The sequence below is a fragment of the Gracilibacillus kekensis genome, assembly GCF_900143085.1.
GTDB lineage: Bacteria > Bacillota > Bacilli > Bacillales > Amphibacillaceae > Gracilibacillus > Gracilibacillus kekensis.
In genome coordinates, this window is sequence record NZ_FRCZ01000007.1 from 1 (window position 1) to 115343 (window position 115343).

Consider the following 115343-nt stretch of genomic DNA (forward strand, 5'->3'; position numbering starts at 1 on the left):
ACGATAGCGGAGAGGTCACACCTGTTCCCATGCCGAACACAGCAGTTAAGCTCTCCAGCGCCCATGGTAGTTGGGGCTCGCGCCCCTGCAAGAGTAGGACGTTGCCAGGCAACCAAAAATTGCTTTGAGAAGTATCATATGTGTAACTTTCCACAGTAGCTCAGTGGTAGAGCAATCGGCTGTTAACCGATCGGTCGTAGGTTCGAATCCTACCTGTGGAGCCAATTGCTTCCATAGCTCAGTGGTAGAGCACTTCCATGGTAAGGAAGGGGTCGCCGGTTCAAGTCCGGCTGGAAGCTCTGCTATTTTTATGAATTTTGGCCCGTTGGTCAAGTGGTTAAGACACCGCCCTTTCACGGCGGTAACACGGGTTCGAATCCCGTACGGGTCACCAAACAACAATTAAACCAGATTAAGGATGGCATACTAAATTCACAGCGTCCTGGGACTGCGATTACTCGCCCCATCAAAAATATTTGTGCAACGTATGCACTTGTACATCCTGTATTTCGGAGGATTAGCTCAGCTGGGAGAGCACTTGCCTTACAAGCAAGGGGTCGCAGGTTCGAGCCCTGCATCCTCCACCATTCAAGCCGGTCTAGCTCAATTGGTAGAGCAACTGACTTGTAATCAGTAGGTTGGGGGTTCAAGTCCTCTGGCCGGCACCATTTAGTTATATATGAATACATGGAGGGATAGCGAAGTTGGCCAAACGCGGCGGACTGTAAATCCGCTCCCATCGGGTTCGTAGGTTCGAGTCCTACTCCCTCCACCATTGTATAATTTTATTCAAAGTGTATAAACTAAATCTGAACGTTTAATATTTTTTTGTTGGGCTATAGCCAAGCGGTAAGGCAACGGTTTTTGGTACCGTCATGCGCTGGTTCGAATCCAGCTAGCCCAGCCATTTTTTATTTTATAAATCATAAGCAACATTTGTAAACTTTTCTTAAGAGCCATTAGCTCAGTTGGTAGAGCATCTGACTTTTAATCAGAGGGTCGGAGGTTCGAATCCTCCATGGCTCACCATTATTAATAATGAATAAGTAAAGGGGCCTTAGCTCAGCTGGGAGAGCGCCTGCTTTGCACGCAGGAGGTCAGCGGTTCGATCCCGCTAGGCTCCACCACTCATATTCATATAATATATAACAAGTAGCGGTTTCTAGAAAAGAAACGGCTTTTTTTAATGGCCAAATTATTTGCATTGGATACGTTTTTTCTTGTTATATGATGAGTAGAAGTTAATTATAGATACATTTTTACAATAGTCTTCGTATAATGAATAAAATCAGTGGGTTGATTGGAACCTATTTACTATTATCTGAAAAAAATGTAATTCCACAACAAATATATCTGGATTCTTGATATAATAGCTATGGAAAATAAAATTTAAAAAAGTTTATTTTAAATGAAACCCTAAGTAGTGGTTGTACGTAAATATATTAACCGCAAAAGTAGCGGAGGTTATTAGATGATTGAGGAGAAAATAAAAAAGAACATAAAATTAGTAAAAAAGGGCGATCAATCGGCATTTGAGGATATTGTGTCGTTTTACCAGAATAAAGTATTTGCTATTTGTTACAGAATGATTGGTAATCGTCATGAAGCTGAAGATATTGCACAAGAAGCTTTTATACGTGCTTATATTAATATTCAATCTTTTGACGAGAATCGAAAGTTTTCTACTTGGCTATATCGAATTGCTACGAATCTAACCATTGATAAAATCAGGAAAAAGAAACCCGATTATTATCTTGATGCAGAAATAAAAGGTGCAGATGGTTTGAATATGTATGCACAGTTGCCAGCTGACCAAGCTTTACCCGAAGAAGAAGTAGAAAGTTTAGAAATGCAAAGTTATATTCAACAGGAAATAATGCAATTACCTGAAAAATACCGAACGATCATCGCATTACGGTTTATCAATGAATTATCTCTTAAGGAAATTAGTGAAATTTTAGAAATACCCGTGGGGACAGTGAAGACTAGGGTTCATAGAGGAAGAGAAGCTCTAAGGAAAAGGCTTCGCCATGTATAAGGGGTGTGAGTGAAATGAAATGTAATAAAGAAGTTATTGAATTAATGCATCAATTTTTAGATGGTGATATATCGAAAGAAGAGGAACAAACGTTACGCTCCCATTTACAGTCCTGTGAAGCTTGTCAAAAACATTTTAAAGAACTTAAAAGAACCGTAGCTTTGGTTACTGCAAATATAGAATTAAAGCCGACTCTTGACTTCACAAGTAACGTAATGGCACAATTACCAAAAGAAAAAAAGCGTATGTCAGCTAAAAGGTGGATGAAGTTCCATCCGTTTTTAACAGCAGCAGCAATCTTTTTTGTCTTTATGTTTTCAGGCATTTTCTCTGCTTGGAGTCAAGATCAGCAATTAAGTTACCCTAAAGGTCAAAATTTAATTGTAGAAAATGATACTGTAATTGTGCCTGAAGGAGTCGTTATCGAGAATGACTTAGAGATTAAAAATGGGAATGTAAAGGTAGAAGGAGAGGTATTAGGTGATATTATCTTAATTAATGGTGAGCATCTCTCTGCTTCTGCTGGTAAGGTAACAGGTGAAATTAAAGAAGTAGATCAAGTATTTAACTGGATGTGGTATAAACTAAAAGACCTTGTCGAGAGTGTTTTTAGTTTAGATTAATATAAACAGTGACTCTGTATTTTATATAAAAGAGTCACTGTTTTAAAATATTTATAAAGTCATGTGCACACAATATAAGTGAATAGTGTTTCTTGTTACGTTTTAACTACATAATCATAGTACAAAAACGTCTTTAATTCCTCTCATCCATATAATGTAAAAAATAAATGGAGGAGAACACGATAAGCTTCCTGATAAGTTTCGCTAATGAGCAGTAAGGAATAAAAAATTCCCACTGCTCAAAAGTCTCACTTTATATGCTATAATGATAAATAACTACAATACTAAATAGGAAGAGGATTTAGATGGACATAAGGTTGTGTTTGCATGCTTAATGGTGACTTGAATTTACTGGAAATTTTGAAAGTTGTAGTAGATATTACAATTGTTTGGTATGTTTTATATAAATTATTAATGCTTATTCGAGGTACAAAGGCCATTCAGCTTTTGAAAGGTATTTTTGTTGTTGTTACATTATACTTGGCCAGTGTTCTCTTTGAATTAAGTACGGTTCGCATGATTATATGGCAAGTTATTATGTGGGGTCCATTAGGAATTATTATTTTATTCCAACCAGAACTCAGACGAGCTTTAGAACAATTAGGACGTGGAAGCTTTTTCTCTAGAAACACTGCATCTGAAGAAGAAGAATTAAATCAATCGATTCATTCTATTGTGGAATCTTGTAAATATATGGGGAAACGTCGAATTGGTGCATTAATAACGATTGAGCGCGAGTCAGCAATGGGTGATTATATCTCAACAGGTATCCCGATCACTGGAAAATTAACCAATCAGCTATTAACGAATATATTTATACCAAATACACCTTTACACGATGGAGCAGTTATTATCAACCGTGACGAGATAGTAGCGGCTGCGTGTTATTTACCTTTGTCGGAAAGTCCATTTATCTCAAAGGAATTAGGAACACGTCATAGAGCAGCGTTAGGAATTAGTGAAGTTACAGATGCCGTAACCATTATTGTATCGGAAGAAACAGGGAACATCTCTTGTACGAAAAATGGTGAGTTACACCGTAATTTGACAACAGAAAAACTGTCAGAAATATTGGAGACGGAATTGGTGAATAAATTTAAAACCTCTACGACAAAAGCATGGAATTGGAGGGGTAAGCGAAATGAATAAATGGTTAGAAAAGCCATGGGTAATTAGAGTTGTCGCTTTGTTATTATCCGTTTTACTTTTTGTTGTTGTAGCCTTTGATGAGAATGTTGATGAAAATGATGATGGTTTTGAAAACCCCTTTGGTATCACTAATAAAACACAAGCTCTTGAGGATGTGCCGGTTCAAACACAAATAGATGAAGAAAAATATGTTGTAAGTGGTGTGCCTGAAACAGTCAAAGTTACGCTACAAGGGTCTGTAAGTATCGTCACTTCAACGGAATTACAAAGAAATTTTGATGTATTTGTTAATTTAGAAGGGTTAGAACCTGGTACACATACTGTACCCCTTGAATACTCAGGGATTACGGATCGGCTCAATGTCTATATAGAACCTCAAGAAATAGAAGTATCTATCGAAGAAAGAGCAAGTCAAGAATTTAATGTCACTATAGATGTTGTTAACCGTGATAAGGTAGAAGCAGGGTTTGAAGTTGCAAATGTTATTGCTGACCCGCAAACAATAACGGTGACAAGTTCAAAAAGTATCGTAGATAATATTGCGATTATTAAAGGCTTTGTGGACGTGGAAGGCTTTAATGAAACACAAACAATTGAGAATGTTCCTATCAAGGTATATGATAACGAAGGAAATGAATTAAATGTTAGAATTGACCCTCCTACCGTAGAAGTGACGGTTGATATGGTCAATCCGAATAAACAAGTTCCAATATCGATTGAAACAACAAATGAATTACCTGAAGGATTACGTTTAAATAGCTTAGAAACTGAAACAGAAGAAGTACAGGTTTATGCATCGGAAGATTATTTAGCACAGTTAGACCAAATTGTAACGAAACCAATTGATTTAAGTGAAATCACAGAAAGTGGAACAATGGAAGTAGAGTTAGACGTTTCCTCAGATATAAGAAAGATAGGGACAGAAACTGTAACGATTAATGTAGATATCGAGTCTATAGAAGAAGAGAAATTAGAGAATGTTGCCATTAATGTTGTAGGGGAATCAGAGGGATTTACAGTATCCTATGTGGAGCCAAGTACAGAAAGTATGAATCTAACTGTGCGAGGTTATCCTTCTGATTTAACAGATTTTACAGCTGATGATCTCCAATTATCAATTGATATTGGGGGTCTCACCCCTGGTGAACATCAAGTTCCCGTAGAGCTCACCAGACCTCAGGAATTGGAAGAAAGTGTTGAAATAGAATTAGAGTATGAGCAAGTAACAGTAAACATCGAACAAGAAGAATAGTACATAAATGGCAGACTGATAGTAAGTATCGTAAAAGGAGAGAATTAGAAAATGGGAAAATATTTTGGAACTGACGGTGTCCGAGGCATCGCCAATAAAGATTTAACACCCGAATTAGCCTTTAAACTGGGACGATTTGGTGGTTATGTACTAACAAAAGAATCGGAAAAACCAAAAATTCTTATTGGGCGTGACACTCGCATTTCAGGAACGATGCTTGAAGGTGCTTTAGTAGCAGGTCTTCTATCAATTGGTGCAGAAGTAATGAGACTAGGCGTTATCTCTACTCCAGGAGTAGCTTATTTAGCTAAAGTAATGAAAGCACAAGCAGGTGTTATGATTTCCGCTTCACATAATCCGGTAGAAGATAACGGTATAAAATTCTTTGGATCGGACGGTTTTAAATTATCGGATCAACAAGAAGAAGAAATTGAAGCTTTGCTAGACAAGGGAACTGATGATTTACCGAGACCTGTAGGGGAACACGTTGGTCAGGTCAACGACTATCTTGAAGGTGGTCAAAAATACATTCATTTCTTAAAAGAGACGATTGATAATGAGTTTGATGGTTTACATATCGCTCTAGATTGTGCACATGGAGCAACTTCAGGACTTGCTTCACACCTTTTCGCAGATTTAGAAGCAGATATCTCAACGATCGGTTCATCACCCAACGGTTTAAACATTAACGATGGAGTAGGTTCGACACATCCTGAGAAACTTCAGGCACTTGTCTTGGACAAAGGTGCAGATATTGGACTAGCCTTTGATGGAGATGGAGACCGATTAATTGCAGTTGATGAAAAAGGAAACATTGTTGACGGTGATCAAATCATGTTTATCATCGGTAAATATTGGAACCAAAAAGGAATGCTTCGCCATTCCAGTGTTGTTTCAACGGTAATGAGTAATATTGGGTTTTATAAGGCACTAGAAGCCAATCAAATGAAAAGTAACAAAACAGCAGTAGGCGATCGCTATGTGATGGAAGAAATGCGAAAAGGCGGATATAACCTTGGTGGTGAACAATCAGGTCATATCATCTTTTTAGACTATAATACTACTGGTGATGGCATGTTATCGGCATTGCAATTAGTAAACGTAATGAAAGAAACAGGAAAACCGTTATCCGAATTAGCAAACGAAATGGAGAAATTTCCACAAGTATTAAAAAATGTTCAAGTTATTAAGAAAAATGAAGTAATGATGAATAAAACCGTGTTGGATGCCATTGATAAAGTAGAAGGAGAGATGGGTTCACAAGGTCGAGTATTAGTCCGTCCATCTGGTACAGAGTCACTAGTGAGAGTCATGGTCGAAGCTCCTACATTAGAAGATTGTAATCGCTATGTGAATGAAGTAGTAGAAGTGATCCAGCAAGTAATGGGAATGGAAGAACAAGGATAAAAAAGAAGCTGTGGATACCGCAGCTTCTTTTTTCACTTATATATTATAAATGCATAGTATTATAGTAAGTCCTTTTTAGATTATATGTTGATTAAAAGGAGCTTTTAAAGTAAAATAAATAGAGTCATTTCAAATAATGACCCACTCAAATAAAGGAAGGAGCTTCGAAGTATATTACTGTAAAGCGCCAGGGCTATGACGTCCGAAACAATCATAGCTGACGAGGAGGAGGTTTATCGAGTTTGATCGGCGGATGCCTCCCGGTTGTACATCTCAACCGAATGTGTTTATTCGAAAGCAAAAAGGCAACTTTTTGTACAAGAATAAAGACTAGATGCCAAATTAATCAAACACGAGAAAGGGGCAGACAATCGCCCCTTGTTACTTGAAAGGTAATAATGGCTATTTGTTTGCCCCTTATTATAAGGAGGAAACAACGCTATGTGCGGTATTGTAGGTTATATTGGAGCAAATGATTCGAAGGAAATTTTACTAAATGGATTAGAAAAATTAGAGTATCGTGGATATGATTCAGCAGGTGTTGCTTTATTAAACGATAACGGTATGAATGTTTTTAAAGTAAAGGGTAGAATTGCGGCTTTACGAGATAAGGTAGATCATGATGTAATCTCAACAATGGGGATCGGTCATACACGATGGGCGACACATGGGGAACCTAGCGAAGATAATGCACACCCGCATCAGAGTAATTCTGGCCGTTTTACATTGGTGCATAATGGTGTCATTGAAAATTATTACGAAATTCGTGATGAGTTTTTAACTGGTGTTTCTCTTAAAAGTGAAACAGATACCGAAATTGTGGTGCAGTTGATCGAGCAATTTGTTGCACAGACGAATGATGTGTTAGCTGGTTTCCGTAAAGCTCTTTCTATCTTAAAAGGATCTTACGCGATTGCTTTAATTGATAATCAAAATCCAGATCTTATTTATGTTGCTAAAAACAAAAGTCCCTTACTTGTTGGTTTAGGTGACGGCTATAATTTAGTCGCAAGTGATGCGATGGCGACATTAAAAGAGACGAATCGTTATGTTGAAATTGAAGATAAAGAAGTGGTGTTGGTACAACGTGACAGTGTAGAGATTCAAAAACTGGATGGAACAGTAGTCGAGCGTGAATCCTATGTAGCAGAAATTGATGCAGCTGATACGGAGAAAGGAACCTATCCACACTTTATGTTAAAAGAAATTGACGAACAACCTTTTGTTATTCGTAAAATCATTCAAGAGTATCAAGATCAAAACGATACCATAAAATTGGATAAAGATATTCGTAAAGCTATGAAAAAAGCGGATCGCATTTATATTATTGCAGCAGGAACAAGTTATCACGCTGGCTTAGTTGGAAAACAATTTATTGAAAAGTTAGCCAATATTCCAGTAGAGGTGCATATTGCTAGTGAGTTTTCTTATAATATGCCACTCTTATCTGAAAAACCATTATTTGTGTTTATTTCACAAAGTGGTGAAACAGCAGATAGTCGTTCCGTTTTAGTACAGACAAAAGCTTTAGGGCACCCGGCATTAACCATTACGAATGTGCCTGGTTCAACCCTTTCTCGTGAATCAGATTATACTTTGCATTTACATGCAGGGCCAGAAATTGCAGTAGCCTCAACCAAGGCTTATACAGCTCAAATAGCTGTTTTAGCTATTCTAGCTGTAGATAGTGCTAGAGCAAAAGGCATTGATTTATCGTTTGATCCATTACAAGAGCTAGGTATTGTAGCAAGTGCAATGGAAACTCTAACAGATCAAAAAGAGGAATTTGAACGTATTGCGAAAGAAATGTTCGAAACAACGCGAAATGCCTTCTTTATCGGACGTGGTATGGATTATCATGTAGTCCAGGAAGCGGCATTGAAATTAAAAGAAATTTCCTATATCCAAGCTGAAGGTTTTGCTGGTGGAGAATTAAAGCATGGTACGATCGCTTTAATCGAAGAAGGCACACCTGTCATTGCGATTTCAACACAAGAGAGTGTCAATCTTTCCATTCGTGGAAATGTTCAGGAAGTTGCAGCACGTGGAGCTAACACATGTGTCGTGAGTATGAAAGGACTAGAGAAGGATGCAGATTCTTTTGTACTACCGCAAGTGCATGATTTATTAACTCCATTAGTAAGTGTAATACCAATGCAGTTACTTTCTTATTATGCGGCACTTCACCGTGATTGTGACGTAGATAAGCCACGTAATCTAGCGAAGTCTGTTACAGTGGAATAAAATGATGTTTATGGATAATTGTCACTTGTTCCGCAAAAACTTTCTCGTTCCCTGGGCAACAAAGTCGTTCGTGAATGAATTTTATAGGAGCAAAAATGAGTAGAAAAATGCATCAAAAAACCGCTCCGATTCATTATTTTTTCGATACAAAATCAACACCAAATCAATAAAAATTCAATAAGAAACACAGGCTGGATTCCATCAAGGTTCAGCCTTTTTCTTATCTTTTTTTTGGTTCTCATCTCTCTCTAACCCTCTCAAACCCATGCCAACAATGGATTCAATCTGTCTTCTATTATTTTCCGAGTAGCACCTAATCAAACAGTATTTCAATCCCAATTTCATCAATACCGTCAGAAACCCAACGGTTTTAGAGAGAAGATATGAGAAGAAAGAGGCATTCTTTTTCTCCAACTTACGGAACAACTTAATTACCTGTTAGAAAAAGGGAAAACAGGGTTGAGAGTGATTTGGTTAGGGAAAGAGATTGATTTTTTTGGGATACTAATTTCGCGAGGTAGGTAACAGGCTGGGGGGGGGGACAGCAGTATACTATATGGCAAAAAAGCATCAGTTTATGATAGAAGGCGCAGCTGCATCCTAAATTGTAGCATTCCGTGATGACTCTTTTGCAAGAGGGCAGAAAAGTGATAAAATTGATTACAGGAAGCAATATTGAAGTTAATCGATTAGTTCAATGTGCCCAAAAAGGGTAAGGTATGGGAAGCTAGCACTCTTCTAGAATAGGACGCGTTTCTGAAGTAATAAGGATTTTTTTCTTATTTATTTTTAAAAAACAGGAAAAAGACTAATTTTTATCGAATTGAACTATAACAACATAAAATTAGGCAAAGGAGGTAGTTTGATTTGAAGGTTTATGATGGAAAGCAGATTTATGAATTATGGGTAAAAGCTTGGAATGAGGATGTTTCTGTACTTGAGGAAATAACATCTGCTGATTGCACGGTTCATCAGGCAAGAACTGACGGAAAAACTTCGGATGAAATAAAAGGATCAGAAGCATTAAAGGGGATCATTATGGATAGTTGCGCATTCTTTGAGGATGTGAAAATGACGATTGAAGTAGGACCTATCGTAGACAAATCATACGTATCAGCACGTTGGGAATTCACAGGATCTTATAAAGGAGGCATGCAGGGTGCCAAGGCAGAAATTGGAGAAAAAATGAGCTTCAATGGTATGGATATTTTATTTGTGAAAGACGGATTGATAAAGGACTATTGGGTGTCCTCTGATGGGGTAAATCTTATGGAACAACTAGGAATGTTTTAAGTTAGTAAATAAAATAACGAGATCTTCTGTAATTAGACATGAGTATGGAAGAACACAGCTATAAAAGGATCGAACTTTTTAATAAAAAATGTATGCTAATTCACAAAAAAAGAATCCATTTTGATCAATCTTTTTTCAAAAAGGATTCTTTTTATGTTCTTTAAAATGAGGTTATGCCATACTATTGGCTACAAGCTCTATTTTATCAATGTCTTGGAGTTTATACAGATAACTGATAACCATATCCTTATTGCGTTTTCGTAAAATATCAATTACCGACTTGTTTTCAACATCTGTAATGACACAACGGTAGTTCTTAAGCAGATGTACTTCATCAATACCAAGCCCTTTAGGGGTTCTGAAATCTGTTCGGGCTTGAAGCTCAGCAACATAATCGTTGAAGATGTTTCGTACAGTCTTTTCGTCAACACCTATCTCTTCTGCAACGCTGGTAAATGCTTTTTCAAGACTTGTTTCTTGAATCCAATCTAATAGCCTATTAGTTACAGAACGATTGACATCCATATCTGGCAGATTTTCAAAAAATGTTTCTTTACATTCCCTACATTTATATCGTTGGCGATTGACATAAATACCAACACGTTTTGCGTGCATTGGCAGGTCGAAAAATAGCTGTTGTTTCTTACCATGTTTATATAAGTTTGCAAGGGTACCACATTTTGGACAATAAGAGGGAGAGGGGGAATGTCTTTTCTACCAAAAAACGATAATCGTTCTCACTCTCCTGCATATTAAGGATCTAAAAATTGGGAGATTAAGCAAGTTAATTAACATCATTCCCCTTTTCTTTATGAGAATCTTTGTACCAATAGCTGTCTATAAAAACTATTATTTTCAGCCTTTTAATTCACCATATAAAACTTCCTAGTCTTGCTACATAGGTGGTTTTGTTAATTAATTATATTTTCTTCGTTTAATCCACTCATATGAAAGGCTTCTATTTTATTATCATAACGTGCTATAAAAGCAACTTTCCCCCCTGTTACTCTCATATAAGTATAGACGGTGGCTTGTCCTCTTATTTCACCATTATCTTCATACCATGTACCTTTTTGTTCCAGAACAATATCATGCCCTTTAGCAAATCGATTTACCGTAACTAATTTAAGGTTTGCTCGATCTAACCAATCCGCTAGATGATGACTTCCACTAACCGACCCTTTAGGTCCAATAATTTCAATATTTGTATGAGTCAATCCAAGTAGTGAGGGAATATCTTTTATATTCGACTTTTCAACCCATTGTTCAGCGATTTCTATTGTAAAAGTTTGTGTTGCTCTTTCAGATTTATGTTTAAGGAAAGATGAAGAACGTTCAATAAGTTCTTGTTCATTGATGTTAAAAACGTATAGTAAAAGTTCCTTAACCTCCTGTTTGTTAAATTCATCCATAAATAGGTATGACTGAACTAAAGATTCCTTTAGAGTATAAAACTGTTCTTCCGAAATAACTTTTTCAACAGTCTTTGTTTTAATTTCTGCATAACTCATAATTTTTTATCTCCTTCGCATTTAATTGCATTTAGAAAATAGCCTGTAGAAATTTGAACAAAATCCTCATGACTCATATCCCCTTTAGTAACTTGGGAATTGTACACAAGTGGATCAAATAATTGCATAAGTTGAAGTGCCAAGAAGTTGGAAGGAGCTTTACTATCAAACTGTTTGCTTTCCATTCCCTCTTTTATTACGTGTTCGAAACGTTCAATGATCTTTTTTTGAATAGAAGATAACTCCTTATTGTGATCTTCACTAAACACTGCTCCCATATCAGGAAAACTTGCTAAAACAAAATCAAAAAAATCACTTTTATATCCTTTTTGGATAATATTTATTACTTTGTATTTCGCTGTATTGTCACAACTAGATATATCCTCTACGAATTTAAGAAATTGTGCTATTTTGGGCTTTACTATTGAGAAAACCAATCTTTCTTTTGATTTGAAGTGCAAGTAAAGAGTACCTTTTGCGATGTCTAAGGCTTCAGCAATATCGATCATCTTTATATTTTGATAGCCATTGGCTTTTATTAACTTCTCTGCTTTTTGTAAGATTAATTCATTCCTTTGGTTGAATTTCTCTTTCATTCTAATAGACATTTTCCCCTCCACGAAATAAAATGACCTAACAGTCATAATTGACCGTTAGGTCATTTTATACTCAGATTTATTCTTTGTCAAGTCTTTGGTTAATTGTAATTGATGTTCGAAAAGAACACGTGGTTACGGTTGTAATAATATTTTTCCACACAGTTATCCGAATTACGGATTTAAGAACTATTATTTAACCATAGATGCTTTCCATACGATAATCCGAATACCCATTATCTGTTAATGATGTTTTCCAAGAAACTACATTAGAGGTTGAGCCATTTTGGAAACCCAAATGACCTTATAACCTAAGCTCATTTTTGTATCCAAAGCAAAACTTACTTTAACTATTTACTATATTATAAAGAGTAAGAATTGGTTTTCATAATATTTCTTCATCAGAGCGCCAATTAATTTCGGGACAGATACCCCCATACTCTAAAGCTACCACTCAAGGTTTTTGTCAATATCCATCCTTTAATCTCCTAATTACCCAAGATGCTAACTCTTAATCTTTGGAGGTCATTGGCATACTGTCACGTATGTCTTCTTAATCCATCAATAACATCCCAATTAACTGTGTGAATTTGACCGCTTCCAGCGTATAAACCAGAATGAACGTAACAGGGTTTGGAACTCTCAGCTTGGATAATCAATTCCTTGCTAAAGTTTGGACATTTAAACATATCTATTTGTACATCATTATTTTTTATCAACTTTTCCGCTTCTTTAGAAAAATTAACAGCAAATTTCATTCACACACCTCATTTTAATTTATTGAAGTTGGTCTTTATAACTACCCTTGTTATACTGTTGACTCTATAGCTTCATTTTTCACATCCAGTATATATTCCTTTAACACATGGTCTCTTCCACCATATTGTTCATACCATTCTTTTATACGTGCAACATGAGCTTCATCCATTCTTATTTTAGCTTCAATATTTAAGTAATCTTCATAACTATCATATTCCCATATGGCAAATATTTCTGTGGTGTTGTCTTTGTTAGCCTTCATCCAACGACCAATTAAATGTGAACCATGTTTAAGCTGGTTCGGCATATTTGTATTAATGAAATGTGTATTAAGTTCTTCTGCAAACTCACTTTTTACTAAATAATATTTTCTCCTATAGAACATTATCCTTCTCTCCTTTTAGCCACTATTATCTTCACACCTTGTGCTGTTATCGTCTCTATATTTTCTTTTGTTGTTTCTTCATCAGTAATGATCATGTTTAATTTCTTCACTGGATACATACCTGAAAACATATTGACACCAAATTTCATATGTTCTATTAAGGCTATTATCCTGATCGAATTATTATAGACAGTTTTGTGAAAAACCGAGACCTCTGGATTTGCTGTACTTAATCCTTTGACGATAATGCTCCTGCCGCCGCAAAACATAGATCAACTGTGAATTGTCGGGCAAATTCATTTGCTAATGCATCTGTTATGTTACCCGAACTTTTAACCTCTCCTCCTATAAGATAGGTTTTGATACTATCTATATGCCTTAAATAATAGGCAATTTCTACAGAATTGGTAATTACAGTGAACGGGAAATTATTAGGCAAATATTTGAGTAAAACATAATGAATTGATGCTCCACCAATAAACACAGTTTGGTTCTCTTCTATATAAGAAGATGCTAATTTGGCTATTGCGTTTTGGTAGATACTCCCTTCCCCATAACGTTTAGATGGAGGTTGTGCCATTTGTCTAACAGCGGGGAAAGGAATAGCCCCTCCATGTGTTCTTTTTAATAATCCTTGCTCCTCCATAATAGATAAATCTCTTCTAATAGAGTCGATGGACACATTAAAAGATTTTGATAAATCTTTTGCTAAAACCCGACCATTTTTCTCTAAAAGTTCTAAAATTTCTTGCCTTCTTTCGTCAGAAAACATTCTATTACCTCCAAAATGCTTTTTTATTCCTTTATCTATTCCTATATTTTCATTTTTATTCCGTTTTGGCAACTTTTTAATTCATGTTTATTCATGTTTGTTAGGTTTTATTAATGTTTTGTTTGATATTATCATTAGTAAATTCGCTCTTGAACTTAAAACTTAAATTCTATTATGTCTCCCCGTAACTCTCTCTTACAAAAATGTAACTCTTTTTACAAAATGTAAGTAAGTTTTACAAATAAGGAGAAGCGAGTTCCGTTTATATATCGGCTTTAAGTAATATTTCAAGAAGAATCGGGAACGTACTATTTGTACAGATTCTCGGTTCTTTTTTGTTTGGCGGAAAGGATGAGAAACCAAGCGTGACAATGGTTGGAGATATAAAAAAACGTAATTGTGTGTAAAAATATGAAGTAGAGAGAATAAAAAAAGTGATGATTCCTTTATCTATTCTCTTAATTCTCCCATCTACTCTGTAAAACTTAGTTCCATTTCTCGAATCTTTCTCGATTGATTTTTGATTAATTTCGACTAGAAATAATGATTTTCTTTGTAAAACCGAGTTAAAATAAAAGGCGAGTATTTAGGGTTGGAAAAGGGTGTGAGTGTATGTGGGGTAAGGGATTGGGTGGGTTTTGGGGTTTTGTAAGAGGGAGTTACGTGGAGACATTCAACTAATTTCTTTATAGCTAATAGAAATAGTTTCTCATTCTTTGATCAATAGTTGATTTCCTCATATTCTCTTTCACTTTATGATCTATCTGTCCCCAGTTAATCTCTTTCCCTCCCTAAATCCAACCCACTTTTACAAATAATTCCACGTGATTATTTTTTTTTCGTAAAACAAACATTGAATAGCAATTCAAGATATATTGAGATTTCGCCACTAATATAAAATATCTTTTAACTTCTTGTTGAAATCGCTTACGCAACTGGTATACTAGTATTCATATAAAAGTATAAACGAGGGGAGGAAACATAAGTGTTGATTTATCAAAATAGAAAACGCTTACTCACGCTGGTGTGCGTACCATTGGAATGAATGTTAATAAATCCCAATTAAAATAAAATGGGTAAAAATTCTTATTAAAGGAGGAAAACTACTTATGAAAACTAAATTATCTCTAAAACAGTTGGTTTCATTGTCTAAAAAAGCCGTTTCTAGACGAGCTTTGTTGCTATCCTTGTCAATATTGCTAGTGGCATCAATCTTAAATGAAGACTTGTTAACTGCCAAATCGAATACCAACAATGACTTACCTCCCACAGGATTGACTTATGAAAATTATCCAGCACTAAAGGATGAATATAAAGATTACTTCTCCTTCGGTATCTTTGGTAAAGGTGAGATTGAGGGATTGCTTTACAATTACGCTTCATATACACCAGGCAATGAGATGAAACCTGAGAATACTCAAAAAGAAAAAGGCATCTTTACATTCACTAGTGCGGATAACGCGATGGAAACCTATTCTGATAGAAACCCAGATATGCTTTTTTATGGACATACTCTCGCGTGGCATTCACAGACACCTACGTGGATGTGGGACGCACCACCAGCTAGATACGACCAGCCTGGTGTATTCGATAGAGAAACGGCTCTGGAAAACCTCAATACTCATATTGAGAATGTACTTGGCTACTACGGCAGTCACATTGAAGGTATAGATGTTGTAAACGAAGCTATCGGAACTTCAGACCCTGACGATTGGAAAGCGTCTTTAGACAAAGGAGAAGGCTGGTATATGGCTCTAGGATGGGAGTGGGTAGAGTTAGCCTTCCTGAAAGCAGCCGAGGTCGTTGACAGTAATGGATGGGATGTCAAACTGATTTATAACGATTTTGGCCTTGATTCTCCTGAAAAAGCTCGCGTTGTTTACGAGATGGTAAAAGATATTAATGAGCGGTATGCAGATGTCCGTCCAAATGGTAAACCTCTGATTGAAGCTATTGGTATGCAGGGACACTACAACCTTGCCACCAATGTCCAAGACGTTGAAGAAAATATCAAACTGTTTTCGACACTCCCGGGAGTCAAAGTTCATGTTACTGAGATGGACATTGCTTTACCACCTGGCGAACTGACTCCTGAGAATGAAAATAATCAGGGGATGAAGTATGCTGAATTGATCCAAATTTATAGAAATTATGCTTCAGGTCCAGCCAATACTACAGGAAATTCAAAGGTTATAGAAACAGTAAAACTCGCAGGCGTGAGAGATGTACGTGATGGCTGGAAGGGTGGCGAATTTGCTATGCCTTATGACTATGATGGGCATGCCAAAAAAGCATTGCTTGGCATTCTATACCCTGAAGAGTTTCTTGCAACCCACGAATATATAGAAACAGATCCAGATGAAGAACAAAAGCAAATCGATGGTGTTTATGTATATGATACGAGTAAAGGAGATGCTTGGTCCGGAGCAAATATTATACTAGGTAATGACACATCCTATTGGCCATGGTCCACAACAGATGAGGACGGACAAGTCGCTTTCACTCCTGAAAAAGACGCCACATACCGTTTAAGTTTCAACTACACCGCAAAAGGTACTAGCTCGATTCGTGTACGTTGGATAAAAGATAATTCAAATGGTAACTATACTAGTGCTGACGGAGCGAACGTAAATAAGTATCAGTATTCTGCCAACGATGTGGCTAAGCATATACCTGCATATTTCAACAGTGGTATGGTTAATATGGGAAGCTATACTCTAACTACTGAAATAAAACTAGATGGTTCACAACCTGCTGATGGTCTGATTGGTAACATTGCCATCCGTGGTGGCGGTGGTGGTAACGCATTCTCAATCAACTGGATTAAGGTGGAGAAGGTAGGGGACAACGGAGATCCTGATTCACTTCTTGTAAATTGGCCAGAGGGTGTTAACAGTGAGGATAACATTCCATCGAGTGTAATTAAAAATGGCAACGGTCAGGCCCATATTGGCTTTGACATCAAGTCCGCAAATGGAAAAGGTTATACCTTTTCTCTCTCTGAGACTGGTAAAAATGGCTCGTATAAACAGTATGATAACGTCAATTATAAAGCCAAGGGTGTACACATCAAGGGATTGACCAATAATGAGACCTACTGGGGTTATATCAGCTATACTGAGAACGATGTTGTAGTCGCCAAGAGTGAGCCTGTTCAGCTGAAACCAACGAAATGAAAAGATGGTACTATTAATCTTAGTGAAAATAGCCCAGAACTTTCTTAAAAGATTAATTTTAATCATCCTGTAGATTATGATGTTTGGATCCTTTTTAAGTAAGGTTAAAGTAGGAGTATTACCAGTTGATACAGTTGGCTTGCATAACTTAAACATTTGGGCAAGAGAAGATGAAGCAACAATCGACAGATTTTACTTAACAAACAATGGTCAACCCCAAAAAGATGATAACTGGATAATTTCAAGGTAATAAAAACATCAGCAATAGGAAATTTTTAGCTTGCGGGAAAGGGATTTTTTGTCCCTTTCCCTTTATAAGGAATTTATTAAAAGGAGAGGAAAAAATGCTTCAGAATTTAAGGGAACCATTGATATCAGGAGGTTTCTTTAACTTTTTTATTATCTGGAATCAGTAGTACATCTGCGGTTGAAGATAAAACCAATGCTTTAGAAGTTTCTGCAATAAAAGGCAGGTGTGAAGATTTATTTTCAATTGTTCAATGAAATCCCTTTTAAAAAAAGTATAAATGAAACGCATTTTTACTTTGTACCAGAAAGAAGACCATTGAACGTAAAACGCTCATTCTCTCCTATTACAAACTTAAACTAATCAAATAATCCACTTTGCCTTTACTACACTGGTCATCTTGCAAAAAATCATGTCATTTATAGAAAATTTCAATTGATAATTTCATAGATTTAGCGAAATACACTCATCCCATCCCATCCCATCCCATCCCATCCCAATATAATTCCAGTAACAAAAATTTTCCTTGACATTTATTTCTAAGAATACTACCATACAAGTATGGAACGATTGGGAATGATATTTGAACCTATTTTCAAAATGTGGAGGTGAATTCCTCTTGTCTCGTGTTCGGGGGTGTTAGGTTTGAACATGTCCACATACTTACTGGCTTGATCAGGCGAAAGGTTTTCAAATTTATTTTTGCCATAAAGACTTAGAACTTTATTTATCTTTTCATCATCCGGAGGAGCAGCTTTGAAAAAAACTGAGTGAGTGTAGGGGAAATCATCATCCCATTCAAGTTTAGGTTTTGAGGCGATGTATTCATCCAATTGATTCGATAAGGGCTTATGCTTGTTCGCTAATAAATGCTCTAATATCCTCGAACCAATAGTGACCAACCCTTGCGTTTTCTTCAAGCCTAAATGATTAACCTCGGTTAATTTCCATTGATTTTTTTCTGTATCAACAAAAATAACCCCCCCTTCCTCTGTATATTGGTTTCTCAACAGTTGTATAGTTTACATAAATTTTGTTGTAATTTGTTGATTTTCCTTTTGAAGCATACCCAATTGTTGTAGGTTTTAGAGAGATTCCGAATTTGGTTTTTGCTTCTTTTTTAATTATTTCATGTGCACGTTTTTTCGTTGCTTCATCATTTATAAATGGTTCCGCTTGTTTGGGCTGGCATGCAATTAATAACACAACTAGAGATAACAAACTAGTAATTATTATACAAACATTTTTCAAACTCCGCGCCCCACAATCTAGTCTTATTTTTAAAGGAGTGTTTTTTATTCATCCTCACTTTCAATATACGCTTTGACTCCGTTTGGAACTAGAAAATATTCATCCTCATTTTCAAATATATTAATGCCTTCAACATAGTAAGTCATGGTTTCAAAGAGGTTAATATCTTTTCCCTCAAAATCCATGGTTCCATACATTTCTGTATAGAAATCGATGAGATGGCCTGTATCTTTCTCGAGTTTCACTGTTATTGTAAAATCATTGACTGAAGCCTGCTCTTCTGCTGAAGCATCAATATTACTTTGAGAAATTAATTGGTGATATATGTTAGAGTCACCATTGAAGACTAATTCATAATATGCTATGTCATCATCGTCTACAACATTGATGGTTAATTTGTCTATGTGCTCGCGCAAAAGGTCATAATTGATACAGGAAGGGTTATTTTTATAATCTGCAATGATTTCTTCGTGATCTGTATCTGGGAGGGTTTGCCAAGCTTCATTCTCCGTGTTAGGTGTCACCCACAATTAATGTTTTTCCATAAGTCTTAATCTCTTTCCGTAAGTATTAATGTTTTTCCGTGAATGAGAAAGGAAAGAGCATTTGAGAGAGACTTTTGGAGAAGATTTGTGAGAAAAGTGGCATGATATTGAAGTGGTTCATCATCGAAAAAAACTTGATTTATAGAGGTTTAGAGCAGAAGAGAAGGTTATCCTTTTTCTTCTGTTCTTTTTTCTATCTCCTTTCAGTCCTTCCTCTGTTATGGATAAACAAAGTTACCGTTCATGAATCCATTGGCCTTTTCATTCCGATTTTTTTTCCCATTTGCTGGGGTTGGTTGTGTCCGGGATGCGGTTCTCTAGAATAGCCTGATATTGGAGTTTTTTTTCCTCCAAATGTGCGAGGCGCTGCTTGGCTTCTTCGAGCTGAATTTGCGCCACTTCTTTATACTCCATCATAAGCGCGAAACGCTCTGGGACGGTCGAATCACCTTCGAGGCAGAGATCAACGTACGTTTTGATGTTTTCTATCGGCATCCCAGTCTTCTTGAGGCACTTTGCACCATACAACCAGTTGATCGATTCTTCGTCGAACAGCCGAATGTTGTTTTTATTGCGCTTTACACTTGGCACTAGTCCTTTATCCGTGTAAAAACGAACAGCATGCTCGGTGAGTCCCGTTATGAGGGCGGCTTCTTTTACCATATGCATGTGCAATCCTCCTTGGAAAAAATTTGTTAAAACAACTTGCCTTCGTGTAACACGAAGGAGGTAAGCTTATTATAATGCAAATTGACTGTAGGCACAATCTCCGTCGTGGCGCCCGATTTGCGAGATGTGTACGGCGACCGTTTGCATTTAATATTTGAACTATGGGAGGAATTACCATGCAAACTATTGCTTTGAATAATGGAGTAAAAATGCCGATCATCGGCTTCGGTGTTTACCAAGTCCCCGATGCTGATGAATGTGAGAATGCGGTATATGAAGCACTGATGGCCGGTTATCGCTTGATCGACACTGCTGCTGGTTACCTGAACGAAGAAGCGGTCGGACGCGCGATAAAGCGAAGCGGCATACCGCGCGAAGAGCTGTTCATCACAACCAAGCTCTGGGTTCAGGATGCTGGCTACGAGAGTGCCAAGCTGGCGTTTACAAAGTCTCTGCAGAAACTGAAGCTCGACTATCTCGATCTATACCTTATTCATCAGCCATTCGGCGATTATTACGGTGCTTGGCGCGCGATGGAAGACCTTTACCGTGAAGGCAAGATCAAGGCGATCGGTGTCAGTAATTTCCTACCCGACCGTCTAATGGATCTCATTGTGCATAACGAAGTCGTGCCCACCATCAACCAGATTGAAACGCACCCGTTCTACCAGCAGATTGAGAGTGGTGCTTTTATGAAAGAGCAGGGAGTGCAGCACCAGTCGTGGGCACCATTCGCCGAAGGACGCAACAATATGTTCAGCAACGAGGTGCTGATCTCAATTGCGGAAAAACACAACAAATCTGTTGCACAGGTTGTGCTGCGTTGGCTAGTTCAGCGCGATGTCGTTGTGATTCCGAAATCGGTGCATAAAGAACGGATCATCGAAAACTTCGATATTTTCGATTTTGAGCTGAGCGGGGAAGATGTCGAGAAGATTTCCACCTTAGATACACAGGAAAGTCTTTTCTTATCGTACCACGATCCTGAAGTCGCCAAGGGAATGGGTACTTTGAAAGTCGATCTGTAGCCTTTGATCGAGTCATAAATTCATTACGCGGTTATTCTTATATGTAAAAAGAAAAAGAGAGTACCAAAAGCTTAACGGTTTTTGAGGATACTCTCTTTTTTTTATTAAATCATTTATCAACATGTCCACTTTTTGGGGGAAGGGTCAATAATACTCAGCAGGGGTTTTTAGTAAGTAAATCAAAGATAAACGAGGCTGTGATTTTTTGTATTATTTGCGCTGATTACGGTTGATGGTGAATTTATGGTAGTTGCGAGATTGAAGAATGCAAGAAATGCTCTTCCCATGGGAATAAATAACGTATTCGAGTATCGAAAATGCAAGAGAAAGTCGCTAACCAATGTAAGAATTTCCTTCACCAACAACCTAAGGAGTTCGTAACCGAACTATGATGCGGTTGTGATGAAAGATTTAAACATGAAAGGAGATGACCTCTTGGAATAAGAGGGTTAGCTTGGTTCATTTCGTAAGCTAATAAACTAATAAAAGTGGCGAACACCCAAAAAGCCCCCACTTCAAGCATCTCGAAAGGGTAGTAAGTGGTGGGAGTAGTTCACGTAAGTAGTATATTTTTGATATAATTACCTTAATAACTCGATTATGATAGTGTAGCAAACGGGCCAATAATGAGATAACAAATCCAGAATGATCAAATTTTTTACAAGATGACTAGTTGAAATAAAAGTTTTTTTACCTATCTTTTTCGCTAACAGTATATAATCGCAAAGGAATGAATACTTGAATATGCAAAAGAAGATATTGATTGTAGAAGATGACAAGGAAATAAGTGAACTGGTTACAAGTCATTTAGAACAGGAAAATTTCACAGTGTTTACTGCTTTTGACGGAGAGGAGGCACTCTGTTTTTTTGAAAATAAAACAATTGACCTTGTATTGCTAGATTTGATGCTTCCCAAGTTAAATGGGATGGAGTTTTTGAAGGAAATTAGAGAGACAAGCTTTGTTCCGATACTTATTATCTCAGCAAAAGAAAGTGACGTAGATAAAACGTTAGGTCTCAGTTTTGGTGCGGATGATTATATAAGCAAACCATTTTCCGTTATTGAATTAACGGCAAGGATTCAAGCTGCCATTCGAAGAGCTACACAATACCTTCCAGAAGTAGTGCATCCCTATTCAAATGAAATTCAATTTAAAGCATTGACTCTGGACTTGGATACTTTTTCTGCAAAAGTAAACGGGAAAAATATTCAGCTTACATCGAAGGAATTTTATATATTAAAGCTTTTTATGACGAATCAAAGCAGAGTTTTTACGAAGGAACAAATATACCAGTTGATATGGAAAGATGATTACTTTGGCAATGAGAATGTCATCAATGTTCATATTCGAAGACTGCGTGGAAAGATAGAAGAAGATCCATCAAATCCGCAATATATACGAACGATTTGGGGAATTGGCTATAAATTAGGGGAGTAAGGTATGAATTTTTTACTAATTGCAATGATTATCATTTTGCTATTCATCATAGGATGGCAATATTTATCAAAACGAAAAACCGATCGTGAACTTAATCAAATAAGTGATCATATAGCTCGTATCATCGAGCAGGAAACGGCTGAGAAAGTGTTTGTGCAAACGAATCAGCAATCTGGTAAACAGATGCTTATTCAAGTGAATCGCCTTTTAGCTTATAACCAAAAGATGGTTGCAGATAACGTCAGAACAAAAGAAAGTTTGAAAAAAATGCTTTCTAACATGTCACACGATTTAAAAACGCCTCTAACTGTTATTCTAGGATATATCGAGAAGTTAACAAAGAATGACAAGATGTCGAAAGAAGAGCAAAGTGAGCTCGTAGATCGCCTTCATGAAAAGACATTAAGTGTCATTCGTTTAATAAACCATTTTTTTGACCTTGTCAAACTAGAGTCAGGAGATGCTGATTTTCCGATCAGGCGATTATCAATCAACGAAATTTGCCGTAAAAATGTCTTGGAGTATTATCATTTATTGCAATCAAAAGGTCTTCAAGTAGAAGTAGACATTCCGGAACAAAATCATTTTATTCTGGGTAATGAGGATGCGTTAAATCGCATCTTGAGCAATTTAATTTCAAATGCAATTCGTTATGGAAGCGACGGTGGTATATTCGGATTAACTATCCGGGAATCTGGTGAAAATATCGCCATAGATATTTGGGATCGAGGCAAAGGTATTGCTGAAGTACATCTTGATCGCGTGTTCGAAAGGCTGTATACATTGGATGATGCAAGAAATCCTGAATTTCAAGGAAGTGGCCTTGGATTAAGTATTACCAAACGCTTAACCGAAGCCATGAATGGTGAGATTCTGCTAAGCAGTAAACCTTTTGAAAAAACAGTATTCACGTGCATTTTTAAGCGAATAACATATTAGATATTATACTGAGAGGTGTTCATCAGGAGCACCTCTTTTTTATAATCAGCAAAACTTAAGAAATTTGTAAGGAAAAAGAAAGAAAAAAATTGTTTTTAATCTTTATGATAGAAGTAGTAGGGAGAAAGGAGATTAAATCATGGAATACATCATTCAAACGAATGGTTTAACGAAAAAAATTAAAGAAGAGGAACTTGTGTCTAATATAAATATTCATATTAAAAAAGGAGAAATTTACGGCTTTTTAGGACAAAATGGAGCCGGTAAAACAACGGTATTGAAAATGCTAACGGGGATTACAAGTCCGTCAAAAGGAGAAATTTTATTATTTAACGAGAAGCTTACAGAAAAAAATAAATCCATACTGACAAGAGTTGGGAGCATTATCGAATATCCAGTATTTTTTGAACATTTAACTGCTTTTGATAATTTGAAGCTACATTGTGAGTATTTAGGGTTTTATGATGAACAAGACATAAACCAAGCATTATTATTGGTAAATTTAAAAGGAATTGAAGGCAAGATTGTAAAAGATTTTTCGCTTGGAATGAAGCAGCGACTCGGGATTGCAAGAGCGATCATAACAAAACCAGAACTGATCATTTTAGATGAGCCAACAAATGGTTTGGACCCAATTGGGATTAAAGATATGCGAAATTTAATTCGAATGCTGAATAAGGAATATGGTATGACTTTTGTTCTATCAAGTCATATATTAGGGGAATTAGAACAAATCGTTGATAGAGTCGGTGTGATTCATCATGGGAAATTGTTAAACGAGATGACTCTGAATGATATTCGGAAAGAGCGTTCCGATTATATCGAACTTGTGGTGACGGATGTGAAGCACGCTGTTTATTTACTTGAAAAAGATCTCCACATCTCGAATATGAAAATCATTCAAGATCGTAAAATCCGCATTTATGATATGGCACATACCCAAAGCGAAATTTCCAGAACGCTTATTCTTCATGATATTGGAATTGAAGAAATACAAAAACATTCCAATTCGCTTGAAGACTATTTTTATCAGCAAATTAATGGGGGGGATCTGGATGATTAAACTAATGCGATTAGAATGGAAAAAGCTCAAGCAAAAATCAGTTATAGGTGAAATGATTTGCTATCCACTGATATTAATGTTTTTGCCCGTGTTCTTTATCGAAGCAGTCAGTGCTGATTTTGGTCAGAGCTATGCTGCAGTTATAGAGCTAAACTTGTTCATTCAAATGGGATCTATCTTATTTGGGGCATCATTGATCAATCAGGTTTTTATTGATGAATATAAAAATAAAACGATTTCTTTGTCTTTTAGTTACCCGTTTAGTCGGCAAAAACTGTTTGCAGCGAAGATAATTTTCATTGCGTTGTTAGTATTTCTTCTTACTATGGCTTCTTATTTGTTAACAGGTGTTACCACTTATGTAATTGATCAAATACACCCAATTATTAATGGTGATTTGACGCGTTCAGATATTATCACTTTTTTTAGTCAAATGATCTTTCGTTCATTGATTATTACTGTGAATAGTTTTATCCCACTTTTCTATCTTGGGATATGGAAAAGAGCGACGGTCCCAACTGTGATTTGTGGGGTTGTTGCGATGAACTCACATCTCTCACAAATGATTAACCTTAATTTTAATCTTGTTCTTGTGGTGCTGTGTGTGGTGGGAAGTCTCAGTGTCTTTCTGTCTATAATTACAGCCGAAAATATCGGAGAGATGTAATTTGCCGAATTTATAATATTGAAAAACAAATTATTTGGAGGGAATATTATGGTTATATCATATGTTCTGCAAGGTATACTCGGTGTAGTGTTTTTAAGTATCGGCATACAGAAAATAATGGGTGATCAGCTGCAGATGGATATTTTTAAGAACCTTAAGCTTCCCCAGTGGTTTCGAGTAGTTACCGGTTGGGTAGAGTTAGTGGGAGTCGTAGGATTAGTTATTGGTTTTTGGCTGCCTTGGTTTTTAGTCATAGCAGGGTTATGGTTTGGCGTTACTATGATGGTTGGAATGATCACACATATTAGAGTAAAAGATCCATTAAGTAAAATTATTCCGGCGTCCGTATTTTTGGCTGTGTCCGTCATGTTAATAATAATTAACTGGTGAAGTAAATATGTAAGGGGAAATTTTGAATGTAAAATATCCAAGGTAAAAAGAAACTCCGAATAGTGTAAACCTATAAGTTTTGGCTCTTATATACACTGTTATTATGCGCTCTTTTGTGGTATAATAAGGAAGTGAGATCTTTTCGGAAGGGAGCTTGTCATGCGTAAATTAACTGTGGATTCGATTGAATTTAGGCGAATTATGCATAACTTGCATATCGAGGAATTGGATATTTCATCTAAGAGGCAGCAGAGGTTGTTGGAATTTATTAATTCTGGACAACAGATTACAGCTGGTGCTTTGAAGGAAATATATCAAAATGGATAAATACAAATCAACAGATAATGATCAATTCTTATTGAAAAATAATCGTTTTGGTGTCTCTTCCTTTGAGGAACTCAGAGACTTGGAAGCAATGGCTTTTGCAGCTCGAGCAACAGAGATCGTTCGTGAAAAGCAATTTTGGGAGACTTTTTCGGAGCAGGCCTTTAAAAAACTTCATTTTCATTTGTTTCAGGATGTGTATCATTTTGCTGGTGAGTATCGCAATGTGCAGTTAGCGAAAGGAAACACGAGGTTTTGCCAGGCTGAGTATATTGCCAGTTATGCCGCTGACTTATTTGAAGAGTTAACTAATGAGCCTGTGTGGAGATCTATTGAAGAAGCGGCAGATCGCCTTGCGTATTTTAAAACAGAGCTTAATTTACTACACCCTTTTCGTGAAGGAAATGGGCGGACAATTCGTATTTTCATACACGCTTTTGCTTTGTCAAGGAGCATCAATTGGCAGTACGAAAATGTAGACAGAGAAGAATACATGCATGCGATGATCCAATCTGTTATCACTACTAAACCGCTTTATCAATTGTTTTTAAATACAATAGCATTCACTAACTGACCTATATACTCTCTCATTTGTGAGAGTTTTTTTTTACTTTAAAATTTAGATTAAAAGGATGGAGAAGGATGAGGAAACATTATAACTTTTGGTCTTTTTGTTTAATAATTAGTTGTCTGGTATTAACAGGTTATTCTTTGTATTCTAATTTGAATCACCGATGGATCATTGCACCACCAAATTATATATTATTAATAATTAGCTTGTTAGCCTTAATTTTAGGAGTTTTCGGTTTGACTGATAAAAGAACCGGATGGACAAAAACAAGAAGCTGGCTAACCGTAATATTGTCATCATTGACAACGATCGGATTATTTTTAATAGTATCATTTTCACTCCTCTTTTCATCAATGGGAGCGAATGAGTACATAAAGACAGTAAGTTCTGATAATAACAAGTATTCAATTGATTTCTACCGTTTTAACGCAGGTGCAGCTGGTTCTTTTGGTATAAGGGGAGAATTAAACGGTCCACTTTGGTTTAAAAAAAGAATTTATTTAGAGCATAATGCAGAAGAAGTCGAAGTGGAATGGGAAAATGATCATAAAGTAACTATAAATAACCATACCTTAAAATTGGATGAAGAAGATACATATGGTTATCAATAGCTTTGAAACATTTTGAAATTAATACGACAAGCATTTTTTGAAATGCATCATTTTAAATCGGGATATCAATGTAAAGAAGGGTGTTAAATGAGTAAGAAAAAAATTGAACAAAGCGTCTATCGTGATGCACCCGTGTTATTGAAAGAGAAAGGGTATATCAGCCCGGTCGATCTTCTGGTGAAAATGGATCGACTAACAGAGAAACAAGTAAAAGACTGGAGAATGAAGAAGATTTCATATTTAGAACGTGTGGCATCAGGAAATTTAGGGAAGATGAATCATTTATTGAAGTTATTGCAAAGGTTTGCCAAAGAGCAAAATCTTAAATCATCAATTACTGTATATAAATCATGGGAAAAAGGACCAAAACAGGACCTGCAATTTTCGAAAATTCGCAATCCGCATATGGAAAAATTACATTCCACCCATTATGTGAGGAACTAAAATAAAATGATGTAGTATTTCTATGTTCTTAACTTTTTTTCTAAATTAATCGAGATGCAAACACCATTTTTCTGAAGATGAAGAGAGAATTTAGCATAGAAAAATCAATGAGACTGAAGACTGGAAGATTAGAGAATTTTTCTTTTTCTTTCGGTCTTTTTTCTATCACGTATTCGGTTATATTACAGGAAATAATTAATAACGAGGAAGTTCTTGGCTAGTACAAACCTATTAGAATAAATTATTCCTTTACAGGAATATTCCTGTAATGGTATATTAAAAATGTAACATAATATAATTATAGGAGGAATACAATGTCAGCTCAAATTGAAATCACACATACTTTTAGTGCTCCACGTGAACTTGTTTTTAAGGCATTTACTGAATCAGAACACTTAAAAAACTGGTGGGGACCAGAAGGATGGACGTTTGAGATTTCTAAATCAGATTTCCGCCCTGGCGGTGTATTTCATTACAGCCAGAAGCCTGCTGATGGACCTAAAATGTGGGTTAGATTTGTATACAGTGAGATTATTGCACCAGAGAAAATCATTTACACTAGTGCCTTTTCTGATGAGGAAGGTAATATCGTTCGTGCACCTTTTGACGAAAATTGGCCATTGGAGACTTTGACTACTATGGAGTTTATGGAGGATGAAGAAATTACGACACTTACAGTGACTTTGGTTCCAGTATCTCCAACCGAGAAAGAGCGTAAAGTCTTTGAGGAATCAAAAGAGATGACTAAGGATGGATTTAAAGGCACCTTTAATCAATTGGAAGATTATTTGTCAAAGGGAAAATAACAGCTAGCAATAAATATAGGGAATTCCCACGTCCTAGCAATTTCTTACGAGAGAAAAGAATTTAAAAGGCAAATTTTAATGGTGATATTGTGTAAAAATAAAATGGAACCGTCTTATATAAGACGGTTCTCCAAGGATTCGGTTGCCAGTTTAAGTGCAGTTATACGTCGCTCATTTAGTGTTTTTTGAGAACTGCCTTCTTTAGCTTTTGCTATTTGTTTTTCTATAGATGGAATGAAACTCTGTAGAACATCTCTAGCATTTAATATGATTTCTTCGTCATAGCAAAAATCATCCCTATACCAAGTAGCTTTTAGGCTCTTTAATCCAATTTCTACTGCATTCCGTCTCTTTTGAACAAGAGATGTGTTTGATCCTTTTTCTGTCAAGCTTATATAAGCATTTGAAAGTTTATTAAAAGTTGATTCCAATGATTTAATCGACAAATCTAGGATTTCTAGGCTAACAGTCTTCATATAAGAACCTCAATTTTTTTGCAATTCTCTTACTATTAAAAAGCACCTGAACCACCACCGCCACCACCAACTCCGGCTCCTCCACCGGGAACGCTACCACTACTACTGCTTGTGGAAGCTGAAACGGTTGAATTTGCTTGATCGAATTGATTGTTAATTGTACCTGCTATCAATATGAACATCACAATGTCAATAGTTTGTGTGTTTGTATCAGTAGTAACAGTTGGTGACAACCTTTTGCTAAGCTGTTCACTTTTTTTCTGCATCGATTTATTACCAGTACCGAGAGCATAAATAAATGCTTGCATTTGTGTATCACTCATCCATTCCTTCCACTCCTTTTCACCGATATTATCATAATTGGAACTGAAATCTTTCCACTGCTGTCTAATTCTAAGTCCTTGAACGGTTCTAGGTTGATAGATAGCTGCGAATACCAATAAGGTTAAACTTAAGCATATGGAAAAGAACATCCACATGAAAAGCGAATGAACACCCAGAATGATAATAAATGGAATAAGGAGAATACCTGCTACTGCTGATGTCCAGCGCAACCCTTTTTGTTTATCAACCAGGTCGTAGCCTTTAGTTTCATCTTTTACAGATTCTATCCACTTGTGAAAGTCATTGTTGTAAGTTGAATGATTGTCTTCATTTTTCGTATAGGACTCAAGTGCAGTTAGAGAGAAGACCTCTTTTTCTCCTATTTTATAAAAAAGCCAATTGATGAGTATGCTTTCGTGCGGATGGTCTGTATTAGAATCCACTACAGTAAAGTTACTATCATCCTCGCGTTTTACGTATCCCTTCCTGACAAGATCTAATAAAGCTGCAGATAGAAAATCGCTATTTGCATACATATTTCTCATATAAAGCATGGTAGCGGGTAAGCTCATTTCTTGATTGGGTAATAAATAGGATGGAGAAGAGCTGCGTTCTACTTCCCATAATCTCCTATTCTTGATGCTCCGTGTTCTAAAAAATAGTACGATTAAAGATATAGTAAAAAGACCTACAATATAAGGCGAAATAAGATTTAAGACTTCTTGTCTACTCTTAAATGCAGCTGCTTCTTCTTCCAACCGTAATTTGTCAGCAGCAATTTCCTCCCGTATAGTGTTATTTTCAATAAGACTAGCCGATGGAAATAGTGTAGGATTATAAGCTACCCGAATATCTCCGTTTGACCCGCTAGCTACTTCTCCCATCGCAAAATGGACGACGCCATCAGAATTTGTAGTTGAAGTACCATACGCTTCATCATAACCTAAGGCAAGTACCTCCTCAGTTGATTGAGGTGGATGGACATATATATCCATGTTTTGATAGGTAGATTCATTGCTTGTGTCGAAGAATGGCCAATAAAATTGTGCTAAGTCAGAGAATACTTCGACTCCATTCGAAATTGTATAAGAAAGATCGACTGTGATTTTCTCATCTGAACCACTTCGATACACTTTGTAAAGGTTCTCCTCTTGTTCGACATCTAAAATCTCGTTGTTTTCAGAAGCCTCAAAGTTTATTATTTGTGTTTCTTCTTTTGGAATAAGTGTGCGAGTTATGCCATTAAAATCATCATCAAATTGATAGGTGTGTTGTTCTGACACTTCTACGTCACCATTCTCCTGTAAGTAAGCATTGATTTCACTATTTTCAATGGAGAAATCAACAGCAAAGACTGGTAAGGGCAGTAAAATAATCGTAAAAACAAAAATAAATAATAGCGCCATTCTTTTCATAAGTATAGCTCCTCTCTCCTTTATATACGATTTCTAAGTCGATAAGGTTTCATTAATTGTATCAGATAGAGTCGACTACTACTTTTCTTTTTTGTTATATATAAAAATGGAAAACCGCTTAATCCTTAAGGAAAGAGCGGAAACGCAAAGACAAACTATTTTTTAACAGCGTGTATATAGTGAATGGTTTCAAACGCAGTCAAATGATCCGATCGATTACTAAAGAAAGAATCATTAATTGACTTCGGAGATAAATGTTCATAAATGAGTAAACCTGCTTTTTCTAACAAGTGCTCCATTTCATTATAAGAGCAACAAGCTTGCATCTCTTCTCCACCTGCTGATGCCATTTTACGCATGTTTTCTACTCGATTGGAGAGTCCCTTTTCTGTAAAAAGATTTTCATCAGCATAATCAAAAACGATCGAGCTGCCTTGTGGTACTTTGGTAAATAGATGATTGATGATACTTGATACTTCTTCTTTCGTTAAATAATAAGTGACACCCAAAAGACTAAAGAATGTTTTTTTGTTCGTATCGAATCCTTCCTCTATAAGCTTGTGCTCAGCAAACTTCTTCGTGAAGTCCATAGGGACAAAATGAAGATGATCGGGGATTTTAAAATTCATTTCAGCTAATCTTTTTCGTTTAAATGCCTGTGTAGTTGGATGGTCGAACATAGTTTTCTAAGCTGTATTTAAATTGGAGATGTCTAAAGCAAAAGGTATCTAAACCTGCTCCCAATATGACATACTGCTCTGTTCCTAATTCCATTTCTTTGCGTAATACTTTTTCACAAAATGCAGCGCGAGCTAACGGTGTTGGTGAAAGTTGCACTTGGGTCACCCATTTTAATATTTCTGTTGGATGATCTTGAAGCTTTTGTGCAATATCTTGGTTGAAAAAGGAGACCGCTTGTATCATATTCTCGCTGATGCCTGAAAATTCTTCTTGGGTTAGGAGCTCCTTAGCAATAAAATCATCGAAAATTTTTTGTCAATTATTTTGGTGTTATCTGCCAGTAAAAACTATAACATATCAGTACATTCTGTAAATTTTCGCAATCAGCCAGTATGAGTCTCATTTTAAAGAGACTAACAAATTGACTAGACACCATTTAGTGTCGTATAATAAAAGACACCAAATGGTTTCGAATAGGAGGGTAGCATGTTGAAAAAGACAGATGAAAAACGGGATGTGTTTGTAGCGATAGCAGACCCAACCCGTCGGCAGTTAATACGGATTTTGGCAGATTCGAAAGAGTTACCTTTGCATGAATTAACGCCTCATTTTCAAATGGGCAGAACAGCTGTTTCCAAACATTTGATGATTCTAAGAGAAGCAGACATAGTAAGACATCGTAAATCAGGTAGAGAATCGAAGTACCGTCTAAATCCAGAACCTTTGCAGGAAGTGAAAGATTGGCTTTCCTTTTATGAAAAGTTTTGGAAGGAGAGAGCGGCAATACTTAAAAATATATTGGAGGAATAATAAATGGCAGATGTATTATTAGATTTTCAATTTAAAAGTCCAATTGACAAAGTATGGAATGCCTTAACGAAGTCTGAAACACTAGCAAAATGGGTGATGGAAAATAACTTTAAGCCAATTGTCGGGCATAAATGCCAGTTCTGGAATGAAGAAATTGACTTAGTGGTGGATAGTGAAGTGTTAGTAGTGGAGGAACCCCATACTTTATCCTATACCTGGATAGGAGGACCAATCAATACAGTTATTACATGGACGTTGAAACAAGAAGGTGACACAACACATTTACATCTTGCACAAACAGGATTTGCAAAAGAAGATCAAGCATACAATGGGGCTAAATATGGTTGGGTATATAAGGTGGAAGAACTTAAAAATATGTTAGATTAATCTAATAATAATTCTGGAGGGGTCCATATGGCAGTTTTTACGGAATTTTTAGCAGGAATAGATCATGAAACACACCGAGATAGAATGGCCGAGGTATTTAATTGGATTACAGAAAAATATCCGAATTTAGAAACTGAATTGAAATGGAACCAACCAATGTTTACCGACCATGGTACATTTATTATTGGTTTTAGTGTATCCAAGAAGCATTTAGCTGTCGCACCCGAAAATATAGCAATAAAGCATATTGAGGAAGATATTCAAAAGGCAAATTATGATTATACCAAAGAAATTATACGCATCCCTTGGAACAGAGAAATAGATTATACGTTCTTTGAGAAAATGATCGATTTTAACATGTGGGATAAAGCGAATTGTACGACTTTTTGGAGAAAGTAATGTAACGAAAGGGTGATACTATTGGCGATTATACAAGATGTATTTTCCATCTTTAAAAAGAGAGACTTATTATTTATCAAACGTATTCAGGAGACGGAAAACATATATACATTTCTATTTGAGAAAGCAGAAGATAATATTTGGAAGGCTGGTCAACACGGTTTATTTACCATCACACATCAGAAAATTAAAGATCATACACGAGCCTTCAGTATAGCATCTGCACCAAATGAAGATGTTATTCAAGTTACGATGAGAGTGTCAGATGCCCCAAGTGACTTTAAGAAGTCTATGTTAGGATTAAAACAGGGCGATAGTATTAAAATGGCAGGACCTGTAGGGCCATTTTACTTAAAAGAGAAACAGCCTACTATACTTGTAGCTGGTGGAATTGGTATAACTCCATTTCGATCGGTTCTTAAACAATTAGAGACAGAAGGAACTGGAAAAAAGCATGACATTCATTTGTTATATAGCGATAGTAACAAGGACTTTGTATTCAGAGAAGAACTAGAAAATATTAGCGAAAAAACCTCCATTAGTATTGCCTATATAGAAACAAAAAAGCAACTTCAACAAGAATTAGCTACGTTAGCTACTTTATATAGTAATAATGGTAAATACTTGATTGCAGGGCCGAAATCGATGGTAAATGATATGGCTACTTATTTACAGAAGCAAACAATATCAAAGAAAAATATCATAAAGGATATTCTGATAGGTTATTAGTGAAAGTAGTGAAAAGATTGAGAGATACGAAATGTCTCTCAATCTTTTTTATTTACATAAGGTATGAATAACAACTATGAAGAATGATTTAAAATAATTATATAATATTATGTATATAAATACTTCACGAGGTAATCGTGAATAAAAGTCATATTAAAATCTTTATTATTCTTCATCATTCACAAGTTAAACCTACAGAAGAAGTCTAAATGAGTTCGGATAATAATAAATAACGGTTATATAATAACGGATTCGAGGTATAATTGTGTCAGTGAGATTTTGGGTAAGTATATTATCGTAATACAACTTTTGCACTACATAAATTTTTACAACAAAATTCACTATTATATATCATTTTTTGCAGAATGGTTATATAATATGCCTATATGAGGATTTGGGTTAACAATTTGCAAATAATTCTCTTAAACTATGAAACTTTCTGAACTAGATTTTAAATAATTCAATCCATATGAAACCATTAATTAACAGGAGGTCATAGTGAATGGCAAATAAAAAAGCAATTATGACAGTTACATTAGGTGCTGCAATTGCAACAGCGGTAGTAGGGGCAGATGAAATGGAGGCTGCATCCCATAAAGTTCAAAGCGGCGACTCATTATGGAAAATAGCTCAGAAATATAATACAAGTGTGCAATCGCTTATTGATATTAATAAATTACGTTCAGATATTATTTATCCTAACCAGGTGATAGAAACAAATACATCTTCAAGTAATAGTAATACGAATAAAAGTAAAACAAGCAACAATGATGGTCAAAAACAATCATCTAGTAGCAGTGCGAGTAAATATACCGTTAAGAGTGGTGATACACTAAGTGCTATTGCTTCTAAGCATAATATTTCTCTTAGTAATTTGATGAAATGGAATAATTTAAATACTACCTTAATCTACCCAGGCAATGTTTTTGTTGTGGAAAAACCGAGTTCAAATAATAATTCCGGTAGTAGTAACAGTAACTCTAGCTCAAATTCCAGTTCTGATAAGAAAAAGAATAGTTCTTCTTCCACTGTGTATACGGTGAAATCTGGAGACACACTTTCTCATATTGGACAGAATTATGGTGTAACGGTATCTAATTTAAAGAAATGGAATAAATTAAACTCAGATACAATTTATATCGGACAAAAGTTAAATATAGGAGCAACACAAGGTAAAAGTGGATCCTCTGATAATAAGAAGGCTGAAAAAGAGCACTCATCGGATATAGATTACAATATATCTAAGTTAATTGAAGTAGCAACAAGCTTGGAAGGAACAGGTTATAAATGGAGTGGCACGACACCAAGTGGATTTGATTGCAGTGGATACATATACTATGTGTATAAACAGGCAGGTAAAGAAATGGGACGTCATTCTAGTTCCGGGTACTATGATCGCTCTTATTATGTGAATACACCTAAAGTGGGAGATCTTGTATTTTTTGAAGGAACCTATAAATCGGGTATTTCCCATATGGGTATATATTTGGGAGACAACCAGTTTATTCATGCCGGTTCTAAAGGTGTTGAAATAGTTAGCTTAAATAACTCTTACTGGAAGAAACATTTTTCTAGTTATAAAAGATTCTATTAATCTTAAAATGTACAAATAAAAGCCCTCTTTAAATATGGAAGAGGGCTTTTGTACGTTTTTAGGAAAGCATATATAATTATTATTCGACGAACTTTTCTTAGTAGAATGTTGATTGAATGGTAAAATTAATTGAGGGAAATACATAAAATAATTAATATCTTTGAATATATTGAAGTAGAAATTTTTTTGAGGAGAGTTTGAATGACTGGAAAAACACATATTATGGGTGGAATTGCCTCAACTGTCGCAATATCCCACTTTTATACATACGAACCAGCGATGTTTATCATCGCTGGCGCAATTGGAGGAATAATACCTGATATATGTCATGGAGGAAGTAAAATCGGCAGGAGGATCCCTCTCATTTCCAGAGTAGTTAATACTATCTTTGGTCATAGAACTTTTACACATAGTTTATTGTTTTTGGTGCTAATGTATGTCGTATTATCATTGTTTATTAGTAATCAATCCTTTATTACGGGCCTCCTTGTGGGAATGATTAGCCATTTAGTGTTAGATGCTGCAACTAAAAATGGAATAAAACTCCTTTATCCTGTCCAGATTACTATACGTTTTCCGTTAACATTTAAGACAGGTGGACAAATGGAGACAATTATCTTATTAGCTTTAACTTTGGTAACCATCTATTATGGGAGGCTCATTGTTTTATAGTATGTAGACAGTTTACACATTAACTTTTTAGCGGCTGCTTTACAGAATGCTATATAATAGAATTTATTGAAAGGAATAGTTTGTATATGACAAGATTAATAAGTATTTTGCTGTATTTGTTGTTTCTAATTATAATTGCTACATTGTTATTTTTCTTAATTATCTCGGTTTTTCCTACAAGTGAACCGGTTGTTGTCTATCTATTAACATTAATCTTCACCCAACTCCTGCTAAAAGAGATAGGTACGTTGAAGATTGAAAAACTCTAAAATAATCAGTAATAAAGACGAATAACTAATATGAGGTGTTTGGGTTTTGGAAGGAAGCTCGAATGTCTCCCCCCTAAAATACTAATTATATTCTTTATTCTGCTCTGCAATGGAAGTTACAGTTTATTGTAGTTTTTTGCTTTAGTGGATCTTTGGTGATAAACCTCAGTTTTTTTCTAAGTACTAAATTTACATCTTTTAGTGTCCACCATGTTACTCTCTTTTTTGATAGGCATGCAATAAAACCTTTAATTGAGTGATAACAACTTCAACATGCTTATTTTCTTTCATCAAATTACTTGCCATTACTCCACCTTCTAATGCAGACACGATGAAAGATGCTACAGATTCTGTATCCATTTCTTTACGAAATTCACCGGATTTTATGCCTTCATTTAGAATGGTTTGAATGAAAGATGTGAAATCCTCGAATGCCCCTACGGTGTGTTGTCGCAAGGATGGATAAGCATCATCGCTTTCTACAGCTGTATTTAATAATGGACATCCGCCTACTATCGGCGGGTTGTTTACGGTGTCCATATGAACGCTGCATATGGCAATAATTTTTTTTAGGGCAGTATGTTCTTTATTGGCAGCTTCAACAAACATCTCTTTTAATTTGTTTCCCGAATACTGGAAGGCTTCTATCGCGATTTCATCTTTTCCTGAAAACCTTCTGTAAATGCCCCCTTTGGTTAAGCCGGTCACATTTATAATATCCTGCATGGATGATCCTGCATAACCTTTTTTATTAAATAGTTCAGCTGATTTTATAATAATATGCTGCTTGGTTTTTTCACCTTTTCGCATTGGAACCCCTCCATTTATAACGAAGCTAATTTAAAAAAAGCATTTATTTCAGAAATTAATATTTTTATTTTAACATATGCCTTGTTTAGCAGGGATAAATATACAATAATTTAGATACCGAACCGTTCGGTATCTTTTTAGAGGAGGATGAGTAGTATGAATGTGGTTGAGATTATTCGAATTCCAATTTTGCCGATGGAAATGTTAAATGCCCACTTATTGAAGGGACCTGAAGGTTGTATTCTAATAGATGCAGGGGTGCCGGGAAGTGAAGAGAAGATTATCCAGATCTTAGAAAGTAGAGGCTTACGATTACAAGATATTAAGTTAATTATTATTAGCCATGCCCATATGGATCATGCCGGGGCAGCTGCTAAACTGAGAGATCTGTCTAATGCCCCAATTTTGGCTCATGAAGATGAAGTTAAATACTTTCAGCAAGAGGCTGCAATGACTTTTTGTCCTACTGGGTGGTTTGGACGAGTGTTTCAGAAGACCTCGCTAAATACCCGACCTTATACAGCATTCACACCGGATATTTTGTTAAGTAAAGATCAAGTATTTGATTTGAGTGATTACGGAGTGGGAGGAATAGCAAGGCATACTCCAGGACACACTGAAGGATCTATTTCAGTTGAACTTGATTCAAAGGAAGCATTGGTTGGAGATTTGATAGCTTCTGGTATTTTACTAGGAGGGATAATGATGAAAAATCGTCCAAAACGTCCTCCGTTTGAAGAAAATCCACATCTCGTTTCAATTGAATTACAAAAGTTGCTGCAATCTGGTAATCAGAAGTTTTATATGGGACATGGAGGGCCGTTACAAGCCCCTCAGATACAACGTCATATCTATAAGTTAAGGAATTTGTCTAAATAACAAGCCGCTATATGGTAAGATGAAAATGAGAAAAAATGAAACGAATCTCTTATCATCCAAGCACCTTTCTCATCAAGGATAATCGTCCATATTTCTTTCACTTTAAGATTCTAGAAAGGAAAACGGCGAAGAGCCCTCACTAAATGAAGTTACAAGGAGGAAAATCAATGTTTCGATTATTCGGAAATAAGAAAAAAGAACAGTCTGATAAAAAGCCAAACTATCATGAAAAATTAGGAATTTTAGTGGTTTATCGAGATTTTGATCATTCTGAGGAAGCTTTAGCTCAGTATTTTGAGGAGCACCCGGAAGAAGAATTGTGGCAATATTCATCGGTTGGCCAGTCTGGTCCTATGAGTTTTGATGAAGCTAAAGCGGAGCCTATAACTTTGCCAATTGTATTTACTTATCCACTTTTTGTTGTATACGAGCCTGCCGCTTCAAAAGAGATTGAACCACTTTTTTCTTCGGTGGAAATAGAAGAAGTGAAGCAGTTTATTGAAGAATATGAACAATCTGCGGAGTAATGATCACATCTTGACATCTTCTTAGATTATATTAGAATAAAGGTTGGCTCTTTTTTAAGAGTGGGCAGGGAGAGGGAAAACTGAATAGAAGGAATTACTTTGAAAAGAGATTTATTTCAATTAAAGCAACATGATACGAGTGTGAAACAAGAATTGACTGCAGGCTTGATTGGTTTTTTTACGATAGTTTACATTATTGCTGTGAATTCACTTATCTTATCAGAAGCAGGTGTACCTCTTGAAGGAGCTGTTCTTGGTACGATCCTAACCTCGTTTGTTGGCTGTTTGATTATGGGAATATGGGCGAATGCACCCATTCTCGTTGTTCCGGGTATGGGAATTAACGCGATGTTTACCTATACTTTAGTACAGTCAATGGAATTAACGTGGCAACAGGCGCTGGGTGTTACTGTTATTTCAGGTCTCATCTTTACACTAATCGCATTTTCAACCTTAACGGACATCATTAAAAACGCGATACCTGACTCATTAAAAGAAGCGATTATTATCGGTATTGGTTTATTTTTAATGCTGATTGGCTTGGAGAATGGTCATCTGGTCGAACGAGGAGATCAATCGATCATTGCCTTAGGTAACTTTAGTGATCCACGGGTCCTGGCAACGATCATAACGTTGGTCATTGCGTTTGTTCTCTTTATGCGTAACGTCAGAGGGAATTTTTTATGGACGATTTTACTTGGAACAGGTGTAGGATTTGTTTTAGGTGTATTACCAGAAAAAGCGAACAATTCTTTTTCATTAGAGGGATATCAAGAAGTCTTCGGAGCCTTTACTTTTATAGAGTGGACATCACTGCCATTTTTAATTGCTGTCTTTTCGATTACAATGGTGGTCTTGTTCGAAAACATTGGTTTGACTTATGGTCACGTCGCAGCGACGAATCGTCCGGAAAAGTTCAATAAAGCTTTCCAGGCAAATGGTATCTCTATCATGTTGTCTGGTATGTTTGGTTCAAGTCCTACTGTATCTACCGCAGAGACAACTGCAGCAATTACGGCTGGCGGAAGAACTGGGTTAACGACCATTACAACCGGCTTTTTGTTTTTAGGGGTGACCTTTTTTATACCTTATATTCAAATGATTCCTGCCAATGCCATTGCACCGATTTTGATCATTATTGGAGGTCTCATGGTCCAAAATATCAGGAATTTGGATTTGCGTGATTTATCGGAAGCTTTTCCTGCGATTTTTGTCATCGTCATGATCCCTTTCACATACAGCATTGCTGACGGAATCGCAATTGGGTTCATCTTATATGTGATTTTAAAATTAAGTACAGGAAATGCGAAAAGGGTATCGTTCACTCTTTATGTCATAGCATTCTTGTTTTTATTAAATTTTATCATTCACTTTGCTATTTAAAGTCATAATAGAATCAAAAAAGGTCCATTTTGAGTGCAAAATGGACCTTCTATCTTTTAACAATGCGGATTGTCCGATAAGTTTAGCACTTTATACCGATTTAATAGCATCTTCAACCGATGTATTTCCTTCTACCACTTGGAAGGCTTTGCCGATGGTTGAATCATTCTCAAGTGCTGCTACAATAACTCTTGCCACATCTTCCCTAGGAACTTGTCCTCTCTCAACTTTTTCTGCCAGCTGTACTTGATTTTTACCTGGATCATTCGTTAATCCTCCTGGGTGGACAATCGTATAATCTAAGTTCGTGTTTCTTAACCAATCATCTGCATAATGTTTTGCGACCACATATGGTGCAAATGCTTCTGGTGCAGATTGAATTGCTTCACGACTTGTATCAAAGGAACTGACCATTACATAGCGCTTTACATTTGCTTTTTTAGCAGCCTCGATGGTTTTTACGGCACCATCTAAATCAATCATAAGGGTTTTATCTTTACCAGTTTTTGGACCAGAACCAGCAGTGAAGACAATTGCGTCTACGCCTTCAGCCGCTTTGGCAATCTCTTCGATTTCATCTTCTAAATCGACAATTGCGACTTCTGCACCTAAATCCTTAAAATAAGAAGCTTGCTCCTCTTTGCGGATCATTGCTTTTGCTTCTAAGTTTTCATTTTCTTGAATGAGTTTTACTAGATGCTTTCCAATTTGGCCATTCGCGCCAACTACTAAAATTTTCACATGCTTCACCCTTTTCTAATATATTTCAACTTCTATTCTAATGTCTATCTGTAGAAAAGTTAAATAATCCACCTTGTAACTTATATTCGAATGGAAAAAAATAGATTTAAATGAAACCTACAGACCTATTAAAACGTCTTATTAATAGAGGTTATTGTAGTATTAACATTTAACATAGCAAATATGTGGTATACATACAGTGAGAATTCAATCAGTAAGAGTTTAAGACTCCTACTAAAGATTATCAGGATGTTAGCCGTCCGTTATCCTCCACTTAGCTTCTTTTTCTATACTCGAATTTTGCAGTGGAGGTATTTTGGGCGGTTATTCCGTGTCAAGAAAAAGGACTATCCATTATAGAAATGGAAGGAGCATCACCGAATTGAGAAAAATATTGATTTTCTCTATCCTATTTTTAAGTTTTTTAAGTGCTTGTAATAATGAAGAAGAAACCGTTAAAATTGAGGATAAGGATTTTGCAAATATTCTTTATGTTCAAAAAATAGAAAATAACTACAGTTCAGGAGAATTAACAAAACCGATAGAAGATCAAGAAAAAATCCGAGAAGTGTTAACAATAGTAGAGGGATTAAAGGCAAAAAGGATCACAACTGATGAATTTATTCAGAAACTAGAAAATCAGGATAACTATTATCGGTTCGGTTTTATTGGAGAAAATGGTACGGAGAAGCAACGAGATCAGTATGCTTTTCAAGTGATGGATGATGGTACCATTATCTTTAATTTTGACCAAATAAATAATCCTGACCACCCGTTAGTTACTGTTACTGCTCATCATGAAATACTTGAAGAATTAAAAGATGTTTTAGGCATACAATTTTAGAGAACAGGAACTGAAAGAAAGTAAGATAGGGGGACGTACATTTGAAGACCATAGCAGTGTATTGCGGATCAAGTTGTGGAACCGATCCGATATACGTTCAGGAAGCAAAACGATTAGGCCAACTCTTAGCAAGAGAAGGCATTGATTTAGTATATGGCGGCTCAAATGTTGGTTGTATGGGAGCTGTTGCGGATGGAGTTTTAGAATCTGGTGGCAAAGCGATCGGTGTCATTCCAGAAAAGCTGAGCAATGTGGAAATTGCCCATGATAAACTAACGAAACTGCATGTGGTGAACACAATGCATGAAAGAAAAGCGATGATGGCAGATTATGCGGATGGCTTTATCGCACTACCGGGTGGTACAGGAACACTAGAAGAGTGGTTTGAAGTTTTCACATGGGCGCAAATTGGCTACCACAATAAACCATGTGCCTTACTTAATATCAATAATTATTATGATCCGATTATGACCTTATTTGATCATATGATCGAGCAAGGTTTTGTTAAACCGGCATACAGAGATTTAGTTGTAATAGAAAACGCACCAGAAAAACTTCTTCAACGATTAAAGGATTATCAGGGAGAATATATTGATAAGTGGCAATAAAGATGGAGCTCTTATAATTGATAGAGCTCCATTAATTTATGGCTTACCACTCTGATGTCCCGTTCAAGAGCTAATTGGAATCCATTTTCAGATAAATCAGGTAATCGTTGCTCTATAATATCTTTACTGGTTTGCTCGAAGTCTTCTATTGTCCTTCCTTTATAGACAGTCTGTCCATTCTGTAACCATTCCTTATAAATAGGTATATCTCTTATTAATATGGGTATTTTAGCGGCTAATGCTTCTAATAAAACTATCCCTTCCGTTTCCTCATGAGTCAAGAAAAGAAACAAATCACTGCCAGCATAAGCATCAGATAATTCTTGTCTTGAAATATACCCAGGAAAGTGAAGGTTAGGTAATTTGTGTTGAAGAGCACGCTTCACATTAGTTGGAACCAAATGTAGATTTGTATATCCGAACCAAATAAATTGATAGGTTGGCATTTTTTCTGCTAGTTTTACGAAATCGATAATCCCTTTTCGCTCCATATAATGTCCAACAGATAGGATGACTTTCTCTTCTTCACTTATATCATATTTTTTGCGAAAACGTTGGCGTCCTCTTTTTGTCTTTTTAAAGTAGGCAGTATCTATACCGTTCGTTAAATTGTAGATCGGACGTTTGATAGCATAGGTAGCTAATATGTTTTGAGAGTATTCTGTTGGTGTGATTACAATGTCTCCGTGGTTATAGCAAAACGTTATCCATTTCTTAAAAAGAGGTGCTAATAAATTGGAGCCGATAAATGAATTACGAAAATCCTCCATGGTAGAATGCGCATAATAGATAATCTTTTTTTTTCGGCGTTTTGCCAGCCATGCCATCCATAATGCGTTGGGAAAGATGGTGTTAAGGTGGATAATATCATATTCCTCTTTACTATTTAACGTATGTGGAATATTTACTAATTCTAGTGCCTTCTTTTGATGCTTCATCGCTTGGCCCACTCCACTTTTATCCACTAACTTTAAGGAGCCGGCATATAAGAGTACTTTCATATTCATCCTCCATTAACTGATCCATGATACGAGATGTTTGAAGATCCATTCGAGACCAAAACTAAAAATAATGATTGGAAGTGGCTTGCCGATAAGAATAATTGTGATAAATTTTTGGTAGGTCATTTTTGTTGTTCCTGCTAGAAAACATAAATAATCGTCAGGAGCAATTGGTGAAAATATCGCCAATGTGAAAAGAAAGTGAAATCTGTGATGGTTAACCCATAGCTGATATTTATCCCGAAGTTTTTTACTAACAAAAAATGAAATAAAAGAAGTCCCGTAATTCCTGGCAATCGCGAAGGTAGCGATAGAACCTAAACAAATACCTATATAGTTATAAATTAAACCCATGACTGGCCCAAATATTAATATCCCTCCCAGACAACCAATTCCACCAGGCACAATAGGCAGGATCACCTGCATAAATTGGAAAATAATAAATAGAATTGGTGCCCAAAATCCAAATTGGCCAAGAAAGTTGTCTAATGCCTGCTCGGAATAATAGAGATCATGCTCAAAGCCATATATGATAAAGCATATCGATGCGACGAAAGTTAGAGCAGTTAAAAAGTGCCATCCAATCTTTAAAAGAGATCTTCTTTTCATTTAGTATATATATTCCATTTTAAAATAGTATGATGCAATCGTATCGATATATATACCTTCCATTTTTTCAGCAAAAGACTTTGAAGAATAATTCTGAATGGCTCCTTGTCTTGCATTATTGGAAAATTGTTGATAAAGCATTGGATCTCCCAATAGTCGATCAACAGCATGTTTAAAATCACCAAAATCATCATATTGCCAACCGTTCACTCCATTTGTAATTACATTTTCTATGCAGGGGTCTTTTCGACATATAGCTGGAAGGCCACTAGCTAATGCTTCTATATAGGTCAGACCTTGTGTTTCACTGTTTGATGCACTTACAAATAAGTCAGCAGCTTGGTAATAAGAGGAGATATCGTTAGGTTCTATTAACCCTGTAAAAAATACTTGGTTTTCGATTGATAAGTTTTGGGCATATTGTTGTAAATAATCGCGATGTGGTCCATCTCCTACAATTAATAAGCTTAGCTTTGGTTGAGACAATTGGGCGAAGTAAGTTAATATCTCTTCTACATTTTTTTCTTTCGCGAGACGACCTACAAATAAAAGTAATTGATGATCAGAAGGGATTTTATAAGTATCATAAATAAAATGTTTCTCTTTAGCATTTGAGAACTGCTGTAAATTAATGCCGGTAGGAACAATATGTATTGGTCGTTCTATTCCATAGCCATGTAAGAGGGTGTGAACTTTTTTAGTAGGTGCTATGATAGCTGCTGCATGTTTTAATATTTTTTTACTAAATAGAGCTACCATCGCTTTGCCCCATTTATGATTGGGTGAGAAGTAGTGGGTATAATCTTCATAAACAGTGTGGTAGGTGTGTAGAATAGGAATGTTTAACATTTTAGAAATGTGTTTTGCAATACGAAAGGTACTAAATTCACATTGACTGTGAATAATGTCAGGCTTCCATTCTAAAATCTCTTCTAGAAATGAATGATGGGTAGATAACGAAATTCTGGCACCAGGATATATTTTTCCAATACTTAACGAACTCATATAATAGATGCCATCTTGTTGAAAAGATTTATTCTTAGCAGACAGTGTCAGAATGCGTACATCATGATCCATCTTTTGTAATTCTTTTCGCAAATTAACGATGGATGTGACGACTCCATTAATAACAGGAAGATAACACTCGGTTGTGATTAAAATTTTCATCCGTAATCCCCCAATGTTTGTATTCATGAAAACAATATGCATGCCTGTATCAAAATAGTATAAAGAAATTTTATTAAGAGAATATAAAGTTGTGTTAAACATTTGCTAAAGTTTTAGTTTTTGTTAAGAATTGTACTTTTTCTATCAGTTGAGAACAGGCTTCCGTATAATGGGAAGGAGAAGGTGGTCGATTATGAAAAAAATTTCAAAGTGGATACTTTTGTTGTTGCTACTTTTTGTATTGGTTGGTTATATGACAGATTGGTCAAGCTCAAAAGAAATGCCAAGCGTGAAAGGATTTGAAAATGATCGCTCTCAATCTCTGTTATCTCCAGAGCGCATTGTAAATATCGCTCATCGTGGTGCTTCGGCTCATGCGCCTGAACATACGTTAGTATCTTATGAATATGCCCAAAAAATGGGGGCGGATTATTTAGAAATAGATTTACATATGAGTGCCGATGGTGAGCTTGTTGCGATCCACGACCAAAGTCTTGAAAGAACAACAAATCATCAGCAGTTAGTCAGTGAAATGGAATTAAAGGAGATTAAAGAACTAGACGCTGGTTCATGGTTTAATCAGAAAAATCCCAGTATAGCGAAAGAAAGTTTTGATCATCTAGAAGTACCTACTCTAACCGAGGTTATTGAGCATTTTGGCAATGAAGCTAATTATTATATAGAGATTAAAGCTCCAAAGCTTTATCCTGAGATGATTGATAAATTGCTTGAGGTTTTATCTGCTCATAATTTGCTTGGGAAAGATAGAAGAGAAGGTTCCATTATTATACAATCCTTTAGTGCCGAAGCTTTACAAAAGGTTCATAACCAAGATCCATCGATTCCTTTGATCCAGTTAATGAAACAACCACCGAAAGATCTAAACACGGTAAAACAATATGCAGTAGGGGTTGGGATTAATTATAAATCGTTAGATCTGAAAAGCATCACAGAATTAAGAGAGGCTGAGCTGTTGGTTCATGCTTATACCGTTAATCACCCCGAGAAAATGAGACAATTATTAGAATGGGGTGTGACAGGAATTTTTACGGATTATCCGGATGTATTAGCGGGGATTTTAGAGTGAAAGCCAGGTAAAAAAAGGTGGGATTATTAGTCTTATTATTTTTAACTTTTATGGTTGGTATATCTCCAATAAAAACAAAAAACAAGGACAAAATTGCCGGAAATATTTAAGAAGAGTTTATCAGGAAACGGCCGTAATGATCCGTGTATTTGTGGGGCAGCAAAAAGTATTGAGGGTTTCGTAAATAAGAGGTCTGTCTTTCTGATATAACATAATTATGCTATAATTATGTAATGAAATGGAACGGAGGAGATTTTATGCCGGAAATAAGACCGATTAAAGATTTGAGAAATACAACAGAAATTTCAGAATTATGCCATCAAAGTAAGGAACCAATATTTATTACAAAAAATGGGTATGGTGACATGGTACTAATGAGCATGGAGGTATACGAAGAACAAACAGCAAGATTAGAACTGTATGAAAAGCTTGCCAAAGCTGAGGAACAATTAAAAACAACCGATTCATTATACGAAGCAGAAGCAGTTTTTGAAGAATTAAGGAATAAATATGGAAAAAGGTAGCTTTTCATTGAAAATCACTGCTGCAGCAAAGGAGGATATGGAGAGAATTTATCGTTATATTGTTGAAGAATTATACAATGAACAAGCCGCTGACGATTTAATGGAGACAATGGAAAATATTTTTTTGAAACTAGTACATTTCCCGTTTCATGGAAGTTATGTTAAAGATAAAACACTTTTGCAAAAAGGTTATCGAAAATTAATCATTCATCATTATATAGGTTTTTACTTAGTTAATGAAAGAAAACGAGAAGTGATTATATTGCGAGTACTTTATGGAAAAAGAGAATACCGGGAGTGTAATATTAACTGTGTAAGTAAGAAATGCGTACGGTTTCTTACTCACACAGTTTTTTATTTGTTAGAATAAAAGTATAAAGCTAAAGGAGTGTTTGAAATGGGGAAACCAAAAAGAGATCCTAACTCCGTAGATTTAGCTAACAAGATTATCGAACAGTATCAACCTGAGACTGTAGAAGATATGCAAAATGCATTAAAAGACATTTTTGGACCTATGTTTGAGACCATGTTAAAAGGCGAAATGGACCATCACTTAGGTTACTCCTCCAATGAAAAAGGCAATAAAAGGACCGAAAAAAGACGTAATGGATACGGAAAGAAAACCGTCAAAACATCAACTGGAGAAGTGGAACTAGAAGTACCAAGAGATCGAGACGGTTCATTCGAACCACATGTCATTCCCAAACGCCAGCGAGATGTGTCAGCTATTGAAAACAAAGTGATTGCCATGTACGCCCGTGGTATGTCCCAGAGGGATATTTCCTCCACCATTGAAGATATTTACGGGTTTTCTGTGTCTCATGAAATGGTGTCTAACATGACCGATCATGTGTTGACAGAATTAGAAGAATGGCAAACAAGGCCTTTACAACCTTGTTATCCTTTTGTTTTTGTGGACTGCCTTTACGCTACCATTCGTAATGACTATGAAACGAAGAAATATGCGGTTTATACGATGTTAGGCTACACCATGGAAGGCAAAAAGGAGATACTTGGCTTATGGCTTAATGAAACCGAAAGTAAGCATAAATGGATGCAAATCTTTGATGAGATTAAAACAAGAGGGGTAGAAGATATTTTCTTTCTATCTATCGATGGCGTCAGTGGTTTGGAAGAAGGTGCTCGTGCCATTTTTCCAGCGGTTACGGTACAACGATGCATTGTTCACCTTATTCGCAATTCGCTTAAATATGTACCAAGTAAAGACTACAAACCTTTTACAGCTGCTTTAAGAAAAGTATATGGCGCCTCCAGTCTCAAAGCTTGTCGCAGTGCCTTTGAAACCTTCCAACAACAGTGGTCTTCTTATCCTGGAGCCATTGATGTGTGGAAACGTCATTTTTCTCATGTGGAACAGCTTTTTGATTGCGGTAGTGCCATTCGTAAAATCATGTATACAACAAATGCCGTAGAAAGTGTTCACTCCAGCTATCGTAAAGTTACCCAAAAAGGAGCATTCCCAAACGAGAATGCCCTATTAAAAGTCTTATATTTACGAACGAAAGAACTAGAAGATAAATGGGAAGGTGGCCATATTCAACAATGGGCCATGGTGATGAACCAGTTATTAATTCATGACCACCTCAAGGACCGTGTATTAAAGTATTTGGAATGACTTACACACTTTTCTTGACAAGCCCCATAAAACAAGACGATCATCCATTGACCGACTTGTTCTATTTTCTTAATCTTCTAGTGTCCTATAGTAAAATACCAATCTCGCCTCTATCCATGTAATTCCGAATTTTCTAAGTAGTCACAATACTCAATAATCGTTCCTTCTGTATCGGCAGGGTTCAAATAAATAAGACGCCTGCCATGTTTATTCACACGTCTAGTATCTTCCATCACACGTATACCATTTTCTTTTAATTCAGCTATTGCCTTATCTAAGTTTGCGACCTGATATGCAATGTGGTGGACGCCCTTGCCCTTTTGTTTAATAAAACGAGCAATCGGGGAAGTAGTATTATTCGTAGGCATTAATAACTCAGTGCGTGTCCCCTTTACGTCAATTATTGCAATTTCACTTTCGACACCAATTGCCTCACTACGATAACGATCAATTAAGTCTCCGCCCAATATATTTATATAAAAATCGATACTTGAATCTAAATCACGAACAGCAACACCGATATGATCAAATACTTTTTTCATATATATCACCTTCCCTATTCATTGTAACATGCAAAAAGAGAAGACTGATATGAATCAGTCCTCTAGTAAGCCTTCTTCTTGTAAGTAGCTATTTGCCACTTCTTCAGCACTTACACCCTCAACTGCTACATGATAATTCATTTCTCTCATTTGATCATCACTAATTTTGCCAGCTAATTGGTTTAGTACCTCCTCCAACTCTGGATAACGCTCAATCGTTTCTTGTCGTAGTAGTGGTGCACCCTGATATGGAGGAAAAAGGTTTTGGTCATCTTCCAGTACTTTTAAATTGTATCTTCTTAATTCACTGTCTGTTGAGTAAGCATCAATTAAATTAATATCCTCTTCCTCGATGGCAGAATATCGTAACTGCGGCTCCATTGTTGTAAGGTTTGGAAACTCTAAACCATATAAGTCTTGAATACCTAAATAACCATCCTCTCGATCAGAGAATTCTAAGGTGAAGCCAGCTTGCACTTCATTTTGCACAGCTTTTAAATCTGAGATGGTTTCCAGGTCGTATTGTTCAGCGAATTCTTGTGTTACAGCTAATGTATAGGTGTTGTTGAATTCCATCGGTTGTAAGAAGGCCAGATCAAATTCTTCTAATAAACCAGCCTGTGCTTGTTTGTAAACCTCTTCTTCATCATTACTTGTCGCAGTTTCATTTAAGAACTGTGATAATGCAGTACCGGTAAATTCCGGGTATAGATCAATGCTACCTGATTCTAATGCATTAAATAAAAAGGAAGTTTTACCGAGACTGGGTTCCAATTCTACGTTTAGATCTGTTTCATCTTCAATTAGTAGTTTGTACATATTAATTAAAATTTCTGGTTCTGTCCCCAACTTTCCCCCGATAACTAGCGTATCCTTTTCGTTATTTAGCATGTTAGGTAAAACAAGAAACAGGAGGGAAAGACTAGTGATAATGACCAATGTAATAATCGATTTTTTGAAAGAAGATGTCTCCATTTTTCGTAAGAGTAAGTCAAAGAATATGGCTAACAATGCTGCTGGAATCGCACCTAAAATAATCAGAGAAGTATTATTGCGATCGATCCCTAATAAAATGATATCCCCTAAACCACCTGCTCCAATCAGTGCAGCAAGAGTGGCAGTTCCAACAATTAATACCATCGACGTTCGAATACCCGCCATAATGACAGGCATGGCAAGTGGTAGTTCTACTCTCATTAATCTTTTTGAGGTATTCATACCCATCGCCGTAGCAGCTTCTATTAATGAAGGGTCGACCTCTTTAATCCCTGTATAGGTATTGCGCAAAACAGGTAATAATGCGTAAAGGATCAATGCGATAATGGCAGGAACTTTACCGATTCCAAATAAGGGAATGAAAAGACCGAGTAATGCTAGAGAAGGAATCGTTTGCAGCACGGCTGCTACACCAATGATCGGTTCCGCAATTTTTTCTTGTTTCGTTAAATAAATCCCTAATGGAATCGATATAAGTACAGCAAATAATAGTGCGATAAAAGAAATTTGAATATGTTCTAATAAGGCTTGCCATAACTGATCTTGTCTTGTTTGAAAAACGTCCACAAAATTAGACATGTGTTTCCCTACCTTCGTTGAAAGACGTAGCTAAATAATGCATCAACATTTGACGATTGAATTTACCGATAATCTCATTATTTGAGGTTACATATACTTCTTCTTGTTCTGATAAAATAGCTAACACTTTTTCTAAGGATGTTGCAGCATCGATTCTGAGGTTATTAGGTGCTGGTTGATCAGCTAAAGGTTGTAGTACATTTTCTAAACGGAAATCATCGCCAATGTTTTTCGAAGAACCAACAAAATCACGAACAAAATCATTGGCGGGATCTGTAAGAAAGTCATGTGGGGTTCCTAATTGCACGATTTCCCCTTCTTTCATTAAACAAATTCGATCAGCAAGTTTTAAAGCTTCTTGGATATCATGTGTGACAAATACAATTGTTTTATTGATTTTTTTCTGTAAATCGATGATATCATCTTGAAGCTTCTCTCGACTTATCGGATCTAATGCACTGAATGGTTCATCCATTAGAATAATGTCAGGATCTGCTGCAAGTGCACGGATGACACCGATTCGTTGTTGCTGGCCACTAGATAATTCACTAGGTTTGCGTTTCCGGTAAGTGTCAGGATCAAGGCCGACCATTTCCAATAGTTCGGAGACCCGTTTTGTGATTTTATCCTGATTCCATTTTTTTAGTTCAGGAACGATCGCGATATTCTCTTCAATCGTTAAGTGTGGAAAGAGTGCTATTTGCTGTAATACATAACCGATATTCCATCTTAATTCATTAATGTCGTAATCACTTATTCGTTTATTATCTACATAAATGGTACCTTTTGTTAAAGGAATGAGTCGGTTCATCATTTTAAGGCTTGTTGTTTTACCACAACCACTAGGACCAATTAAGACGAAGAATTCTCCTTTTTTGATGGCAAAATTCACATCATTCACGGCAGTGGTACCATCAGGAAATTGTTTGGTTACATTTTCAAAAGTAATCATTTTTTTATATCTCCTTTTCAACATATCTATCTATATACTATTACCCAAATAGGGAAGGAAAAACTCCTTTTTAGTTATATATGTATGATATAGTAAAATTAACAAAATTTTATGCAAGGAGGAATGTTGATGGAAGCAGCTAGTATCAATCAATATTTAGAAGATAAAGATGAAAAGTGGCATGATGCCTTTACAAAATTGTATCAAACAATTAATGAACATATTCCAGATGGGTTTGAGAACACCATACAATATGGGATGCCTTCTTTTGTTGTTCCTTTATCAACTTTTCCTGAAGGGTATCATTGTGAAGAGAATACCCCTTTACCTTTTCTTAGTATAGCTGCACAGAAAAATCACATCGCTGTATATCATATGGGGATCTATGCGGATCAACAATTATTGAAATGGTTCGAACAGGAATATCCGAAACATATGACAACAAAGCTGAACATGGGAAAAAGCTGCATTCGTTTTACCAATCCTAACAAGATTCCCTATGAATTATTAGGAGAATTGGCATCGAAGGTAAGTGTGGATGAATGGATAGCTACTTATAAAGGCAGTTAAACAAAAATAATATAGTGAAGAGAGGTGGCTTGATGCCTGGTTGAGTCTAAATATCTCACAGTATAAATTGGAAAGGATATTTAGCATGATAAAGCGAGTAGATCCGAATGAGGAAGAATTAGATCAATTAATGGAGATTTGGCTTAATGCAAATCTTGAAGCCCATGCCTTTGTAGGCAAGGAATACTGGTTGGCAAAAGAGGAAAATGTTAGAAAACTACTACCGCAAGCTATGTTATATGTGGCATTCTCTAAACAAAAAATAGTTGGTTTTATTGGGATATCAGATGTTTATATTGCCGGGTTATTTGTAGAGCATTCTTTTCGAAAACAAGGAATTGGAAAGGCTTTACTCGAATATGTAAAACAACTATCAGATCAATTAACCGTGCATGTGTATAAGGAAAATGAGCAAGCAGTTCGTTTTTATTCAAAGAACGGCTTTCGTGTTATACAGGAAGCTAACGAAGTTGAAACAGGCGTGACTGAATTCACTATGGTTTGGAACCGAGAGGAAGAGGGATGATATGAATCGAATTAATTTGATCTGTTTAGGTGTGAAAAGTATTCCGCAAGCAATAGAGTTTTACAAAAGTATTGGTTTTGAAACAAGTGCTTCCATTAATGCCCCGGTAGTATTCTTTAATAATCGCGGGACGAAACTCGAATTATTTGAAGTTGAAGCTTTAGCAAAAGATATTAATGAAGATGATCCTCCGAAAATCGCAAACGATGGTTTTAGAGGGATGACACTAGCGATTAATATGAAGTCCAAACAAGAAGTTGATGACTTTATGCATTTAGTCGAACGGCATGGTGGCCAAGTAGCGAAAACTCCAGAAACGGTTTTCTGGGGTGGGTATAGCGGTTACTTCATGGACCCTGACGGTTATTACTGGGAAGTGGCGTATAGCGATGAATGGAAATTTGATGAAAACGATATGTTAGTTATTGAATAAAATAAAAAAGAGCTGACCATCAGCTCTTTTTTATCTTAAGAAAACTAAAACATCACATACGAAGCAACAAAGTATAGAATAATTGTTGCAGCCGAGGGGATAGCGTAGGCTATCATTCTTTTAATTGATGGACGTTGTAATGAATAAATCGTAAGAGCAATCATCAACATTCCTAGTATAGCAGTTGTAATATTCGACATGCTAGCTATATTCAGGATTGCTCCTTTTTGATAAAAAACATCCGTGATAACTAATAATTGAAGGTTGAAAATATTACTACCTAGAATGGACCCAAATGCTAGCGAATACTTTGCCATTTGAAAAGCAGCAAATACTGTAACTAATTCTGGTAGAGAAGTAGATGCAGCGATTAGAAAACTACCTACAAAACTAGCATTCATACCGGTTTGTTGTGCGATGGCGTCACCTGCGATCGTTAGCACGCTCCCAGCAATAAAAACGACTAATGCTGCCATAATAAACCGAATAACTCCTTGTTTTAACGTGAGATTTGACGTTTGCTCAATCTCTTCCTCTTCACTATCCATTCTTTTCATAACTAGAATGTAAATAATGACAAGCAAGTACATTTCAATACCGATATTAAAAAGGCTTGGCGAATTGCTCCAAAAGATCGCTACTGCTAATAATGCTGTCATGACAAAACCAGTGTTGGCAATAGGGAGATGTGTTTTTGAATCAACCGAATTAAATGCTCTTTTATGTCGGTAGATCAAGTCAAATACCACGAGAATCAAAATATTAAATACATTACTACCAAGCATATTACCAACTGCAATATCGGGACTATCAATATAAACAGCTGTGAGACTAGTAGTTAGCTCTGGTAAACTGGTCGCGCCTCCAATTAATAATGTGCCTATCATAGCACCACTCATTGAAGATTTCTGATTAATTACATCACCATATTTGTTAAGTTGAATAGCTGCTAGAATAACGATGATGGCAGCTAAGATAAATATAAAGAAATTCATGGAAGTCCTCCTACAAAATTAACAACCAATTAAAACTATAGAGAAAATTACTAGATTGTCAATAATTTTGGTAGACCTTGGTAAAGTTTGTCGATTTATTTTGAACGGTCATTACTTTTTGAATTAATCCACTGTTCTTGCATGTAACTTTGCTTATTTGGAAAAGTTCGCTTTTTGTTAAGAATAAATCAGGTAGCAATAACATAAATTTCAAAGAGTTAAATATAATCTAGTAAATGGGTAAATCTGTCGTAAATAACATTTAATTGGAACCTTTTGTAGTTTTGAATCGTATATATAGGAGAAGGGAGGTTAAAATATCGAAGTATTAGATATTTACTGGATACTTTTATGGACATGTTTAGGGTTTGCACTTCTTTCTATATTTTTAGGAAATATGCTTGATGGTATATTAGATAGTATTTTTGATAGTTTAGGAGAATTTTTTAATCCTTTATTAGTGTTCGGTACATTGTCTGTAGTAGCTGGTTCAGGTGTATTATGGACGAAATATTCACAAACGAATCCTGTCTATGTGTTGTTGATAAGCGTATTAACAGGAATAGGAGCTTATATTTTAATCTATCACTTCTTAGTGATCCCGATGTCGAATGCAGAATCTTCTACTTCGATTTCTGTGAATGATTTAAAAGGAAGAACTGGAGAAGTGATCACGACGATTCCTGCCACTGGAATGGGGGAAGTATTAATCCCTTCTTCACAGGGGAGCAGGCATGAAACAGCACTCAGCTTTGATAGACAAGAAATTAAGCAAGGTAAAACAATTGTCGTTGTTGAAGTGAAAGATCAGCTTCTATATGTATCTGAATTAGAAGAATTATAATTTTGCTAGGAGGAATAGGATGGATATTTTAATAGTAGTCGGTGTTATTGTAGCCGTCATTCTCGCATTTGCTATTCTTTTTGCTGCACGATATAAAACAGTAGGTGCAGATGATGCGATGATCGTAACAGGTAGTTTTTTAGGTAGCAAAAATGTACATAGAACAGAAGATGGTGGTGGAATTAAGATAGTTCGTGGTGGCGGTGCTTTTATTTTACCGATTTTTCAACAGAAGGAGAATATCAGTTTACGCTCGCACAGTTTAGATATTTCCACACCGAATGTTTATACCGAAAATGGTGTACCGGTGATGGCTGATGGAACAGCAATTATCAAAGTACAAAGTACAACAGAAGGAATTGCAACAGCAGGTGAGCAGTTCCTTGGAAAAGATAATTCCGAACTTCGTAAGGAAGCACAAGAAGTATTGGAAGGGCATCTGAGAGCTATTTTAGGGACGATGACGGTTGAGGAGATTTATAAAAATCGTGAACGTTTTGCGCAAGAGGTGCAAACTCAAGCAGCGGTTGACCTTAAGAAAATGGGTCTGCAAATTGTTTCTTTTACGATCAAAGATGTCCAAGATGAAAATGGCTATCTTGAAGCACTAGGTAAACCTCGTATTGCCGAAGTAAAACGTGATGCTCAAATTGCAGAAGCAAATGCGATGCGTGATGCTCGGATTCAAAAAGCATCAGCAGAACGAGAAAGTCAGAGTGCAGAGTTGCTAAGCGAGACACAAATCGCAGAGTCCACGAAAGAAAAGGAATTGAAAGTGGCTGCATATAAAAGAGATCAGGATACCGCTAAAGCGGAAGCAGATATGGCCTATAAATTGCAAGGTGCTAAATCTGAACAACAGGTAAAACAAGAAGAAATGCAGATACAGCTTGTTGAGAAAAATAAACAAATTGAAATCGATGAAAAAGAAGTATTACGTAAACAACGTCAATACGAAGCAGAGATTTCTAAGAAGGCCGAAGCGGAACGTTATGCGACAGAGCAAAAGGCTGAGGCAGATAAGGTTACACGAGTTAAACAAGCAGAAGCAGAAGCAGCTCAAATTCGCTTAGATGGGGAAGCAGAAGCAGATGCAATCCGCCAAAAAGGTTTAGCGGATGCAGAAGCAAAAGAAAAATTAGCAGAAGCAATGGAGAAATACGGAGAAGCAGCTATTCTCGAGATGATTATCAAGATGCTTCCTGATTTTGCTGCGAAGATTGCAGAACCAGTTAGCTCGATTGAAAAAGTGACTGTAGTTGATAATGGCAATGGTGAAGGTGATGGTGCTACCAGAATGAGTAGTTATGTTACCAAACTGATGAGCCAATTACCAGAAACATTAAAAGATGTATCTGGTGTGGACCTAAAAGGGATGCTAGACAATGTGGCATCCCACAATGAATCAAAAATTAAGAATAACTTAGCAAGCACTAAAACAGAAAAAGCAGAAGTATCGGATACAGATTAAAAGTAAGAGGACAGGTATTTGCCTGTCCTCTTAACTTTGATCAAGTTGAATAGCATTTTTAACGTATAATTTAAGCGAATCTTCGTCGATATCTTCCATCTTCTTCACACGGATGTGGCGCATTTGCTTACCGGTTCCTCCTAATAAATTGTGAGGATCCTCTAATTGTGCTCCATGATAGAAACCCAGATTAACATGATTCTTTGAAGCTTGAAGGTAACAAATATTTTTATTAATGCTATAAGAAGGCATCCCCCACTTTATTTCCTCCGTCCATTCACTAGATGTATTAAGGATCAATTGACGCAGGTTTACAGTTATTTCTTGAATGTTTTTAGGGTGTTTTTCAATATATTGTTCGACAGATTCTTTAGACATCTATTTATTTCCCCCTGTATACTCTGTTTCTGCGATATGTTTCACTCTATCTAGGAATTTCACCACTACTTTATCACTAGCAAACAGTAAAAAAGGTTTCACATACCATTTTAGAGGATTATTTGTTGTCGAATATGTAAATTTGGTTGTTTCACTGTCTATTTTTTCTAACGTGTAATGAGCCGAAATGTCGAACATATTAGCAAGGTTGAACTGTATTTTTAATTCTTTCTCCTGATCCTCATTCTTGTATTTAATCGTTTCAACCTCATATTCCTCGATGCGCTTACCTTCTTGGTATTTTTGGCGATAGATGCTTCCTACACCTTCCTCAGTTATTTTAATAGGCTGATGATCCACTACTTGTGGCATCATTTTCTGCATATTCTCCAATGATCCGTCAAAATAGTTCCAGACTTGATCGATAGGTGCATGGATCACAATCGTTTTTGTCCACTTCTTCATGCTATTGCACTCTCCATTTTTTTTAGTTTAGATCCTGCTTTTGTGAGCGGCAAACTTTAAGAAACAAAAAAACAGGAATGTTCATAATTAGTTAAGTTCGTCTACTTAATAAGCATAGCACAAATCGATAGGATTGTTATATGTAAATAAGATAATAGAAAAAGGCTGATCAAAGGGTGAGATGCCTCTGGTCAGCCTTCTTCGCTATTTAGTTATTATCATTGTCACTATTCTTTTTATTCCCTTTTGCGTATTTTCCTTGACGGCCATATTCTTTGTTTGTTTCTTCTTTGCGATTTTCACCGCTCTTACCTTGAGTGTTATCAGCCATTAGAGTTGCCTCCTTTCGGTTTGTTTTATTCAAAAAATACCCTTAATTGGATTATATAAACATTTCATCTTAAATTATCATTTTTATAGTTTTTCTTGAATGGAACCGTCTTTTTTGTGAATGATTACAGCGGTTTGCTTATTAGATGCTATTTCTCTTGCTCGATCAATAGCATCTTGCTTGTTTGAAAAAACATCTGATGCTTGTTTAGCATCCTGCGTTTTCACAGCCCAACCATCCTCAAAGGGAATTACATGTTCCCCTTTGTCTAATAATTCTGGCCGGCTGGATTGTGAATCTTCGTCACGCGAACGTAAATCGTTATCACTCATTTGTTTGACTTGATTGATCTCTTTGTCTGATGCATTGTTATACCATTCTTTTGCTTGTTCTGTAGCAATTGGAATCGCCTGTCCTTCCTTATATCCCTCGTCTATCATTGCATTCGCAATATCGATCGCTTTTTTTCGTACAGCAGTATCTAAATTTTTTAAAGAGCTAGGGTAATCCTCTGTATCCCAAGGCATTTTTTCACGCTCCTTCATCTAATATTATGAAATCTTCTTACAGGCATCCGCACATTTAAAACAGGCATCCGCACATTTTTGACAGTGATCGTGTTGGTGCTTTTTACATTCTTCCCCACAAGCGGTACATATTTTTGCGCATACGGTTGCCAGTTCCTTAATAAATGGAGAATTTCTTGATATTGCAGATTCTAAATAGCTACAGATATCGGCACATTCTCGGTCGAGTCGAATGCATTCGGCCATCATCTTTACATCATCTTCCTGTAAGCAGGAATTAAAACAATGGTTACAGGCTGTCATACAATCATGTAATGTTTCTAATAGATCTTGATAGTTTTGGTTACTCATGAAAATCCCTCCATATTTATAGTATATTACACAATCTACCATTCCCAATTCTATTGAGTATAAACATTCAATATTTATTAATTTCTAGATATGATAGGGGTATGCTATTATTATTCTTATCGACTTTTTCTAAGGGAAGGAGATAATTATGAACCAAAAAAAGTTTATTTATTCTATCTTAATACTATGTCTAATGATTACAGTTAGTTTATCGATATATTTTTACAATCAGTCACAACAATACCAGTCAAATCCACAGTCGCTTAATACAAGTGAAGAGGATAGTCCAGCTTATCATTTTGCATTAATTGGTGAAGAGATGGATCATGACTATTGGCGATTGGTTGGAGAAGGTGCGAAGGATACAGAACAGAACTATGATGTATTTGTTGAATATAAAGGCCCACGACGTTCTAATCCAGAGGAGCAGCTTAAATTGCTGGACATTGCCATACAATCACAAGTGGATGGAATTATTGTACAAGCGTTAAATGACGACTTTTTGCCGATGATTAATAAAGCTGTCGATCAAGGGATACCTGTGATAACGGTAGATACGGACGCTCCGAACAGTGCGCGTTCTACCTATATCGGGACAGATAATTATGCGGCAGGTCAGTTAGCAGGTCGAACATTAGTAAAAGATACGGATGGACAAGCGACGGTTGGTATCGTGACAGGGAGCTTTAGTAATGCTCATCATCAATTGCGTGTCGAAGGATTTAGAGATATTGTGGAGCAAGAGGATGGAATTGAAATAGTTGCCATTGAAGAATCTAATATTACTCGTGTAGTAGCAGAGGAGAAGGCTCATAAAATGCTAACAGATTATCCGGATATTACAGCATTGTATGGGACTAGTGCGTTAGACGGAATCGGGATGGTAGCCGCGGCGGAGTCTTTGGAGATGGATCATCTATATATGATTAATTTTGATACATTGGAAGAGAATATTCAGTTAGTTCAAGAAGATAAAATTGATGTATTAATTGAACAAAAACCTTATGAAATGGGGTACCGAAGTATCGAACTAATGATAGACATCTTGGAAAATTCGTCTGTTCAAGATGTTTATCATACAGAAGCTTCGGTTGTAAGAAAGAATGATTTGGATCAAGTTCAGAAAGCGGGTGATTTCCCGTGATCAAAATTCGTACTAAACTATTGATTTATTTTGTAGCCATCCTTGTACTTGTTGTCATTTTGTTTTTTGTACGAGAACAAAGTGCACAGCAAATTGTAGAATTACATGATGAAAGCTCTGAATATTATTTCTTATTAAATGAAATTACCAACACTACCGATCAAACGTATCAATCTTTACAAATCTATGTACATGAACCAATCGAGGAGAATTTAAACTATTATCAGGAAGATAAAGCAGAACTAGCAGGTTTGCAAAAACAGTATGATGAAGTTGCAGAAGATAGTGTCTCTAAGCAAAATTATCTCAACTTAATTAAAAGTTTTGTCGAACATAGCGATCAAACGGTGTATGGAGTGGACCAGGATGACGTAGAACAGTATTCCTTTTCGTTAAACGAAGCAGATAATACAGCAACTTATATCCACGAAAAAACGTTAGAGTTAATTAACCAGAAGCTAACCCAGTATCAAAATTTAATTGCTTTAGAAGATCAACGAGTACAAGATACAAAAAATATGGGCACAGCGATTTTTATCTCGATCATTATTTTGAGTATTTTATATGCTTTATGGTTTTCCAATGGTATTACGAAAGTGATTGATCGTTTAACAAGTGCAGCAAGAGAGATTTCAAAAGGGAATTATGCTGGTGAAGATGTCGTGGTTTCACAAAAAGACGAATTGAAAATATTAACAGATACCTTCAATCAGATGAAACGCAATATTTTACAATCTGTAAGTGATATAGAAGAAAAAGCAAGGCTCGCACAGTTATTAAAGGAAATGGAGCTGAAGAGTCTGCAAAATCAAATTAATCCTCATTTTCTTTTTAATACATTAAATACGATCTCAAAAACATCCTATATTGAAGGGGCAGAGCGAACAAGTGATTTAATATCGTCAGTGTCTGCCTTATTACGGTATAACATTGGTGATTTGGAAAGGGATACCACTTTAAAAGATGAAGTCATGATTGTGAATGAGTACTTTTTTATACAAAAAACCCGATTTGGTGACCGTGTCACGTTCCATCAAGAGATTGAAGAAGACTGCTTGTCAGTTGCAATTCCATGTCTGACTTTACAGCCAATTATTGAAAATGCCTTCATGCATGGCATAGAAGAAATGGCAGAAGGTGCTGAGATAACGCTTAGAATTTACCGTGAACAAGACGATGTTTATATAGAAATTGTCGATAATGGTGTAGGTATGGAACAACAAGCAATTGATCGACTTATGAATGATGAAAATGAAAGTACCCAAAAAGGAAACAAAGGACATTCGACAGGGATTGGCATGCGTAATGTAATCGATCGGTTGAATCTATTTAATAAAGACGCTCAAATATCGATTTTTTCTCAAATGGGAAAAGGAACGAAGGTAATGATCAAATTACCGAAAGGAGAAACACCATGATTAAAGTAATGCTAGTCGATGATGAAGCGATTGAACGCGAAGGGATACAAATGATATTAGGCAGAAATCGCTCTGATTTTGAAGTAGTAGCGGAGGCGAAAAATGGAAGAGAAGCTGTCGAATTAGCATTGACACATCAGCCAAATCTTATTTTTATGGACATTAAAATGCCAGAGTTTGATGGTTTAGTAGCGATAGAAAAGATACTTGCTGAACAGCCCCAGACAAAATGTATAATGGTATCCGCTTTTGACACGTTTCGATATGCAAAAAGAGCAATGAAGTTTGGTATTAAAGAATATTTACTAAAGCCAAGTAAAGTGAAGGAAGTTCTAGAAGCATACGATCGAATGGTAGAGGAAATAGAACAGGAAAAAGTGCGAGCAGAAGAAAAAGTAGCCACCAACCACCGCTTAGAAAGAGCGAGTTCATTAGTAGAAATGGAATTTATCTTAACGCTAATGATGGACCATGTTCATGAATTTGAAGCAGAGGATTGGAAAGAATGGTTGGATTTACAAAATACTAAAGGGGCTGTCGCAGTCTTTTCATTTACCACCAGCAAGTCTAAAATAAGTAGACAACAAAAGATTAACTGGTATCAAGCCTTAAAACAAGCTTTAGAAGAGACGAACTATGCGGCATTTATAGGCCCACTTACCGGTTTTCAAGTACCGGTTTTTGTAAAATGTAATCAAGAAAATATGAAAGTAGATCAATTTGTCAGAGATGTGATTCAAGCTACTTTAAAGAACTTAACAGATAGTCAGTTACATGTGGGAGTGGGAGGAATGGTTTCTGAGTTGCAGCAATTTTCCAGGTCATATGAGCAGGCCATCTATGCATTAGAGCTGGTACAAAGTCAGAATGGAGCTAAGTATCTCATTTACACGGATCAACTCGAATCTAAGAGGAAAGAACTTCTCCCTTTTGAAGAAGAAAAAGCATTAATAGAAGCCGTGAAAAAAGGAGATTATCAAACAGGTATGCAACGGTTTGATAGTTATTTCCAATGGATTCAAAAGAATACGGAGTACAAAATCCATCTTATAAAAAAATCGATTGAAAACTTTTTTATTGTGCTCACAAGAACAACCAAGGAATTAGGAATCAAGGATGATTTTCAAATGACCTTTACCCAATTCGAGACAACCATGCAAATAAAGGAAGCAGCCAAGTACCACTTGTCTACAGTAATGAAACAGGTTAGTGATTGGCGCTCGAAAGGGGTAAGAGGGTTATTGTTGGAAGCGAAAGAATACATGGAACAACACTATAGCCATTCGTTAAGGCTAGAAGAAGTGGCAGATAAAGTTGGTTTAAGTTCCTATTATTTTAGTAAATTATTTAAAGAACATTTCCAAGTCACGTTTGTAGAATATCTAACTTCCTATCGACTAGAGAAAGCAAAAACATTATTACTGGATGATAATATGCCACTAAAGGAAATAGCATTAACGATTGGTTATAAAGATCCCAATTATTTTAGTAGAGTATTTAAAAAGGAATTCGGCATAAGTCCTACAGAATATCGAAACCAGCATTAAAAAAGATTCAAACGATCCGAATAGACATTAACATCGTTTGGATTTTCTTGCGTATTAGGAACAAACTGCGACATAACTCAAGTGGTCATTATGAGATTTTTTATGTGCTTTGCAACCGCTTCGGCTTGTCTGCTTTCCTTTCCGCGGGTTTTTACCCTAAGCTAACTTTTTAAGCGAAGTTCGCTAAAAAAGTGGATCTTAGGGTAAAAACATCCCGCAGGAGTGAAAGCAGACGCCTTCGCTCTGAATGGATTCTACAACTGTTGTCACAGCTATCATTTTGATCTTTCTATAAGTATTTACGTAAACATTATGCGATAGTAGTCTTTATTTGAACTCTTTCATCCATTGTAGAATTCTATCTAGCGAAGTGGGCAAGCCGTAGCGGTTGTACGCACTAAATCTCTTTCAAAATTACTGCAATTCAAATAAACATACTGCCCAGTCTCCTGATTAATTAAACGATAACAAGATAATCTAGCATTTAACAAAATAGTGAAGATGGTTGTCCTTCTATTACAGTTTAATCATGATAAATTGGTTATAGTTTAAAGTTTAACGTCTTTTTAGTTAATGAAAGCGTATAAAAAGAGAGTTATTAACTTTAAAAGTAAAAAGAAAACGATATCACATTTAATTATATGGGAGGATTATCATCATGGAAAAGAAACATTCACTTTGGTATGTTATCTTAATCGCTTCAGCAGCTGGAATGGCTGGTTTATTATATGGTTTTGATACAGCAGTTATTTCAGGTGCAATTGGTTACTTGCAGGAAATCTATAATTTAAGTCCGGCAATGGAAGGCTGGGTTATTTCCTGTGTTATGATCGGTGGTGTTACAGGGGTAGCGCTGTCAGGTTTTTTAAGTGACCGATTTGGCCGTAAAAAACTTTTAATGGTGTCAGCAATATTCTTTATCATTTCAGCACTAGGCTCAGCCTTTGCAATTGACGTAACAACATTAGTATTAGCTAGAATTCTAGGTGGTTTAGGTATCGGTTTTGCTTCGGCATTATCAGTAACGTATATTAGTGAGTGTGCACCACCGGCGATTCGAGGTCGTTTAGGGTCGTTGTATCAGCTGTTTACGATTTTAGGTATCTCTGCTACCTTCTATATTAATTATGGTGTAGCAAACAGTGGAACCTATGAATGGGGTCTTGAACTTGGTTGGAGATGGATGCTAGGTTATGGAACGATCCCAGGGATTATTTTTTTAATCCTATTATTTTTTATTCCGGAAAGTCCGCGTTATTTAGTTCAGAAAAAGGACGAGGCACAAGCACTTCATATTTTGCAACGTATTAATGGTGAAAAAGTTGCAGCAAAAGAATTAAAAGAAATAAAAGCATCGATCGAAGTGGAACAAAGTAGTTCCGCAAAAGAATTACTAAAACCGGGTCTGAGAATGGCGATGGGTGTAGGTGTTTTCTTAGCATTGTTTAATCAGGTAATCGGTATGAATGCGGTAACGTACTATGGTCCGGACATTTTTAGAAGTGTCGGATTTGAGAATAATACAGAATTTCTAGCTACAAGTATCATTGGTAGTGTACAGGTAGTCTTTACGATAGTGGCGTTGTTATTAATTGATAAATTAGGCCGTAAAAAACTGATGGCAATTGGGTCTAGTTTGATGGCGGTGTTCATGGTATTAATAGGTTCTGTATTTTATTTAGAGCTTCCCAATGCAGGAATATTCTTAATTATCTTTATAGCTGGATTTACAGCAGCGTTCTGTGTGTCGATGGGACCTATCCCTTGGATTATGATTCCAGAAATTTTCCCGAACCATTTACGAGCTAAAGCGGTAGGGATTGCGACAATATTCTTGTGGGGTGCGAATTGGGCGATTGGTCAATTTACACCAATGCTTATTAATAATATGGGCAGTGCCTTCACATTCTGGATGTTCGCGGTGATTAATGTTATATGTTTCTTCTTTGTTATGACCATCGTGCCAGAAACGAAGAATAAATCATTAGAAGAAATCGGACAGTTGTGGAAAACAAAAGAACAAAAAGAAAAGGAAAAAAAGGTACAAGAAGAATTAGCATAAATAGAAAAGCTGATCAATGGAGGTAAGTTCTCTATTGATCAGCTTTTCTTTTTTGTTAGAAAATACCATACATTCACAACATTTAAGATTCCGCTATACTATGATGCAGCCTTCACCTATGCTATTTCATTTAAGTGGGGAGCTTACTACATGAAGTAGCTGATTTTTTGAAGATCCTAATGTTTACATTCTTTTAGAATAATAAATAAATACCTTTCTGTGTTGCAAAAGGGTACGTGTTTGGTCTGGTCTCACGATACCACTGCAAGCAGAGCACAAATATGATCACGATATCCACGGCATCTCCACTATAATACATTAACAAACTGCCTTTTTCTGCTTCTGTGGCAGCTACACCAGCAGGTGGATTTGCATATATGAATTTTGCTAAAATGCCATGGCCGGCTAAAGAGAGTATTAATATTATAGAACGGTAAATATAACTGGTTCGATGTGGTGTCGGATCTATGTAAATCATGGATAAAGTAAATACATAGCCTGCTAAAAAAATATGTACATGAATAAACAGATATATAAATAGATGTTCATGCATCAGTGCAAATAAATTGGTTGTGTATAAAATCCAAAGCCCGCCAATATTCAAAATACTAGCTACAGTTGGATCTGTAATAACACGAAATGGCATGCTTCTTAATAGTCTTGTGAGCCTTTTCGCTTGTTTAACACTCAGTGCCCGAAGGAATAAGGTCATCGGTGCAGCCAATACCATAAGCAGGGGGGCGAGCATTCCTAGAAATAAATGAACAAGCATATGTATAGTGAAATTGTTGTGTGCCTGCTCTGCAAGCGGTCCAATAACCGCAAGAATGGCTATTAGGCTTCCAGTTACCCAACATATGCTTCGAAAAATCGACCATTTTCTTTGTTTGTGATAAGAGTAAAAAATAGCCAGCAAATAAATAAGTACTCCCGCTAAAAAAGGCATCATGAGAATGACTTGCGATCCAATACCGAATACATTGTTATGCACTTGATGATGCATACTTTTTGTTACCTCTTTTCCTAATCAAAGTTATCCCCAGTATTATCAACAGAATCGCGATAACATTCCAAATTATATCGTAAAATATGATGTTATCCACATATCTGATTTGGTGTATGCGCATGATTTTGTGCTGAATAATTCCATCGTATAGTTGAAAAATTCCTCCACCTAATAAAATGCCACCCCACCATTTATAACGCCTAAATTTCTCACGACGTCTGAGGTCAGCAAATAGAAATAGTCCTGCAATTGTAGCAAACCAGCTAAACGCATGAAATAATCCATCAGAAAATAATCCTGCGGTTGTGGTTGACCTGTCATAAAAATGATGCCAATTCAATAATTGATGAAAAACGGTTTCGTCGATAAAGGCAACAATTCCCAATCCGAATAATATACCAGACCATATGTTTCTAGCTGTGTAATTAGCTGACTTTTCAGAGCTGTTTTGTCTATTCATTGGTAACTCCTTTCGATACAAATCGATCTATTTTTTATCATGATACCCGCAGTGAGCATGTTATAATCAGTTAAATATGAAAATTATGGAATAATAAGGAGAGGTAACGTGATTAAAGCAGTATTGTTTGATTTAGATGGGACATTATTAGATAGGGATCAATCCGTAAAACAGTTTATCTCCCATCAGTATGATAGATTAAGAAAGTCATTAAATCATATTCCGAAAGAAATATATATGCAGAGGTTTATTACGTTAGATGATAATGGGTATGTATGGAAGGATAAAGTCTATGAACAGTTAATCAAAGAGTTTGGTATTGGTGAATTAACTAAAGAACAACTTTTAGAAGATTATATCCAATATTTCAAGTATCATTGTATACCTTTTCCACAACTTATCCCCATGTTAGAAAACTTAAAAAAGCAGCAATTCAAATTAGGACTGATTACAAACGGTAAAGAGCAATTTCAAATGAACAATATCCAAGCATTGCGAATAACATCCTATTTTGACAAGATTCTCATCTCTGAATCGGAAGGTATTAAAAAGCCTGATCCCATCATATTTCAACGGACACTGGATAGGTTAGAGGTGTCTCCTGAACAAAGTGTTTTTATCGGCGATCATTTAGAAAATGATGTGTTCGCAGCAAAGAGAGTTGGGATGAATGTATTGTGGAAAAGTGCTTCTAATTACGAGGGAATTATTTCCATAACAGACTTAAGAGAAATAGAATTGTGGATAACTAAATGGAATGGAGGAGAAAAGTATGAAAATTGAGTTTTTAGGAACAGCTGGTGCGATGACCACTCCAAGACCACTCTGTACTTGTGATGTTTGTAAAGAAGCAAGAGAAAAAGGTGTTCCTTTTAGTAGATTAGGACCTAGTATTTTTATTCATGGACCAAATCTATTAATAGATACACCAGAAGAGATCACTGTGCAAATAAATCGATCATCTCTCAATCAAATTAATGGGATTCTGTATTCGCATTGGCATCCAGACCATGTAATGGGGATAAGAGTGATTGAATCTATTACAGCGGACTGGATTCATCATCCAGAGCATCCTGAGGCCATCAATGTTTATTTACCAGAGCAAGTAAAAAAAGATTTTGCTACATATATTGGCACTGATAAACATCTAACCCATTTGGAACGGCAGGGATACGCTCGTGTAGTGCAATTACAAGATGACGATAGAATTAGTGTCGACGAGGTAATGATTCAACCTATACGACTTGCAGAAGAATATGTATATGCCTATCTTTTGGACAATGGCAGTAAAAAGGGGCTGATTGCCATGGATGAATTAAATAATTGGCAGCCGAGTGAACAATTAAAAGAAGTGGATATTGCTATATTGCCTACAGGGGTATTTGAATATCATCCTATTTCAGGTGAACGGAAGATTCAAGCAGACCACCCGGTTCTGAAGGAAGAAGCAACTTTCGAGGAAACAATTAAAATCATAGATCAGTTAAAGGCAAAGAAGGTTATCTTAACGCACATTGAAGAAGCAGATCAATTGGGTTATTTAGAATTAAAAAAAATAGCAACCTATTATAATAATAAAGGATACAATATTGGATTTGCCTATGATACTTATAAAGTTAGTGTATAGTTTTTTATAAAAGCATTAGCGTTTCAAATTGTTGCCTTCAGGGAAAAATATGAGAAAATAATCATAATTTTTTAGCTGGAGGTAACGACCAAAATGTCCAATCATTCGGAAACAAAACAAAAAGCAAAAAAAGCAACAGATGAAGCAAAACCATGGTTAAGGGCTATAGCTCGTAGCGGATATATTGCAAAGGGCATCGTTTATATATTGGTTGGCATCCTATCGGTCATGGCTGCTTTAGGAGTTGGCGGACAAACAACAGACGGGTCTGGCGCCATTGCTGCTGTCGCGAATGAACCATTTGGCAATGTTCTGGTTTGGATTATTGCTATTGGTTTAATAATCTATGGTGGATGGAAGATTGTGCAATTGTTCAAAGGTCCTTCAAGAGAAAACAATAAAGGAAAAAACGTAATTATGAGAATTACATATCTCGTAAGCGCGAGTATCTATTTATCGTTAGCGTACAAGTCGTTCTCTATGCTTCTTTCTAACCAAAGCTCTAGTAGTTCCAGCTGGCTCAGTATCATATTGGATTTACCCCTTGGGGAATGGATTGTATTTAGTATTGGATTAGTAATAGCTTTTGTCGGGATAAACGAAATAATCAATGGCTACAAGGAGAAGTTTGTCGATAAGTTTAAGTTTCATGAAATGGGCAAAAAAGAAATAAAGCTAGGTAAAAAAGTAGGGAGAATCGGATTGATTGCTCGAGGTATAACATTTCTTGTCTTAGGTTTCTTTATTATGGCAACCGGATTCACCAAAGACTTACAAGTGGAAGCAGGTCTAGACGGTGCTCTTCAGAAAATTGCCCAGCAGCCATTTGGACAGTGGATGCTCGGTCTAGTTGCGATTGGTCTTGTACTCTATGGTGTGTTCCAAATCATGAAGGGAAAGAATCGTAATATGAATATCTATTAAATAAAACATTCAAGACTTGTAAGAAAGCATTAAATAATGAATACAAGAAAATTCACAAAAATATGCTGATTATGAAAGAATTTTGTATCGAATATGCTAAAGAAATTGTAACCATGGAAGGATTTTCATTCGTGGTTACAATTTTTTCAAAATATCCTTGACCTTCTCACAAAAATGTTATACTGTATATATTGATATAAACACTATAACAATTTGAGGTGGAAAAATGGAGTTCATGGATTTAATTTGGGCGTATCTTTTGGTATTTTTATTAGCGGCGACACCTTTTGTAGAAGCAATTTATCTAACACCTATTGCAGTAGTTGGGGGCTTGTCTCCTCTTCCGGTACTATTATTAGCAATTGCAGGAAATTTGGCTACCGTGTATCTTGTAATTATCTTTATAGAAATGATTAAACAATGGAGACAGAAAAAGAAAGACGAATCAGGCAAACGTGCAGAAAGAGCAGAAAAGCTGTGGAAAAAGTATGGATTAATTGGTTTAACATTAATAGGACCATTCTTAATCGGAAGTCATTTGTCGGCATTTTTAAGCTTGGTTTTTGGTGGGACGAAGAGGAATGTTACTTTATGGATAACAATAAGTGTTGCAGGTTGGAGTATATTACTGACAGTTCTAGCAGCATTCGGTGTAGACATCTTTCAAATAGATAATCCATTTATTGAACAGTTTTTCGAGTAAGTAGAAATTAAAGAAAGGGGGTTGATAAAGGTGTGGAAAGATTCATGGTGGCTAGCCAAGAAGGAGTTGAGTTTTCAATTTCCAGGTATTCTATTAACGCTTCTTGCCACGATCATTATCGCTTTTTTTACCGTTCCGCAACTTGATGCTCTTGTTCGTGAGATGTATAGCAATGAAACGCTTTATTGGAATCCTTTCTTGTTAGATCTTATTTTCTTAGGAGTTACGCCTTCTTTTTCTGCTTTATTTGTGTGGGGACCATATTTAAGTTTGCGTACGATCAAAGAAGATCCCTTTGGTAAAAGAATGGCTTTGTATCGATCCTTACCAATTTCGATGGATGTGTTAATAAGAAGTAGAATCCTTAGCATGTTAGTTATATTTATAATAATGTCGAGTGCCTTTTATACAATCATTTTTTTAATGTTACCAGATAGTTTTTTTTATAATGTTGAGGCGAGTCAGTTTCTCAGATTTGCACTTACCTGGTTTGGTTATGCTCTTGTATTAGGGAGTGTTAATACGTATATTGAATTTGGGACAAATGGTAGAGTGTTATATATATTTCCTTTGTTATTCTTAATTGTCATTGTCCTGGTACGAGTTGCATGTAGTAACATTTGGAATATGGGGGTCGTTGAAGCGAGTATTTTGCTTGTGTCCAGGTATTCCAATATTATTGTAATAGCAACTATTATCTTAGGTGTATTGGGGTGTGTCACCATTTCAAGGATGCTTAAGAAAAGGCTCCTTACAAGAGATTTTATCTAACGGAAAGGGGAGAAACGTATGAAGCTGCCGATTGAAGTATCTGAAGATAGCAAAGAACCAATATACTATCAAATAGAGTTGCAGATCAAAACATTAATTGTCAGTGGTCAGCTTCAAGCGGGTGCTGCCCTTCCTTCTATTCGAGCATTATCCAATGACCTATCCTGCAGTGTGATCACGACAAGAAGAGCATATCAAAACTTAGAAAATAATGACTTTATTCAAACCATTCAAGGAAAAGGTACTTATGTAAAAGAAGTGGATCAGCAAATTAAAACATCAATAAAGGATGAAGTCATTTATACGACATTTAAAAAAGCGTATGAGGAATCGAAGTTAATGGGTTATACCATAACAGAGATTAAAGAAATATGTGATAAAGTTTTTCGTGATCAAAAATGATGGGAGGATCATCAGATGAATCCTGTAATAAAAGTAAACTCCGTGGAAAAGGAGTATAAACATTTCCACTTAGGACCAATTGATTTTGAGGTGGAAAAAGGGACTGTAGTCGCAGTAGTAGGAGCGAATGGCTCTGGCAAAAGTACGTTGTTTAAAACGTTAATGGGGCTAGCTCAACCTGATAATGGGTACGTTCAATTATTCGGATTAGAAGAGCAGAAACAGGTAGTGGATGTGAAGAACCGAATTGGATTTGCAGGCAGCGGTTTATATCATGCATTTAGTCAGCTAACGGTTAATAAATTAGCGGAGTTTGTTAGTCATTGGTATACAACTTTGGAGAAGGATTATTACGAACATTTATTAAACAGGTACGAGATTAATGGTAAAGAGAAGTTTGCAAATTGTTCACTTGGTACTCAGAAAAAAGTCGAATTTGTATTAGCTATGGCACATCGCCCACAACTACTATTATTGGATGAGCCATCTGCAAATGTGGATATGCTATCTCAGCGCAGAATGAGAGAAGATTTAAAAAGTTTTATGGAACAAGAGGAGAATAGCATTGTTATTTCTACATATATACAAGATGAAGTGAAACAGATGTGTGATTATATCTGTATATTGGATGATGGGAAAATAAAGGGTTTCTTTGAGAAAGATGAGATTCGTCATTTATGGGCAAGACTTTGGATTTCTTCATTGCCTGATCAACTAAAGAACGACCCAAGGATTTGGAAAGTCGAGGAACATCCGCTTCAAGTGATAACCAATCAGCTTCCTGATATAGAAGAGGAATTGTTAAAGTGTCAAGTAGATATTATCCGTATTAAACGACTTGAACTTGATGACATAATGGAATATATGTTTATATTTAATAAAAAAACAACAAACACGAGTGGTGTTTTACTTAAGGGTGATGATTGTAATCATAAAAATAAAGTAAAACAGAATTAATAGGCATGTCTATGGTAGGTGGTTATCATATCTAATGTTTGCATATCAATAATAAGTAAATTATAATATAACTATATTGTATAACAAGATACTAAATCTTGTTGTTTTTTATTTACTATCATGTAATGCAAGGTAGGTGAAGAGCGTTATGACGATAAGAAGTCAGTTATTAAAAGGTATTCTAGAGGGTTGTATACTTGCAATTATTTCTAAAGAAACAGTCTACGGATATGAATTAGCAATGAAATTACAGCAACATGGATTAGATGTAAGTGAAGGATCTATTTATCCGCTATTATTGAGGTTACAAAAAGAAAAATGCATAGAGGGCGAAATGCGAAAGTCTGCGAATGGCCCCAATCGAAAGTACTATAAGCTTACAACAGAGGGAGAAAATGCCTTGGAGCAATTTAAACAGAACTGGCAACGCCTAAAATTGCCAGTAGATCAATTATTGAAAGAGGAGGGATAGAAATGAATGCTGATTCACTGATAACGGAAAATAATGAGAAAAGAAAGCAATTAAATAACGAAAACAAGAAAATTTACGAAGATATGCTGATATATATTCGTCTTGCTTATCAAAAATCAGAACAAGAGACAGAAGAAATTTTAATGGAATTGTTAGACCACATGCTGATTATGCAAGAACAGGGAAATGATATTTCGGGTTTAGTGGGGGAAGATCCAAAGCAATATGCTGATGAGATTATTGATGAATTACCTAAAAGCTTGACGAAAAAAAGAGTAGAGTTGCTTTTTATGGGTCTATTTCACTTTTTCGGTGTAAGTATGCTTTTTACAGGATTAATTCAAAGTGTGATGTATTATGGTTTTGGCAGATGGGAAGGCACTAAAACCTATTATTTAGGAAGCGGTGCTGTTCTTTCTATATTGTCGGTCGGAATCGTATTTGCAGTAGTTTATTTCTGTATCGAATATTTAAAATGGACCTGTTTCAAAAATATGAATCGGATTTTGGATTTTATACTGTCCGGCTTTATATTCGGTATCCTGCCATTTAGTGTATTTCTGGGTATCTATTACTTCATGCCGGAATTTGGCCCATCCGTAACTGTACCAATTTATAGTTTGATATTAATAGGGATATTATTTCTAGGGGTAGGCATCTGGTTACTCAAGAAAGGGAAACGTGGAAGAGAATGAATGTAATTATTTTAGCATTAGGCATTGCAACAGCTGGCTATTTCATTGGAAGAGGACTTGAAAACTTTCAAAACCCTGACTCTAGTAATTCTTTAACCCATGTATTTGATGAAGAAGACGAACTGTTAATTAAAGAGAAAGAGGTCCATCATTATATAGGTATATCAAAAGAAGATGCTCAAACGCTATTATCTGAGTACTCCAATGTTCCGCATATTCGTTTAAATGGCAATATCTATTTCAATAAAAGTCAATTGAAGGAATGGCTTTCTGTTCAGACCAAACAAACACCCTAGAATTGAACTTAGGGTGTTTGTCAGAAATATAATTACTTCATTATTTTCCTATAAATTGTTGTGTCCAATGATTTCCATTCTCGACATACCCAACACCAATATGGGTAAAGTCTCCATTTAAAATGTTTGCACGATGTCCTTCACTATTCATCCAACCATAGACGACTTCTTCAGGCGTACGTTGTCCTTTTGCAATATTTTCTCCAGCAGTACGATAGTTAATACCTGCTTGTTGCATCATATCAAAAGGCGATCCGTGCGTTGGACTATTATGACTGAAGTATCCGTTAGTTGCCATGTCTTTTGACTTTTGACGGGCTACCTGACTCAATTTTTTATCTAATTTAAGGGCTGGTAACCCTTGTTTTTGTCGTTCCTGATTGGTTAAATCTACTACCTGTCTTTCGAATTGACTTACCTCTGTGGTTTGTTGAGGCTCTTCACTTGTTTCTTTCTTTGTTACTTCTGTTGTTGGTGTTGCTTCTGTTTCTGGCTCTATATTACCTTCATTTTCAGACTCTTGACTAGCTGGTCTTTCCTCTGAAATTTCTTGTTCTGGTGTGTCTTGTTTTTGCTTAGGCTCTGGTTGTGTTACTTCTTGTTTCTTCTCTTCCTTTGGTTTTTTCTCACTTGTTTCTTCCTCTTGTGTAGCTTCTTTTTCAGAATTTTTTTCTCTTGTTGTTTCTTCCTTTTTCGATACATCTGCGATAAACTTATCTATTAAACTTTGAATGTTAGATTCTGTGAATTTCTCAATCTTAATTGTTTGGATAAGCTGATTAGAGACATGGTGATTGGCGCTAAGTGTTGAATCGGATGAAAAACCAGTTCCCACTAATAAGATACCCATAAATAAACTGCTAATGAATATTTTTTTAATCATGCTACAAACTCCTTTTCTTTTCGACTTAAATCTATCATATCATGGATTTTTTGTAATAATTCTGGATGATATTACTAACATCTAAATAATTCGACTTTAACTCTGCAGGAAAGGCGGTTTATATGAAATAATCACCTTTTATTGGTAGAAAAGGATAAAAATAAATAAATGATATTGTTGACAAGCTGAAAATACTCTTTTATTGTGACAAATTGTTACTCTCTCATTTCGTATATTACAAATTTTACAAAAGAAGAATTGGTACACTTTCAATGAAAAATAAAAAAATTACATTTTGTAAATAGTCTTAAAATTAACAGATCACTTCTAGATGTGAGTAACGCACTTATTGCTAGGGGCAGGATGTCCAATAACTATCTGTTGTGGTAAAATATAGGGAATTCATTATTTTTCGGGGGGAATTTCTTATCAATACTATTATGCTATCTATCATTTTGTATATTTTTGGGGTGTTTATTCTTTATGTAGTTATTGAAACTGCAGTCAAAAGAGGTATTAACAGCTCGATAGTAGGTCAATTTTTCGAGAAGAAGTCTGAATTTAAAGAAGGTAAAAGCTCTTCTCTTAACAATGATATAGATGAAGATTAGCAACAAGGATCATGTAACAGTAAGGGTCGAATTTTATAAATAATATTAAAATTTTTATTTTACTTACTTATGAGTTATTGAAAGGATGTGACGTTATTTGAGTGACTTCAAGGCGATGCTATTTGATCTAGATGATACCCTGCTTAATAGGGATGAAGCGGTGGAAAAAATGTTTTCCGTTATTTATGAAACGTGTTATGAAGGTGTTAAACATTCAACAAATAAAAAAATGCTGCAAAAATTCAAAGAATATGATAAAAGAAGTTACGGCTGTGGTGATAAAATAAAAGTTTTGGAACCATTCTTTGATGAATTTCCACCTAAATATAGATTGCCACGCACTTCCATTCAAAATTTTTGGAATAGTCATTTTCCTTATTGCTTTTCTATCAATCAACATACTATAAATATCGTTAACACTATAAAAATGCATGTGGAAGTTGCAATTATAACAAACGGCTCCATTCAGAGACAAAAAGCTAAAATAGAAACTACTAATTTAAGTAGTTGTTTTGAAACTATAATTATCTCTGAAGAAGCGGGATTTAGTAAACCTGACAAACGTATATTTCATTTAGCGTTAAATAAGCTTAATGTACAACCGGAAGAGGCAGTATTCATTGGAGATGACATTGAAAAAGATATTGGCGGTTGTCAAAAGGCCAATATGAAGGGCATATGGTTCAATCCTCGAATGATCAGGAATGAAACCAGTATAAAACCATATGCCGAAATTAGTTCCCTTGATCAATTATTAAGGTGTTTTACATAATTCGGTAAAGGCAACATTTCCTTTACATATAGTCATCACGACTTGGTTTTGCTCGTCTAAAATAACAATGTCAGCATCTTTCCCAATGGCAAGGCTTCCCTTTCGATCAAAGATGTCCAATTTCTTTGCAGGGTTTACTGAAGTCATTTGGATTGCCTCTTGTATGGAGCAATTAGTATAGTTCATTATATTTTGAAAAGCTTCACTTAACTTCAAAGTGCTTCCTGCTAATGTGCCATCTTTTAATGTCGCCATATTCTGTTGAACGGTACAAGTCTGACCACCAAGATCATAACTGCCATCAGGTAAATATTTAGCACGCATGGAATCGGTAATAAGAATTAATCTGTTAGCGGAAAGTTGATTATAAGCTATTTGTATAGCGTCAGGTGTCACATGTAATCCATCTGCGATAATTTCAACCGTTAATTGTTTCTGAAGCCAAGCAGCACCTACTACTCCTGGATCACGATGGTGAAATCCTCGCATTTGATTATATAAATGTGTGACATGCGATAAACCGTGCTCGATTGCTGTTAACGCTTCATGATAAGTGGCATTTGAATGTCCGATCGAAGCAATAATACCTTCTTTATGTAAATAATGAATCAAGGACAATGCATCCGATTGCTCTGGAGCTAACGTGACTAGTTTAATGTTTTGATTAGCGAAAGTATTCCATTTTCTAAACAAGGATAGGTTTGGATCTTGAATGTGTTCCTTCGGTTGAGCTCCTGCTCTTTCTGGATTAATAAAGGGACCTTCTAAGTGAACTCCTAAAACTTCAGCTTGTATTGAATCCGCTTGATGGTTCATATAGCTAGCCACGTTTTGGAGGGCGTGTTCGATATTTTCCTCATTTTGTGTCATCGTCGTTGCCAAAAAGCAAGTGGTTCCCTCTTGAGGTAGTGCTGTGGCAATGTGATGGATTGCTTCAGGAGTAGCATCCATCACATCCGATCCATTGGCACCATGAATATGAATATCGATCAAACCTGGGATTGCTTTAAAATGCCGGTCCAATTCAATTAAGGTAAAGTTATCCTGATTATTTAAGTCGTCAATTTCCCCGATTTCAGTAATCTTTCCCCTTTTGATTTTAATATAACCTTTAGAAATGACCGTGTTCTCTGAAAAAATTTTCATATTTGCAAGTATTAAATTGCTTTTCTTCATTGATTATCACGCCTTATTGAAAATATATATATTCATCATATCATGGTATGCTTTTTATACAGAATCATATATACTATATGATTATAGCTCTTTTTAAAAAAGGAAGGTTTCTGTCATGACAGATGAAAATCAAAATATAACAAGAATCGAACTAGATGGAAAAGAATACATATTAATTGGTACAGCACATGTTTCCAAACAAAGTGCTGAGCAAGTAAGGCAAGTAATTGAAGAAGAACAGCCGGATTCGGTATGTGTGGAACTTGATAAACAACGGTATGAATCGGTTGTGAATGGCAGTAAGTGGAAGGATATGGACATTTTTCAAGTCATTAAAGAAAAGAAAGCAACGCTATTGTTAATGAACTTAGCAATTTCCTCTTTTCAAAAACGAATGGCAAAACAGTTTGGGATTCAGCCTGGACAAGAAATGATTCAAGGCATTGAATCTGCAGACGAGATAGGGGCAGAATTAGTGTTAGCGGATCGCAATATTCAAATAACATTTGCCCGGATCTGGGGAAGTATTGGGTTGAAAGGGAAAATGATGTTATTAACGCAAGTATTAGGTGGTGTCTTTTCTAAGGAATCCATTACAGAAGAGGAATTAGAAAAGATGAAAACACAAGATTCGATTGATAGTGTGTTAAGTGAATTCTCCGAGGCCTTTCCTCGTTTAAAGAAACCATTAATTGATGAGCGGGATCAATACTTAGCACAGAAGATTAAGAAAGCACCAGGTGAAAAAATTGTAGCTGTTCTAGGTGCTGCCCATGTTCCGGGGATAACAAAAGAAATTCATAAAGAGCAGGATTTGAAAAAACTAACGAAATTGCCACCGAAGTCAAAAGCACCAAAGATTATAGGTTGGTCGATTCCAGTGGTGATTATTGCTTTAATTGCTTACACTTTTTTATCTGATCCTGTCTCAGGCTGGCAACAGGTGATGAGTTGGCTGGTCTGGAATGGTGGCTTTTCGGCATTGGGTGTGGTTCTTGCCATGGGCCATCCGTTAGCGGTATTGACCGCATTAGTAGCCGCTCCCATTACATCACTGAACCCACTGATGGCGGCGGGTTGGTTTGCCGGATTTGTTCAGGCACTGGTAAAAAAACCGCACGTATCTGATTTTGAATCTTTATCAGATGATGTACATACGGTAAAAGGTTTCTGGCATAATAAAGTGACGAGAATTCTTTTAATTATCGTGTTTGCAAACTTGGGAAGTACGTTAGGTACCATTATAGCAGGCACGGATATTATTCGAGTTTTTTTAAATAACTTATAAGAAAATGGACTTTTCTAGGAGAAAAGTCCACTTTTTAAACTTTAAGTAGAACACTTGTTCTATTTTATGTTATACTAAAGACAACCCTCTCGAAAGAAAGGGGGTGAGGAATATGGAAGTGGTACTAACGTTGGTTGCTTTAAGTGTGAGCATTGCGGTTGCTTGTCTAAATTTAACAACTGCAATTATGAACTTAAAAAGACATATGAAAAAGGATCATCGCTCTGCCAAGCGACGACCCAAGTAAAACCACATGAGTGTGAGGAGAATTCCTCGCACTCACTCCATATTCTATTTCTATTATACAAGAAATATGTGTGCGATGTAAACGAATTTCGCTTTATCACGATAACTTCCTGATAAGTTTTGCTAAAAATCAGTGGGGGTAAAAACTCTACTGATTGAAGTCTCACTTTCAAACTAAAGTATGTCTTCTATTGTTTGTTCGATTGTCGTATAACGAAAAGTGTAACCTGCATCTACTAATCGTTTAGGCAGAACCCACCTGCTTTTTAAAATAAGCTCCGTTTCCGTTCTTAAAAAAATTGCACCTAGCTCCAATAATGGGGCAGGAGCTGGTAACCCTATCGGGCGATTTAGATGTTGGCGTAATGCCCGCATTAAATGATGATTTGGAATTGGATTTGGAGAAGAACAGTTGAATACACCTGACAATTGTTTTTCTTCTTTTAGAAATTGGGTAATTTGAAATAAATCCTCCACATGTATCCAACTGAACATTTGGTTTCCGTTCCCTTGGATACCGCCAAGTCCGTAGGTAACTAAGTTTTTATATGGGGTGATCACACCACCGTCAGGTCCAAGGACGATCGCAATCCGCAGTGCAATTTGACGCGTGTTTGGTAACGAAAATTGAAAGAAAGCTTTTTCCCATTTAGTAGCTACATCCACAGAAAAGCCTGTGCCAATCTCCCCGTTTTCTTCAGTCATCGGCCGATCTTCGGCGTGACGGTATATTGTTGCAGTACTAGAATTAATCCATAACTCTGGAGGATTTTCGCATTTTTTGATGGCATCCCCAAGCAGCTTTGTTGTCCCTGTTCGAGAAGTAATAATTTCTTTTTTGTTATTTTCATGATAACGACAGTTAACTGATTTACCTGCTAAATTAATGACCAATTCCGCGTTTTCTAAAGCTTCGACCATCGCTTCTTGTTCATTCCACTTAATGGCTGGGGATTTACGCGCAATGATTTTAACGTCATACCCCTTTTTAGTAAATCGTTTTTTTAAATAATTTCCAATAAATCCAGTTCCACCTGCTAATACCACTTTTGGTTGCATTTACTACACACTCCCAATGTTTGCATTTTCTTTATCTTAACAAAAGTAAAGTCATTGTAAAATTTTTCTGACAATTATTCAGGTATTTGTTATAATTAACAGTTATAAAGAACGTTAATCACACCGAGCTTACCTTAAAAAAACGATAATGGATGAATGGAGATGACACTTGATGAACAAGGCATTAATTAATATTGATTATACAAATGACTTTGTCGCGGATAATGGTGCATTAACATGTGGGGAACCAGGACAACAAATTGAGGACAAAATTATCGCTATTACGGAAGACTTTGTGAAAGAGGGAGCATTTACTGTGTTTGCAATCGACCTTCATGAGAGGGGTGATCGACATCATCCAGAAGTGAAACTTTTTCCACCTCATAATATTCGAAATACCAAGGGGCGGGATCTGTACGGAAGATTGAAGACTCTCTATCACCAGTATGAAAATGAGGCACATGTATATTATATGGATAAAACGAGGTATTCTGCTTTTACAGGAACCGATTTAGAGATTAAACTAAAAGAACGAGGAATTAATGAAGTGCATTTGGTTGGTGTTTGTTCTGATATTTGCGTATTACATACTGCTGTGGACGCGTATAATAAGGGATATAACATTGTTATTTATCAAGATGCGATCGCTTCTTTTAACCCATCAGGACATGAGTGGGCACTGGGACACTTTAAACATACTTTAGGAGCAAAGGTAATAGAATTTGGAGGGTAATAACAATGACTTACGAAGACGATAGCTTAATGCTTCATACCGATCTCTATCAAGTGAATATGGCAGAAACATACTGGCGAGATGGCAAAGCACAAAAAAAGGCAGTATTTGAACTATATTTTCGCAAATTACCATTTGACAATGGTTACGCTGTTTTCGCAGGATTGGATCGTGTATTGAACTTTATCGAGAATTTTGGATTTTCCGAAAGTGACCTTAGCTATTTAAAGGAAATCGGCGGCTATGAGGATGACTTTTTAGACTATTTAAGACAATTACGTTTTACGGGTACCATTCGCTCAATGAAAGAAGGAGAGGTTGTTTTCGCAAATGAACCTTTAATGAGAATAGAGGCGCCTTTGGCAGAAGCGCAATTAATTGAAACGCCTTTACTTAACATTGTGAATTACCAAACATTAATCGCCACCAAAGCGGCAAGAATTAAATATGTGGTAGGAGATAATACAGTAATGGAGTTCGGGACAAGAAGAGCACATGAAATGGATGCTGCCATTTGGGGGACAAGAGCTGCCTATATCGGAGGATTTTCTGCCACCAGTAATGTGAGAGCAGGGAAACTTTTTGGCATACCAATTGCAGGTACACATGCTCATTCGATGGTACAAGCATACCGTGATGATTATGTTGCTTTTCAAAAATATGCAAGCACCCATAGAGATTGTGTCTTTTTAGTAGATACCTATGATACATTGCGGTCGGGCTTGCCAAATGCAATTCGTGTCGCAAAAGAATTTGGTGACAAAATCAATTTCCTTGGGATTCGCTTAGATAGTGGAGATATGGCATATTTATCAAAAAAAGCACGAAAAATGTTAGATGATGCAGGTTTTCCAGATGCTAAGATTATTGCCTCCAATGATTTGGATGAATACACCATTTTAAACTTACAAGCGCAAGGGGCACAAATCGATATTTATGGAATTGGTACAAAACTAATTACCGCTTTTGATCAGGCGGCGCTTGGTGGGGTTTATAAGTTAGTAGCGATCGAAGACAACGATGAAATGATTGATACCATAAAAATTTCGGCTAACCCTGAGAAGGTAACAACTCCAGGTAGTAAAAAGGTATATCGCATTATTAATAATGAAAACGGACATTCAGAAGGGGACTATATTGCATTAGAAAATGAAAATCCTCAAGAAGAAGAACGTTTGAAAATGTTCCATCCAGTGCATACATATATAAGTAAGTTTGTAACTAATTTTACCGCAAAGAATTTACATGAAGATGTGGTTGTGAGTGGTAAGATCAATTATCAAAGTCCATCCCTGGAGGAAATTCAAAACTATACGACTAGTAATATGAACTTGTTATGGGAAGAATACAAACGAACCATGAAGCCGGAAGAGTACCCAGTTGATTTAAGTGAAGCATGCTGGGAAAACAAAATGAATCTCATTCGCAATATCAAGAAAAAAGTAAAACAAATGGTAGAGTAAAGAAAGGAGTCTTTAATGTGCGTGCATTACAAAAAGAAATTATTAAAGCCTTAAAAGTCCAGCCAACCATTGATCCTAATCAGGAATTCCGTCGTAGTGTTGAATTTGTCAAAGCTTATTTAAGTAAACACTCTTTTTTAAAAAGTGCTGTATTAGGTATCTCAGGAGGGCAAGACTCCACTTTGGCAGGTTACATTTGTCAAACGGCAGTCAATGAGTTGAATGCAGATCAACAAGAAGAAAAGTATCAATTTATTGCGGTCCGTCTGCCATATGGGGAGCAAGCCGATGAAGATGATTGTATTGATGCCATAAATTTCATCAAACCGAGCAGGGTAGTACGCGTCAATATTAAAGCAGCGGTTGATGCCAGTGAAATAGCAGTTGAAAAGGAAATCGGCAATATTAGCGAATTTGTCAAAGGAAATACCAAAGCACGTGAAAGAATGAAAGTACAATACGATATAGCAGCAGCGTGTGATGGCGTTGTAATAGGTACAGATCATGCAGCAGAGGCAGTTACCGGATTTTTTACGAAATATGGAGATGGCGCAGCTGACATTTTACCATTATATCGCTTAAACAAAAGACAAGGCAGGTCCATGTTAAAAATGCTAGGATGTCCGGAACATTTATATACAAAGGTACCAACAGCAGATTTGGAAACAGATAAACCACAGGTTCCTGATGAAGTCGCACTAGGAGTTAGTTACGAGGCGATAGATGATTATTTAGAAGGTAAGGGTGTAAACGAAGAGCAAGCTGAAACGATTGAAAATTGGTATACGAAAACACGACATAAGCGAGAAGAACCAGTAACAGTTTTTGATAAATGGTGGAAATAATATAGTGAGAGAATGATCAGTAGGGGTTTTGACCTGCTGATCATTAGTGTATAGGGTATTAGCCTCTGTTTACACCCAATTAGCTTGTTTTTCTTTCGTGAAGCGGGTGTGTTAGTCTCGTAACCTTATAAGGTGGTCGCTTTCTTAAGGGACACCTTTTAATTGCTATTTTATATGGGATTTGTTATATTTATCTCGAATTCAAACTAGATGACATCTGTGTTAGGAGATGAGTGTATGAACGGATTAAAAGGAATGCACCATGTAACAGCTATTACTAGTAGCGCAGAAGAAAATTATAAATTTTTCACATATGTACTTGGCATGCGTTTGATTAAAAAAACGGTAAATCAAGATGATATTCAAACCTATCATTTGTTCTTTGCGGATGATAAAGGTAGCCCGGGTACGGATATGACTTTTTTTGATTTTCCAGGGATTCCAAAAGGATCACACGGAACAAATGAAATCTACCGAACGGCTTTTAGAGTACCTTCAGATGCTGCGCTGGACTATTGGGTTAAGCGATTTAATCGCTTAAATGTGCATCATAATGGAATAAAAGAACAATTCGGCAAAAAAGTGCTTTCGTTTGTTGATTTTGATGATCAACAATATCAGTTAATATCAGATCAAAACAATGAAGGAGTGGCTTCGGGTACACCGTGGCAAAATGGACCGATCCCATTAGAATTTGCTATCACAGGTTTGGGTCCTATTACAGTGCGTATTCAGGATTTTAAGTACTTTAAACAGGTTATGGAAAAAATATTGATGTTTAAAGAGATAGATCAGGAAGACTCTTTTCATTTGTTCGAAGTAGGAGAAGGCGGAAATGGTGCTCAAGTGATAGTAGAAGAAAATGTGGTACTACCAATGGCTAAGCAAGGTTATGGTACAGTCCATCATGCCGCTTTTCGTATTGACGACTTGGAAACATTGCATCAATGGGATCAGCATTATCGCAGTTTTGGTCTTCAGACATCTGGATATGTCGATCGCTTTTTCTTTAAATCGTTGTATACAAGAGTAGCTCCACAAATCTTGTTTGAACTGGCAACAGATGGACCAGGATTCATGGGGGATGAGCCTTATGAAACGTTAGGCGAAAAACTTTCCTTACCGCCATTTTTAGAAGATAAAAGAAAAGAAATTGAGGGTATGGTACGCCATATTGATACAGAAAGAAGCACAAAGCATTTTGAAAAAGAATATGAATAATTGCCTAATCGGTTAGCAAAAAAGTGATCCGGACGTTGCAAATTCAAAGGGATTTGTGGTCGTTCGGATTTTTTAATACAAAGAAAACTCTCAACAGCGAGTAATCCTCATTAATCCTTCCAAAGCATGTTGTATATTTTAAAGGAATGATATAATATATACAATAATTGCGGAGGAGGTACATACGGATGACACAGATACATTATGTTGAACACAATAGGGCACACAACGGTAATTTTGTTATTGATGTTCCAGAGGGATATCATTGGCTTCTTGTCATCACGAAGACCCCCGCGCAATTCTGGGTGAATGGTGACATTAAGGAGTATCCGCCATACACCACCATTCTCTATCGTCCTAAACAGAAAGTGTATTACAGAGCCTGCACGGATCAATTCATTAATGACTGGATTCGTTTTGAATCTGATGCCCCTTATATAACGGATTCACCGCTGCCATTCGGCCATCCCTTTTCCCTGAATGATCCAAATTACTGTCACAAACTATTTGAACTATTATCTATAGAACACAACTTCAATCGAGATTACAAAAAATCTTCCATAGACTATTTGTTGAAGACATTATTTAATAAACTAATGGAATCGTACTTTCATGGAGACATCTCTCCCCAATACTACAATCTGTTAAAAATTCGTACCATGATTCAAAATAATCCGGGGGAAGATTGGACGGTCTCAAAGATGGCAGATTACCTCCGAATTAGTCCAGGATATCTGCAGTCGATATACAAAAAAACTTTTGGGATCTCCTGTATAGATGACGTAATCGACAATCGAATTCGGTTAGCTAAAGAATACTTAGTTCATAGCAACGAAAGCATCGAAGAAATCGCTTCACAATGCGGGTATCAAAATGTGGAACACTTTTACAGGCAATTCAAGCATATGACAGGAAAAACTCCAAGAGGATACCAAAAACATAGTTCTTGAACTTATTTTTCTAAGAGAGAGGATCCATTCAACCATGTATATTTTATTTCGAGTTGGATTTAGTTAATCGATGCGTAGATCAGGTGATCTATTCTAAACAGTAAAAATGAAGTTTCACTGCTAGCCCTTCATTTACCTGTAGCGGCTCTAACTTTCCAATCAGAGTCTTTTCATTTAACCATGAGTACCGACTACTTATAGGGGTCAAAAAGCTGGGGTGTGTCCAGATTGTATCTTCGCCATTACTACCATGGACTCCTTCGTTAATAATGGAAATTAATGTTCCGTCATCCGTCTCCAAGGTATACCTTGCCCAGACTTCAGTACTGCCATCTTCACGAACTGTGTTCCAATCTGCTCCGCCAGGTACGACACTTCCTTTAATCGCCGATCCTTCAAAGGTCCCTCCTACAATTGGTATGACGCGAAGAAATCCTTTAGGTGTATCTCCAATTTCCATTGGCTCTGAACATTCCACATAAACTTCCATTATCTTTTCTAATTCCATCGGCTGACCTCCTTTATCTAGATTTGTTTTTAATTACTGTGTCGATTCGATTATAATAGTAAGAAGAGGACGCATAGGCGTATTCCAACAAAATGCTGTATATGTTGAAACCACCATATGCGTAATTGTAACTAAAATATGGAAAGAACGGGCCTTATTCTTCGTTTTCAAAAAGATCTGGCAGTATATCGTAAATGTACTGATTTTGCCAATACCATGAATGTGTCCCACCATCAGCATCAATAAAGTAAAAATTGCCCTTACTTGTATCAGATGAGTAGTTAAAGACATCTGTTAATTCTTTCATCGCATCGATCTGAGGTTTCAAGTTCGGGTACGCAATGTCTTTATTGCCTGTGGCACTGAAAATATAGTAATCCTGAGGTGTATAACCGGATTCTCTTACAACATCCGCAAGGTATTCAGCTGTTTCCACCGGCTTGCTTCCACCAGCATTGGAACCTAGTGCCCAGCTGTCACCACTTAGAGGCATATAATACTTGAAATAATCCAGGGCTTCTGTAAATGTAAACCAAGTTGTTACTGCTCCCATAGAGAAACCGCCAAATGCCCGATGTGCTCTGGTTGCTTGTAAATCATCCAAACTTGCCGATTCGGCATAGGTATGATATTCGGTCTCCACTAATGGAACGATGTCATTAATCAACTCTTCGTGGAAATGTTCGGGTTCATTTTTTCCTCCGTAAAAAGTAGGCGTCACCACAATAAGAGGTTCAATGTCGCCATTTGCAATCATGTTGTCCAATATTTTCATCAACTCTTTACTTTCACCTGGTCCACCAAAAATGAGGTCCTCATTCTCACCGCCCCCATGCATTAGGTAAAGAACATTATATTTTTTGCTCGAATCATTTGCATCATAACTGTGCGGGAGGTATACATTTAGCTTCTTATCATCTGTCCCATTATCTAAATTAGGCGTTGCATATTGTAATGTTTGAATGGTCCCCGGCTGATCACTTTCCATTCGATATTCATCTGGAACCGGTTCGAAATATTTTTCATTTGCTGCCTCTTCTGTCATTTCCAGTTGGCTAATAGCATCTTTTAATGCATCGTATTGTTCATCAATTTGACTTTGAGTGACTTTGTTATTGATTAGTGTACTTTCAGTAATATTACCAATGGCATCGGTAACTATATTTGAATTTTTGTAAAGCGTAAAATCCATTTCAAGCGTACTCTTGACCAAATTAATGAGGTCATATGGATTCAACCCGCTAACCTGTTTCTTTTTTTTGCCAGCCAGTACAATCTCACCAAATTGACTTGTATCATTCCAGGCATTTCCTGTTGAATCGAAAACATTAATGCTTCCTGCTCTCTCTGATTCGATTGCATCATTTACCTGCAATTCAACACCTAGCACTTTTCCGTTCTCTGGAATATCTTTGAGTGCAATTCTTGTTTCGATTACATAACCATTATCCGTTACTTTGGCTGAACTGAAATAATCCTCGACATTGCCGATATCCACGGTAAGCATATTTTCATAGTTTACTCGGATATGCAAGTCATCTACCCCATATTCTTGAGACTTATCATTATTTTCGTCTAAAAAAACTTCTATTGAATCTTGCATGTATGGCGTATCGGATTGTACGGATAAATTTTCGTCTTGGACTTCTGCAAGGATATACAACGCATGCTCGTCCCATAACGCCTTAAATGTTGCCGATGCACTATCAGTAGATACATGATTCGGTGTAACCTCAGGTGCCTTTTTCCATACTTCATCTACTTCTCCGTCAATGAGAGGAGACCCGAAATAGGCCACCATTCTTCCCTGTTCATCAAATCCGTCCTTATCTACTGGTACTTTAGCAGGTACCGTATTTGGTTTACCTGACGGACTCCCTTTGCCTGCTGCAGAGACATCAGCAAAATTGCTGATCGAATATGTGAACACAAGAGTTATCACCACTAACAGTAACATTCCTGGAAAAAGAAACAACCGTTTTACTTTGTTCATAAAAATTCCTCCTCAGTAATTTAGGTTAGAAAGCGGTTTCAATAATACTTAATATACAACATGCTGTTTTCTATTTCTTAAAAAGTTGTTGAGAGAAATGATATAGTCCGCTACTCCAGACGGCAGGTTCATGTCCACCTTGATCTACATACCATTTATGAGAGATATTATTTTCCGTTAAGCTATTATGGAAGTTTTCACTAATAGATAGTAAATTGTCCTCATCTCCGCATGATAACCAAAGTAAATGTAGACGCTTAGATATTTTTTTTGGATCTACAAGTAATTCTTCTGGTGCTTTTGTATTTGGTGCTGCAGAGAATGCCCCAACCCAGGAAAAGGTATCTAAATGATTTAATCCAAAGTTTAATGATTGACCCCCGCCCATAGATAACCCTGCCAATGCACGGTGATGGCGATTTTTCCAAACTGGATATTCTGATTCTATATGTGGGATAAGATCATCTAGTAAATCGCCTTCAAATCTTTCAAATGCTGCAATTTTCTCAGGATCAAAGATATCTCCAATCGGACGGTCATCTTCCATTGCCCGACCATTTGGAAAAACAACAATCATAGGTTCTAGTTTATTCTCCGCATATAAATTATCAAGAATGTTTTGAGGGTTCATTTGGTCATTCCATTCATTTTCGTCCCCACCTATTCCATGCAGAAGATATAAAACATTGTATTTTTTCTTTGGTGAGTATCCTGGAGGAGTATAAACCAATGCATTACGATTAACTCCAACTGTAGTAGAATAATATGTTATCATATTCATTTCTCCATGAGGAATTCCACTTTGATATTCATCATATCCAGGAGGTGCGGGTTCTGTTTTCTCAGATGCTATAACGGAGCCTGGAGCCATTGCAAAAATGATACAAAAAGATAGTGTCAGCAAGTAAATCTTCCTCAACTTTTTCACCTTCCTACTTTTTATTGTAATAGCTCTATTTTCTCACGAACACGAAAATACTTTCATCCTCAGGTCATTTATCCCCACCTTTCAGCAGTCAGTGAATTACAAATCCTATGCTAAACTCTATGAACAAATACAAAGTTACTATATTTTGTTTGATCATGACAATGATCTAAACGAATGTAAAATTGATCTATTCTAATATAAAATGATAGAACTACAGATATATTATTCATATTATATATTTTTCCCATCACAAGGTTACTATTAATAAAATATAATAAATACTTCTTGATCTCCTCTATACGACTTTACGAAACTTTTACTTCATTTTTAAACAAGCTTAATAAACCTCTATTAAACTAAAAAGGTAGATTCAATTTGAGTTTAACAGGGGGAAATATAAAATGAAGAAAATTTGGTTTTTGCTTATAACCATGCTGTTTGCTGTTGTTTTAGTGGCATGTGGTGAATCAGAAGAAGGATCGGCTGAAGAAGCAGACGAAAACAATACAGAAGAAACGGAAGATAATACAGGTGGAGAGACGGAAAACCAAGAGGAAGAAACGAGTAACAAAGAAATTGAGACACTTTCTATAGGCTTTGTTCCTTCACGTGAACCTGAGGAAATTATTACGGCAACGGAACCATTAAAAGATCTATTAAAAACAGAAATGGAGACACTTGGTTATGACATTGGCGAAGTGGATATTACTGTAGGTACCAATTATGAAGCAGTGGGGGAAGCATTGTCTGCAGGCACAACAGATATTGGCTTAATTCCGGGTGGTACATATGTGCTTTATGATGATGGTGCAGAAGTTGTGTTAACGTCAACTCGTGCTGGCTTAAATAATGATTCTGATAGTGCGAAGGATTGGAATGACAATAAACCAACAGAAGCTAGTGATGAACAAGTAACTTATTATCGTGCTTTAATGATTGCAGGACCATCTGATAAAGGACAAGAGTTAGCAGAAAAAGTGAACAGTGGAGAAGAGCTTACTTTTGACGATGTTAACAGTGCAACATGGGCAGTAATGTCATCTTCATCTCCTGCCGGTTACATCTATCCAGCGTTATGGTTAAAAGATAATTATGATAAAACAATTACAGATTTAGACAATGTTGTGCAATCTGACTCTTATGGAAGTGCCTTTGCTCGTTTGGCTGCCGGTGAAATTGATGTAATGGTGACCTATGCAGATGCCCGTCGTGATAATGAAGAAACATGGGAAAGTGAGTTCGGACGCGAGGCATCGATTTGGGATGAAACAAATGTGATCGGTGTAACGCCTGGTATCTATAACGATACGATTAGTGTCAGCAAAAACTCCGATAAAATGGATGATGATTTAAAAGCAGCGATCCAACAAGCCTTCTTGAATATTTCTGAAACAGAGGAAGGAAAAGAAGTCATTTCAATTTACAATCATGAAGGCTATCAGAAAGCAGAAGATTCTGACTATGACAATGAACGCCAAGCACAAGAAATGGTGCAAAGTTTAAATTAAAAATAAAACAGATGAGGCTGGGACAAAAAATTAATAATTACAAAAGTCCAAACGATTAGGATAGACTCGTTTGGACTTTTATGCATAGTTGAAAAAGACTATTCAATAAACTGATGTGGTCATTTTGAAATGAGTAGAGTGCTAACAGAGCGCTCCGGCCGATTGCTTCGCTTTCCACGGGGACGGCTACAGCTAATTTTTCAAAATAAAATTTATTTTATTTTGAAAAATGGATCTTCAGCTCGCCCTGTTCCTGCAGGAGTCTTCGCAATCGGCCTCCGCTATTTGAGTAATTCTACAATGTTTGTACCAGCTAGCATTTGGAACTCCTAAGCCAAGTAAAATAGCGCAGGCGTCCACTTCGACTCCTGGGGGATTAGCATGAACTGAAGATCCACTTTGAAAAGTGCTGTATCGTTCGTATTTGCTGTGTAGACAATTGATTATGTCCTAATCTCATTTTTAGCTAGCTACTAGAATGGGCCATGTTAAGTAAAAAAGGGATATTAAGAATGGAGCATAAAAATGATTGAATTTATAGATGTTGAAAAAACTTATGCAAATAACGTCAAAGCATTACAGAATATTAATATAAAAATCGATAAAGGTGAATTTGTCGCAGTAATAGGTCTATCAGGTGCGGGTAAATCTACCTTTATTCGTTGTATTAATCGGATGCATGATATAACCCAAGGAGAAATAATTGTAGATGGTATCCAGGTAGGAGCACTAAAAGGAGAGCAAATAAGAACATATCGCAAACGGATTGGCATGATTTTTCAATCGTTTAACCTTGTCACGCGGACCACCGTGTTAAAAAATGTGTTAGTCTCCTTTGTGCCAGAATTAAGCTTGTGGAGAAAAGTAACAGGTCTTTTTACAAAAGAACAAAAAATAAAGGCGTTAACTGCTTTAGATCAAGTCGGTATTTTAGATAAGGCGTATGTACGTGTAGATCAACTATCCGGTGGACAACAGCAGCGTGTAGCATTGGCGAGAACATTAGCACAAAATCCAGACATTATCTTAGCCGATGAGCCTATAGCTTCTCTAGATCCAGTCACTTCCAAACAAGTGATGGATGATTTCAGACGGATTAATCAAGATATGAATATTTCCCTGATCATGAACATACACCATGTCGAGATGGCGCTTGAGTATGCGGAACGAATTATTGGCGTACGAGAAGGTCAAATTGTTTATGATGGAAAAGCATCGGAAGTAACAGAAGAAGTACTCGATCATATTTACAAAGGTAAAGTAGCAGAAGGAACAACGGAATTTGAAGGGAAACATGCTTATGTTTGATAAATTATTTCCTCCAAAACAAATGGAATTACCTAACGGAAAAAAGGTTATGGAAAAAAGATCGCCTATACCTTTTGTAATACTGGTATTGTTCATTGCGCTTATTTATTCGATAGAAGTTACGGATTTCGAATTAAAAATACTGTTTGAAAGAGGAATTCAATTTTTCATCATAGTTCTAGAGATGATTCCACCTACATGGGAGTACCTCCCCCACTTATGGCAACCATTGATGGATACGATAAAAATGTCACTGTTAGGTTCGGTACTCGGCTCTGTTGTAGCAGTACCAGCTGCTTATCTAGCAGCTTCGAATCTGATTCAACGTAAATGGATTGTTAATGTAACCAAGATTTTACTTAGTATATTACGAACATTGCCCACATTGGTGACCGCCTTAATAGCTACTTTTATATTTGGTTTAGGAACGTTGGCTGGTACAGTTGCAATTTTTCTATTTACATTAGCTTACGTCGGAAAGCTGTTATATGAGCAAATCGAAAATGCGGACATGGGTGCATTTGAAGCGATGGAGTCGATTGGTATGACAAGAGTACAAGCATTCCGCTATGCGATTTTTCCGCAAGTATTACCCAATTTTTTATCTACCTCTTTATTTTGTTTTGAAGGAAATGTCCGTTATGCGGCGATTTTAGGATATGTTGGTGCTGGTGGTATAGGGTTATTACTGAATGAACGAATCGGTTGGCGTGATTATGCCAGTGTCGGAATGATTTTACTTATGCTTGCCATCACTGTCTTTCTTATTGAGACAGTCAGCGAACATTTTCGAAAAAGGTTAATGTAAAGGGGGTAAAAGAATGGATGTAGTTGAAAAGCAATTATATGCTTCACCTAGAAATTATCGTTATTTAATCACGACTAGCATTATTTTATTCGGTTTGTTTATCTGGTCGTTAACTGCTGTTAATATTAATAATATTGAGGAAAGTGGCTTAGCGATTGCTCAAAATATTATATTGGGCATTTTTCAGCCAGACTTAGAGTTACTATTAAATGTAAGTGACAAAGGCGTGCTATATCTATTAGTGGAAACAATCGCAATTGCTTTTTTAGGAACGATTATTGGTTCTTTCTTGGCTGTGCCGTTAGCCTTTTTATCAGCATCAAACATCGTACCGAAGCCTGTTTCATTTATAACGAGGTTATTATTAATTGCTATCCGCACAGTACCGGCATTAATATACGGGTTAATGTTCATAAGAGTGATAGGACAAGGGCCGTTTACAGGTGTATTAACCATTGCTTTAGTTTCAATTGGCATGTTAGCAAAGCTATATGTAGATGCGATTGAAGATTTAGATACAAGTATATTAGAATCGATGACCTCGATTGGCTGTACCACTTTTGAAAAAATACGTTATGGCATTATCCCGCAACTATTTGCGATGTTTTTATCCATTATGATTTATCGGTTCGATATGAATTTGCGTGAAGCTTCAGTCTTAGGGTTAGTAGGAGCAGGAGGAATAGGAGCGCCTTTGATTTTTGCTATGAATGCCTATCGCTGGAATGAAGTAGGTTCGATTTTGATTGGCTTAGTGGTGTTAATTTTAATAGTGGAATGGTCTTCCAACCGTCTTCGAAATAAGTTAGTTCGAGGTTGATCATGGTCTACGCTGCTCTATTTGCAATTAAATCTAAATAAAGATACGATTAAGGTTCAAACTTCAAGAGTAGTAAGTCTAATAAAAGTAAATGGAGCGGTTGTATGAAAAAAATTGAAAAAGCGGCAAAATTGATGGCAGAGCAAGCATCATTATTTTGGTGTCCGATTTGTCAAAAAAATATACATCTTGAAGGCACAGCCGTCGCTTGTAACGATGGTCACCAATTTGATTTTGCCAAAAAAGGGTATGTAAACTTTTATGGGAAACCCTCCCCACTTGATTATGATCGTTCATTGTTTGAAGCAAGGTATGAAGTAATTCAACGAGGAATGTATGATCAGTTACATGATAAAATAACGGAATGGCTGAAACAGCAGTTTTCTGGGAAACTTAAGATTCTGGACGTTGGCTGTGGAGAAGGTTCACATCTGAAGAAAATCTTAGATGGGATGGGATCTCAGGCACTAGGAATAGGTATTGATATTGCAAAGGACGGTATTATAACTGCAGCTAAATACCATGATAATGTTCTATGGACTGTGGCGGATTTAGCAAAAAGCCCATTTCAAATGAATCGATTTGATATCATCTTGAATATTTTGTCGCCAGCAAATTACTTGGAATTTAGTCGTATAGTTTCACCCGGAGGAGCGGTAATAAAAGTCATTCCAAATAAGAATTACTTAATAGAGATGAGAGATCAATTAACAGATAAAGTGGAGTCATATTCCAATCAAGAGACAATAGAGCATTTTAATAAGCATTTTTCTACAGTAACAATGGAGACAATTAATTACCAATGGAAAGTTCCACAAAGTCTTCAAGGGCAATTATGGCATATGACCCCATTAACCTGGGGGAAAAAACAACAAGAAGAGTTTTCTGCCATTACAATAGATCTTACCCTGTTAATTGGACAAAATGTGTAACAAGATAGGTAGTTATTTCGATTAAAAATAAACTGTCTATCTTTTTTGTGTTGAAGAAATTTATGAATTGCTATACAATTTTGGTACAATTGAATCAGGTAAGTCACATTAGTGAAGTGAAATTTTAAGAGAAATTGTTACATTACTTTTTCACTACCCTTACTATCCACTTAATTGAAAGGGGTTACAGCGTGAGGAAATTATTGTTTGCTTATTTAATATTAATTGTACTGTTCGTAGTATATGTTTATCAATATCAATCGGAAGAAACTACGAATAATCAATGGTCAGATCGTGAGCTAAGAGGAACAATTGATGAAAATTATGTGATGGTTACCTTTCAAGCAGGTATTGATTATTGGAAACGACCATTAAAGGGGTTTGAAGATGCAGCAGAGTCGTTAAATGTCTCAGTGGAATACCGAGGTGCTACTCAATACGATGTAAATGAAGAGATAACGGTGTTAGAGCAAGTCATTGCTAAAAATCCTTCCGGTATTGCTATTTCAACCATGGATCCAGAAGCATTAAATCCGGTTATAAATAAAGCAGTTGATTCAGGTATACCGGTAGTCATGTTCGATGCCGATGCTCCTGACAGTAAAGCATATGCCTTTTTAGGTACAAATAACCATTACGCAGGTGTTACTGCAGCCCATAAAATGGCAGAGTTATTAAATGAGGAAGGAGAGGTAGGGGTGGTAACCCATCCGAATCAATTAAATCATCAAGAGCGTACACAAGGCTTTCGAGAAACAATTGAAAATGACTATCCAAATATGACGCTAGTAGATATTAAGGATGGTCGAGGAGATCAGATGATATCGAAGGAAGTATCAGAGGAGTTAATTAGAGAACACCCTAATATTAAAGGTATTTTTGCCTCTGAAGCAAATGGTGGAGTGGGCGTTGGCAAGGCAGTCCTAGACTTGCAAAAAAAAGGAGATTTACATATTATAAGTTTTGATACGGATAAAGGAACTTTAGATATGATTGATGAAGGCGTTATTTCAGCTACAATGGCTCAGGGTACATGGAAAATGGGATATTGGTCATTACAATTTTTGTTTCATTTGCAACATGATATTGCTGGAGAACTAGAAGGAGAAACAAATTTACCACGCTATGTGGATACAGGAATAACAGTGGTAACGAAGGATAACGTGAATGAGTATTATCCTGTCGAATAATATCAGTGGTAGTGTTCGAACCTACTGATTATTAGTGAAACCTATCAGGAAGTTAATGTGATAAAGAATGGATGGATGAATGTGAAGCGCTGGACTCAAATTAATAATTTTCCTATTCGTTATAAGTTAATATCACATTTTTTGCTTATTAGTATCTTGCCTATTTTCTGTTTAGCTTTATTAGTAAGTTGGACAGTGGAACGTGTAATGGAAGAACAAGTGAATGATAATACCATCCAGTTAATAGATAAAGTAAATGAAACATTTGAATTTTATATTAGCAATCTCCAAAGTCATACATATATGATTGCCAATGACGATGATGTTCAACTATTTTTAGCGAATACGGAAGATGATCCAAGTGATGTATCGGATACCAGATATCAAATACAACGATTTTTGCGAGATTTTACGGCTGTCTCCTCAGAAGTAGCAGGGATCATGGTGGTTAATCATCAAGGCGAATATATTAGCAATGAGCTATATGCCCCATCGATTATGGATTTAACAGAAGCCTCTTGGTATCAAGAAGCAGTAGATAATAAAGGTATATTTAAAATAATCGGACGCCCTGATGGGAGACGCTTAACATCAATAGTTGATTACAAGAATGATGATATTGTTACTGTAGTAAGAGCCATAATCGATCCTTTTACAGAAGAAGTACAAGGTGTGGTATTAATAGATTTAAAATTACGGGTAATTGCAGAAACAGTAAAAGATGTCACACTAGGTAAAAGTGGATACTTAATGGTTGTAGATGAAAATGGTAAAAATATTTATCAGCCCACACAACCGATTATAGAACATATACCAATTAAATGGATAGGTGAAGAGCAATCCGGGGATTTTTCGAAAACAATAAATGGAGAGAAAATTCAATTTATCTATCAACGATCACCTTTTGTTAATTGGGTAACGATTGGTGTATTCCCAGCAGATGAAACTGTTTTTGGTTTACGCGAAATTAACTTTTACTTAGTCGTATTTATTTTTATTATCATGTTATTTGGTATTCCGGTATCTTATTTTCTTTCCCATTCTATTTCCAAACCCATTGTCCAATTAATGTCATTTATGAGGAAAGCGGAAAGTGGGAACTTTCAAGTAAGGTATAAAGAAAAAAGAGATGATGAGGTTGGCTTACTAGGCAGAAGTTTTAATGCAATGTTAGCAAAAATAAATGAATTAATGCATCTCACTGAAAGACAGGAGAGACAAAAAAGAGATGCAGAGTTTCGTAGTTTACAAGCAAATATTAATCCTCACTTTTTGTATAATACTTTAGACACGATTCAGTGGATGGCTAGAAAACAAAAAGCAAATGATGTAGCAGAGGTTGTTGATTCTTTAGCTAAATTATTTCGAATCGGTTTGAGTAAGGGGCGAGACGTGATCACGTTAAAAGAAGAGATTGAACATATTGAAAGCTACTTAAAAATACAAAAAACGAGATATCGGGATAAATTAAATTATAAGATTAATGTCGAGGATTCAGTTCAGAACCTGCCGGTATTAAAATTTATTTTACAGCCAATCATTGAAAATGCTATTTATCATGGTATTAAAGAACGTAGAGGCCCTGGACATATTTTAATAGATGCGAGACAGGTTGAACAACGTATTGTTATAACAATAAGTGACGATGGGCAAGGCATGTCAAATGCTCAATTATTAGAAATGCGTGAGGCTTTGGCTCAATCAATTAGCAGGACTGAAAAACCTGAAGAAACACGAGATAAAAAAGGTTATGGCATGTTAAATGTTCAAGCAAGAATCCAATTAACGCATGGATTGCAATATGGAATATCGCTAGAAAGCAAAGAACGAAGCGGGACGACTGTTACGATCTTATTACCTTTAATAAAGGAACCTGATCCAGAAAAGGAGTAATGATAAGTATGGCGAAGTGGAAAGTTTTGATAGCAGATGATGAATTTATAATACGCGATGGAATAAGATCGTCAGTAAATTGGTCTGATTATGGTATGGAAGTTATGGCAGAGGCTGAAGATGGTGAAGAAGCGATTGAATTAGCGCTAGAACATAAAATAGATATATTACTAATTGACATAAATATGCCAATTATGAATGGAATCTCAGCAATGAAGCGCATTAAAGAGGAGTTGCCAGAGTGTCGAATGGTAGTTATATCGGGATATGACGATTTCCGATATGCCCAAGAAGCGATTCGTCTGCAAGTAGAAGATTATTTATTAAAACCGGTAAATCCTAATAAATTAGAAGAAATTTTAGTCAAAACGAAGCAACAATTAGAAATGAAAAAACAAGAAGAAGATTATTTGCATCAAGCTTCTTCTCAAGTGGAAAAAAACCATGAGCAACTCCGCCAACGTTTTTTTCTTGATTGGATAGAAGGCAGATTGGAAGAGAGTGAAGTTGCTGGACAATTGCAGTTTTTGAATTTACCCCATGATCCGCCAACCTCTTTTATAATGCTTAAATGGGCTGAAGGAGAAGCAGAGCATAACTTGCTGGAAGAAGCAGATCGACAGCAACAGTTACAAGCGATTAAGGATGTGTTGAGTGAGATAATGGCTGAACATCTACATGCTATTTTTATAGAGGATGTTCATTTTATTACCGTATTTTTATGGAAAGCGATTCGTTATGATATAGCGATAGAAATAGAAGAGCAAGTAATGGAACGATTAGAACAACGTATTTACTCAAAATACATATCATTAGATCCAACAAATATCACCGTACAATATAAAGAGACAAAACAAGAACTTAACCAATATATGCGTTTGTCCCCCCTGGTTAAGCAGTCATTGCAGTATATTCGGAAACATTACCGTGATCCTCATATGACATTGGAAGCTATAGCAGCCTCATTACATGTGTCAACGGTATATTTAAGTAAAATGATTAAACAGGAACTTGGTAAATCATATGTGCAAATTCTCACCCATATGCGTTTGCGTGCAGCCAAGGAACTCCTGCAGACTACTGATCTTAGCATAAGAGAAGTGGCAGAAAGAGTTGGTTATGACTCACAACATTATTTCAGTACAGCCTTTCGAAAATCAGTCGGCATAACACCAAAGCAATATAAGCAGCAATCGTTATAGTAAATTAACGATTGTTGCTTTTTTTTAAAATTTTTTGTAAAAAACGGATTCTCCTCACGGGATATTTAATGTTGTAGACAGGATATCTGATTGTCTTCACGGGATATAGTGATCTCTTCACGGGATAAGCCGCAATATCCAGTCTAGCGAGAGTATTATCCCGTCAAGGACATGTGTTATCCTGTGAAGGCAAATTTTTCGAGATATAATAACGTTATTTTGTTCACTTCACTGTCACTGTATAAATAAAAAAACTTTTAATATTACAAAGAAATTACATTTAGATTAAAATTTTATAAAAACAGTTTAATTTTATGTAAAGCCTTACAATGGGAATGGTGGTAAAGTATAAAACAAGCAAGAGATTTAAAATAAAAGGTTTGAAAGGGGTTACACTTATGAAGAAATTTAGTTTATTGGCACTATTATTTGGTCTTATTTTATTTTTAGCTGCCTGCGGTGGAGATGATACTACAGATGGTGGCACAGATGACGGAGGAGAAGAGGCTTCAGAATCTGAAGGTGGTTTGATTGGGGTTGCAATGCCAACAAAATCTTCTCAGCGTTGGGTAGATGACGGGAACAACATGGTAGAGCAATTAGAAGAATTAGGTTATGAAACAGATTTACAATATGCTGAAGATGATGTAGACAAGCAAATCGAGCAAATTGAAAACATGATCGTAAAAGGTGCAGACGCATTAGTTATTGCATCGATTGATGGTACCGCTTTAACAAATGTATTAGAAAAAGCTAACGACCAAGGTATTCAAGTAGTATCTTATGACCGTTTAATTATGGAAAGTGAGCATGTAACGTATTATGCAACATTTGATAACTTCCAGGTAGGTGTGCTTCAAGCATCATACATCGAAGAAGCTTTAGATCTACCAAATCAAGAAGGACCATTTAATATCGAATTATTCGGTGGATCTCCAGATGATAACAACGCGTATTTCTTCTGGGATGGTGCTATGAGTGTTCTTCAACCATACATTGACGAAGGTAAATTAGTGATTCAAAGTGAGCAAACTGAATTTGAACAAGCGGCAACAATGCGTTGGGATGGTAACACTGCGAAATCTCGTATGGAAAACATTTTAAGTAGTTCATACTCAGATGGAGAAACGGTAGATGCAGTACTATCACCATATGACGGTATTAGCCGTGGAGTTATTCAAGCATTGAAAGGTGTAGGTTATGGATCTGGTGATCTGGAACTTCCTGTAATCACTGGTCAAGATGCAGAGTTAGCATCGATCAAATCCATTATTGCTGGAGAGCAATCACAAACTGTATTTAAAGATACTCGTGATCTTGCAGCAGTGGCAATTGATATGACAGAAGCGATCCTAAACGGTGAGGAAGCAGAAGTAAATGATACAGAAACATATGATAACAACGTAAAAGTTGTTCCTACTTATCTAGTAGAACCTGTATCAGTTGATATTGATAACTATCAAGAAGTTGTAATGGACAGTGGTTACTATTCTGAAGATGAATTAGAATAAGTTCTGCAAATTATATGGAAAAAGAATTTAGTGGTGGTTTCGGTCACCACTAAATTCATTCCTAATCGATTTTGAAGGTGGTGAAGCTAATGTCTGATCATATATTAGAAATGCGTAATATTACAAAGACATTTCCAGGTGTGAAAGCCTTGGATAATGTAAATTTACAAGTAAAAAAAGGCGAGATTCATGCATTAGTAGGTGAAAACGGAGCAGGAAAATCAACGCTTATGAAAGTTCTAAGCGGAGTATATCCGCACGGTACGTATGATGGTTCGATTTTTTTTGAAGGACAAGAATGTCATTTTAGAGATATTAAACAAAGTGAGAATCTAGGCATTGTTATTATTCATCAGGAATTAGCATTAAGTCCATTCTTATCTATCGCTGAAAATATATTCTTGGGAAATGAGCGCCAATCTCGAAAAGTGATGAAATGGCAGGAAACATTCTCCGAATCAAAAAAGTTATTGGAACGAGTAGGACTTAAAGACTCACCTGAAACAGCAGTAATGGATATCGGTGTTGGGAAGCAACAACTAGTTGAAATAGCAAAAGCGTTATCCAAAAATGTAAAGCTTCTCATTTTAGATGAACCAACCGCTGCGTTAAATGAAACAGATAGTGAGAATTTATTAAAATTATTACTGGAATTAAAAGAGCAAGGTATTTCCTCTATATTAATCTCCCACAAGCTAAATGAAGTATCCTATGTATCGGACTCAATAACGGTACTACGTGATGGTAAAACAATTGAGACATTAGATACTAAAGAGGAAAAAGTGTCGGAAGAGCGAATTATTAAAGGGATGGTAGGACGAGAGCTAACAAGTCGTTTTCCTAAAAGAACTGCAACTATTGGTGAACCAATATTCGAAGTGAAGAACTGGAATGTCTTTCACCCACAACATCATGATCAAAAAATATTGGATAATATCAACTTATCAATAAAAAAAGGTGAAATTGTCGGTATTGCTGGGTTAATGGGTGCTGGACGTACGGAATTAGCGATGAGTATTTTTGGTAAATCGTATGGAAGAAGGATTAGTGGAGAGCTTTATAAAAATGGAAAACAAATTCAAGCAAATACAGTAAGTCAAGCGATCGAACAGGGCATTGCCTATGTGTCAGAGGATCGAAAAACGTATGGTTTGAATCTAATAGATGATATTAAGCGAAATATAACGTTATCGAATTTAAAGCGAATTTCTAAATCTAGCGTTATTGATCAAAATAAAGAAGTGGTAGAATCGCAAAGTTTAAGAGAAAAATTAAATATTAAAACACCTTCCTTAGAACAAGTAGCGGGTAATCTTAGTGGTGGGAATCAACAAAAAGTAGTATTAAGTAAATGGATTTTTACAGAACCAAACATTTTAATTTTGGATGAACCAACCAGAGGTATTGATGTTGGTGCCAAATTTGAGATTTATACACAAATTAATGAATTAGCTGCTCAAGGATTAGCAGTACTTGTAATTTCTTCTGAGCTTCCTGAAGTATTAGGATTATCAGATCGAATTTATGTGATGAATGAAGGGAAAATAACAGGAGAGTTACAGCGTGAAGAAGCAAATCAAGAAAATGTGATGCGCTATATGACCGGAACAGGGGGAACTAGTGATGCAAACGCTAATTAATTTATTTCGAAATAATATTCGCGAATATGGGATGATTATAGCACTCGTATTAATAACTGGACTATTTTTCATTTTAACAGACGGGATTAATTTTAAACCGTTAAATCTTACAAATTTAATATTACAGAATGGTTTTATATTAGTATTAGCAGTTGGAATGGTACTTGTTATCATAACAGGGAACATTGACCTTTCGGTAGGTTCAGTTGTGGCGTTTATTGGTGCCATTGCCGGTGTGTTAATTATTAATATGAATGTACCAGTTTGGTTAGCAGTTATTATCGCTATCATAGCAGGTGCTCTAATCGGTGTTTGGCAAGGTTTTTGGATATCTTATATAGGGGTACCATCGTTTATCGTTACTTTAGCGGGAATGCTTATTTTTAGAGGGTTAACTCTATGGCTATTGGATGGTCAATCTCTGGCGCCATTCCCAGAATCATTTCAAAAAATAAGTAGTGGTTTTGTGCCAGACTTATTTGGATCAGGGGATTTACACATTTTCACGATTGTATTATCCATTATATTATCATTAGTATTAGTGTACTTAGAGTTTAATAAAAGAAAAACACAAATACAGTATGATTTTGAAGTGGTTCCATTATGGGTAACGGTAGCAAAACTTGCAATGCTTTTATTGGCAATCAATTGGTTTGCATATCAGTTAGCTTTAAATAAAGGAATTCCGACAGTATTAATAATTGTATTTGTATTAATAGTCATTTACACATTTATTATGAAAAATACCATTATGGGTCGTCACATCTATGCGACAGGTGGTAATAAGAAAGCAGCTGATTTATCAGGTATAAAAACGAAACGAGTAGTTTTCTGGGTATTCGTTAACAATGGTGTATTAGCTGCTCTTGCAGGCTTAATGTTTGCGGCACGTTTGAATTCGGCAACACCTGCTGCAGGTAACATGTTAGAACTTGATGCGATTGCTGCCGTATTTATTGGTGGTGCATCGATGGCTGGTGGTGTTGGTACTGTAATTGGTGCGATTGTTGGTGGTCTCGTAATGGGTGTCATGAACAATGGTATGTCTCTTATCGGTATCGGTATTGACTGGCAACAAGCGATTAAAGGTATGGTACTACTAATCGCAGTTGGATTTGACGTTTATAATAAGAACAAAGGTTAAGGAAGACCGAACGGAATATATTTCAAAAAATTCAACCCGTACGATTACGCACTTTCTATTAGAATTTGCCATCGTACGGGTTTTTTAAAAGTGCAGATAAGCAGGATAATGCGACACTATTATAGTGGTAATTATGAGATATTATAAGTGCTTAGCAGCCGCTCTGGCTTGTCCGCTTCCCTTTCCGCGGATTTTTACCCCAAGCTAACTTTTTAAGCAAAGTTCGCTTAAAAAGTGGATCTTAGGGTAAAAACATCCCACAGGAGTGGAAACGGACGCCTGCGCTTGTGTATGCTCTACAACTTAAGCAAGAATAATTATGATGGCTTTATTCACCATATTTAAGGTACTCTTCAATTTTTTAATGACCTAAACAATTATTTTGTGAAAATCCAAACTGTTAGCATTTGTAATCGTTGAAGAGTCTCACTGAGCGTAGGCGTCCACTTCGACTCCTAGGGGATCTGCGTGATCTGAAGGTCCACTTTGTAAAGTGATCTTCTTTACAAAGTTAGCTGAAGACGCGCCCCCTGGAAAGCGAAGTGGGCAAGCCGTAGCGGTTATTACACACATACATCATGTCAAAATTTCCATCAGGTTATGTCGCATTATCCTTCTATTGTTCATTATTCCTCCGATTGGATAGACGCTGTTTTTTCTTTAATAAATCTTGAAATTCCTTTTCTAATTGTTCAGAAGGCTCTATACTTAATCGCCCTAGTACTTCTGTTATCTTTGTTTCAACAGCTAATAATTTATCTTTCGTATCGTCATGCTCAGTTGGCACCATTCGGTTAAGGAGATACTCTCGATAATCTCCATCAAATGAAATCATCTTTTTTTCTTTAATTTCCACTATTTTAGTTGCGACCCTTTCTACAAAACGACGGTCATGAGAGACAAAAAGAATCGTTCCCTCATATTCAATTAAGAGTTGTTCTAATGCCTCAGTCGCCTCAATGTCCAGAAAATTAGTTGGTTCATCTAATAGCAAAGTATTACTATTACTTAGAAATATTTTCGCTAATGTTACCTTCACTTTTTCACCACCACTTAACACATCTACTTTTTTATGGACATCCTCTCGGTAAAAATGGAGTCTTGCTAACACTGTCCGAATCAGTGTTTCCTTATACAAGGAATCTGCCATTATATTCTCCAGAATACTGGTATCGCTATTTAAAATTGATAAATCTTGTTTAAAGTAAGCGATTTGACATGAAGGGGAGAACTGGACTTCATTGGATTGATTAAGTAATTTTCGAATAAGTGTTGTTTTGCCACTTCCATTATTACCGATAATCGCTACTTTATCTCCGCCTTTAACGTGAAAATTAGCCTTTTCCCATAACGTAATATTTCCGATTCGACCATCTAAATTTTCGACCCTAATTATGGTCCTTCCAGAAATTTTTTCTTGTTGGGGTAAGCTCATTTTTAAAGCTTTTTCCTCATATGGTTTATCTACTTTCTCAAGTTTCTCCAATCTTGTTTCGATTGATTTTGAGGTTTGTTGTAATTTCTTTTGTTTCTTTGCAAAGTATGGTTTGGCACCTGTGATACTTGCCTCAGATGTACTCACATTCTTAGGTTTCTTAGTAGCACGAGCTGCTTTTTCATTTTTTAGACGGAGCGCTCGTTCTAGTTGTTGTTTCTTACTTTGGTATTTTTCGTATTCCGTTTGGTGATGTAACAATTCTAGCTTCTTCTGTTTCTGATACTGCTGATAATTTCCTTTATATTCAGTAATTCGCTGTTGATCCAACTCCCAGACTTTATTACAAACTGTATCAAGAAAGCTTCGGTCGTGGGAGACAACAACAAAGGCACCTTGCCAATGCTTGAAAGTTTTTTCCACCCATTCAATGTGTTGCTTATCCAGGTGAGTTGTAGGTTCATCAGCCAAGAGAAGTTCATGCTTTAGAGTAAAAGCTTGTTGAATATAGTTTTGTGTAATCTCACCACCACTTTTGCTGCCAATTTGTTGTTTAAGCTGCGGTAGTAAATCGATAGTGGTGAAGATGTTAACCTCACCTTTCTCAAACATTTCATTATTTAAGATTGCCTGCAAAAAGGTGGTCTTCCCTGAACCATTTTTTCCAATTAATCCAATACGATCTCCCTTATGGATTTCCAGGTGATCAATTTCTATTAATGTCCTTGCAGCAACGGCTAAATGAGCATTACTTATTTCTAATAACATACACATCGCTCCTAGTTATGAGGAGACTAAAAAAAGCCTCCTGAATTCATTGCGGAATAGGAGGCTACCGAAAAAAGGGTGTAAAAACGTGCGAACGCGAAAATGAGCACTGATTTTTCCCTATATAAAGTACCAATCCTATTCCGTATATTTCCGATAAAGACGCACTACTCCCTGTATACAGGTAGTAAGTCTTATGAAAATATAGCTTGAGAAATAGGATTATAACTTCATTGTAATAGGGTCACCCTTTCGTTTATTTGTTTATTAGTTTATATAAAAGTTTTGATGAAGTCAATCATAGATATTGTTAATGACTTTTTTTCCATTTCCATAATCAGGAGGTGTCCGTATGCATTAAGAATATAATATCTATAAAATTAAATCTATGTTTTTTACCGTTAGCACATCTTTTCGTTCTGATTTAATGAAAGTGAGTTATGCCTAATCATTTTGAAAATTTTTCTAAAATTATTTATTTAAATAGGAAAAATGTTATAATTTGTATGACTGATAGAAGAAGGTGCGGATAATATGTTGAAAAAATTTTTCAGAAAAACGGAACCTACTGAAGAAGAGTTCCGTCTAGTATATGATATGTTTTATTCAAGGGTATATCGCGATGTTTATTTTATTACAAAAGACAGTCATTTAGCACAAGATGCATTGCAGGAAACTTTTGTAAAAGCCTATAAACACATGCACAACTTAGATGATAAGGGTCGAATGGGCGCATGGCTCTCGACAATTGCAACGAGAACCGCCATCGATATTCTTAGAAAACGAAAAGGAACAAATGAATTTTTAACAGATGATATTACCGTACAAGAACGGCATACCCAAGTTAAAGATCCTGATGTTTCATTCCTAGTAGAATCCAATTTTGTAAAAGAGGAAATTAATGATGTATTACGTGAGATGAAGGTGGAGTATCGCGAAGTTTTGCTATTACGTTATATACATGAATTGACGATAAAGGAAATTGCAACTAATTTGGATCTAACTGAAGGTACCGTGAAAACAAGACTTCATCGTGCGCGCAACGCCATGAAGGAAAAAGTCGAAAATGATCCTCAGAGACAATGGATTGGTGGTGAAAAACAGTGACTAACAAATTAAATAATTGGGAAAGTTGGCTAAAGGAAGATTATCAATCACCCGCACCAGCCCACCTTTCAAAAGAAGAAAACTGGAGGGAAATAAAAGCCAGTCTAACGAACACAAGTAGCACAAAAAAACGCTTATTTCCTAAAAAGAGTTTATTAGCCGTTGCAGTATTTGCACTTATTATATTTGGTTCCGTGTTTGCGAGTTCCAATCAAATTCAGGCGTTTGACTGGTTTGTAAAAATGTTTGTAACGACAGATGGAGATACAACACAAATAAGCCAAACTACAACAGATGGGGAAAGTCCTTCGTCAAGTGACCTGCCGGATTTAGATAAGATTACAACAGAAGAAATAGAAGTAGAAAGAACGGAAATGTCGTTTGATAAAGCACAAGAAGAGACGAATTTTTACATTGCCAAACCTACTTTTAACCCAAATAATTATCAATTGAAATATGTAGAAGTTGTTAGTAAAGATTCCGAAAAAAATCAGGTTCAACTTTATTATGAGAATGGCCAGAGCGAAACCGTTGTTTTAACCCAAACATTTCAGCCAAATGATTTTGCTAGTGCAAAAGTGGTAGATAATGAAGATACGAATGTGAAAATAGTTGATTTAGATGGTGGAGAAGCTCGTTTTATAGAATTTAAAGATAATAGCAAGCAATTAATTTGGAGTACGCCACAGATGAATTGGCTGCTAGAAGGTAAACTTCCTGAAAAAGATATGATCAAAATTGCGGAATCAATCGAATAAAAAGGAGTGTTCCTGTTGGAACACTCCTTTTCACTTTAAGAACAGAAAGTATATAAGCATTGTCATGTCTAGCTCCAGTCGCTACGTTTCTAAGCGGGCGCTCTGAGCATTTCTCTTATTTTAGAATTTAATTTGGCCTGTTACAGCAGATAACTGTTCTTTAATACCATATTGAGATGTTGTATGAAGAGTTCTTATGCGATAATCATATCCCGTTTGAACAGCAAAGTTGACACTGCCACTTACATAAGAAGAGTAATAATTCAAAAATTTCTTACTTTGACCAGTATCTGTCCAACGACCAGTAGACTTATTTTTTACTTGGAGATTGATCGTACACGATATCTGTTGGACTGAAGAATAACTAGATGTATTGCAACTACTTCCCATTGTTCGAGAATTAACTCTTCGTATCGATGCGTTACCTTCTTTAATGTATTTCGTTGATTGAACTTGGATAAGGTCTTCTTTAATTTCTGGTTTAACTGTGACCTCCCGTTCATTTGCACTAATGTCTGAGGTGTAAAAAAAGAATCCTATGAAAGCTAAAAAAAGAATTAATACATATTTCTTCACATTTTTCATTCGAATACCACCCTCTCATTTTATTTTCAAAATATAGACGGTAAGGCGTTCAGAAAGGTTACAAAATGATGAAGATATAAATACGAATAATTCTGATCGGGAAGTACACAGAAAGTGACTAAATAAAATCACGGATTCTTTAAGCGTCATCTTGAGATTTACCTAATGCTTTCATAAAGTAAGCCGTAGGTAATAAAATACCGATTGAGGCTTGAACAAGTGCGAAAAACCTGGCTGCATTGATTGGAAGCATGTCCCCGTAGCCTACAGATAGCATGGTAACACCACTAAAATATAGCATGTTGCCGAAGCTGTGTTCTATTGGAGCATTATCAGACAAGCTTTGAACCACAACAGTTTCTTGAAACGATAAAGCATAATACAAAAGGCCAAATCCGAAGGTGATGCCTAAAAGTACAAAAAAGAGCTTCATAAATAACGCGGTACTGAAAGAGCTTTTCTTGTAAGTCTTGTTACGAAAAAAGTAGATAAGGTTTGCAACGATAAAAATAATTGCAATGCAAACTAAAGTATTTACCATAGATGAATTCCTCCTTATCTACTACATTCACTGAAGTTTAAGGTTTAAAACTCCATTGATAAAAAATTACATACAATTGAATTCCATTCACGGGAAAAGGAGGCTTATAGACGGGGGCAAGTGATCCTGTGAAGCAAGGGCGTTATCTCGTCAAATACTAAGTAGAAAAAACGGAAGTTCACGACCTAATAATTTGCTGAATATAGAGGAAGTCTACAATTGATTAAAGTCAGAGTGTCATGATATTTTAAAAGTAAATCTTTAGGCTAATAAAAAATGACAGCGGGATAGCTGTCATTATATAATCTTAGGAAATGGCACATCGATTTGGACCAATTTCCATTTCTCTTTGTTCTTCTGAATCAGGTGATTGTTTCCCCATATTCGTCTCACGTATTTTTTGATGCGAATTCGGTTGAGGAGGCAGGTTTTCTGTGACCATTTTTCTAAATTTGTCCTGACTGCTTACATTTAAACCATCGTTTTCTTGATATAGTGTACTTAATTTTTTGCCAATCGTACCATCTTCATTCATTTCATCATTAGAAGCGTAATGTGCTGGTAAAACGAGTAGTTCTTGATCTAAAGTTTTATATGTTTCGTAAAGGGTGTCGTGTAGATCTTCAACCCAATCGTCTGCTTTCCCTGCCAAGTCGGGTCTTCCGATTGATTGAATAAATAATATATCTCCCGTAAGTAAATATGCATTATTTACAATCAACGATGTAGACCCTATTGTGTGACCAGGTGAATAGATCGCTTTTACCTCAATTTTTGCATTACCTACAGACAAGGAAGTGCCTTCTTCTAATTTTTGATAATCAAACGTGATCTCTGTTGCATCTTTAGGTGGGAGATAATAAGAGGTATTTGTTTCCTTCGCTAGCCTTCGTCCACCAGAAATGTGGTCCGCGTGTAAGTGAGTATCTAATGTATAACGAATGACAGCATCTTTATCGTCAGCAAATTTTTTAAAGGTATCAATCATTCTCGTTGCATCAATTACTGCTGCCTCCCCATTTGAAATCACCATATAAGATAAACAGCCTTTACCAAGACGAATAAATTGATAAATTGCACCACCTTCAATGTCCGCAACTTTAACTGGTTCTAGATGTTCGCTCCAGGCTTGCATGCCGCCTTCTAGAGGATATACATTATTAAATCCTGCTCCTTCTAACTTATCAACAGTTTTTTGTGCTGAGATGCCTTTTGCACAAGCTACGATAATATCTTTATCTTTTGGGAGTTTTTTTGCTAAGTGTTCTACACCCTCTTTAATTTCAGAAAAAGGGACATTTTTATACTCAAAAGCTTCCCCTTCAATTTTCCACTCCTCAAAGTCACTTTCATTTCGCACATCTAATAAATACATGGATTTTTGTTCTATGACTTTTCGAGCAATATCGTTTGTCGTTACTTTCACTTTACTCATATAATATCGCCTCCTAATCTCAATATTCTCTAATAATTAACATACCCCAAAAGGTATAAAATAAACTTAGTACTGTCTACCTTAGCGAAATTTAAACAGATGTTTGATACAATAGGTTAAGATTCATGCAAAGAAAGGAAGTATATCAACATGCCATTCGTTGAAAAAGCTAAACGCCCGATTACACCTGATTTTGATCCATGGGAAGCCTATATGGATGTTGAACAATTTGGTGAAATGACGTTAACTAATATAGAATTTACGACAACACATTTATGTAATATGAGGTGTGCACATTGCGCAGTAGGTTATACGTTGCGTGATAAAGATCCTGATGCACTACCTTTTGAACTTATAAAAAAACGATTGGACGAAATCCCCCATTTACATACTTTGAGTATAACTGGTGGAGAACCGATGATGTCAAAAAAATCGGTTCGTGACTATGTAGTCCCACTTCTTCGTTATGCCCACAACAGAGGTGTCCGAACGCAAATTAATTCCAATTTAACTTTGCCATATTCTCGTTATGAAGCAATAATTCCTTATTTAGATGTATTGCATATCTCTCATAACTGGGGGACAGAAGAGGAATTTGCGACCACGGGTTTTGCAAACATGGATAGGAAACCGAATCAGGAAAACCGCAAGAAATATTTTGAACGCATGGTAGACAATTCACAGAGACTATCTGCTGAAGGTGTGATGGTGTCGGCAGAAACGATGCTGAATAAGAGAACGTTTCCTTATTTGGAAAAAATCCATGATCATGTGCTTGAAATGGGATGTGTCCGTCATGAAATCCACCCAATGTACCCGGTTGACTTTGCTAGTGATTTACAAACACTTTCCTTAGCTGAAATGCAAGAAGGTATTGAAAGGTTATTGGATTATCGTGATTCGTCGATATGGATGTTATTTGGGACGTTACCCTTTTATCCGTGTAATAAGAGTGAGAAGGAGCTCGCTTTTCTTAAGCGTTTATACAAAGAGAAAAATGTTACAGTAAGAAATGATCCAGATGGTCGATCAAGACTTAACGTCAACATTTTTTCAGGGGAAGTTATTGTTACGGATTTTGGTGATGAAGAAGAGCCATCACTTGGTAATATTCAAAATACTTCATTACTAACATCATATAAAAAGTGGATGGAATCCAAAACAGCAAAATCCTTAAACTGTCATTGTCCTGCAGTAAAATGTCTGGGCCCAAACATTTTAGTGAAAAATACGTACTATCAAGACGTCGACTTTACTAAGAGATCTGCAAACATAAAGAGGTAAAACACTATTGTTTCGTTGTACATGGAAAATATAACCTCCAAACATGACAAATGTCATCTAAAAGTCCTGACAATTGTGCCTTATAAAATTCGTCCATTTGGCGTAAACTTTCAAGTATAGAAAGCTTCGAAAGTAGGGATGAAGATGAGTAAACAAAAACAAGCTCAATTACGAAAAGATGTAATGCCTTATGCAACTTCACAAACAAAAAAGAGTATTATTCAATTAATTAATACGATTCCACCATTTTTCATTCTGTGGTTTTTTGCTTATCAAAGTTTATCAATATCCATTTGGTTAAGTCTTGCTTTTTCCGTTATTGCAGCAGGCTTTATGGTTAGAACATTTATTATATTCCATGATTGTGCCCATCAATCTTTTTTTAAAAACAAAAAATTAAATCGCGTGATCGGAACTGTGACAGGAGTACTTACCCACTTTGCATTTGAGAAATGGAAAAGAGAACATTCGATTCATCATGCAACGAGTGGTAATTTAGATCAACGTGGCACAGGTGATATTTGGATCATGACGGTTAAAGAATATGAAGAAGCTAGTAAATGGCAAAGGTTACAATATCGACTTTATCGAAATCCATTCGTTATGTTTGGTTTAGGGCCGTTTTCTTTATTCTTGTATGAAAACCGTGTGAACCGTAAGGACGCTAGAAAGAAAGAGCGCTGGAATACGTATTTAATCAATATCATGCTTGTTATTGTATATACCGTTTTAGTATTGACGTTAGGTTGGCAAGCGATTCTTTTAGTGCAACTTCCAATTGCTTACATCGCAGGCGCATTAGGAATCTGGTTATTCTATGTACAACATCAGTTCGAGGACTCTTATTTTGAGAATGAATCAGAATGGGATTACGTAAAGGCTGCAGTAGATGGCAGTTCGTACTATAAACTCCCAAGATGGCTAGAATGGATGACAGGTAATATTGGTTATCATCATGTCCACCATTTAGCACCAAGGGTTCCAAACTACTCTTTGGAAAAGGCTCATCAGGAAACACCACCACTCCAAAAGGCAACAACAATTACATTGAAGACAAGCTTGGAATCGATTCGTTTCCGCTTGTATGATGAAGAGCAAAAAACGTTTATCAGTTTTAAACAAATGAAGAAAAAACTAAGAACAAAAACAAAAATCTCGATACCAACAGCGAAGCCATCGCAAACCATTCGCTCTTAAAATAATAAAGTGAGATTTCAATCGGCTGGAGTTTTAAACTCTCTCTGATTGGTAGTAAAACTTATGTTAGCGTCCGTTTAATCCCCACTGAGCTTCTTTGCTAGTGCTCGAACTTTAAAGTGGGGTTTTACGGATTTACACTGTAACAATCCCCTGTCCCAAATGGATGGGGGTTTTTAACGTTTTTTGGTATAATGAGAATGGAAGGTTGTGGAAGAGATGCAACATTGGTATCATATTTTCCCGAAAAATACTGGACTTAGCTTATATATATGGATTATTTTTTGTGTGTTGCCGTTTTATTTTATTTTCAGATCAACTGCTATTATAGAAATAGGCTTTGGAATTGCTGCGACTTTATTGTTCTTTGGCGTATATTGGATGTCATTTACTTCACGTGGGCCACTGGTCTATATTGGTATTAGTATTGAATTTGTGATCAATATCGTGATGTCTATTTTATTTGGCTATGTTTATTTTGCACTTTTTACTGCATTTTTTATTGGAAATATCAAAAGAAAAGCTGGTTTCATCACTATGTATGTCCTTCATCTAGTAACGACAATTGGAGCAATCACAGCAGGCTTCTTTTTGAATTATTCCTTATTTTTAAGTCAAATTCCTTTTCTGATCATGACAATATTAGGTGTTATTTTAATTCCGATTAATCGCTATAACCGTTTCAAACAAGAGAAATTGGAAGGCCAATTAGAAGATGCAAACCTAAAAATTGCTCAATTAGCAATTATTGAAGAGCGTCATCGTATTGCCAGAGATTTGCATGATACTTTAGGGCAGAAATTATCCATGATTGGCTTAAAGAGTGAACTATCTTCTAAACTGCTCGAAAAAGATAAAGAAGCAGCAATTAAAGAATTACAGGATGTGCAGCAAACGGCAAGGCAAGCTTTAAAAGAAGTTCGCGAAATGGTCTCAAATATGCGGACCGTTCGATTGGTTGATGAAATGGAACATGTGAAGCAATTGTTACAAGCAGCAAATATAGAAGTCAATATGGAAATGGAAGCAGATTGTGAGCATATTCCACTATTTTTAGAAAATGTGCTAAGTATGTGCTTGAAAGAATCCGTGACCAATGTGGTAAAGCATAGTCAGGCGACAAGTTGTCAGATTAAAATTAGTGAAACCAATAAAGAAATTCAATTATCTGTAAAGGATGACGGCGTTGGGGACTTGAAAGAAATAAATAATGGAAATGGATTGAATGGAATGAAGGAAAGGTTAGAGTTTGCAAATGGTACATTAGAGTTTAATAGTGACAAGCACGGGTTTACTATTTTTATTACCGTGCCAAAAGTATTAATGCAAATCGAAGAGGGGGGACAGTTGTGATCCGAATTGTGTTAGCTGAAGATCAACAATTACTCTTAGGTGCATTAGGTGCACTGCTTGATATGGAAGAAGATATGGAAATAGTCGGAAGGGCAAGCAACGGGGAGGAAGTCATAAACTTAGTGGAAAAGGAAAATCCCGATGTTTGTTTAATGGACATTGAAATGCCTGTGCAGACAGGATTGGATGCAGCTGAAATTTTAAGAAATCATCCGTGTAAAGTTATTATCTTAACAACCTTTGCCAGGCCTGGTTATTTTGAACGCGCAAGAAAAGCGGCAGTAGGTGGATACTTATTAAAAGACAGTCCGAGTGACGATTTGGCGCAATCCATTCGACAAATTATGAGAGGAAAACGGATTTATTCACCAGAATTAGTGGATCTAGCTTTTTCTGAACAGAACCCGCTAACTCAAAGAGAAATAGAGGTAATGAAACTTCTAATAGAAGGAAAAACGACCAAGGCTATTGCAAAAGAGCTATTTTTAACAAATGGTACTGTCCGCAATTACATATCTGTGATTTTAGATAAATTAGAGGTGGATAATCGAATGGAAGCTATAGCAAAAGTAAACGAAAAAGGTTGGTTAAAATGAGGTTGGATAAAAGAATTTAATAATGAGTAAAATCCATACGATTAGTGCTTTGATCGCTTGGATTTTAATGCGTATAAGGAAGATACTGCGACATAGCTGAAGTGGTAATTGAGTGGTGATTATGAAATTTTATATGTGCTTTGCAATCGCTTCGGCTTGCCTGTTTTCCTTTCCGCGGGTTTTTGCCCTAAGCTAACTTTTTAAGCAAAGTTCGCTTTAAAAGTGGATCTTAGGGAAAAAACAGCCCGCAGGAGTGAAAACGGACGCCTTCGCTCTATATGGATACTACAACTGTTGTTACAACTATCATTTTGACCTTTCTTTAGTATTTTATCTACATTATGCGATAGTGTCATTATTTAAACTCTTGCATCTATTGTAGCACTATAACTAGCGTAGGCGTTCGCTTCAACTCCTATGGGACTCGTTTTACCTGAAGATCCACTTTTCCATGCGGTTTTTGCTTGGAAAAGTTAGCTGAAGGGAAAACCCCATGGAAAGGGAAGCGAACAAGCCGTAGCGGTTGTTACGCACGAATTTACTGTCAAAATGACTACATCATTTATTGCATAGTATCCAGATATTACGCAACAATACATATTATATCGTTCGTGTTTGAAGTTAAGAATATAAAATATATGTTCCAGTCTCATTTTTTGCTTTTTGAGTGGAAAAAGCATACAATATCTTTCGTGACTAGAAATAAATTGCACCCAGGGAGTGAGAAAATGTCTACATCTATACAGAAGCGAGGAACTATTGTTGCTTTATTGTTAGCTGGTGCGTTTATTGCAATTTTGAATCAAACCTTAATGATTACAGCTATTCCTCCAATCATGAATGAAATGGGAATTACAGCGAACTCCGCGCAATGGTTAACAACTATTTTTATGCTTGTTAATGGAATTATGATTCCTGTGACAGCTTTTTTAATAGATCGTTTTACAACCAGACAACTGTTTATTACTGCGATGACTGTCTTTACAATTGGTACATTAGTGGCAGCTATTGCTCCAACATTTGGATTTTTATTAGCGGGCCGTGTGATCCAATCTGCTGGTGCAGGTGTCATGTTACCATTAATGCAAACCGTATTTCTCATGATTTTTCCTGTGAATAAGCGGGGCAGTATTATGGGGTTAGTAGGTTTAGTTATCTCTTTCGCCCCAGCTATTGGTCCATCATTATCCGGCTGGGTTACTGAACATTATTCATGGCGGGTCCTGTTTTACATAATTTTACCTATTGCCATCATCGATATTATTATCGCGTACTTTGTAATGAAAAATGTTACAGAAGTATCCAAACCAAAATTAGACGTTCCTTCGGTAATATTATCATCCTTTGGTTTTGGAGGTTTATTGTACGGTTTTACTAGTGCGGGAAATAATGGATGGGGTGCACCTGTTACGATTATTGTGTTAATCGTAGGTGTCATATCGCTTATATGGTTCATATTGAGACAATTTAAATTAGCTCATCCGATGTTGGAATTTCGAGTTTTTAAATACTCTATCTTCCCTTTAACTGTTACGTTAGGTATGATTGCTTTTATGGGATTAATTGCAGTGGAAACACTAATTCCATTATATATGCAGGAAGCAAGGGATTTTGCAGCAGTGCAATCAGGTTTGGTTATTTTGCCTGGTGCTATAATAACAGGAATTATGTCTCCGATCACGGGTCGAATTTTTGACAAAATAGGAGCGAGATGGCTTTCGATTATAGGATTCTTTTTAATGACAATTGGATCTTTCTTGTATACTATCTTGGATGACAAAACCTCAATTACTTATTTAACTGTCGTTTTTGCGATTCGAATGCTAGGGATTTCGATGGTAATGATGCCTGCAGCTACGGCTGGTTTAAATCAGTTACCAAAAAAATTAATCGCACATGGTGCAGCGATGGACAATACGTTAAGAAATGTTTCTGCCTCTGTTGGTACAGCAATCATCGTTACCGTAATGACAACTTCAGAATCGATTGCCAAAGAGGGCGGTGCAGCTTATCCAGCCATCACTGGGGCGAATACAGCTTTCTTAGTGTTATCCATTATTACATTGGCAGGTTTAATTTTATCTCTCTTTATTAAAAATAGTAAACCAATCAACCCAGAAGAATATGACAAAGAATAGAATTAGATCTGTTAGTATGTTTTTCTCTTGACGGGTTAACTCCTTCGCTTGACGGGATAATCGTTGCTCTTCACTGGATATAAAGACTTATCCTGTGAAGACAAATGATTATCCCGTCTACAGCATTACATATCCAGTCAAGAGAAATCTTTTTTTAAAATGGTTGAAAAATCTATTAATGACGCTTATGTTTAGGGATGGCCTGATCGATGAAATTCTCTGCTAATTTTTTGAGTTCCTGTTTCATTGTCTCGCCTTGCATCGGCAAACCGTGTCCGGCTATTATATAATCGGGTTCTAGATCTGCTAACTTTTTCACTGCATTCTCCGCTTCCATCCAATCCTGAGTAAAGTATGCTGGAGGTCCAAATACATGTTGAATTGGGAAAAAGACAGCAAGTGATGATTCAGGTTTTTCCGTAGAAATAGCGTCACCAGCTATTAACATACGATCTTCTTCACGAAACAGACTTATGTGTCCAGGAGTGTGACCAGCTGTTTCTACATAGCGCCAACCTTCTAATTGAGGAATTTTCCCATCCTTTGGTAAAGCAGTAACAAGTCCCTCTAAGTGCTCTGGTTTCGTAGGGAATAGACCTGATAATAAAGAAATCATCCCGCCACCTACTGTAGGGTCTCCTGGAGGGTAGGTTTTTTTTCCTGTTACGTAATCCATTTCTTTTTCGTGTATATAAATCGGAACGTGCCAGTGCTCTGCTAATCTTTTCGCTGACCCAGTATGGTCAAAATGTCCATGCGTTAAAATAATAGCAGCGGGTGGTTTTGTGCCATATCTCTCCTCACAGGCATGTAGTATTCTACCCTGGTATCTTTTTAAACCTGCATCCACTAAAATCCAGTCTTCATTCGGAGCACCAATCATAATCACATTGGAAAGAATTGTTCGGTAATAAGCAACATCTCTCGTTATTTCTTCTGGTACAGCATGATCGAAATCATGTTCAAGGAGCTTTCCTTTATCCAGATGATCTTTATCCATATTTGTCCCACCTTACAATACAACAGTATTCTTATTCTGTCTTTCACCATGTAAATTATACAATAATCTGAAAATTCTAAAATCAACTTGCCTTTTTAAATGTGATATGTTATGCTTTTCAACAACTTCATAAACGAATTATTTTCTTATCCAGAGAGGTGGAGGGACTGACCCTGCGAAGCCTCGGCAACCAGCACAAATGTGCCCGGTGCCAATTTCAGAGGATCTGTTAATAGATCCTAAAGATGAGAAGATTCACGTAGATTGATTATGTATTATTGAATTCAATTGTTGAATC

At 36.3% G+C, this 115343-nt stretch carries 117 protein-coding genes, 9 tRNA genes, 1 rRNA gene, 4 pseudogenes and 1 riboswitch; of the genes and pseudogenes, 90 read left to right on the forward strand and 41 right to left on the reverse strand.

Annotation, left to right across the window (positions count from 1 at the left end):
- The 17 genes from rrf to BUC25_RS15265 all read left to right on the forward strand — a co-directional run.
- Positions 1 to 110, forward strand: a 5S ribosomal RNA gene (rrf, locus tag BUC25_RS15185); the annotation flags it as partial.
- Between the two features lie 39 nt (positions 111 to 149).
- A tRNA-Asn gene (locus tag BUC25_RS15190) sits at positions 150 to 224 on the forward strand.
- A gap of 3 nt (positions 225 to 227) precedes the next feature.
- Positions 228 to 299, forward strand: a tRNA-Thr gene (locus BUC25_RS15195).
- A 20-nt stretch (positions 300 to 319) separates the two neighbouring features.
- Positions 320 to 394: transfer RNA gene (locus BUC25_RS15200), tRNA-Glu, on the forward strand.
- A 117-nt stretch (positions 395 to 511) separates the two neighbouring features.
- Positions 512 to 587: transfer RNA gene (locus BUC25_RS15205), tRNA-Val, on the forward strand.
- A gap of 5 nt (positions 588 to 592) precedes the next feature.
- Positions 593 to 668: transfer RNA gene (locus BUC25_RS15210), tRNA-Thr, on the forward strand.
- A gap of 21 nt (positions 669 to 689) precedes the next feature.
- Positions 690 to 775: transfer RNA gene (locus BUC25_RS15215), tRNA-Tyr, on the forward strand.
- Between the two features lie 57 nt (positions 776 to 832).
- Positions 833 to 907 (forward strand) — tRNA-Gln (locus BUC25_RS15220).
- Between the two features lie 46 nt (positions 908 to 953).
- Positions 954 to 1029: transfer RNA gene (locus BUC25_RS15225), tRNA-Lys, on the forward strand.
- 22 nt (positions 1030 to 1051) lie between these two features.
- A tRNA-Ala gene (locus BUC25_RS15230) sits at positions 1052 to 1127 on the forward strand.
- A 347-nt stretch (positions 1128 to 1474) separates the two neighbouring features.
- Positions 1475 to 2038: an RNA polymerase sigma factor SigW gene (sigW, locus tag BUC25_RS15235; protein WP_073202970.1), complete on the forward strand. Its 564-nt coding sequence runs from the start codon at positions 1475 to 1477 to the stop codon at positions 2036 to 2038.
- A 14-nt stretch (positions 2039 to 2052) separates the two neighbouring features.
- Positions 2053 to 2661, forward strand: coding sequence for an anti-sigma factor family protein (locus BUC25_RS15240; protein ID WP_073202754.1), 609 nt, complete (start codon positions 2053 to 2055; stop codon positions 2659 to 2661).
- A 327-nt stretch (positions 2662 to 2988) separates the two neighbouring features.
- Entirely contained in the window at positions 2989 to 3810 is an 822-nt protein-coding gene (gene cdaA / locus BUC25_RS15245; RefSeq protein ID WP_073202755.1) for a diadenylate cyclase CdaA, read from the forward strand.
- Positions 3803 to 5062 carry a CdaR family protein gene (locus tag BUC25_RS15250; protein ID WP_073202756.1) on the forward strand — a complete coding sequence of 420 codons (1260 nt, stop codon included), beginning with the start codon at positions 3803 to 3805 and terminating at the stop codon, positions 5060 to 5062. Before cdaA ends, BUC25_RS15250 begins: the two co-directional genes overlap by 8 nt.
- 51 nt (positions 5063 to 5113) lie before the next feature.
- A complete protein-coding gene (gene glmM / locus BUC25_RS15255) occupies positions 5114 to 6469 on the forward strand; it encodes a phosphoglucosamine mutase (protein ID WP_073202757.1) in 1356 nt (451 codons plus the stop codon).
- A 441-nt stretch (positions 6470 to 6910) separates the two neighbouring features.
- Positions 6911 to 8713 (forward strand): glutamine--fructose-6-phosphate transaminase (isomerizing), encoded by a 1803-nt coding sequence (gene glmS / locus BUC25_RS15260; RefSeq protein WP_073202758.1) that lies wholly within the window; start codon positions 6911 to 6913, stop codon positions 8711 to 8713.
- Positions 8714 to 9580: 867 nt separating this feature from the next.
- Positions 9581 to 10006, forward strand: coding sequence for an ester cyclase (locus BUC25_RS15265; RefSeq protein WP_073202759.1), 426 nt, complete (start codon positions 9581 to 9583; stop codon positions 10004 to 10006).
- 171 nt (positions 10007 to 10177) lie between these two features.
- Here BUC25_RS15265 and BUC25_RS15270 read toward each other — a convergent pair whose 3' ends face one another.
- From BUC25_RS15270 to BUC25_RS15295, 7 genes and pseudogenes are all read right to left on the reverse strand, one after another.
- Complete coding sequence (locus BUC25_RS15270; RefSeq protein WP_280174067.1) at positions 10178 to 10600, reverse strand: helix-turn-helix domain-containing protein; 423 nt, start codon at positions 10598 to 10600, stop codon at positions 10178 to 10180.
- Positions 10574 to 10684 (reverse strand): annotated as a pseudogene (locus BUC25_RS19725) (transposase family protein); the annotation flags it as partial. The pseudogene BUC25_RS19725 and the gene BUC25_RS15270, both read right to left, overlap by 27 nt.
- Before the next feature lie 233 nt (positions 10685 to 10917).
- Complete coding sequence (locus BUC25_RS15275; RefSeq protein ID WP_244535202.1) at positions 10918 to 11517, reverse strand: hypothetical protein; 600 nt, start codon at positions 11515 to 11517, stop codon at positions 10918 to 10920.
- Positions 11514 to 12125, reverse strand: a complete 612-nt coding sequence (locus BUC25_RS15280; RefSeq protein WP_073202761.1) for a TetR/AcrR family transcriptional regulator — start codon at positions 12123 to 12125, stop codon at positions 11514 to 11516. The genes BUC25_RS15275 and BUC25_RS15280 overlap by 4 nt, the downstream gene beginning before the upstream one ends.
- A 527-nt stretch (positions 12126 to 12652) precedes the next feature.
- Positions 12653 to 12871 carry a hypothetical protein gene (locus BUC25_RS15285; protein WP_073202762.1) on the reverse strand — a complete coding sequence of 73 codons (219 nt, stop codon included), beginning with the start codon at positions 12869 to 12871 and terminating at the stop codon, positions 12653 to 12655.
- Between the two features lie 50 nt (positions 12872 to 12921).
- A complete protein-coding gene (locus BUC25_RS15290; RefSeq protein WP_073202763.1) occupies positions 12922 to 13257 on the reverse strand; it encodes an NIPSNAP family protein in 336 nt (111 codons plus the stop codon).
- Positions 13257 to 14029 (reverse strand): annotated as a pseudogene (locus BUC25_RS15295) (DeoR/GlpR family DNA-binding transcription regulator). The gene BUC25_RS15290 and the pseudogene BUC25_RS15295 overlap by 1 nt, the downstream one beginning before the upstream one ends.
- A 1178-nt stretch (positions 14030 to 15207) precedes the next feature.
- Between BUC25_RS15295 and BUC25_RS15300 the strand changes: the two are divergent.
- Positions 15208 to 17205 (forward strand): endo-1,4-beta-xylanase, encoded by a 1998-nt coding sequence (locus BUC25_RS15300; protein ID WP_211619596.1) that lies wholly within the window; start codon positions 15208 to 15210, stop codon positions 17203 to 17205.
- A gap of 795 nt (positions 17206 to 18000) precedes the next feature.
- Here the strand turns inward: BUC25_RS15300 and BUC25_RS15305 are convergent.
- The 4 genes from BUC25_RS15305 to BUC25_RS15320 form a co-directional block, all read right to left on the reverse strand.
- A complete protein-coding gene (locus tag BUC25_RS15305) occupies positions 18001 to 18462 on the reverse strand; it encodes a hypothetical protein (protein ID WP_139251842.1) in 462 nt (153 codons plus the stop codon).
- On the reverse strand, positions 18419 to 18703 hold the full coding sequence (locus BUC25_RS19440) for a hypothetical protein (RefSeq protein WP_073202766.1): 285 nt from the start codon (positions 18701 to 18703) through the stop codon (positions 18419 to 18421). The genes BUC25_RS15305 and BUC25_RS19440 overlap by 44 nt, the downstream gene beginning before the upstream one ends.
- Positions 18704 to 18747: 44 nt before the next feature.
- A complete protein-coding gene (locus tag BUC25_RS15315) occupies positions 18748 to 19233 on the reverse strand; it encodes a hypothetical protein (RefSeq protein WP_073202767.1) in 486 nt (161 codons plus the stop codon).
- Positions 19234 to 19509: 276 nt separating this feature from the next.
- The gene (locus tag BUC25_RS15320) at positions 19510 to 19917 is read right to left on the reverse strand and encodes a MerR family transcriptional regulator (protein WP_073202768.1); all 408 of its coding nucleotides are present in this window, start codon (positions 19915 to 19917) and stop codon (positions 19510 to 19512) included.
- A 176-nt stretch (positions 19918 to 20093) separates the two neighbouring features.
- Between BUC25_RS15320 and BUC25_RS15325 the strand changes: the two genes are divergently transcribed.
- The 12 genes and pseudogenes from BUC25_RS15325 to BUC25_RS15370 all read left to right on the forward strand — a co-directional run bounded on the left by BUC25_RS15325 (position 20094) and on the right by BUC25_RS15370 (position 28200).
- Positions 20094 to 20945 carry an aldo/keto reductase gene (locus BUC25_RS15325; protein ID WP_073202769.1) on the forward strand — a complete coding sequence of 284 codons (852 nt, stop codon included), beginning with the start codon at positions 20094 to 20096 and terminating at the stop codon, positions 20943 to 20945.
- Positions 20946 to 21244: 299 nt separating this feature from the next.
- Positions 21245 to 21371 (forward strand): annotated as a pseudogene (locus tag BUC25_RS19620) (RNA-guided endonuclease TnpB family protein); the annotation flags it as partial.
- A gap of 318 nt (positions 21372 to 21689) precedes the next feature.
- Entirely contained in the window at positions 21690 to 22385 is a 696-nt protein-coding gene (locus BUC25_RS15330; RefSeq protein WP_073202770.1) for a response regulator transcription factor, read from the forward strand.
- Positions 22386 to 22388: 3 nt separating this feature from the next.
- On the forward strand, positions 22389 to 23324 hold the full coding sequence (locus BUC25_RS15335) for a sensor histidine kinase (RefSeq protein WP_073202771.1): 936 nt from the start codon (positions 22389 to 22391) through the stop codon (positions 23322 to 23324).
- 139 nt (positions 23325 to 23463) lie between these two features.
- The gene (locus BUC25_RS15340) at positions 23464 to 24387 is read left to right on the forward strand and encodes an ATP-binding cassette domain-containing protein (protein WP_073202772.1); all 924 of its coding nucleotides are present in this window, start codon (positions 23464 to 23466) and stop codon (positions 24385 to 24387) included.
- Positions 24380 to 25054, forward strand: a complete 675-nt coding sequence (locus BUC25_RS15345; protein WP_073202773.1) for an ABC transporter permease — start codon at positions 24380 to 24382, stop codon at positions 25052 to 25054. Before BUC25_RS15340 ends, BUC25_RS15345 begins: the two co-directional genes overlap by 8 nt.
- A gap of 48 nt (positions 25055 to 25102) precedes the next feature.
- Complete coding sequence (locus tag BUC25_RS15350; protein WP_084543492.1) at positions 25103 to 25444, forward strand: DoxX family protein; 342 nt, start codon at positions 25103 to 25105, stop codon at positions 25442 to 25444.
- 159 nt (positions 25445 to 25603) lie between these two features.
- Positions 25604 to 25771 carry a hypothetical protein gene (locus BUC25_RS19445; RefSeq protein WP_170862718.1) on the forward strand — a complete coding sequence of 56 codons (168 nt, stop codon included), beginning with the start codon at positions 25604 to 25606 and terminating at the stop codon, positions 25769 to 25771.
- A complete protein-coding gene (locus tag BUC25_RS15355; protein ID WP_073202774.1) occupies positions 25764 to 26342 on the forward strand; it encodes a Fic/DOC family protein in 579 nt (192 codons plus the stop codon). The genes BUC25_RS19445 and BUC25_RS15355 overlap by 8 nt, the downstream gene beginning before the upstream one ends.
- Positions 26343 to 26410: 68 nt before the next feature.
- Positions 26411 to 26950 (forward strand): DUF5412 family protein, encoded by a 540-nt coding sequence (locus BUC25_RS15360; RefSeq protein ID WP_073202775.1) that lies wholly within the window; start codon positions 26411 to 26413, stop codon positions 26948 to 26950.
- 87 nt (positions 26951 to 27037) lie between these two features.
- Positions 27038 to 27394 (forward strand): hypothetical protein, encoded by a 357-nt coding sequence (locus BUC25_RS15365; protein WP_073202776.1) that lies wholly within the window; start codon positions 27038 to 27040, stop codon positions 27392 to 27394.
- Positions 27395 to 27708: 314 nt separating this feature from the next.
- The gene (locus BUC25_RS15370; protein ID WP_073202777.1) at positions 27709 to 28200 is read left to right on the forward strand and encodes an SRPBCC family protein; all 492 of its coding nucleotides are present in this window, start codon (positions 27709 to 27711) and stop codon (positions 28198 to 28200) included.
- A 113-nt stretch (positions 28201 to 28313) separates the two neighbouring features.
- Here BUC25_RS15370 and BUC25_RS15375 read toward each other — a convergent pair whose 3' ends face one another.
- The 3 genes and pseudogenes from BUC25_RS15375 to BUC25_RS15385 form a co-directional block, all read right to left on the reverse strand.
- Positions 28314 to 28676, reverse strand: coding sequence for a hypothetical protein (locus BUC25_RS15375; protein WP_073202778.1), 363 nt, complete (start codon positions 28674 to 28676; stop codon positions 28314 to 28316).
- Between the two features lie 35 nt (positions 28677 to 28711).
- A complete protein-coding gene (locus tag BUC25_RS15380; protein WP_073202779.1) occupies positions 28712 to 30415 on the reverse strand; it encodes a DUF2207 domain-containing protein in 1704 nt (567 codons plus the stop codon).
- 155 nt (positions 30416 to 30570) lie between these two features.
- A pseudogene (locus tag BUC25_RS15385) lies at positions 30571 to 31408 on the reverse strand (class I SAM-dependent methyltransferase); the annotation flags it as partial.
- A gap of 174 nt (positions 31409 to 31582) precedes the next feature.
- On the opposite strand from BUC25_RS15385, the gene BUC25_RS15390 reads away from it, so the two are divergent.
- From BUC25_RS15390 to BUC25_RS19200, 7 genes are all read left to right on the forward strand, one after another.
- Positions 31583 to 31906, forward strand: coding sequence for an ArsR/SmtB family transcription factor (locus tag BUC25_RS15390; RefSeq protein WP_073202780.1), 324 nt, complete (start codon positions 31583 to 31585; stop codon positions 31904 to 31906).
- 3 nt (positions 31907 to 31909) lie between these two features.
- The gene (locus BUC25_RS15395) at positions 31910 to 32293 is read left to right on the forward strand and encodes an SRPBCC family protein (protein WP_073202781.1); all 384 of its coding nucleotides are present in this window, start codon (positions 31910 to 31912) and stop codon (positions 32291 to 32293) included.
- Between the two features lie 27 nt (positions 32294 to 32320).
- Positions 32321 to 32692, forward strand: a complete 372-nt coding sequence (locus BUC25_RS15400) for an iron chaperone (RefSeq protein ID WP_073202782.1) — start codon at positions 32321 to 32323, stop codon at positions 32690 to 32692.
- A 12-nt stretch (positions 32693 to 32704) separates the two neighbouring features.
- Complete coding sequence (locus BUC25_RS15405) at positions 32705 to 33421, forward strand: FAD-dependent oxidoreductase (protein WP_342039400.1); 717 nt, start codon at positions 32705 to 32707, stop codon at positions 33419 to 33421.
- A gap of 502 nt (positions 33422 to 33923) precedes the next feature.
- The gene (locus BUC25_RS15410; protein ID WP_073202784.1) at positions 33924 to 35015 is read left to right on the forward strand and encodes a C40 family peptidase; all 1092 of its coding nucleotides are present in this window, start codon (positions 33924 to 33926) and stop codon (positions 35013 to 35015) included.
- 201 nt (positions 35016 to 35216) lie between these two features.
- Positions 35217 to 35687: a metal-dependent hydrolase gene (locus BUC25_RS15415; RefSeq protein ID WP_073202785.1), complete on the forward strand. Its 471-nt coding sequence runs from the start codon at positions 35217 to 35219 to the stop codon at positions 35685 to 35687.
- 86 nt (positions 35688 to 35773) lie between these two features.
- On the forward strand, positions 35774 to 35956 hold the full coding sequence (locus BUC25_RS19200; protein ID WP_139251845.1) for a hypothetical protein: 183 nt from the start codon (positions 35774 to 35776) through the stop codon (positions 35954 to 35956).
- A gap of 213 nt (positions 35957 to 36169) precedes the next feature.
- Here BUC25_RS19200 and BUC25_RS15420 read toward each other — a convergent pair whose 3' ends face one another.
- Positions 36170 to 36766, reverse strand: a complete 597-nt coding sequence (locus BUC25_RS15420) for a TetR/AcrR family transcriptional regulator (protein ID WP_073202786.1) — start codon at positions 36764 to 36766, stop codon at positions 36170 to 36172.
- Between the two features lie 156 nt (positions 36767 to 36922).
- Between BUC25_RS15420 and BUC25_RS15425 the strand changes: the two genes are divergently transcribed.
- From BUC25_RS15425 to BUC25_RS15435, 3 genes are all read left to right on the forward strand, one after another.
- Complete coding sequence (locus tag BUC25_RS15425; protein WP_073202787.1) at positions 36923 to 37645, forward strand: MBL fold metallo-hydrolase; 723 nt, start codon at positions 36923 to 36925, stop codon at positions 37643 to 37645.
- Positions 37646 to 37812: 167 nt separating this feature from the next.
- Entirely contained in the window at positions 37813 to 38172 is a 360-nt protein-coding gene (locus tag BUC25_RS15430; RefSeq protein ID WP_073202788.1) for a hypothetical protein, read from the forward strand.
- A 99-nt stretch (positions 38173 to 38271) separates the two neighbouring features.
- A complete protein-coding gene (locus BUC25_RS15435) occupies positions 38272 to 39555 on the forward strand; it encodes an NCS2 family permease (RefSeq protein ID WP_084543493.1) in 1284 nt (427 codons plus the stop codon).
- Between the two features lie 90 nt (positions 39556 to 39645).
- Here the strand turns inward: BUC25_RS15435 and BUC25_RS15440 are convergent, their stop codons facing one another.
- Positions 39646 to 40296, reverse strand: a complete 651-nt coding sequence (locus tag BUC25_RS15440; protein ID WP_073202790.1) for an SDR family oxidoreductase — start codon at positions 40294 to 40296, stop codon at positions 39646 to 39648.
- Between the two features lie 382 nt (positions 40297 to 40678).
- Here BUC25_RS15440 and BUC25_RS15445 point away from each other — a divergent pair, with 382 nt between their 5' ends.
- Positions 40679 to 41140, forward strand: coding sequence for a hypothetical protein (locus tag BUC25_RS15445; RefSeq protein WP_073202791.1), 462 nt, complete (start codon positions 40679 to 40681; stop codon positions 41138 to 41140).
- Positions 41141 to 41181: 41 nt separating this feature from the next.
- Positions 41182 to 41748 carry an LOG family protein gene (locus BUC25_RS15450; RefSeq protein WP_073202792.1) on the forward strand — a complete coding sequence of 189 codons (567 nt, stop codon included), beginning with the start codon at positions 41182 to 41184 and terminating at the stop codon, positions 41746 to 41748.
- Positions 41749 to 41759: 11 nt separating this feature from the next.
- Here the strand turns inward: BUC25_RS15450 and BUC25_RS15455 are convergent, their stop codons facing one another.
- From BUC25_RS15455 to BUC25_RS15465, 3 genes are read right to left on the reverse strand one after another with little or no spacing between them, the layout of a single operon-like run.
- Positions 41760 to 42749, reverse strand: a complete 990-nt coding sequence (locus tag BUC25_RS15455; RefSeq protein WP_073202793.1) for an LTA glycolipid anchor biosynthesis glycosyltransferase, IagA/BgsA family — start codon at positions 42747 to 42749, stop codon at positions 41760 to 41762.
- 12 nt (positions 42750 to 42761) lie between these two features.
- A complete protein-coding gene (locus tag BUC25_RS15460; RefSeq protein WP_073202794.1) occupies positions 42762 to 43358 on the reverse strand; it encodes a TVP38/TMEM64 family protein in 597 nt (198 codons plus the stop codon).
- Positions 43359 to 44525, reverse strand: coding sequence for a glycosyltransferase family 4 protein (locus tag BUC25_RS15465; RefSeq protein WP_073202795.1), 1167 nt, complete (start codon positions 44523 to 44525; stop codon positions 43359 to 43361).
- Between the two features lie 193 nt (positions 44526 to 44718).
- Between BUC25_RS15465 and BUC25_RS15470 the strand changes: the two genes are divergently transcribed.
- The 4 genes from BUC25_RS15470 to BUC25_RS15485 all read left to right on the forward strand — a co-directional run bounded on the left by BUC25_RS15470 (position 44719) and on the right by BUC25_RS15485 (position 47772).
- A complete protein-coding gene (locus BUC25_RS15470; RefSeq protein WP_073202796.1) occupies positions 44719 to 45612 on the forward strand; it encodes a glycerophosphodiester phosphodiesterase in 894 nt (297 codons plus the stop codon).
- Between the two features lie 257 nt (positions 45613 to 45869).
- Positions 45870 to 46136 carry a type II toxin-antitoxin system Phd/YefM family antitoxin gene (locus tag BUC25_RS15475; protein WP_058305970.1) on the forward strand — a complete coding sequence of 89 codons (267 nt, stop codon included), beginning with the start codon at positions 45870 to 45872 and terminating at the stop codon, positions 46134 to 46136.
- On the forward strand, positions 46123 to 46506 hold the full coding sequence (locus tag BUC25_RS15480; RefSeq protein WP_073202797.1) for a type II toxin-antitoxin system RelE/ParE family toxin: 384 nt from the start codon (positions 46123 to 46125) through the stop codon (positions 46504 to 46506). Before BUC25_RS15475 ends, BUC25_RS15480 begins: the two co-directional genes overlap by 14 nt.
- Before the next feature lie 27 nt (positions 46507 to 46533).
- Positions 46534 to 47772 carry an IS256 family transposase gene (locus BUC25_RS15485; protein ID WP_073202798.1) on the forward strand — a complete coding sequence of 413 codons (1239 nt, stop codon included), beginning with the start codon at positions 46534 to 46536 and terminating at the stop codon, positions 47770 to 47772.
- 110 nt (positions 47773 to 47882) lie between these two features.
- On the opposite strand, the gene BUC25_RS15490 is transcribed toward BUC25_RS15485, so the two are convergent.
- Genes BUC25_RS15490 through BUC25_RS15500 form a run of 3 tightly spaced genes read right to left on the reverse strand, consistent with a single transcriptional unit; the run spans position 47883 to position 50841 of the window.
- On the reverse strand, positions 47883 to 48314 hold the full coding sequence (locus BUC25_RS15490) for a VOC family protein (RefSeq protein WP_073202799.1): 432 nt from the start codon (positions 48312 to 48314) through the stop codon (positions 47883 to 47885).
- Positions 48315 to 48368: 54 nt separating this feature from the next.
- Positions 48369 to 49889 (reverse strand): osmoprotectant update ABC transporter permease/substrate-binding subunit OpuFB, encoded by a 1521-nt coding sequence (gene opuFB, locus BUC25_RS15495; protein ID WP_073202800.1) that lies wholly within the window; start codon positions 49887 to 49889, stop codon positions 48369 to 48371.
- Entirely contained in the window at positions 49882 to 50841 is a 960-nt protein-coding gene (locus BUC25_RS15500; RefSeq protein ID WP_073202801.1) for an ABC transporter ATP-binding protein, read from the reverse strand. The genes opuFB and BUC25_RS15500 overlap by 8 nt, the downstream gene beginning before the upstream one ends.
- 129 nt (positions 50842 to 50970) lie before the next feature.
- On the opposite strand from BUC25_RS15500, the gene BUC25_RS15505 reads away from it, so the two are divergent.
- From BUC25_RS15505 to BUC25_RS15515, 3 genes are all read left to right on the forward strand, one after another.
- Entirely contained in the window at positions 50971 to 51411 is a 441-nt protein-coding gene (locus BUC25_RS15505; protein WP_073202802.1) for a DUF1801 domain-containing protein, read from the forward strand.
- 85 nt (positions 51412 to 51496) lie between these two features.
- A complete protein-coding gene (locus tag BUC25_RS15510; RefSeq protein ID WP_073202803.1) occupies positions 51497 to 51937 on the forward strand; it encodes a GNAT family N-acetyltransferase in 441 nt (146 codons plus the stop codon).
- Between the two features lies 1 nt (position 51938).
- Complete coding sequence (locus BUC25_RS15515; RefSeq protein ID WP_073202804.1) at positions 51939 to 52370, forward strand: VOC family protein; 432 nt, start codon at positions 51939 to 51941, stop codon at positions 52368 to 52370.
- Positions 52371 to 52414: 44 nt separating this feature from the next.
- Here BUC25_RS15515 and BUC25_RS15520 read toward each other — a convergent pair whose 3' ends face one another.
- On the reverse strand, positions 52415 to 53365 hold the full coding sequence (locus tag BUC25_RS15520; RefSeq protein WP_073202805.1) for a sodium:calcium antiporter: 951 nt from the start codon (positions 53363 to 53365) through the stop codon (positions 52415 to 52417).
- Between the two features lie 334 nt (positions 53366 to 53699).
- On the opposite strand from BUC25_RS15520, the gene BUC25_RS15525 reads away from it, so the two are divergent.
- Together BUC25_RS15525 and BUC25_RS15530 are read left to right on the forward strand one after the other, a co-directional pair.
- A complete protein-coding gene (locus BUC25_RS15525) occupies positions 53700 to 54209 on the forward strand; it encodes an NfeD family membrane protein (protein WP_073202806.1) in 510 nt (169 codons plus the stop codon).
- A 19-nt stretch (positions 54210 to 54228) separates the two neighbouring features.
- Entirely contained in the window at positions 54229 to 55680 is a 1452-nt protein-coding gene (locus BUC25_RS15530) for a flotillin lipid rafts scaffold protein FloT (RefSeq protein WP_073202807.1), read from the forward strand.
- 30 nt (positions 55681 to 55710) lie between these two features.
- Here the strand turns inward: BUC25_RS15530 and BUC25_RS15535 are convergent, their stop codons facing one another.
- The 5 genes from BUC25_RS15535 to BUC25_RS15550 all read right to left on the reverse strand — a co-directional run bounded on the left by BUC25_RS15535 (position 55711) and on the right by BUC25_RS15550 (position 57732).
- The gene (locus tag BUC25_RS15535) at positions 55711 to 56058 is read right to left on the reverse strand and encodes a DUF1801 domain-containing protein (RefSeq protein WP_073202808.1); all 348 of its coding nucleotides are present in this window, start codon (positions 56056 to 56058) and stop codon (positions 55711 to 55713) included.
- A complete protein-coding gene (locus BUC25_RS15540) occupies positions 56059 to 56523 on the reverse strand; it encodes an SRPBCC family protein (RefSeq protein ID WP_073202809.1) in 465 nt (154 codons plus the stop codon).
- Between the two features lie 208 nt (positions 56524 to 56731).
- Positions 56732 to 56854, reverse strand: coding sequence for a hypothetical protein (locus BUC25_RS19730; RefSeq protein WP_280174066.1), 123 nt, complete (start codon positions 56852 to 56854; stop codon positions 56732 to 56734).
- A gap of 83 nt (positions 56855 to 56937) precedes the next feature.
- Positions 56938 to 57381, reverse strand: coding sequence for a DUF2188 domain-containing protein (locus BUC25_RS15545; protein WP_073202810.1), 444 nt, complete (start codon positions 57379 to 57381; stop codon positions 56938 to 56940).
- Positions 57382 to 57405: 24 nt separating this feature from the next.
- Entirely contained in the window at positions 57406 to 57732 is a 327-nt protein-coding gene (locus tag BUC25_RS15550) for a four-helix bundle copper-binding protein (RefSeq protein ID WP_073202811.1), read from the reverse strand.
- 148 nt (positions 57733 to 57880) lie between these two features.
- On the opposite strand from BUC25_RS15550, the gene BUC25_RS15555 reads away from it, so the two are divergent.
- From BUC25_RS15555 to BUC25_RS15570, 4 genes are all read left to right on the forward strand, one after another.
- Positions 57881 to 58876 carry a sugar-binding protein gene (locus BUC25_RS15555; RefSeq protein WP_073202812.1) on the forward strand — a complete coding sequence of 332 codons (996 nt, stop codon included), beginning with the start codon at positions 57881 to 57883 and terminating at the stop codon, positions 58874 to 58876.
- Positions 58873 to 60294, forward strand: a complete 1422-nt coding sequence (locus BUC25_RS15560) for a sensor histidine kinase (protein WP_084543495.1) — start codon at positions 58873 to 58875, stop codon at positions 60292 to 60294. Before BUC25_RS15555 ends, BUC25_RS15560 begins: the two co-directional genes overlap by 4 nt.
- Positions 60291 to 61841 (forward strand): AraC family transcriptional regulator, encoded by a 1551-nt coding sequence (locus BUC25_RS15565; RefSeq protein WP_073202813.1) that lies wholly within the window; start codon positions 60291 to 60293, stop codon positions 61839 to 61841. The genes BUC25_RS15560 and BUC25_RS15565 overlap by 4 nt, the downstream gene beginning before the upstream one ends.
- Positions 61842 to 62499: 658 nt before the next feature.
- Entirely contained in the window at positions 62500 to 63903 is a 1404-nt protein-coding gene (locus BUC25_RS15570; protein WP_073202814.1) for a sugar porter family MFS transporter, read from the forward strand.
- A gap of 193 nt (positions 63904 to 64096) precedes the next feature.
- Here BUC25_RS15570 and BUC25_RS15575 read toward each other — a convergent pair whose 3' ends face one another.
- On the reverse strand, positions 64097 to 64906 hold the full coding sequence (locus BUC25_RS15575; RefSeq protein WP_073202815.1) for a cytochrome c oxidase assembly protein: 810 nt from the start codon (positions 64904 to 64906) through the stop codon (positions 64097 to 64099).
- The gene (locus BUC25_RS15580; RefSeq protein WP_073202816.1) at positions 64887 to 65369 is read right to left on the reverse strand and encodes a DUF2243 domain-containing protein; all 483 of its coding nucleotides are present in this window, start codon (positions 65367 to 65369) and stop codon (positions 64887 to 64889) included. Before BUC25_RS15580 ends, BUC25_RS15575 begins: the two co-directional genes overlap by 20 nt.
- A 108-nt stretch (positions 65370 to 65477) precedes the next feature.
- On the opposite strand from BUC25_RS15580, the gene BUC25_RS15585 reads away from it, so the two are divergent.
- The 10 genes from BUC25_RS15585 (at position 65478) to BUC25_RS15630 (ending at position 72216) form a co-directional block, all read left to right on the forward strand.
- Positions 65478 to 66152: an HAD family hydrolase gene (locus tag BUC25_RS15585; protein ID WP_073202817.1), complete on the forward strand. Its 675-nt coding sequence runs from the start codon at positions 65478 to 65480 to the stop codon at positions 66150 to 66152.
- Positions 66142 to 66996: an MBL fold metallo-hydrolase gene (locus BUC25_RS15590; protein WP_073202818.1), complete on the forward strand. Its 855-nt coding sequence runs from the start codon at positions 66142 to 66144 to the stop codon at positions 66994 to 66996. The genes BUC25_RS15585 and BUC25_RS15590 overlap by 11 nt, the downstream gene beginning before the upstream one ends.
- Positions 66997 to 67089: 93 nt before the next feature.
- Positions 67090 to 67920: a DUF1206 domain-containing protein gene (locus BUC25_RS15595; RefSeq protein ID WP_073202819.1), complete on the forward strand. Its 831-nt coding sequence runs from the start codon at positions 67090 to 67092 to the stop codon at positions 67918 to 67920.
- Between the two features lie 226 nt (positions 67921 to 68146).
- Positions 68147 to 68623: a small multi-drug export protein gene (locus BUC25_RS15600; RefSeq protein WP_084543497.1), complete on the forward strand. Its 477-nt coding sequence runs from the start codon at positions 68147 to 68149 to the stop codon at positions 68621 to 68623.
- A 30-nt stretch (positions 68624 to 68653) separates the two neighbouring features.
- Positions 68654 to 69394, forward strand: a complete 741-nt coding sequence (locus BUC25_RS15605; protein ID WP_073202820.1) for a hypothetical protein — start codon at positions 68654 to 68656, stop codon at positions 69392 to 69394.
- Positions 69395 to 69412: 18 nt separating this feature from the next.
- On the forward strand, positions 69413 to 69796 hold the full coding sequence (locus tag BUC25_RS15610) for a GntR family transcriptional regulator (RefSeq protein ID WP_073202821.1): 384 nt from the start codon (positions 69413 to 69415) through the stop codon (positions 69794 to 69796).
- Between the two features lie 15 nt (positions 69797 to 69811).
- Positions 69812 to 70753 (forward strand): ATP-binding cassette domain-containing protein, encoded by a 942-nt coding sequence (locus tag BUC25_RS15615; RefSeq protein WP_073202822.1) that lies wholly within the window; start codon positions 69812 to 69814, stop codon positions 70751 to 70753.
- Between the two features lie 148 nt (positions 70754 to 70901).
- Positions 70902 to 71225, forward strand: coding sequence for a PadR family transcriptional regulator (locus BUC25_RS15620; protein WP_073202823.1), 324 nt, complete (start codon positions 70902 to 70904; stop codon positions 71223 to 71225).
- Positions 71226 to 71227: 2 nt separating this feature from the next.
- Positions 71228 to 71920: a DUF1129 domain-containing protein gene (locus tag BUC25_RS15625; protein WP_073202824.1), complete on the forward strand. Its 693-nt coding sequence runs from the start codon at positions 71228 to 71230 to the stop codon at positions 71918 to 71920.
- Complete coding sequence (locus BUC25_RS15630) at positions 71917 to 72216, forward strand: DNA-binding protein (RefSeq protein ID WP_073202825.1); 300 nt, start codon at positions 71917 to 71919, stop codon at positions 72214 to 72216. The genes BUC25_RS15625 and BUC25_RS15630 overlap by 4 nt, the downstream gene beginning before the upstream one ends.
- A 40-nt stretch (positions 72217 to 72256) precedes the next feature.
- Here BUC25_RS15630 and BUC25_RS15635 read toward each other — a convergent pair whose 3' ends face one another.
- Positions 72257 to 73099: a CAP domain-containing protein gene (locus tag BUC25_RS15635; protein ID WP_073202826.1), complete on the reverse strand. Its 843-nt coding sequence runs from the start codon at positions 73097 to 73099 to the stop codon at positions 72257 to 72259.
- 726 nt (positions 73100 to 73825) lie between these two features.
- Between BUC25_RS15635 and BUC25_RS15645 the strand changes: the two genes are divergently transcribed.
- Positions 73826 to 74482 (forward strand): HAD family hydrolase, encoded by a 657-nt coding sequence (locus tag BUC25_RS15645; RefSeq protein WP_073202975.1) that lies wholly within the window; start codon positions 73826 to 73828, stop codon positions 74480 to 74482.
- On the opposite strand, the gene nagA is transcribed toward BUC25_RS15645, so the two are convergent.
- Positions 74465 to 75658: an N-acetylglucosamine-6-phosphate deacetylase gene (nagA, locus tag BUC25_RS15650; RefSeq protein WP_073202828.1), complete on the reverse strand. Its 1194-nt coding sequence runs from the start codon at positions 75656 to 75658 to the stop codon at positions 74465 to 74467. The two genes, BUC25_RS15645 and nagA, sit on opposite strands and share 18 nt — an antisense overlap.
- 115 nt (positions 75659 to 75773) lie before the next feature.
- Here nagA and BUC25_RS15655 point away from each other — a divergent pair, with 115 nt between their 5' ends.
- Positions 75774 to 76946: a TraB/GumN family protein gene (locus BUC25_RS15655; RefSeq protein ID WP_073202829.1), complete on the forward strand. Its 1173-nt coding sequence runs from the start codon at positions 75774 to 75776 to the stop codon at positions 76944 to 76946.
- Positions 76947 to 77366: 420 nt separating this feature from the next.
- Here the strand turns inward: BUC25_RS15655 and BUC25_RS15660 are convergent, their stop codons facing one another.
- Complete coding sequence (locus BUC25_RS15660) at positions 77367 to 78251, reverse strand: TIGR01777 family oxidoreductase (protein WP_073202830.1); 885 nt, start codon at positions 78249 to 78251, stop codon at positions 77367 to 77369.
- A 172-nt stretch (positions 78252 to 78423) separates the two neighbouring features.
- On the opposite strand from BUC25_RS15660, the gene BUC25_RS15665 reads away from it, so the two are divergent.
- The 5 genes from BUC25_RS15665 to BUC25_RS15685 all read left to right on the forward strand — a co-directional run bounded on the left by BUC25_RS15665 (position 78424) and on the right by BUC25_RS15685 (position 83463).
- Positions 78424 to 78984, forward strand: a complete 561-nt coding sequence (locus BUC25_RS15665) for a cysteine hydrolase family protein (protein ID WP_073202831.1) — start codon at positions 78424 to 78426, stop codon at positions 78982 to 78984.
- Between the two features lie 5 nt (positions 78985 to 78989).
- A complete protein-coding gene (locus BUC25_RS15670; RefSeq protein ID WP_073202832.1) occupies positions 78990 to 80447 on the forward strand; it encodes a nicotinate phosphoribosyltransferase in 1458 nt (485 codons plus the stop codon).
- Between the two features lie 17 nt (positions 80448 to 80464).
- Positions 80465 to 81292: an ammonia-dependent NAD(+) synthetase gene (gene nadE / locus BUC25_RS15675; protein ID WP_073202833.1), complete on the forward strand. Its 828-nt coding sequence runs from the start codon at positions 80465 to 80467 to the stop codon at positions 81290 to 81292.
- Positions 81293 to 81529: 237 nt separating this feature from the next.
- A complete protein-coding gene (locus tag BUC25_RS15680; protein WP_073202834.1) occupies positions 81530 to 82513 on the forward strand; it encodes a ring-cleaving dioxygenase in 984 nt (327 codons plus the stop codon).
- A gap of 188 nt (positions 82514 to 82701) precedes the next feature.
- Positions 82702 to 83463: a helix-turn-helix domain-containing protein gene (locus BUC25_RS15685; protein ID WP_073202835.1), complete on the forward strand. Its 762-nt coding sequence runs from the start codon at positions 82702 to 82704 to the stop codon at positions 83461 to 83463.
- A gap of 88 nt (positions 83464 to 83551) precedes the next feature.
- Here BUC25_RS15685 and BUC25_RS15690 read toward each other — a convergent pair whose 3' ends face one another.
- The 3 genes from BUC25_RS15690 to BUC25_RS15700 all read right to left on the reverse strand — a co-directional run bounded on the left by BUC25_RS15690 (position 83552) and on the right by BUC25_RS15700 (position 86835).
- Positions 83552 to 83971 carry a DUF3237 domain-containing protein gene (locus BUC25_RS15690; RefSeq protein WP_073202836.1) on the reverse strand — a complete coding sequence of 140 codons (420 nt, stop codon included), beginning with the start codon at positions 83969 to 83971 and terminating at the stop codon, positions 83552 to 83554.
- Between the two features lie 154 nt (positions 83972 to 84125).
- Positions 84126 to 85964 (reverse strand): sugar-binding protein, encoded by a 1839-nt coding sequence (locus BUC25_RS15695; RefSeq protein ID WP_073202837.1) that lies wholly within the window; start codon positions 85962 to 85964, stop codon positions 84126 to 84128.
- Positions 85965 to 86034: 70 nt separating this feature from the next.
- Positions 86035 to 86835 carry an alpha/beta hydrolase gene (locus tag BUC25_RS15700; protein ID WP_073202976.1) on the reverse strand — a complete coding sequence of 267 codons (801 nt, stop codon included), beginning with the start codon at positions 86833 to 86835 and terminating at the stop codon, positions 86035 to 86037.
- A 458-nt stretch (positions 86836 to 87293) separates the two neighbouring features.
- Here BUC25_RS15700 and BUC25_RS15705 point away from each other — a divergent pair, with 458 nt between their 5' ends.
- The 11 genes from BUC25_RS15705 (at position 87294) to mmsB (ending at position 100848) form a co-directional block, all read left to right on the forward strand.
- Complete coding sequence (locus BUC25_RS15705) at positions 87294 to 88400, forward strand: phosphate/phosphite/phosphonate ABC transporter substrate-binding protein (RefSeq protein WP_073202838.1); 1107 nt, start codon at positions 87294 to 87296, stop codon at positions 88398 to 88400.
- A gap of 525 nt (positions 88401 to 88925) precedes the next feature.
- Positions 88926 to 89708: a phosphonate ABC transporter ATP-binding protein gene (phnC, locus tag BUC25_RS15710; RefSeq protein WP_073202839.1), complete on the forward strand. Its 783-nt coding sequence runs from the start codon at positions 88926 to 88928 to the stop codon at positions 89706 to 89708.
- On the forward strand, positions 89701 to 90516 hold the full coding sequence (gene phnE, locus BUC25_RS15715) for a phosphonate ABC transporter, permease protein PhnE (RefSeq protein WP_073202840.1): 816 nt from the start codon (positions 89701 to 89703) through the stop codon (positions 90514 to 90516). The genes phnC and phnE (BUC25_RS15715) overlap by 8 nt, the downstream gene beginning before the upstream one ends.
- A gap of 13 nt (positions 90517 to 90529) precedes the next feature.
- Positions 90530 to 91336, forward strand: a complete 807-nt coding sequence (gene phnE, locus BUC25_RS15720) for a phosphonate ABC transporter, permease protein PhnE (protein ID WP_073202841.1) — start codon at positions 90530 to 90532, stop codon at positions 91334 to 91336.
- Between the two features lie 104 nt (positions 91337 to 91440).
- Positions 91441 to 92268 (forward strand): putative RNA methyltransferase, encoded by an 828-nt coding sequence (locus tag BUC25_RS15725; protein WP_073202842.1) that lies wholly within the window; start codon positions 91441 to 91443, stop codon positions 92266 to 92268.
- A gap of 191 nt (positions 92269 to 92459) precedes the next feature.
- Positions 92460 to 93458, forward strand: coding sequence for a substrate-binding domain-containing protein (locus BUC25_RS15730; protein WP_073202843.1), 999 nt, complete (start codon positions 92460 to 92462; stop codon positions 93456 to 93458).
- A gap of 75 nt (positions 93459 to 93533) precedes the next feature.
- On the forward strand, positions 93534 to 95351 hold the full coding sequence (locus BUC25_RS15735) for a cache domain-containing sensor histidine kinase (RefSeq protein ID WP_073202977.1): 1818 nt from the start codon (positions 93534 to 93536) through the stop codon (positions 95349 to 95351).
- 8 nt (positions 95352 to 95359) lie between these two features.
- On the forward strand, positions 95360 to 96553 hold the full coding sequence (locus tag BUC25_RS15740) for a response regulator (RefSeq protein ID WP_073202844.1): 1194 nt from the start codon (positions 95360 to 95362) through the stop codon (positions 96551 to 96553).
- A gap of 398 nt (positions 96554 to 96951) precedes the next feature.
- Positions 96952 to 98064: a multiple monosaccharide ABC transporter substrate-binding protein gene (gene chvE / locus BUC25_RS15745; protein ID WP_073202845.1), complete on the forward strand. Its 1113-nt coding sequence runs from the start codon at positions 96952 to 96954 to the stop codon at positions 98062 to 98064.
- A gap of 89 nt (positions 98065 to 98153) precedes the next feature.
- Positions 98154 to 99704, forward strand: a complete 1551-nt coding sequence (gene mmsA, locus BUC25_RS15750) for a multiple monosaccharide ABC transporter ATP-binding protein (protein ID WP_073202846.1) — start codon at positions 98154 to 98156, stop codon at positions 99702 to 99704.
- Positions 99688 to 100848: a multiple monosaccharide ABC transporter permease gene (mmsB, locus tag BUC25_RS15755; protein ID WP_073202847.1), complete on the forward strand. Its 1161-nt coding sequence runs from the start codon at positions 99688 to 99690 to the stop codon at positions 100846 to 100848. The genes mmsA and mmsB overlap by 17 nt, the downstream gene beginning before the upstream one ends.
- A gap of 616 nt (positions 100849 to 101464) precedes the next feature.
- Here the strand turns inward: mmsB and BUC25_RS15760 are convergent.
- Positions 101465 to 103057, reverse strand: a complete 1593-nt coding sequence (locus tag BUC25_RS15760; protein WP_073202848.1) for a Vga family ABC-F type ribosomal protection protein — start codon at positions 103055 to 103057, stop codon at positions 101465 to 101467.
- A gap of 528 nt (positions 103058 to 103585) precedes the next feature.
- Here BUC25_RS15760 and BUC25_RS15765 point away from each other — a divergent pair.
- Both BUC25_RS15765 and BUC25_RS15770 read left to right on the forward strand, forming a co-directional pair.
- Positions 103586 to 104158 (forward strand): RNA polymerase sigma factor, encoded by a 573-nt coding sequence (locus BUC25_RS15765; RefSeq protein ID WP_073202849.1) that lies wholly within the window; start codon positions 103586 to 103588, stop codon positions 104156 to 104158.
- On the forward strand, positions 104155 to 104916 hold the full coding sequence (locus BUC25_RS15770; RefSeq protein ID WP_073202850.1) for a DUF4367 domain-containing protein: 762 nt from the start codon (positions 104155 to 104157) through the stop codon (positions 104914 to 104916). Before BUC25_RS15765 ends, BUC25_RS15770 begins: the two co-directional genes overlap by 4 nt.
- Positions 104917 to 105036: 120 nt before the next feature.
- Here BUC25_RS15770 and BUC25_RS15775 read toward each other — a convergent pair whose 3' ends face one another.
- The 3 genes from BUC25_RS15775 to BUC25_RS15785 form a co-directional block, all read right to left on the reverse strand.
- The gene (locus tag BUC25_RS15775; RefSeq protein WP_073202851.1) at positions 105037 to 105501 is read right to left on the reverse strand and encodes a hypothetical protein; all 465 of its coding nucleotides are present in this window, start codon (positions 105499 to 105501) and stop codon (positions 105037 to 105039) included.
- 139 nt (positions 105502 to 105640) lie between these two features.
- Positions 105641 to 106042 (reverse strand): ion channel, encoded by a 402-nt coding sequence (locus tag BUC25_RS15780; protein ID WP_073202852.1) that lies wholly within the window; start codon positions 106040 to 106042, stop codon positions 105641 to 105643.
- Between the two features lie 307 nt (positions 106043 to 106349).
- Positions 106350 to 107477: an MBL fold metallo-hydrolase gene (locus BUC25_RS15785; RefSeq protein ID WP_073202853.1), complete on the reverse strand. Its 1128-nt coding sequence runs from the start codon at positions 107475 to 107477 to the stop codon at positions 106350 to 106352.
- 150 nt (positions 107478 to 107627) lie between these two features.
- Between BUC25_RS15785 and yfkAB the strand changes: the two genes are divergently transcribed.
- The 5 genes from yfkAB (at position 107628) to BUC25_RS15810 (ending at position 114045) form a co-directional block, all read left to right on the forward strand.
- On the forward strand, positions 107628 to 108761 hold the full coding sequence (yfkAB, locus tag BUC25_RS15790; RefSeq protein WP_073202854.1) for a radical SAM/CxCxxxxC motif protein YfkAB: 1134 nt from the start codon (positions 107628 to 107630) through the stop codon (positions 108759 to 108761).
- Positions 108762 to 108905: 144 nt separating this feature from the next.
- The gene (gene desA / locus BUC25_RS15795; RefSeq protein WP_073202855.1) at positions 108906 to 109958 is read left to right on the forward strand and encodes a Delta(5) desaturase DesA; all 1053 of its coding nucleotides are present in this window, start codon (positions 108906 to 108908) and stop codon (positions 109956 to 109958) included.
- Between the two features lie 219 nt (positions 109959 to 110177).
- Positions 110178 to 111311 carry a sensor histidine kinase gene (locus tag BUC25_RS15800; protein ID WP_073202856.1) on the forward strand — a complete coding sequence of 378 codons (1134 nt, stop codon included), beginning with the start codon at positions 110178 to 110180 and terminating at the stop codon, positions 111309 to 111311.
- Complete coding sequence (locus BUC25_RS15805) at positions 111308 to 111907, forward strand: response regulator transcription factor (protein ID WP_073202857.1); 600 nt, start codon at positions 111308 to 111310, stop codon at positions 111905 to 111907. Before BUC25_RS15800 ends, BUC25_RS15805 begins: the two co-directional genes overlap by 4 nt.
- 728 nt (positions 111908 to 112635) lie before the next feature.
- Positions 112636 to 114045: a DHA2 family efflux MFS transporter permease subunit gene (locus tag BUC25_RS15810; protein WP_073202858.1), complete on the forward strand. Its 1410-nt coding sequence runs from the start codon at positions 112636 to 112638 to the stop codon at positions 114043 to 114045.
- Positions 114046 to 114220: 175 nt separating this feature from the next.
- Here BUC25_RS15810 and BUC25_RS15815 read toward each other — a convergent pair whose 3' ends face one another.
- A complete protein-coding gene (locus tag BUC25_RS15815) occupies positions 114221 to 115045 on the reverse strand; it encodes an MBL fold metallo-hydrolase (protein ID WP_073202859.1) in 825 nt (274 codons plus the stop codon).
- A gap of 143 nt (positions 115046 to 115188) precedes the next feature.
- Positions 115189 to 115297: riboswitch (SAM riboswitch) on the forward strand.
- Positions 115298 to 115343 lie beyond the last annotated feature (46 nt).

What these genes read in the sequence shown, in the direction of transcription:
- BUC25_RS15240 (WP_073202754.1), top strand. Translation starts at nt 2,053, where the DNA reads ATGAAATGTAATAAAGAAGTTATTGAATTAATGCATCAATTTTTAGAT.
- cdaA (WP_073202755.1), top strand. Translation starts at nt 2,989, where the DNA reads ATGCTTAATGGTGACTTGAATTTACTGGAAATTTTGAAAGTTGTAGTA.
- BUC25_RS15250 (WP_073202756.1), top strand. Translation starts at nt 3,803, where the DNA reads ATGAATAAATGGTTAGAAAAGCCATGGGTAATTAGAGTTGTCGCTTTG.
- glmM (WP_073202757.1), top strand. Translation starts at nt 5,114, where the DNA reads ATGGGAAAATATTTTGGAACTGACGGTGTCCGAGGCATCGCCAATAAA.
- glmS (WP_073202758.1), top strand. Translation starts at nt 6,911, where the DNA reads ATGTGCGGTATTGTAGGTTATATTGGAGCAAATGATTCGAAGGAAATT.
- BUC25_RS15275 (WP_244535202.1), bottom strand. Translation starts at nt 11,517, where the DNA reads ATGAGTTATGCAGAAATTAAAACAAAGACTGTTGAAAAAGTTATTTCG.
- BUC25_RS15280 (WP_073202761.1), bottom strand. Translation starts at nt 12,125, where the DNA reads ATGTCTATTAGAATGAAAGAGAAATTCAACCAAAGGAATGAATTAATC.
- BUC25_RS15285 (WP_073202762.1), bottom strand. Translation starts at nt 12,871, where the DNA reads ATGAAATTTGCTGTTAATTTTTCTAAAGAAGCGGAAAAGTTGATAAAA.
- BUC25_RS15290 (WP_073202763.1), bottom strand. Translation starts at nt 13,257, where the DNA reads ATGTTCTATAGGAGAAAATATTATTTAGTAAAAAGTGAGTTTGCAGAA.
- BUC25_RS15320 (WP_073202768.1), bottom strand. Translation starts at nt 19,917, where the DNA reads ATGCATATGGTAAAAGAAGCCGCCCTCATAACGGGACTCACCGAGCAT.
- BUC25_RS15325 (WP_073202769.1), top strand. Translation starts at nt 20,094, where the DNA reads ATGCAAACTATTGCTTTGAATAATGGAGTAAAAATGCCGATCATCGGC.
- BUC25_RS15330 (WP_073202770.1), top strand. Translation starts at nt 21,690, where the DNA reads ATGCAAAAGAAGATATTGATTGTAGAAGATGACAAGGAAATAAGTGAA.
- BUC25_RS15335 (WP_073202771.1), top strand. Translation starts at nt 22,389, where the DNA reads ATGAATTTTTTACTAATTGCAATGATTATCATTTTGCTATTCATCATA.
- BUC25_RS15340 (WP_073202772.1), top strand. Translation starts at nt 23,464, where the DNA reads ATGGAATACATCATTCAAACGAATGGTTTAACGAAAAAAATTAAAGAA.
- BUC25_RS15345 (WP_073202773.1), top strand. Translation starts at nt 24,380, where the DNA reads ATGATTAAACTAATGCGATTAGAATGGAAAAAGCTCAAGCAAAAATCA.
- BUC25_RS15350 (WP_084543492.1), top strand. Translation starts at nt 25,103, where the DNA reads ATGGTTATATCATATGTTCTGCAAGGTATACTCGGTGTAGTGTTTTTA.
- BUC25_RS19445 (WP_170862718.1), top strand. Translation starts at nt 25,604, where the DNA reads ATGCGTAAATTAACTGTGGATTCGATTGAATTTAGGCGAATTATGCAT.
- BUC25_RS15355 (WP_073202774.1), top strand. Translation starts at nt 25,764, where the DNA reads ATGGATAAATACAAATCAACAGATAATGATCAATTCTTATTGAAAAAT.
- BUC25_RS15360 (WP_073202775.1), top strand. Translation starts at nt 26,411, where the DNA reads ATGAGGAAACATTATAACTTTTGGTCTTTTTGTTTAATAATTAGTTGT.
- BUC25_RS15365 (WP_073202776.1), top strand. Translation starts at nt 27,038, where the DNA reads ATGAGTAAGAAAAAAATTGAACAAAGCGTCTATCGTGATGCACCCGTG.
- BUC25_RS15370 (WP_073202777.1), top strand. Translation starts at nt 27,709, where the DNA reads ATGTCAGCTCAAATTGAAATCACACATACTTTTAGTGCTCCACGTGAA.
- BUC25_RS15375 (WP_073202778.1), bottom strand. Translation starts at nt 28,676, where the DNA reads ATGAAGACTGTTAGCCTAGAAATCCTAGATTTGTCGATTAAATCATTG.
- BUC25_RS15380 (WP_073202779.1), bottom strand. Translation starts at nt 30,415, where the DNA reads ATGAAAAGAATGGCGCTATTATTTATTTTTGTTTTTACGATTATTTTA.
- BUC25_RS15390 (WP_073202780.1), top strand. Translation starts at nt 31,583, where the DNA reads ATGTTGAAAAAGACAGATGAAAAACGGGATGTGTTTGTAGCGATAGCA.
- BUC25_RS15395 (WP_073202781.1), top strand. Translation starts at nt 31,910, where the DNA reads ATGGCAGATGTATTATTAGATTTTCAATTTAAAAGTCCAATTGACAAA.
- BUC25_RS15400 (WP_073202782.1), top strand. Translation starts at nt 32,321, where the DNA reads ATGGCAGTTTTTACGGAATTTTTAGCAGGAATAGATCATGAAACACAC.
- BUC25_RS15410 (WP_073202784.1), top strand. Translation starts at nt 33,924, where the DNA reads ATGGCAAATAAAAAAGCAATTATGACAGTTACATTAGGTGCTGCAATT.
- BUC25_RS15415 (WP_073202785.1), top strand. Translation starts at nt 35,217, where the DNA reads ATGACTGGAAAAACACATATTATGGGTGGAATTGCCTCAACTGTCGCA.
- BUC25_RS19200 (WP_139251845.1), top strand. Translation starts at nt 35,774, where the DNA reads ATGACAAGATTAATAAGTATTTTGCTGTATTTGTTGTTTCTAATTATA.
- BUC25_RS15420 (WP_073202786.1), bottom strand. Translation starts at nt 36,766, where the DNA reads ATGCGAAAAGGTGAAAAAACCAAGCAGCATATTATTATAAAATCAGCT.
- BUC25_RS15425 (WP_073202787.1), top strand. Translation starts at nt 36,923, where the DNA reads ATGAATGTGGTTGAGATTATTCGAATTCCAATTTTGCCGATGGAAATG.
- BUC25_RS15430 (WP_073202788.1), top strand. Translation starts at nt 37,813, where the DNA reads ATGTTTCGATTATTCGGAAATAAGAAAAAAGAACAGTCTGATAAAAAG.
- BUC25_RS15455 (WP_073202793.1), bottom strand. Translation starts at nt 42,749, where the DNA reads ATGAAAGTACTCTTATATGCCGGCTCCTTAAAGTTAGTGGATAAAAGT.
- BUC25_RS15460 (WP_073202794.1), bottom strand. Translation starts at nt 43,358, where the DNA reads ATGAAAAGAAGATCTCTTTTAAAGATTGGATGGCACTTTTTAACTGCT.
- BUC25_RS15465 (WP_073202795.1), bottom strand. Translation starts at nt 44,525, where the DNA reads ATGAAAATTTTAATCACAACCGAGTGTTATCTTCCTGTTATTAATGGA.
- BUC25_RS15470 (WP_073202796.1), top strand. Translation starts at nt 44,719, where the DNA reads ATGAAAAAAATTTCAAAGTGGATACTTTTGTTGTTGCTACTTTTTGTA.
- BUC25_RS15475 (WP_058305970.1), top strand. Translation starts at nt 45,870, where the DNA reads ATGCCGGAAATAAGACCGATTAAAGATTTGAGAAATACAACAGAAATT.
- BUC25_RS15480 (WP_073202797.1), top strand. Translation starts at nt 46,123, where the DNA reads ATGGAAAAAGGTAGCTTTTCATTGAAAATCACTGCTGCAGCAAAGGAG.
- BUC25_RS15485 (WP_073202798.1), top strand. Translation starts at nt 46,534, where the DNA reads ATGGGGAAACCAAAAAGAGATCCTAACTCCGTAGATTTAGCTAACAAG.
- BUC25_RS15490 (WP_073202799.1), bottom strand. Translation starts at nt 48,314, where the DNA reads ATGAAAAAAGTATTTGATCATATCGGTGTTGCTGTTCGTGATTTAGAT.
- opuFB (WP_073202800.1), bottom strand. Translation starts at nt 49,889, where the DNA reads ATGTCTAATTTTGTGGACGTTTTTCAAACAAGACAAGATCAGTTATGG.
- BUC25_RS15500 (WP_073202801.1), bottom strand. Translation starts at nt 50,841, where the DNA reads ATGATTACTTTTGAAAATGTAACCAAACAATTTCCTGATGGTACCACT.
- BUC25_RS15505 (WP_073202802.1), top strand. Translation starts at nt 50,971, where the DNA reads ATGGAAGCAGCTAGTATCAATCAATATTTAGAAGATAAAGATGAAAAG.
- BUC25_RS15510 (WP_073202803.1), top strand. Translation starts at nt 51,497, where the DNA reads ATGATAAAGCGAGTAGATCCGAATGAGGAAGAATTAGATCAATTAATG.
- BUC25_RS15515 (WP_073202804.1), top strand. Translation starts at nt 51,939, where the DNA reads ATGAATCGAATTAATTTGATCTGTTTAGGTGTGAAAAGTATTCCGCAA.
- BUC25_RS15520 (WP_073202805.1), bottom strand. Translation starts at nt 53,365, where the DNA reads ATGAATTTCTTTATATTTATCTTAGCTGCCATCATCGTTATTCTAGCA.
- BUC25_RS15530 (WP_073202807.1), top strand. Translation starts at nt 54,229, where the DNA reads ATGGATATTTTAATAGTAGTCGGTGTTATTGTAGCCGTCATTCTCGCA.
- BUC25_RS15535 (WP_073202808.1), bottom strand. Translation starts at nt 56,058, where the DNA reads ATGTCTAAAGAATCTGTCGAACAATATATTGAAAAACACCCTAAAAAC.
- BUC25_RS15540 (WP_073202809.1), bottom strand. Translation starts at nt 56,523, where the DNA reads ATGAAGAAGTGGACAAAAACGATTGTGATCCATGCACCTATCGATCAA.
- BUC25_RS19730 (WP_280174066.1), bottom strand. Translation starts at nt 56,854, where the DNA reads ATGGCTGATAACACTCAAGGTAAGAGCGGTGAAAATCGCAAAGAAGAA.
- BUC25_RS15545 (WP_073202810.1), bottom strand. Translation starts at nt 57,381, where the DNA reads ATGCCTTGGGATACAGAGGATTACCCTAGCTCTTTAAAAAATTTAGAT.
- BUC25_RS15550 (WP_073202811.1), bottom strand. Translation starts at nt 57,732, where the DNA reads ATGAGTAACCAAAACTATCAAGATCTATTAGAAACATTACATGATTGT.
- BUC25_RS15555 (WP_073202812.1), top strand. Translation starts at nt 57,881, where the DNA reads ATGAACCAAAAAAAGTTTATTTATTCTATCTTAATACTATGTCTAATG.
- BUC25_RS15565 (WP_073202813.1), top strand. Translation starts at nt 60,291, where the DNA reads ATGATTAAAGTAATGCTAGTCGATGATGAAGCGATTGAACGCGAAGGG.
- BUC25_RS15570 (WP_073202814.1), top strand. Translation starts at nt 62,500, where the DNA reads ATGGAAAAGAAACATTCACTTTGGTATGTTATCTTAATCGCTTCAGCA.
- BUC25_RS15575 (WP_073202815.1), bottom strand. Translation starts at nt 64,906, where the DNA reads ATGCATCATCAAGTGCATAACAATGTATTCGGTATTGGATCGCAAGTC.
- BUC25_RS15580 (WP_073202816.1), bottom strand. Translation starts at nt 65,369, where the DNA reads ATGAATAGACAAAACAGCTCTGAAAAGTCAGCTAATTACACAGCTAGA.
- BUC25_RS15590 (WP_073202818.1), top strand. Translation starts at nt 66,142, where the DNA reads ATGAAAATTGAGTTTTTAGGAACAGCTGGTGCGATGACCACTCCAAGA.
- BUC25_RS15595 (WP_073202819.1), top strand. Translation starts at nt 67,090, where the DNA reads ATGTCCAATCATTCGGAAACAAAACAAAAAGCAAAAAAAGCAACAGAT.
- BUC25_RS15600 (WP_084543497.1), top strand. Translation starts at nt 68,147, where the DNA reads ATGGAGTTCATGGATTTAATTTGGGCGTATCTTTTGGTATTTTTATTA.
- BUC25_RS15610 (WP_073202821.1), top strand. Translation starts at nt 69,413, where the DNA reads ATGAAGCTGCCGATTGAAGTATCTGAAGATAGCAAAGAACCAATATAC.
- BUC25_RS15615 (WP_073202822.1), top strand. Translation starts at nt 69,812, where the DNA reads ATGAATCCTGTAATAAAAGTAAACTCCGTGGAAAAGGAGTATAAACAT.
- BUC25_RS15620 (WP_073202823.1), top strand. Translation starts at nt 70,902, where the DNA reads ATGACGATAAGAAGTCAGTTATTAAAAGGTATTCTAGAGGGTTGTATA.
- BUC25_RS15625 (WP_073202824.1), top strand. Translation starts at nt 71,228, where the DNA reads ATGAATGCTGATTCACTGATAACGGAAAATAATGAGAAAAGAAAGCAA.
- BUC25_RS15630 (WP_073202825.1), top strand. Translation starts at nt 71,917, where the DNA reads ATGAATGTAATTATTTTAGCATTAGGCATTGCAACAGCTGGCTATTTC.
- BUC25_RS15635 (WP_073202826.1), bottom strand. Translation starts at nt 73,099, where the DNA reads ATGATTAAAAAAATATTCATTAGCAGTTTATTTATGGGTATCTTATTA.
- BUC25_RS15645 (WP_073202975.1), top strand. Translation starts at nt 73,826, where the DNA reads ATGCTATTTGATCTAGATGATACCCTGCTTAATAGGGATGAAGCGGTG.
- nagA (WP_073202828.1), bottom strand. Translation starts at nt 75,658, where the DNA reads ATGAAGAAAAGCAATTTAATACTTGCAAATATGAAAATTTTTTCAGAG.
- BUC25_RS15655 (WP_073202829.1), top strand. Translation starts at nt 75,774, where the DNA reads ATGACAGATGAAAATCAAAATATAACAAGAATCGAACTAGATGGAAAA.
- BUC25_RS15660 (WP_073202830.1), bottom strand. Translation starts at nt 78,251, where the DNA reads ATGCAACCAAAAGTGGTATTAGCAGGTGGAACTGGATTTATTGGAAAT.
- BUC25_RS15665 (WP_073202831.1), top strand. Translation starts at nt 78,424, where the DNA reads ATGAACAAGGCATTAATTAATATTGATTATACAAATGACTTTGTCGCG.
- BUC25_RS15670 (WP_073202832.1), top strand. Translation starts at nt 78,990, where the DNA reads ATGACTTACGAAGACGATAGCTTAATGCTTCATACCGATCTCTATCAA.
- BUC25_RS15680 (WP_073202834.1), top strand. Translation starts at nt 81,530, where the DNA reads ATGAACGGATTAAAAGGAATGCACCATGTAACAGCTATTACTAGTAGC.
- BUC25_RS15685 (WP_073202835.1), top strand. Translation starts at nt 82,702, where the DNA reads ATGACACAGATACATTATGTTGAACACAATAGGGCACACAACGGTAAT.
- BUC25_RS15690 (WP_073202836.1), bottom strand. Translation starts at nt 83,971, where the DNA reads ATGGAATTAGAAAAGATAATGGAAGTTTATGTGGAATGTTCAGAGCCA.
- BUC25_RS15695 (WP_073202837.1), bottom strand. Translation starts at nt 85,964, where the DNA reads ATGAACAAAGTAAAACGGTTGTTTCTTTTTCCAGGAATGTTACTGTTA.
- BUC25_RS15700 (WP_073202976.1), bottom strand. Translation starts at nt 86,835, where the DNA reads ATGGCTCCAGGCTCCGTTATAGCATCTGAGAAAACAGAACCCGCACCT.
- BUC25_RS15705 (WP_073202838.1), top strand. Translation starts at nt 87,294, where the DNA reads ATGAAGAAAATTTGGTTTTTGCTTATAACCATGCTGTTTGCTGTTGTT.
- phnC (WP_073202839.1), top strand. Translation starts at nt 88,926, where the DNA reads ATGATTGAATTTATAGATGTTGAAAAAACTTATGCAAATAACGTCAAA.
- phnE (WP_073202840.1), top strand. Translation starts at nt 89,701, where the DNA reads ATGTTTGATAAATTATTTCCTCCAAAACAAATGGAATTACCTAACGGA.
- phnE (WP_073202841.1), top strand. Translation starts at nt 90,530, where the DNA reads ATGGATGTAGTTGAAAAGCAATTATATGCTTCACCTAGAAATTATCGT.
- BUC25_RS15725 (WP_073202842.1), top strand. Translation starts at nt 91,441, where the DNA reads ATGAAAAAAATTGAAAAAGCGGCAAAATTGATGGCAGAGCAAGCATCA.
- BUC25_RS15735 (WP_073202977.1), top strand. Translation starts at nt 93,534, where the DNA reads ATGAATGTGAAGCGCTGGACTCAAATTAATAATTTTCCTATTCGTTAT.
- BUC25_RS15740 (WP_073202844.1), top strand. Translation starts at nt 95,360, where the DNA reads ATGGCGAAGTGGAAAGTTTTGATAGCAGATGATGAATTTATAATACGC.
- chvE (WP_073202845.1), top strand. Translation starts at nt 96,952, where the DNA reads ATGAAGAAATTTAGTTTATTGGCACTATTATTTGGTCTTATTTTATTT.
- mmsA (WP_073202846.1), top strand. Translation starts at nt 98,154, where the DNA reads ATGTCTGATCATATATTAGAAATGCGTAATATTACAAAGACATTTCCA.
- mmsB (WP_073202847.1), top strand. Translation starts at nt 99,688, where the DNA reads ATGCAAACGCTAATTAATTTATTTCGAAATAATATTCGCGAATATGGG.
- BUC25_RS15760 (WP_073202848.1), bottom strand. Translation starts at nt 103,057, where the DNA reads ATGTGTATGTTATTAGAAATAAGTAATGCTCATTTAGCCGTTGCTGCA.
- BUC25_RS15765 (WP_073202849.1), top strand. Translation starts at nt 103,586, where the DNA reads ATGTTGAAAAAATTTTTCAGAAAAACGGAACCTACTGAAGAAGAGTTC.
- BUC25_RS15775 (WP_073202851.1), bottom strand. Translation starts at nt 105,501, where the DNA reads ATGAAAAATGTGAAGAAATATGTATTAATTCTTTTTTTAGCTTTCATA.
- BUC25_RS15780 (WP_073202852.1), bottom strand. Translation starts at nt 106,042, where the DNA reads ATGGTAAATACTTTAGTTTGCATTGCAATTATTTTTATCGTTGCAAAC.
- BUC25_RS15785 (WP_073202853.1), bottom strand. Translation starts at nt 107,477, where the DNA reads ATGAGTAAAGTGAAAGTAACGACAAACGATATTGCTCGAAAAGTCATA.
- yfkAB (WP_073202854.1), top strand. Translation starts at nt 107,628, where the DNA reads ATGCCATTCGTTGAAAAAGCTAAACGCCCGATTACACCTGATTTTGAT.
- desA (WP_073202855.1), top strand. Translation starts at nt 108,906, where the DNA reads ATGAGTAAACAAAAACAAGCTCAATTACGAAAAGATGTAATGCCTTAT.
- BUC25_RS15800 (WP_073202856.1), top strand. Translation starts at nt 110,178, where the DNA reads ATGCAACATTGGTATCATATTTTCCCGAAAAATACTGGACTTAGCTTA.
- BUC25_RS15810 (WP_073202858.1), top strand. Translation starts at nt 112,636, where the DNA reads ATGTCTACATCTATACAGAAGCGAGGAACTATTGTTGCTTTATTGTTA.
- BUC25_RS15815 (WP_073202859.1), bottom strand. Translation starts at nt 115,045, where the DNA reads ATGGATAAAGATCATCTGGATAAAGGAAAGCTCCTTGAACATGATTTC.